This is a genomic window from Vreelandella profundi, assembly GCF_019722725.1.
Lineage (GTDB): Bacteria > Pseudomonadota > Gammaproteobacteria > Pseudomonadales > Halomonadaceae > Vreelandella > Vreelandella profundi.
Window position 1 is genome coordinate 687,983 of sequence record NZ_CP077941.1, and the last position, 114,028, is coordinate 802,010.

The following is a 114,028-nucleotide window of genomic DNA, read 5'->3' on the forward strand; positions in this document are numbered from 1 at the left end:
GATATGGTGTACCGCCACCCGTTCCCTGGCCCCGGCCTGGGCGTGCGTATTCTGGGCGAAGTGAAGAAGGACTACGCCGACATCCTCCGCGATGCCGACGCCATCTTCATCGAAGAGCTACGCGCCTCTGGCTGGTACGAAAAAACCAGCCAAGCGTTCGCCGTGTTCCTGCCGGTCAAGTCAGTTGGAGTAGTAGGCGACGGCCGCCGCTACGAATGGGTCATCGCACTACGCGCGGTAGAAACCATCGACTTCATGACCGCCCGCTGGGCGCACCTTCCCTATGAGCTGCTGGAGAAGGTATCTAACCGCATCATCAATGAGCTGGGTGGGGTTTCTCGGGTGACTTATGATGTTAGTAGTAAGCCGCCGGCTACTATTGAGTGGGAGTAGGGCTCGCTACCAATAGCGTATAAAGCCTTAAGCTAATCAATGCAATGCCAGTCAGTTTTACCGACTGGCATTTTTTATGATTGCTTCTGCTCACTGCCATGCAGGCGTTGTCTTTTGGTAGACGGTAACTGCACAACAATGGACACGGCTCAAAAATGAAAGCCATTGCCTACAAAATGGAGATGTTCAAAACAGGTTAGCCGGGAGTGTTTACAAGGATATGACGAGATCGGTCGATCAAATCGAAAAAATGAAACGCTGGCCGTTTGGCCGACGCAAGCAGTTAGAAAGCACACGGGCTAGTGATGGTGCACCAGCTCTAATTTATATACATCAAACATACTCTGGTGAAGCTGTAACTTGTTTCTGAAAAAGCGCGTCAGTATTTTGTTGGTTCAGTGAAATGAGGATTAGCTGACGTATGGAAAAACTTCAACTAGCAAAAGACAATACAGACCCCAATGTCTTTCCCAGTCAAGTTTTACAAAATCAACTTTACCCTTATCAACCAAATGCTATACAATCTAGCTAATACCGATTGAGGTAAAGTTATGTCAGGCTATCTAACTAAAATTAAAACGAAGATCCCTTACTCTGATAAAGAAGTAGATATCGACGTCAACGGTAAAACGCTGATTTTAACTGGCGGAAACGGTTGTGGTAAAACTCAACTGCTAAGCTATGTTTATAATAAATTAATTGCTCGTGTGATAGAACGAAAAAATACTTCGATACAGCAACTTAAACAGAATATTGAACACTTAGAAAGACTTGTTGAGCGTGAGGGTCCTACAAATAGCTCGTACGATTCTTGGGTTTATGGTGTGGAAGAGAGTAAGAAGCAAAAAGAAGAACTAGAGAACCCTCCAATTAACCTATCTGATCTTGAAGACTTCGTGATAAAGTACAAAAATTTTCACGCCGTTCTTCTTCAATTTGAGGCAGGTAGGGAATCAGACATTCTTAAACCGTCTTCTGTTGCACCAATCGACAGTCTCAAAGAGAAAGACCGAGATACAGTTTCACTTCCACATAAACAGAGAACCACCTCTTCTATCTTTGAAGAGTTCCTAATAACAAGCATTGCGAACCAAGCATTTTCCGAATCCAAAAAAATCAACAATAACCCTGAAGAAGCTGAACGCATTGATAAATGGTTCAACAAGTTAGAGGCTGACTTACAGAACCTTTTTGAAGATAATGAACTTAGATTGGTTTTTAAGTCTGACTCATTCTCTTTCGAAATCCATCAACCAAACAAAGAACCTTATACATTCCAAACACTGTCATCTGGCTTTTCTTCTATCATGGCAGTCTACGCTGACTTAATTGCTAAGGTTTCTCTGCGTTCAATAGATCCAGAAGAGTTAACCGGTGTAGTCTTGATTGATGAGATAGACGCTCATCTTCATGTCTCACTACAAAAGAAAATACTATCGTTTTTAACAGGAGCATTTCCTAAAGTTCAGTTTATTATTACTACTCATTCGCCATTTGTTGTCTCATCTGTTAATGATGCTGTCATTTATGACTTATCTAAGCTAGAGCAAGTTGAAGACCTATCTATGTACTCATACGAAGCAGTACTTGAAGGTTTATTTGGCGTACTTCCAATTTCTAACTTACTTCAACAAAACGTTGAAGCACTAGCTAAGCTGCTAGAAAAAAATCCTATTAATCTTAATGAAGTTCAATCAATTTTAGATAAGCTCCCCCAAGATAAAAATTCATTGGATTCTGAGTCACTCTACTTTGTTAATTCAGCAAAGCTAGCGATCAAAAAAGCAAAGAGGCCGTAGTATGTTCAATGTAGTAAGGCATGAACCAGCTCCTGCTTCGCTAGCTGGAAAACGAAAGTACGACTCAGAGGATGTGTGGCAAGCACTAAACAAGGTATTTCAAAAAAAATGCTATATCTGTGAAACTAGCGAACCTTTAGATATTAACGTTGAACACTTCGTGCCACATGAGGGTGACGAAGATTTAAAGTACGATTGGAATAACTTGTATTTCTCGTGTGGACGTTGTAACAACATAAAGCTTGCTAAATATGATGATCTTCTCGACTGCTGTAACCCAGATACTGATGTTGTCCGCGCTGTTAAACATTTACCACCATCAACTCCATACGCAAAACGGCTTAAAGTTGAAGCTCAACATGATGACGCTAAAACTAAGCTAACAGCAGAACTCTTGGACAAAGTTTTTAATAGTGAACACACACCTAACAAAGCGGTTTCAGCTGCTTTTCTTAGGAAGAAGGTGTTTGAACAATACAATCTTCTGTTAAAGCAATTAAACAATTACTATGACCCTGTTGCTTTGCCGGAGGAAAAAGAAAGTGCTGTTGAACGCATCAAGCTTCTTCTAAAAGCTACTTCTCCATACAGTGCATTTGTAAGTTGGTGCATCATGGAAGACGAAGAGTTAGGACCCATGTTGCACGACTTCGTTGGCATGCCTGAGCAGTGTTTTCATTCATATTACTATTAGGAAAGGCAAGGTGGGTAACTAATTTGCTATTGCTTTGATCACCTTGTTCTAATTTTTTTGGAGCAAAAATCAATCTGTCGTTAAGTAACTGGCTCGGGCATAAAAATGTTCGCATTAGTCTCTAAATGTAAAAGTATTGATGTATTATATTAATTTGGTATTAAAAGTTTCTCGCGCTTTTAACTCAGAAAAGTTATTCATTCCTGTTTAGTGTAACCATAATAAGCATTCAGAACTTTGTACCATGCGTTTACACTGGAAGGTATTGTAATGCTCCCTTAGTTTCTACACATCTTACGCGGCTGATACCGGGTGTGCTCGGGATGCCACATAGCCCAGAGACTGATGGGGCCTCCACTCATTGTAGTACCGGACCTACCTGTTTGGTCCCGGGAAGAAGCGTTTCACGAGTCCATTCTTTTCCGGTATATATCGCGTCGTGCACTCCTGTGTGAAGCCATAGGCCTTCACCGTCCCCGTGTAATGACAGCTGCTAAAGACCAAGCCGTTGTCGGAGCTAAGTGCCAGCGGTGGCAGAACGCGTCCCACATACCCAGCCGATAGATCAGCGCCTCCTCCAGGCAGTCTCTGCTGTCTTGCAGCTGCCACTGTCCGATAACCGATCGCCAGCCAATAGCCGGGATGAAAATGATGGTCCGGCTCGAGACGCGCTGTGGGGAGCCAAAGATAGGGGAGTGATGACGCCGCGCTAGTTAAGCGTCAGATTGCCATCGTATTCAATGCGCCTAGGCTCATTTGTCACGGGATCAGTGAACTCGAAGCCCTTGGAGAGCAACTGCAAAGGGCGCGTATAGTCATCCGGCGAGAGCGGCTGCAGCACCGGGTAGTAGCGGTCATTCAAAATCGGCCAGCCGAGTGACTGCATGTGCAGGCGCAGCTGGTGGCAGCGCCCGCTGACGGGGTGTAATTCGAACAGCGCCTGCGTGTCGGTTTGCTGCAAGCAGCGGATCACCGAATGGCTGTTGGCGTCGCCTTCGGTGACCCGCATGCGAAAGCGCTGCTCGCTTTGCTCGATGCGATTCTTTACGTCCCACTCTCGACCCACCAATGACGTATTGCCGTCTACCTCGGCGATGGCCTGATAGGTCTTGTGAATCTGTCGTAACTTGAACAGCTGGTGATACAGCGCGCGGGTGTCGGGATTGAGGGAGCAAAGCACCAGTCCTTCCGTCACTCGATCCAGGCGATGCACTGCCTGTAGCGCCTCGATCCCCGTGCTTTTGCGCAGGCGCTGTTGTAGGCACTCATTTACGTAGCGCCCACCGGGCGTGACGGGCAGAAAGTGCGGTTTGTAGGCCACCAGAATGTGCGCATCTCGATAGACAGTATGCTCTGCGAAGGGAATGCTCGGCTCGCTTGCTACTTCGCGATAATAGAACACGCGAAGCTGTGGCTTGAAGGGCGTCGCCGGCGTAATCCAGGTGCCGTCATCGCGATGCACCTTGCCGGTGGCCATGCGTTCACGCCATGTCGCATCATTGATGGCCGGAAACGTGAGCAGCAGATACTCAAGCACCGTCGACACACCGGGATTGACCTGAGGCAGGCTCAGCTTCGAAGGGCGTTTGGAAATGGACATGATATGCATCACAGGTTGGGATGGGTGAAAAAGTGGTAAGAAAACCTCACCCTCTAGGCGGTCGCGCTAGTGTAACCGAGAGAGGTATTCGTGTCGGGCGAGATATGTCTCCTCTGTCAGTCTGGTTCACCGGTTGGCGTTAATGCCGTTGTGAACCTGCTGCAAGAGCGATAATGAAGGTGAGAGGCTTACTGCATAAGGATGCCCGCGCCACGCCGGGTCATATTCAAAGCGCAGTGGGTGAGTGTCAAACAGCCACCCGACGAGCGCTTGCGCGTGATACACCGCCGAGGTGGCTTCACGCGCCATGGCGACCGTCCCCTTTACGCTTCACGACCACCTCGAGCCCCATCAGATCCAGCACGTATAGTACCTTCTGTAATTGCAGGGTAGGCTTGCCGCGTTCCAGGTCAACGATAAAACGGTTGCCGGTGCCCGCAAGGCCCGCCAGATCAATCTGCAAGAGCCCTTGTTCGGCGCGAAGCTGACGCACCAAGTGGCCGAGATCCTCGCTTTGACGGATAGCGACCGGTTCTGTAAGAGAAGATGCATTGCTGGGCATGTTGGTTCGCTCTGAATTACCGTTCGGTAACTTTAGGCGAAATATAAGGCTGTCTCAATATATAAATTACCGATCGGTAATTTTAATGGATAGAGCTGGTTACCGGAAAAAAGCGTCCTCTCTGTGCTCAAGTACTCACATCGTTATCACGGCTGACAGCGGAATATGAGCGATATGCGCTTTAGGCTTTTGCCATGGCTGGTCCTGGGTGGGCGGTAGCCATTCGATCTTGTCTTTGAAGCCTGTGATGTCCACTTCAATAACGACGGGTACTTCTTTTAATGTGAAGTATCGATTTTTAGATGGTCGTTGAGCCGAATATAAACCATAATCGGCTCATAAATTGATTCGAATAGGTATGGCAATCAGCTCATGTATATCTGGCAGCAGCACAATTGGCCCTTTTTTGGATGGGATGAACCTACTCTAAAACCTACGCTAGATGCCATCAGGTTACTGCAAGGCCGGGTGATGGGTAGAACGGATGCTGCCCCCGAGCAGACGGATCTAGAGGTGGAAATGGATGCCCTTATCCAGAACGCTATCCGCACCAGCGAGATTGAGGGCGAGCGCCTGGATGTTGGGTCCGTGCGTTCTTCCGTTGCGCGTCACTTAGGATTGGAGCAGGCGGGTGTATCCACCAGAACCACGCCGGAATCCGAAGCGCTGATTGAGCTTTTGCTGCAAGCAACCCACCATCCAGACAACCACATTTCCTACCAGCAACTCTGTTTCTGGCAGTCCTTGTTGTTCGTTCAAGGCCCTGGCCTGTTAGGCAAGGTACGTGTAGGCGAGCTGCGAGGCGATCATCCTATGCAAGTTGTATCGGGGCGAATTGACCGGCCCACGGTGCATTTTGAAGCGCCGCCACGTGAGACCTTAAAAGTTGAGCTTGATACATTTATTGACTGGTTCAACCATCCGCCAGAAGGGCTTGATCCGCTAGTGCGTGCTGGTATCGCCCACCTGTGGCTGATTACCTTGCATCCGTTCGATGATGGAAACGGGCGTGTGACGCGTGCGGTAACGGATAGGGCACTGGCGCAAGCCGAGCGGCAATCGGTCCGCTTTTATTCGCTGAGCGCAGCGATCATGGCGCGCCGCGAGGCGTACTACGATCACCTGGAAAGCGCTCAGAAAGGCAGTCTCGATATTACGCAATGGTTGTTGTGGTTTCTGGACACGCTGAAAGAGGCACTTAAGCAAGCGCTGTTAAGAATCGACCGTGTACTCATGAAAACCACCTTCTGGCAGCGCCATGCGACCACCGTGCTGAACGAACGGCAAATCAAGGTGCTGAATCGTTTGTTGGACACCGCAGGCGAGGAGTTTGCGCAGGGCATTAATGCTCGTAAGTACCAATCGTTGGCTAAGGTGAGTAAAGCTACCGCCACGCGGGATCTGGCCGAGCTGCTGGAAAAAGGCTGCCTTTCCAAGCTTCCCGGCGGCGGGCGCAGCACTCGTTACTCCGTGGTGGTGGGCTAGGGCTGCCTGTTGAAAACTATAGGTTCCAAGGGGTTAGTTAGATACGCCCTCGCAGTTGTCGTGATATAGCGGGGCATCGTTGCCTAACGCTAGGCGCTTGGTGGCGCTGTTGTAGTAGAAGTGACCGGACTCCGCGCCTGAAAGCGCATAGTCGCCGCACACTCCATAGCCCTTGTTGACTCGTTTCAGGTTCGAGATCTCGGTCGGTGCCTGGCTGTCGAGGCTTTCCAATATGATCGCGGCGATGTGAGCATCACGTTTGGCCTCGGAGTAGGCCTGGCTACTGAATACCAGGCCCGCAACGATGAAAATGGCGACGACGGGTATCCATGGGTTATGCATGGCGTGTCCAGTGAGTAGATGTGGTTGTGTATGATGCCAATAGGAAAAGTATTTAGCAGGATAATCACGGGTTGCTGGTTCAGCTTTACTGGTTGTTGCGGGCTGAGTTGCTGTTGAACGCTACTCGCAGATTAAATAAGCTGCCTACCGCCTAAAAGCCTTATTTAACCTCCGCATCATCCCGAATCACGATAGAGATGGCGTTTATATGGCGCCCACGGTTCCGGGGTAACTTTATGGATGAACGCAAATGACGCTTGAGCATTTGGTGGCGAATTATGGCAGCTTCGGCCTGTTCGTGGGGGCGAGCTTGGAGGGCGAAGGCATTGCGATGCTTGGCGGCATCATGTCTCATCAGCACCTGATCGGATTTTGGCCCGCTATCATCTCCCTTGCGTTGGGCTCTTTTCTGGCGGATCAACTATTCTTCCTGCTGGGACATGGGTGGCGCAATAGCGCTATCGTTCGTTCGGTTCAGGGTAGCGCAGCAGGTGGGCGTGTACTGACGACGTTCAACGCCCACCCGAACGTTTTCGCGTTCTCCTTGCGATTCCTTTACGGGCTACGCATGGCCGGTGCGGTGACCATCGGCACGACCAACTTTCCTTGGCCACGATTTATCCTGCTCAATGCTATTTCGGCGTTGATCTGGTCAACGGCCTGGGTCACGCTCGGTTATGTGTGTGGTCAGGCAGTCGCGCCACTTTTTGAGCGTATGAGCAGCCTTTCCCATTTTGTGCTGGCGGGTGTTGCCGCCATCCTTTGTGTCGCGGTAGTGGCTGTCGTGGCTTCCAGGCGGAGACGAGCGACGCGCGATTGAGCTCGCTGCACCCACAAGAGCGCGACATTACTCTATCGTTTGCGCCTCCGCACGAGATAGACAGGTGAGCAACACGAGCGTCACCTTGAGCGCGGCCATTATGGTGCGACGCAACGCTTACTATGATCACCTTGAAAGCGCTCAGAAAAGCAGCCTCGATATTACGTCGTGGTTGTTGTGGTTTCTGGGCACGCTGAAAGAGGCGCTTGAGCAGGCGCTGTTAAGAATCGACCGTGTGTTAATGAAAGCTACCTTCTGGCAGCGTCATGCCACCACCGTGCTGAACGAACGGCAAATCAAGGTGCTGATCCGCCTGTTGGATACCGCAGGGGAGGAGTTTGAGCAGGACATTAACGCCCGCAAGTAGCAATCGTTGGCCAAAGTGAGTAAAGCCACCGCAACGCGGGATTTGGCAGAACTGCTGGAAAAAGGCTGCCTTTCCAAGCTTCCCGGCGGCGGGCGCAGCACTCGTTACTCTGTGGTGGTGGGCTAGGGCTGCCTGTTGAGAACTATAGGAAGGGGTTAGTTAGCGACGCCCTCGCAGTTGTCGTGATACAGCGGGGCATCGGTGCCCAACGCCAGGCGCTTGGTGGCGCTGTTGTAGTAGAAGTGACCGGACTCGGCGCCTGAAAGCTTGTAATCACCGCACACCCCATAGCCCTTGTTGACTCGCTGCAAGTGGGAGATCTCGGCCGGTGCCTGGCTGTCGAGGCTTTCCGATATGATCGCGGCGATGTGAGCATCACGCTTGGCCTCGGAGTAGGCCTGGCTACCGAATACCAGACCCGCAACGGCGAAAATGGCGACGACGGGAATCCATAGGTTATGCATAGCGTGTCCAGTGAGAGAAGATGAAAGTGCATGAAGTCGGTAAGAAAAGTATTTAGCGGGATAATAACTTTTTGCCCATCCATTTTCATTTATTGGCGAGTGCCTGTGGGAAAAGGGCGTTATGTATTGGCATAGAAAATCTGCTTTTGATTACCGCTCAGTAATTTTGTGCTCGGCTTTGGTGAGGAATAACAGAATAATTACCGATCGGTAATTTAAAGCCTTCCAAAGCGTGGATTTAAACCCTATGAGCGGCTACTGACTAGCCGAAAGCCCATGTTGATAAACAACACTCATGCTTGAAAAAGCCGATATATAGCGCCCTTCGTAGCTGTGTGGTTCTCCTTCAACGTTGACCGCCGCCTTGGAGTAATCCGCCGCCACGTAGAAAAGCGCCCCATATTTTAGAGATCCAAAACCGTTAGTGGCTTGCTTGTTTGGGTGTGATCAATTCGCTTCATTATTTTGGCTTGCTGGCCCACCGCTGCTGCATTTTTCGGCAGTTGCCTAACAGCCGCCGCTGTAAGCGCTCGAGTATTGTTTGCTCGGTTCCCTGGTGAGCCACGGGGCTCAGCGCGGCGATTGTCGTGTCTATGGCTTGCGGCATTCGCTCAGCAAGCTCAAATCCTTGCTTCAAGAAGTAGCGTGGCTGAAAGCGCAGTGCGCGTGCTAACGCTTCGAGGTGCGAGCGCTCGATACTGCCGGGGCGGTCTTCTCCGTTTAGGCGTAGTGCAAAGCGGGTCGAAAGGCCGCTATAAAGCGTTGTGCTCATCAAATCGTAGAACGGCGCCAGCCGTGGGCCATCAGAGGTGTAAAGGATGGCGAGGTTCTTGGCGTGGCTGTCGTTGTTGCCGATCAACAGATTTAAGAAGAGCCAGCCGATTAGTCGCTGCATATCTTTAGCCGGTGCGCCTTGCTGCTGCAAGAGTTCACGGCAGCGAATCAGGCCGGGGCCACCGTCGCTTTCGTATTTGATCAATGATGGGGTGCCGGCAAGCTGACAGAAATCGAGTTGGTGCAGGCGCTGCAAGTTGCCATGTGCATCGGGCATGCGATCATATCGGCGCACTAGGCAGGCGCGGGTGTCGGGCTGGTAGCTCGCCTCTGCGACATCTAGCCCGAGCTCAGCGGCCAACTGCATACAGAAGGTTTCGTTAAGCGCGGTCGACCAAACACCCTTAAGGCCTTGAATATCAGGCTTGAGTATATGACTGGAAGGTGCCGAGCCTTCCGGTATGGCGGGGCTTCCATCCGGCATTACCATCAGCAGTAGCTTATTTTGAGCACCGGCGAGTGAGATACGCGGCTCGTCACCGTGTTGTGAAAACAAGGGGCTTGGCGTCTGCTGCTGTAAGTGTTCCGCCACGGTTGACCAGTGAGTAGGCCGGTAGTGCGGCAAAGCCGGTGACTCGCTTTGTAAAAGCAGGGTGAAGCCGCTGGCCGTATCACCGCCAATGGCTTTCAGCAGCCCAAAAACGGTCGTGGTGTGATGACGAAGCTCCAGGTGGTGGCGAACATCACCTTCCGGCAGCAGATTCTCGAAATAAGCTAACACGCTATCGCCTTCGTGAACCTGCTGCGAGAACGGCAGTAAAGGTGAGAGGCTTACCGCATCAGGATGCTTGCGCCACGCCGTGGTGTACTCGAAGCGCAGCGGTTGGGTATCGTACAACTGCCCCACATGCTTTTCAGCGTGATAAACCGCTAGGGTGGCGTCACTCGCCATGGCGATTATTCCCTTTGCGTTTCACGACCACCTCAAGCCCCATTAAGTCCAACACATCCAGCACCTTTTGCAGCTGAAGGGTTGGCTTGCCTCGCTCCAAATCGACGATAAAGCGGTTGCCGGTGCCTGCAAGGCCCGCCAAGTCCATCTGTAACAAGCCTTGTTCAGTGCGGAGTTTGCGAACCAGTTGGCCCAGCTCTTCGCTTTGACGAATGGTCGTAGGGGAAGAGGCGTTATCTATTGACATAGGAAACCTGCTATTGATTACCGTTCGGTAATTCTAGGATCAATTTTGGCACGTAGCAATCATCTAGTTACCGTTCGGTAATTTTTGTACGTACAAAGGGTCAAAACTGCTTTAAATTACCGATCGGTAATTGTAGGGGGCTGTCGTCTCTTACGAGCAGCCACGTCGACATCTCCATCATCTTATATGCAGTGGTCAATCAAAGCCGTCCATGGCCAGAATTTACACGCTATGCGCGGCTCGGCAGAGGCTGGCTAATGTAGGGTCACGGGCCGGGGCGCAATTACTTTACTGATTAACAGATCGTGAACGGGTTCTAATAGGTCAGTAAGAGACGCTCTCACCGTTGTTTTGATACAGCGGGGCATCGGTGGCTGGAACGTCACTTAAGTGAGACACGCACATAGCGCACTTGCCTTGCTAAATAAACCTTGGCTTACCTGAATGCACGACCAAAATCTGTAGTCATTATTTGCTATTTCACCGCTGAAAACCTGCTTGCGCCCAGGCAGGGGCGGCCATTGAAGGCAGTTTCGATGGTGCCAAAACACAACGCATCAAGAGCGGCGGCGGTGGCGCCACCCGTTCATGAGCTGGAAGGGCTGCTAGGGTAAGGTGCGCAGAGCGGAATCTTGAAGCAAATGAGGCGATCCGCCCAAGCCGCTATGTGCTTTACTATCTGCAACTGTTATTCACGGAGGAAGCACCCATGGCCATAGGCGGCTTGATAGGATTACTGGACGACATTGCCGCACTGGCGAAGCTGTCCGCAGCATCACTGGATGATGTGAGTGCCGCCGCTGGGCGTGCGACGGCGAAGGCTGCCGGGGTGGTGATCGATGATACGGCCGTGACGCCGCAATATTTGCAGGGAGTGGCAGCGGAGCGTGAACTGGCGATTGTAAAAAAAATAGCGCTGGGGTCGATCCGCAATAAGCTGATTTTTATCCTGCCGGTGGCGCTTTTACTGAATCACTTTTTGCCCGCGCTATTGCCGATCATCCTGATGGTGGGTGGCACCTATCTGGCCTTTGAGGGCGCGGAGAAAGTCTGGCACAAGCTCTCCGGTGGCCATGATGACGAAAAGCCGTCGGTGGAAAAGGGGCCGGAAGCCGAGAAAAAGATCGTGAGTGGTGCCGTTCGAACCGACCTGATCCTGTCCGCTGAAATCATGGTAATCGCACTCGCCACGGTTGCCCATCAAGGGTTCTGGTCACAGATGGTAAGCCTGGTGGTGGTCGCGTTTGTTATCACTATTCTGGTGTATGGTGTGGTGGCGCTGTTGGTCCGGATGGATGATTTTGGGCTGAAGCTGGCTAAGCGGGATAGTTCGGGCGTGCAGAAACTGGGCCGTGGTCTGGTGACGGCTATGCCCAAGGTGCTAGCGGCTATCGCGGTTGTGGGCACCGTCGCCATGCTTTGGGTGGGTGGGCATATTCTGATGGCAAATCTGGGTGCCGATGGAACGGGTTGGTTTAACGCGCCCTATGATTGGGTACATCATATTGAGCATAGCATTAGCGAGGCAACCGGTGCGTTAGGCGGCATACTGGGCTGGAGCTTCAATACGCTGTGTTCTGCGGTGATTGGCTTTTTGGTGGGATCAATAGTGGTGGGGGTGCTGCACCTCATGTCCAGCAAGAAGGCGCATGCCGAATAGGTGCAGGCCGCGAAGTGCGTATCAGGGATCTAAGCGCCCTACATATTGACCTGACCCGCACAACCTGTTCACTCATATCACTTTAGAAAATGCTCTTGAGCCGAATACAAAGCATATTCGGCTCAAGATATGATTCGAATAAGCCGTGTGCAGAGCCTGGCTCTCTAAGAGCTCTTTCCCCAAAGTGATGCCAGTGGCCCGCCTATCGGTGATTCTTTTGGTAAGGCTACGTAAGCCACCCGCGCTTGTGCAGCTGCTAGCTGTGCGGGGTCGCCGCGTTCTATTTCTGGATATTGTCCTGGTGGATAAGCGCCGACCATGCAGAAGTCGTTGTCCGACTCTACGCAGGCATGCGCAATTCCTGCTGGCAGCACCAGCACATCGCCTGCGTAAAGCATCAGCTCGCTGCCGTTTGGGCCTCCCAATCTTGCCAGGGCCTGTCCACGAAAAATTCCCAACACCTCATGAGCCGTAGAGTGAAAGTGGTCAAAATCATACAGATGGTAGCGCCACGCAGGCGTCCAGCCGTGGCGCTCAAACATGGCTTCGAACGCATCGGCGCGTTCCTCTGCATCACTGATGTCGATAACCTGACGGTAAATCAACACCGGCAGAGGGGAGTTGGGAAAACCGTTTACTTTATCGTTGTCGAAATAGAGCGTTTCGGGCTGCGGGATAATCAATATGGCCTCCTTACCCTGAGTTAAGAGGTTGAGTCTGTGAATACTAAATTCAGCCTAGCAGCTTATGCAGTGCTGCTGCCCTTCACCGCTTGATTATGCTGGTCTATGGCTCTGATGTTGAGCGATGGGCAGTGAGGCGCGTTGAGGCATCTGGCTGATGTGGATTATTTTCAACAGGAGTTAAGGTTCAAGTCGTCCTCTGTTAGTAGCACAGTTATGATTTTTTATCTGTATGAATAAACAGCTTTGTGCTAAGTTTTATTTAATCTCTATTGTTAAGCGCGCTTAAGCATTGGGCCTGGCATTGAGGCCACATGTTGCTGAATTAAGTGATGCTTGCGTTGGAGGTGCAGAAAGCTTGATGTAAATCTGGGAGAAGCACTTATGAACGACCAGCAAATACAGATATTCACTAGCGAAGACGGGCAAGCACACCTTGAGGTGACGCTGGAACAAGAGACCGTTTGGTTAAGCCAGGCACAGATGTGTGCATTATTTGGGCGCGAGCGTTCGGTCATTACGAAACACATTCGCAATGTTTTTAAAGAAGGGGAACTAGAGCGAAATTCAGTATGTGCAAAATTTGCACATACTGCTGAAGACGGCAAATCTTATCAGGTTGATCACTTCAATCTTGATGTCATAATTTCAGTTGGCTACCGCGTGAAATCTCCGCGAGGCGTACAGTTTCGCAAGTGGGCTACAGATGTGCTCAAACAATATTTGGTTCAAGGCTATACCTTAAACCAACGCCGTCTAACCGAGCGTGGCATAGAGTTTGAGCAGGCGGTGAGTTTGCTCAGCCGAACCCTGACCAATCAAGGCTTGGTTTCAGCAGAAGGCGAAGCGGTTGCCCGTGTGATTAGCGATTACGCTCGCTCTTGGAGCCTGCTGCAAGGTTACGACGAGCAGCAATTAGCCGAGCTAAATATCAAGCAGTCCGCTATGCACTCGCTAGGGTTGGAAGAGGCATTGAAAGCCATTGGTGAATTAAAGCAGACGCTAATCGCTAAGGGTGAAGCAACCGAGCTGTTTGGGCAGGTACGAGGCGATGGTTTGATATCTGCTTTGGCCACTATCGAACAAGGCTTTGGCGATGAACTGTTTTACCCTAACGTAGCCACCCGAGGGGCGCACCTGCTTTATTTTATAATCAAGAATCACCCTCTTGCCGATGGAAATAAGCGCTGTGGATCGTTCCTGTTTCTATGGTACTTACGCCGCAACGCAGCCTTACTAGCCCGACCCGTTGAGCAACTGATTAATGACAACACCCTGGTGGCGTTAGCGCTGTTAGTGGCTGAAAGTTTGCCTGATCAGAAAACGCTAATGATTCGCCTAATTGAGCATTTCATACTGCTGGAAGAAGAATGAAGCTATTGATACTGAGGTAGCAGCTATGATCCAACTCCATGCCACTCGTAAGCTAAGTAAACGCTTACCCTTGAATAGTGACGGCCAGTTTGCCGTATCGCCACGAACGGAATGGCTTTACCAGATCCCCTCGCTTAATATCAACCCACTAAGCGGCTGGCACGCGAACGTGGCTACACTACAGCGTCGCAATTGTGTCTTGCTGGTTCACGATGAAACATGCTTCCCGCTGGTATTGCCCGCGATTACCAAGCCTGATTTTTTTGAACTCAATGATCGTTTTGTCGATTGCCTTGATAGCGACACTCGGTATCATATCGCTAAGGTTGTCTATCATTACGTCCTTTGACCGCGAGCTTCTATGACCCAATCTAAAACGCCCTTCATTGTGGTGCTGAGCCTGGCGTTGACCATGATGCTGGGCCCGTTTTCCATGGATACGTATCTGCCGGCCTTTCCGGTCATCGGTGAATCGCTGGGTATTTCTCAGCAGGCGGTATCGCTAAGCGTTTCCGTGTATGTATTCGCGATGGCGTTGGGTCAGTTGATTGGCGGTGCGCTTTCAGACCGTTTCGGCCGACAGCGGGTGCTGATGAGCGGACTGGCGATTTTTACGCTTTCAAGCATTGTCATCGGTATGGCGGATTCCTTGGACACCCTGCTCGGCGGGCGGGCCGTTCAGGCCCTTGGCGCCGGCTTTACTCTGGTATCGGTACCGGCACTGGTGCGCGACCGTGTGGCGGGCCAAGACGCCGCGAAGCTATTCTCGATGATGGGCTTTATCATGGTGTTGGCGCCAGGCATTGCCCCGAGCGTGGGCAGCGCGATTCTATCAATAGGCTCCTGGCACTATATCTTTTTCGCCTTGGCGATATATGCGTTGCTGCTGGTGCCGTTGCTGGTGCGGGTGCTGTTTACCGGCCCGGGCAAGGTGTCTCGAGTAAAAAGTCCGAAGATGAGCCTGCTGGCACGTTACAAACTGGTACTGTCGACAAAGCAGGCTCTGCCGTTCATCGTTTGGCAGGCCGCCTCTTTTTCTACCCTGATGATGTTCATCACCTATGCGTCATTTATCTACCAGGGACACTTCGGCCAGTCGCCCTCAAGCTTTTCGGTGCTGTTTGCGGCAAACATCATTGCAATGCTTATTTTCAATATTCTCAATCGTGTTCTACTTTCCAGGCTGCCGTCGCTACGTATTCTGCAGTTGGCGACGGGCTGTCAGGCAGTCGGCATACTATTGCTGCTGATGGCTGTCTTTATGGACTGGTCAATGTACGCTTTCCTGGCCGCCATGATGCTGACCATCGGCACGGTGGGGGCGATCTCGCCGAATATTCAGGCCTGCTTTTTGGAGTACTTTCCCACCAGTGGCGGAACGGCCGCCGCGCTTCTGGGTGCCGCCCAGTTCGGTGTCGCCGGGCTGCTGAGCGCGTTGTCCGCCATGTTGCCGCATTCGCTTGAAACGGTCATTCTGGCCATGGCCGCCTGTGGCTCGGTGGCATATTTGATGCTTGGCCGCTCTATCATCAAAGGGCGTGCCGCTGTCGAGGCGCCCTAGGCCAGGCGACACGCTCTCATGTGTTTGGTTATTAAGGCCGCAAATGCAAACACCCCGCTTTTAACGGCGGGGTGTTTACTCTTTACGCCTCTTCAATACCCTCAACAATAAACACGCGGTAATCAGCCCCTTGGAAGCGGTGCTTGCGGGCTTCCTGGTAGGCGTCGCTTTGGTACCAGGCGCGGGCGGCGGCCATGTCGGGGAAGCGCAGAATCACAGCACCTTCCATCGCGCTGCCTTCCATTACCTCAAAGTCGCCGTAGAAGGCGAGCGGCTGTGGGTCGTGGCCTTCGCGGGCCGCTTTGGCCTTTGTGGCGTATTGCTCCATTTCCTGAGCGTCGTGAGTGTGTTCTCGGGTGAGTACGACATAAGCGGGCATTACATTATCCTTACGTAGCGGTTAGTGCTGCTCGGTTTCAGGCTCGATCACGATTTCTTGCTCTAGCCTCTTTTTCTCAAGCGTTGCTAAAGCAATTTGGTAGCAATCTTCTATATGACGGTTGCCAATGTACTTCATGGACGTAAAGCTAATACCGCCAGCCACTGCGCTGCCGATGAAGGGTACGAACTTGGTTGTCCCTTTTGCGACCATCTTAACGCCCATCTTTTGAAGCAGCGATAGAACCAGTTTTTTCGTGATGTACTTCCCGGCCATCTTGCTGCCTACATTGGAGATCGCCGTCATTACCATTATCTTGGATTCTGTATCCAAGTTTTCAATCTGTTCAGGCGTTAAACCAAATTTATCATTAATTTTCGGAATCAGTCTTAATAGCAGCGTCACGTCCGACCCCAAATCCAGGCCTGGGATGGGAATGATAGCGGCGCCTGCGGAAAGCGTTGAGCTCTTCGTTACCATTGAGTAACACGACTTTTTAACTTTTTCGAGCTCGTCTAGTGATTCGATCATATAAGGCCCTCTGTAGAGAAACAGCGTTGATGATCGCCCGCTACTGCGATTTTGTCTCAGTGGGAAAAGCGGCAGCCATATTGGCTGCCGTCTTTTTCATCCCGCTAATAGAGTAGCGTTACTCATTACCGTCGTAGGTCACGCGCCAAATGGCATTGGTGAGATCGTCAGCGATGATCAGAGCGCCGTCTGGGTCAATGGTGACGCCCACTGGCCTACCGCGGGTTTGGCCGTCGTCAGTGAGAAACCCGGACACAAAGTCAATCGGGTCGCCACTCGGTTGGCCGTCGCTGAAGGGCACAAAGACCACCTTGTAGCCCACCGGGTCTGCGCTGTTCCAACTGCCGTGTTCGCCGACAAAGGCGCCTTCGGCAAATTCATCGCCCATTTCTGGGATGGAGAAGGTTACGCCAAGCGGCGCTCTATGCGAGCCAAGGCTGTAGTCCGGCGCAATCGCGGATGCAACTTTGTCAGGGTTTTGCGGCTGAACGCGGGTATCGACATTCTGCCCCCAATAGCTGTAAGGCCAGCCATAGAAACCGCCTTCCTGAATGGAGGTGAGGTAGTCAGGCACTAGGTCTGGGCCGAGTTCATCGCGCTCGTTCGCCACTGCCCAAAGTTGATTGGTTTCTGGCTGAATGGCCAGCGCCGTGGGGTTGCGCACGCCGGTGGCGTAAGCGCGATGGGCGCCGGTTCGCGCGTTAATTTCCCAGATTTCAGCGCGGTCGACCTCGGCTTCCATGCCTCGCTCGGTGATATTGCTATTGGAGCCAATGCCAACATAAAGAAAGCGCCCGTTAGCGCTGGCGGTCAGCGATTTGGTCCAATGGTGGTTGATCGCCGACGGAAGCAGCGTCACCACTTCCGGCGGGCCGCTGGCCTCGGTTTGACCTTCCTCGTAGTCGAAACGAACTAACGCATCTTGATTGGCGACGTAAAGGGTGTCACCCACCAGCGCGAGCCCGTAAGGCGCGTTGAGGTTCTCGGCAAACACCGTTTGCTCTTCATAGGTGCCGTCCCCATTAGCATCACGCAGCAGCGTCAGCCGATTACCGCTCTCAACCGCGGTGGTGCCGCGTGCCTGAATCAATCCAGCGATAAAATCCTTCGGCCTTGATTTTGGAGCTTCGCCGCCGCCTTTGCCTTCTGCCACCAGAATGTCGCCATTAGGTAGCACGATGGTCTGGCGCGGTACTTTCAGATCGGTGGCAATCGCCGTGATTGAATAGCCTTCCGGAACGGTGGGCTGCTGATCGCCCCATTCTGCTTGTTCAGGTACGGTCATGCTAGGCAACAGCCCGCGCTGCGGCTCGGGTAGCGTCGGGTTAGCGCCATACGGCTGTTCCGATTGCGCGACGCTGCTGCCACTCGCTCCCAGTAACATCGAGAGCGTGCTGACATAAACGAGATTAGACACTTTCATGGTTTACCCTCGGCGCTGATACGTGAGAAACCAACCCAAGTCGCCGCGCAGGCCAGCACGGTAACAACGATCGAAAGAATTAAGCCGGTGGGCATCATGGCCCAGGCATCTCGTGCATGAACCAGCGCGTTGATGAAGCCAACGAACCACGTGACCAACAGCAGGGCAACGTAAATCAGCGAAAGGCCACGGCGGCCATCAGCGCTGAACAGGCCAATAAGAGCGGCGAGCAGCGCAAAGCCGTTGAAAACGAGCCCTCCTGCAATAAGCCAGGAAGAAAAGGTGCTCCACTGTATATGGAAGTTCGATGAATAGGCGTAATCGCTCAGCGCGGCGCCCAGGAAAAGGGGAATCATCCCGGCAAGCAGTACGGCATGAAGCGGATGTAACCCGCGTCGATAAGTGCGGTCGGCGGTGGCTATCACGGCAATCTCCTTATGCTGATCAAGCTAATGGATTTACCTGAAATGCTGGCTGCTCGTGCCAAAACACGTCAGTGAACGACATCATATTCGTTAGTGCGCAGTATAGTTGACGTGGCGCGTCTTGCCCAAGGTTGAAGCAATGCCGTGCCTTCAAGTTCACTGCTGGCGCAGCACTACCAAACCTGCCGTTAATATCATGCCCATTCCCAGCCAGGTCATGGCGTCAGGTATCTCGTTGAACAGCAGATATCCCCACGCGCTGTCACTGAGATGCTTAACCAGCGCATCGGTCAACGCGAGCAGAAAAACCGCCCCCACAATCAGCATGATTCTTTGTGGAATATTATCTTCTTTGGTTGTAGCAGGCTTCATTGCAGCGCTGTCTTCGATAGCTACCCGTTGATGCTACAAGCCGCGGTCGCTGGGCATGGTATTGCCTTAGGGTGGCGGCGCACGACGCAGCGGCTGATTGATAATGGCGAACTGATACGGCCTGTCGTTGAGAGCCTGCCTCAGCACAATGCTATCGCTCTATATACGCGTCATGGGGCGCCTCGTAACGCGGCTAGCGAAGCGTTATTAGGCTGGCTACGTGACGTGCTAAGGGATAAGTCGAAGGAGTGATGCTGTCAACGTAGTGATAAGTGACTGTCTTTATCGCTTTAAGCGGCTGTCGCTGAGCTAGGCGGCGTTGCCCAAGCCTGGCTTACGGTTGGCCGTAAAGAATACGCGAGCGTGAGGCTTCTATGTGGTGGCCCATAGCGGCTCTTGCTTTTGCGTCGTCTCTGGAGCTAATCGCTTCAACGATGTCCGCGTGTTCCTGCTTCACCTGCTGGGAGTGCATTATTTTAGAAGCGTCAGGCGTTTGCTGCCCCCATTTGGCGGTGAATACCACGCCCGTTTGCAGGGCAAGCACCGAGCTCAGCAGAAACTTATTGCCAGACGTTTTGGCGATCTGTAGATGAAAGTCAAAATCCTCCTGTGTGCCCTGACCTCCGTTGCGAAAGACGTTACTCAATACGCGGCTTTTCTCTTCAATATGCTCAATGTCGCCTTGACTATGTTTCGATGCGGCCAGGGCCGCCGACTCTGTTTCTATTAATAAACGAAAATCAAACAGTGCGGTGAGATCGCTGACGTTATTGACGAAGTTTGGTGCGTCGAGTGCGGTCGTGGGCCGCCCTATTACAAATAGTCCGGCGCCTTGACGCGAGGTAACCAGGCCTTCCATTTTTAATCGGGCAATAACTTGCCTAATTGAACTGCGGCTTAGGTCATAGCGAAGGCTTAGCTCAGCCTCTGTGGGTAATCGCGAGCCGCGCAAATATTGTCCGCGAAGAATCCAATTGCACACGTCGTCATATAACACTTTAGTCTTTTCAACTTTAGTCTTTGTTGTCACGTTATAAAATCCTTAATTTTAGCCATTAAACTTTAAAAACAAAGGCTTGATGGATTTTTTTCCGGTTAAAGATAAACAAATTGATAAAATTGCTGAGTCAACGTGTACTGTTCGCGGTGATTTAAGCCCTAACAAGGAGATAATAATGCGCGCACGCCATCAACTCACTGCACTGCTATTAGCCCTATCAACAAGCTCATTGGCTCAGGCCGATGATTTCGTATTTGGCCATATTTATGAAGCCAGCCATAGCCATCATAAATGGGCTTTATGGGCGGCCGATGAAATCGAAAAACGTAGTGAAGGCCGACATCATATCGAGGTTTTTCCCTCTTCCCAACTCGGCAATGAAGTCGAACTCAATGAAGGGCTCGACTTGGGGACAGTCGATATTATCTACACTGGCAACGCCTTCGCAGGTAATGCTTACCCGCCGATTGCGCTAGGCAGCGCACCTTTCGTCTTCCGTGATTTTGATCATTGGATGGCTTATTCGACAAGCGATCTTTTTCAAGAATTGGCCCAGGGGTATGAAGAAACCACCGGGCATGTGCCGCTGGGTTTAATCTATTTCGGCCAGCGCCACGTCACTGCTAATAAACCGATACTGACGCCAGATGATATGAAGGGCATGAAAATTCGCGTGCCGGACGCCTCTCTGTTGCTGATGTTCCCCAGAGCGGTGGGCGCCAACCCGACCCCGATTGCGTTTTCGGAAGTTTATCTAGCGCTTCAACAAGGAGTTGTTGATGGCCAGGAGAATCCGTTGCCCATCATCCAGGCGATGAAATTTTATGAAGTGCAGTCCGATATTTCACTGACCGGCCACATCTTTGATAGCCAGCCAATCATCATGAACGGTAACGCCTGGGCAGATCTTTCTGCTGACGATCAGACGATGTTCCAGGATGTTTTCCGCGAAGCCGCTGAGCAGGGAAGCCTTGATATCTATCAGCAAGAGCAGGACTTGGTGTCCTGGTTTGAGGAACAAGGAACGCAGGTGCACCAAGTGGACCGCGAACCCTTCGCTGAGCTGGTGATGCCGAAGCTGACAGATGAAAGCGCCGGTTGGACGGTTGAACAATATCAGCGTTTGGAGGCGATTGAGTAATGAGGAAAGACAACGACGATCTCCGTAGTGAGATGACGGCGATGTCAGAGCAACCCGGCCGCGAAAGCGCGGCTGGGAGTGATGAAAGACCGCTCGCAGCCTCAGCGGATACTCCGCCAACGAAGTGGGTACTTGAGGATCATGTCGCGCTTGGGGTTTTGATGCTGTTGGGCGCCGTGGTCTTCGCCCAGTTTTTATCACGCTATGTCTTTAATCACTCCATCGGCTGGACTGAGGAGGGCGCCCGCATGCTGTTGGTGCTGCTGGTGTTCATTGGAGCGGCGGGCGCTGCTTCACGGCGTGGCCATATTTACGTCGAGATTCTTGAGCTAATCATACCGAATAAGGCAAAGCGCTGGCTGCAAGGTTTCAATAACTTGCTTAGCGCGGTTTTCTTCGGATACGTGGCATGGCTGGCGTGGCAGGTGGGCCAGCGAGTCTGGCATTCCACCATGAGCACAATGCCGATCTCTAAGGGTTGGCTGTACACCGTGGTGGCCGTTGCCTGTGCGGCACTGGCACTGCGCATGGCCCGCCAGGGCATCAGCTACTGGCGAGATGAGGAGAACAAATGATCATTCTGCTTTTTGTGGCGTTGGCGTGTCTGCTGTTGATCGGCGCCCCAGTCGCAGTGGCGTTGGCCGGGTCATCACTGATTTATCTGCTGGCGTCGGGGCGAATTCCAGACATCATTCTCATTCAGCAAATGGTGGGAGGCGTTGATAGCTTTCCACTGCTCGCCGTGCCGTTCTTTATTCTAGCGGGCAATTTGATGAACGTCTGTGGCGTAACCGAGCGGATCTTCAGCTTTGCTAATGCAATGGTGGGATGGACGCGCGGTGGTTTAGGCCATGTCAACGTGGGCGCCTCGGTAATATTTGCGGGGATGTCGGGGGCGGCAATCGCCGATGCTGGTGGCCTGGGTGCCGTAGAGATCAAGGCTATGCGCGACCAGGGGTACGACGTTGATTTCGCCGTGGGCATTACCGGTGCCTCTTCTACCGTGGGGCCAATTATTCCCCCCTCGCTTCCTCTGGTGGTTTATGGCGTGGTGGCATCGGCGTCCATTGGCCAGCTGTTCATTGCGGGCATTGTGCCTGGCCTACTGATTGCGGCAATGCTGATGTTGATGGTAGCGGTTATTTCTCACCGACGTGGCTATCCGATCGGCGAGCGCTTCTCTGTGAGCCGCCTGCTCTCAACCTTTATGCATGCAGCGCTTTCACTGCTAATCCCGATAATTATCGTTGGCGGCATCGTTTTAGGGATTTTTACTCCAACCGAAAGCGCCATTGCAGCCGTGGCCTATGTATTGGTATTGGCAACGCTGGTTTATCGCAGCACCGGTTGGCGCCAAATTATAACGGTCTTCCGAGAAACCGTTGAGATGACCTCGGTGGTGCTGCTGATTGTGGCTGCCTCTTCCATCTTTGCTTGGATTCTTACCCGTGAAGGAGTGCCTTCCGCCTTCGCAGAAGCAGTGGTAGCGGTGGCCGATAATCCGATTGTGATTCTTCTGCTGATTAACCTGATTCTGTTAGTTGTCGGCTGTTTCATGGAAACCGTGGCGGCTATTACCATTTTGACACCTGTGCTGCTGCCGCTGGCCGTTCAGGCCGGCGTCGACCCCGTCCAGTTCGGTATCATTATGGTGCTTAACCTGATGATTGGGCTGCTGACACCTCCGGTAGGGTTGGTGCTGTTTATTCTGGCCAGAGTGGCTGACATTTCGTTTCCCCGTGCGGTAAGGGCAACGCTGCCCTTTATTGCGGCGCTTTTAGTATCGCTTTTGCTAATTACGTTTATCCCTGCTTTGACGCTATGGCTGCCTAGCCTGGTTTAGATTGGAGATTTAGTGGCATGAATCATCTGAAAAATACCCGTTCGGTTGCTCAGGATGCTGTTATCGAGGCGATTGATATGGTGCCGATTGGCAGCTATCTACCGGCGGATGGCGGCTACGGAAGCGCACGGGAAATCGGTCATGCGCGCATGGCAACGCTGGTTTTTGTGCGCTTTTCATCGGGCATCATGGGCATCGGCGAATGTTACGGCCCGCCGAAGACGACGCTGGCGTACTTGGATATTCTGCGCGAAGCCTACGTAGGAGAGAGCGCCTTCGACCACCGCGTAATCTGGCGGCGCATGAGCAACGTACTCTATCACGTGCGTGCCCAAAGTCAGCTTGCGGCTGCGGTGAGCGGGCTGGATATTGCGCTTCACGACGGGCTAGGCAAGCTGTTAGGACTGCCTATTTACCGGCTGCTGGGTGGTGAAGAGCAAGCGTCGGTGCAGGTTTATGCGTCCGGCGGCTATTTCCACGAGCCGGCGGCGCTACCGCTTGAGGCGCAGCTTGAACGCGTGGCAGGACAGTTCGACGGCTACAAGATCAAAATTGGCCATGGCATCAAGAGTGATTTTGAGCGAATGCAGTGCGCGCGTCGTATTCTTGGCGATGACGTGGCGATCATGGTAGATATCAACGGCGCTTATACGGCCGATTTGGCGCTGGAATCGATAGCGGCGCTGGCGCCGCTGCGGCCTTACTGGATTGAGGAACCGGTCGCACCGGAGGATCTTCCCGGTTTTCGTCGCCTTGCTTCACGTCGCGAAGGGCGTATTGCAGCGGGTGAGGCGTCGGTTAATGCCGTTGAGTTTCGTGAGCTGGCTGCTACGGGCGGTGTCGATGTACTGATGCCAGACCTTAATCTGTGCGGTGGCTATGTCGAGGCCTTGAGAATCGCCGATATGGCGCATCTCAACGGGCTGAGGATTTCGCCGCACGTGTGGGGAAGTGCGGTCGGTATTGTGGCCGCTGCGCACTTCGCCGCCGCGCTGCCACCGCATCCGCATCCTGATCGTGCGCATACGCCCACCTGGGTTGAGTTTGACGTCTCAGCAAGCAACCCGCTGCGTGAAGCGCTTCTGACCGAGCCGCTTAAGCTTTCGCAAGGCCGCCTTGCTCTGCCGACGCGGCCCGGCCTGGGTATCGATATTGATGAAGAGCGATTAAAAGCACTCAAGATTGATTGCTAACAAGTGATTGATTTAGGCAGCTAGCACCCGTGCGGCTGCCTGCCTAGGTCAGTTTTGCTCCATGGCGCCCAAGCGGAATCATCATGGGTTTGCCACTGACCGGGTCTTCAATGACCCGGCTCTCTAGGCCAAACACCTCCCGCACCATCTGCTCGGTGAGTATCTGCTCCGGCGGGCCCACTGCGTAAATCTTCCCCTTCGCCATCGCTACAAGCCTATCGGCGTAGCGGGCGGCCAGGTTGAGTTCGTGCAGCACCATTACGACGGTGGTGCCTCGCGCCTGATTGAGATCGGTCAACAGGTCGAGCACCTCAATCTGATGGTTGATGTCGAGAAAAGTGGTCGGCTCATCGAGTAGCAGTACGTTCGTTTGCTGCGCAAGCGCCATGGCGATCCAGGCCCGCTGGCGCTGCCCGCCCGAAAGCTCTTCGACGGCGGCATCGGCCAGGGCGGTCATGTGGGTGGCCCTCAGGGCCTCCGCCACGGCGGCATCATCGTTTGCATTCCAGCGTTTAAACGGCCCCTGATGGGGGTGGCGGCCGCGGCTGACCAGATCCAGCACGGTAATACCTTCTGGTGCGATAGGGGATTGCGGCAAAAATCCCAGCTGCTGCGCCAGGCGTCGCGTGGGCAGCTTATGAATAGCGTTGCCATCGAGTAATACGTCACCCTGCGTAGGGGTTAGCAGCCTCGATAGTACGCGTAGCAGGGTCGATTTTCCGCAGGCGTTGGCACCGACAATGGCCGTGGTATGGCCGGCAGAAACGGTGAGGCTGACGTCATCGAGCACGGGGCGCTCCCCGTAGCCGGCCACCAGGCCTTGGGCGAGTAACGAGGAAGCGTTCATAGAGAGCCTCTGCTTTTATTGTCGCGAATAATCAGATAAATGAGGTAAGGGGCGCCCAGCACGCCGGTGACAATGCCGACCGGGTAGCGCGCGGGCAGCAGAAACTGGCCGGCGTAATCGCTGAGTAATACCAGTAGGGCACCCACCAGCGCAGAGGGGATCAGCAGTGAGCCGTTTCTACCGATCAGGCGCGCGGCAATCGGGCCGGAAAGAAAGGCGACGAACGCGATGGGGCCGGAAACTGACGTCGCGAACGCCACCAGGGCCACGGCACAAACGACGATAGTGATGCGCGTAACGGCTAAACGAACCCCTAAGCCTGCCGCTATATCATCACCCATGCGCATAGTTTCAAGGTCACGGCTACGGCTTAGCAGCAGCCCGCCGAAGAGCACAAGCGCGATGGATAGCGGCAGCGCCTGGTCAAGCTGCGCGCCGTTGACACTGCCGGTCAACCAGCGCAGTGCTTCCTGCAGCGTCCAGCTGGGCGCACGCATCAGCAGGTAGGCGGTCACGCTTTGCAGCATGGCGGCAAGGCCAATGCCGATCAGGATCAAACGCCCGCCGGTGACGCCCTGCTGCCAAGAGAGCGCGTAGATCAACAGGGCAACGCCGAGCCCTGCGCCAATCGCCACCATGGAAACGGCCGGGCCGCTCATTGATAGCACCACGATGGCGAAAACGGCGCCGGTACTGGCCCCCGTGCTGATACCAATAATGTCGGGGCTGGCGAGCGGGTTGCGTAGCATGGTTTGAAAGGCGACGCCGCCGAGGCCAAAGCACGCACCGGTCAGTACCGAAATGACCGCTCGCGGAAGGCGTAATTCACGCACGGTAAAGCCTGCCCCAGGAATTTCCGCCCCGCCAAGAACGCGCAGCACGGTCATCAGCGGGGTAAAGGACTGCCCCAGCGTTAGCGTCAACGCCACGCCTGCCAGTAATAAAACGACCAGAACCGCCACCATGCGCAGGCGGCGTTTGGCCTGTGCTTGACGCATTCGGCCGAACTCAGCCGTCGCGTGGAGCGTCTGACCGGTCATAGAGAGCCTACTTTGCGGTTGCGCACAATCCAGATAAACACGGGAGCGCCAATAAACGCCGTCACAATGCCTACGTCGAGCTCCGATGGCTGCACGATCAGACGGCCAACGACATCAGACAGCGTGAGGAGTACGGCACCTGCCAGGGCAGAGAAGGGCAGCAGCCAGCGGTAATCGCCGCCGACGAGCAGTCGGCAGGCGTGCGGCACGACTAAACCGACGAAGCCAATGGGGCCGCAGACCGCCGTAATAGCGCCGCAGAGCAGTACCGCACCAATCGCTGACATCGCCCGAGCGATGGCGACCTTTTCACCCAGCCCCGCGGCCGTATCATCCCCAAGCGCCAGTAGGTTGAGCTTGCGCGCAGCCAGCAGGGTGATCACAAACCCAACGAGCAAAAAGGGCAGCACCGGCACTATCTGGTCAGGCGTGGCGCCGCCCACTCCCCCTACAAGCCAAGACTGTACCAGCCCGGCAATATCGTTACGCGGCAAGATGACCGCCGTGGCCAGCGAACTCAGCGCCGCCGTGGTGGCGGCACCGGCAAGCGCTAGCCGCAGCGGCGTAGCGCCTCCGCGAGATAGGCTCGCAATGGCGTAAACCGCAACGGCCGTTAGCCCGGCGCCCGCAATCGCGGTCCAGATATAGGTGGTCGTTTGATCAATCCCAAACCAGGCGATGCCAATCACAATGGCCAGCGCCGCTCCGGCGTTCACGCCTAATAGGCCTGGGTCGGCAAGCGGGTTGCGCGTCAGGCCCTGCATCACGCCGCCCGAAACGCCCAGCGCGGCCCCGGCAAGAATCGCCAGCAGCGTGCGCGGAATGCGAGTGGCAACGGCGGCATCTCCGATGCTTTCGACCTGTCCGCTCAACGCCGCCGCAATTTCTGGCCAGCCAACATCGCGGGTGCCAAAGGCCACGGAAAGTATCACCGCCACGGCCAGTAACGCTAGCAACGCTATACCCGCCGCTAGCCGCTTACTCAGCTGGCGATGTCGAAGGCGCGTACTGTCGTCAGTCGCCGTGACGCCGTTAGTCTGACTGGCGTGCGGCTTCTGAGAGTAGGTCAGCATAATCGTCTAATAACCAAGGAATCGACATCGGGGTGGGGTTGGCCGCAGCGCCCAGCGGTGTATTGCCCAGCAGCACAATGGCACCGTTTTCAACGGCTGGAAGTCGGGACGTTAATGGGTGGGCAGTGAGCTGATCAACCAGCGCCTGGCCACCGTAGGTGACGAGAATATCCACATCGTTGAGCTCATCAATCAGTTCAGAGCTGATTTCGCCCGAGTATTTACCAGGAGGGGAGTTCTGTTTGACGATATTTGGCGAGACCATCCCTAAATCATGAAAAAACCGCACGCGTGCATCGTTGTCGTTGTAAAAAGAGATACGCCCAAGGTTGGTGGGATCAAGGTGGGTCACGAACATCGCCGTTTTGCCTTCAAGCTCGGGATGCGCAGCGGCGGTATCGGCAATGGTTGTTTCAAGGCGTTCAACCAGCGCTTCGCCTTCTTCAGCCATGCCCATGCCTGCGCTATTGAGCAGAATCATGTCGCGCCAGTCAGTGGTCCAGGGGCCTTCGGTGTAGGCGACGACCGGCGCGATCTGGCTCAAGGTGTCATAGTCGGATTGGCTGAGCCCTGAGTAAGCGGCAAGAATCACATCCGGCTGGCTGGCGGCAACGGCTTCGAAATCAATTCCGTCACCTTCGTCGAACAGTGCCGGGAGCGGAGCATCAATCTCCTCAAAATGCGCTTCCACCCAAGGCAGCAGGCCAGAGTTGTCATCGTCGCCAAAGCCTGCGGCAGCAAAGCCAACCGGCACAACGCCCAGGGCAAGCGGTATCTCATGGTTTGCCCAGGCCACCGTCGCGATCCGTTCAGGCTTTTTGGCCAGTACGGTGGTACCCAAAGCGTGTTCAATTTCAAGCGGATATTCTTGGGCGCTCACCAAGGCCGAGCTCAAGGTGAGCGTTGCCATCGTCGCAAGGCCGAGCGTTTTACTACTCAGTAACCAGGTCATCACTACGCTCCAAATTAATAAGATGGCCGCCTCAGACGGTACTCAAGGCGGCCATGTCGCCATCAGTAGCTGACAGCGCTTGCGTCAATTAGAACGCGTAGCGCAGTGTCGAGGAGATGCTGGCGGGTTGGCCGTAAACGCCGTAGCCAGCCACATTGCTGTAGTACTTCTCATCGAACAGGTTCTTGACGTTAACCTGAAGCGATAGGTCCGGCGTGAACTGGTAGCGGCCAAACAAATTGGCCAGCGTGTAGCTATCCTGCTCGAACTCGGAGGGGATTCCGGGCGGAGTCGTTAGGTTGCCGGCGAAGAGACTACTCTGCCAGTTAACGCCACCGCCGACGGTCAGCTGGCGTAGTTGCGGCACGTTATAGCTGGCGAACAGATTGAACAGCGAACGCGGCTGATTAATGTTGAACGATTCATCATCGGACGTTGCGGTAAAGTGGGAGTAGCCGACGGTCATATTAAGATCGTCGGTCAATGCGCCGCTTAGCTCCATTTCAAACCCTTCGCTCACTACGCCATCAGCGGCGGAATAAAACGTCTCGGTTTGATTAGGGCCCATTGGAAGGGCTGCAGCAACGTTGTCCTGCTCGATACGAAATACGGAGAAAGAGCCGTTGAGCAGGCCATTGAACCACGCAGCTTTGAGGCCGGTTTCGTAGTTTTTGCCCACGACCGGGTCAAGGTAGGTGCCGTCAGCATCGCGATAGTTCTGGGGCTCAAAAATTTCGGTGTAGCTGGCAAAGGCCGAGTAGGTATCATTAAAATCAAACACTAAGCCGCCGTACGGCGTGACTTCGTACTTGCTCTGGCTATCCAGGCTGCGAAATAGCGTCATTCCATCCCACTCTGTATAGCGTGCGCCCACAATCAACGTTAGCGGATCAGCTAGCGAAAAGCGCGAGGCAGTATAAACGGCTTTCTGGCGGGTACTGGAAGCTTCAGATGGAGTGAATTCAGGCCAACCTTCGTTCGGGGCCGAGCCATCCCAATTGTTTAAATCATCAACGTCAAAGCCAGAGATGAAGGTGTTTTCGTAGTCGTTGGTTTGGTCGCTGTAGCTACCGCCGATGACGAGTTCATGCTCACGACCTAAAAGTGTAAACGGGCCGCTGGCCTGGACGTCTACAGAGTCGACTTCACGATGCCCACGGTTCCATCCGGTAAAGAAGTCCACTCCGCTACCATCCATTTGGTCCGGCAGCGTTGCCTCTACGTAGGGATAAGCCAGCTTGCCATCCATATCGGTTTTTTCATGCGTGCCCACGACGCGCACTTGCCAGTCGTTGTCGAAACGGTGGCTGATTTCAGCGAAGACTTTCTCAGACTCGAAATCGTAGTAGGACCAGTCTGGCGCGACGCTAAACGAACGCGAGTAGTTGGTGGGCGTGCCGTTGCTGAACCATAGCGGTAAACCGCCCCAGGTGGGCGAAGAGGTATGGCTATCCTGGTAATCAAAGCCTATCGAAAGCGTGGTGGCATCGGTTACATCGGCGTCGATAATCCCGTAACCGAACGTACGGCGCTTATCCTGGCGGTCAAGATGGGCGCCACCCTCCTCGTAACCGCCGATAAACCGCGCTCGCACATCGCCTGAAGCCGTTAGCGGTGTGGTGAGATCAACGGTAGTACCTTGCTGATCCCAACTGCCCAGCGTGCCAGAAACCGAACCAGTAAACTCGCGGCTGTCGGCATGCTTACGCACAAAGTTAACCGATGCCCCCGGGTTGCCCGAACCGCTAACTAGCCCGTTAGCGCCACGAATCACCTCAACCCGGTCGTAGATCGCCGTATTAAGCCGGCCTTCGCCGAAGTACCAGCGGTTATCGGTGTTCAGCGTTGGGATGCCGTCGTACTGGAAGCTGTTAATGCGAAAGCCACGCGCTGCAAAACTGACGCGGTCACTATCAACGTTGCGCACTGAGATACCGGTGGTGTTTCTCAATATGTCTTCGATAGTGGCCAGGTTTTGATCCTGAATACGCTGTTCGGTGACGATGCTGATGGCCTGCGGCAGCTCTTTTTGGCTAAGCGTTAAGCCTGTGCCTGCGCTAGTGGTGCGCCGCGTGTAGCCTACGTTCTCATATAGATTGGTGCCGGTCACGGTCACGGTGCCTAGCGATTCGGCATCGTTGGCGGAGCCCGACTGAGCTAATGCGCTGCTCGAAGCAAATAGAGAGCCCGCGATCAGTGCGGTGAAAGTGGCGCCTCGTAAAGCGAAAGAAGCTGCCGAATGATTGGGCACAGGATGTTGCACGTTATTCAAAACATGCAGTGATGACGTTTTCATATGATCCCTTGAGTCACGCCTTGGCGGCGCTCGCTCATTAGTTTTATATCGTTCAATAACGGGGTGATCATATAAAAACGGTTCGTAAATGTAAATGTGTATGAGAATTCTTAGTATTTGATTCTGTCGGTAAGCCATCACTATTTTTGCAGAATATTAGCTATCAATTGCGCCTATAAATTACGCGGGCTTAACGGTAGCGAGCCGGAAACAGCTGTATCATAAAATGTTCGTTATTTGACAGGCTTTGCTGCCTATGTGAATTAATGATGACTATTAACAATGTAAACTGCATATTGAACTAATGTCTATCGCTCTTAATATTCCTTTAAAATCAACTGCATATGTGGTTCTTTGAAAGGCATCGGTTTTTTTATATTGTTTTTTTTAATACCCGCTATAGGATGCCAAAAAGAAAAACATTTTCGAAATACAACATTGGCTGCTTTCAATAAAAGCGAGCTGGGGCAAACAGGGCGGCGGGGTGACAATGCTTGGAACAATTTTTCTACATGAAATAGCCGGTACGGCGGTATTAACGCTCTTGGGGTGTGGGGTGGTGGCTAACGTGCTGTTGAACAAAACCAACGGTAATGGCAGCGATGGTATCGTTATCTTCTTTGGTTGGGGGTTGGCGGTTTTTTGCGCGGTTTACGTCGCTTTTGACACCGGTGCCCATATTAACCCTGCCGTTACGCTTGCACTGCTTGTAGGCCCGGCGAATGAGTACGCCCCCGGTATCCCTATCAATATTGCTACCACCGCCGCCTATTTTACGGCTGAGATCATCGGTGCCTGGCTGGGTGCAGTTGTTTGCTACCTGGCCTATAAAAAGCATTACGATGCCACTGAGGATGCTTCACGCATATTGGCAACGTTCTCTACCGGCCCGGCAATTCCCTCCTACGGGTGGAATCTGGTGACCGAGATCATTGGTACCTTTGTGCTAGTGTTTGTCATTATCATGTTTGGCCATACGCCTTCAGGACTTGGCCCACTGGCAGTGGCGCTGCTGGTAGTGTCGATTGGCGCTTCGCTAGGCGGGCCAACAGGCTATGCGATCAATCCCGCTCGGGATTTGGGGCCGCGTATTGCTCACGCGCTGCTTCCCATTAAACATAAAGGGACAAGCAACTGGTCCTACGCATGGGTGCCAATCCTAGGGCCCGCTATCGGCAGTGTCCTTGCTGGGCTTGCCGCCTATGTTTATTAAGTCAGCATTTATTAGGTCAGCCTGCTGATTTTTTAAAACAATCACTTAACGTTAACGATTGAGAGGCATTTCATGAGCCAGAAAAACTACGTTCTCGCTATTGATCAAGGCACCACTAGCTCGCGGGCGATGCTATTTGACCATGACGGCCGGATAGTCAGCGTAGCGCAGCACGAGTTTGAGCAGATTTTTACGCGTCCCGGCTGGGTTGAGCACTGTCCTCGTGAAATCATGACCAGTGTGCTGACCACCTTAACGGAGGTGATTAACAACAGTGGTATTGATGTTGCCGAGATCGCTTCCATCGGTATTACCAACCAGCGTGAAACGACGGTAGTGTGGGATAAACACACAGGGCAGGCCGTACATAACGCCATTGTATGGCAGTCTCGCCACTCCGCCGAGATCTGCGATGAGCTGCGTGCCGCAGGCCACGCCGATATGATTCGCGATAAAACCGGGCTGGTCATTGACGCTTATTTCTCTGCCACCAAGTTGAAGTGGTTATTTGAGAACGTGGCGGGCGTTAAGGAGAAAGCGGAGAAGGGCGATCTGCTTTTCGGCACCATAGATTCATGGCTGGTGTGGAACCTGACGGGCGGTGCCGTGCACGTCACCGATGTCAGCAACGCATCGCGTACGATGCTGTTTAATATTCGTGATCGGCAGTGGGACCCGGAGCTCCTTGAGCTGTTCGGTGTGCCGGAGTCGATGCTGCCTGAGGTTAAATCCAGCAGTGAGATCTACGGCAACGTACTGCCTAAGTTCCTGATGGGTAAAGAGGTGCCAATTGCGGGTATCGCCGGCGACCAAAATGCTGCTCTATTTGGTCAGGCCTGTTTTGAGCCAGGAATGGCAAAAAATACTTATGGCACCGGCTGCTTTACGCTAATGAATACCGGCACCCACGCAACGCCCTCTAAAAACGGCCTGCTGACTACCGTGGCGTGGGAAGTGGATGGCACGCTGGAATACGCCCTGGAAGGCAGCGTGTTTGTGGCGGGCTCCGTGATTCAGTGGCTGCGTGATGGCCTGAGAATGCTGGGCAAAGCGTCAGATTCAGAAGCTTATGCCACGCGCGCTAAAGATAATGACGGCGTTTATATGGTGCCTGCCTTTACCGGTTTAGGGGCACCTTACTGGAACTCTAACGTGCGCGGTGCCATGTTTGGGCTCTCTCGGGGAACCCAGAAAGAGCACTTTGTACGCGCGGCGGTGGAGTCGCTTGCGTATCAAAGTGCCGATGTTCTCAAAGCCATGCAGGCCGATGCCGACATTGCGCTGACCGAGCTTCGCACCGATGGCGGGGCGATCTCCAATGATTTTCTTGCTCAGTTCCAGGCCGACATACTGGGGGTCGATGTACTGCGCTGCGAGGTAAACGAGACCACCGCACTGGGTGCGGCTTATCTTGCCGGGCTCGCCGTAGGATTTTGGAAATCACGCGATGAAATCGTCGAGCAGTGGGCGCTAGAGCGGCGCTTTACCCCGCAGATGAAAGACGAAAAGCGCGATGAGCTCTATGCTGGCTGGAAAAAAGCGGTAAACGCCACCATGGCTTTTCACGTAGACTCTTAAGCTTGGTGGTCAGCGTAAGTAATTTACAAGCCCCCGGTCCTTGCTGGGGGCTTTGCGTTATCCACGCATTCAATGCTGCATTAATAAGGGGCGGCTTGGACGTCGACTGAATATTCATGCGGCGGTGGTAATTCCTCGGTTGGCTTGCGTCAACCAGTGCTCGTTGGAGCAACGGTATGAATAAAGCTACGCTTTATCAACAGTTAGCACCTGAGGCCAGGCATGAGAAAGGGCTGTCGAGGCTCAACCAACTTATCTGCCTTTTGATTCTACTGGCATCCATTACCGCCATACTGGAAACAGAACCGATGCTTCGCGCCATGGCGCCAGGGCTATTTAAAGTGCTGGAAGCCATGTTTGTCTGCGCATTTATGATTGAGTACCTGCTGCGGCTCTATTCGATAGGTGAAGACCCACGCTATCGAGGGTTCCGTGGGCGCCTGCGCTATATGTTTACGTTCTGGGCACTGGTGGATTTGATCGCCATTTTGCCTTTCTTTCTGGGTTTTATGACCCATAACAACGCCTTCCTGCTGCGGCTCTTACGCTTAGCGCGCATGCTGCGTCTCGCCCGGCTGGGGCGGTTTAGCCAGGCCTGGGTGTCATTGGCGGACGCGTTAAAATCCCGTTCCCATGAGCTGTTGCTAAGCGCCGGCGTGGCGGGGTTGCTGCTACTGTTTTCCTCCTGCTGTCTGTACGTGGTGGAAGCCGCCGCGCAGCCTGAGGCGTTTGGCAGCGTACCGCGCGCATTGTGGTGGAGCATCGCCACGCTAACCACGGTGGGCTATGGCGACGTAACGCCTATCACTGCGCTGGGGAAAGTCTTTGCAGGTCTAACCGCCGTGGCAGGCATCGGTATCATCGCCATGCCTACCGGTATTCTAGCCGCCGCGTTTAGCGATGCATTGCAGAAAAAATCATCAGATGCCGAAAAATAGCTATACACAGCTACTTTTGAGCTGCCTGTGTCGTCTTCGTTTGTAAGCTGTTATCACGCTTAAGATGCGGCCGCTCGGCCATGATGCGCGCCAGACGCTCAAGCGAGAGCTCCAACCGTTCAATCAGGCCTTCCAGCAGGATGCGGCGGTCGGCGGGTACATTGCCGTAGGTTGTGATCGCTTCATCCAGCTCTTTTCCTGCCTCGCGAATGCCATGTGGCTGGTGGCCGGTAGCGCTGTGCTCAAAGCCGGTAGCGAGTGCGCGTAGAAGGTTTTGATGCGCTTGGCGGATCTGCGGATGCGGCGCATCGTCTAGCCGGTCGCGCAGCCTTAGCGTGGCGGTGCCAAGATCGAGCCCGGTAAGGCCAAGAATGAACAGGTGGCGCTGCTCTTCGGGCAGCATGTCATCGTGTTGTGCCAGGTGTAGTAAGCGGTCCGCCATGTGGCCGCTGAAGCGGGTTTCGGCATCGCGAATGGAGCGCCGCCTAAGCTCGTGAATATCGTTGGATATTGCCTTGATCAGGCGCCGCCGCCTAAGCCGAGTTCCCAGGCCTGGCAGCAGGCGAAAGGCCATGACGACGCAGCTAAGACCGATAATCACCGAGATGGCTCGGTTGGCAAAACTATCAAACGAGAAGTCCATACCATTGCCCGGCATCGTCAATAGGATGTTGAAAATAGTAAAGGCGAGGCAGTACCCCATGGTCGCCATATTCGTGGCCCCTAACAGGCCTAAAAAGAGCGGGGTTCCGAAAATGAGTGCGAGTAACGGAAAGCTATTGGCCTGAGAAAGCAGCACATGGCCAAATAGAAAAGCGCTGGGAATGGCGGCCAGCATGCCCTTATAGAACATCATGGTAATCGCTATCGGGTTGTCACGACTGGCGAAAAAAGCCGAAAACAGAGTGCCTAGCATCATCGCGACCATCGCGCTCTGCCAGGCAGTGATAATCCAAAAGGTCGCCAGCAGCGAAAACACCAGCCCTGAACGTATGGCATTAATGCTAGCGGCAAGGTGATCGCGGTGCCAAGCTAGCTGGGATGAACGTAATTTATAGCGCCCTGGCGAGGCTATGGCTTCACGGGCGTCGAGCATGACCATAGCGTGGCCAATTGATTCGCGCAGCCCCAGCCGAAGGCGGCGGTCTAGCGGTGCTAAGCTGCTTTCTTCGTCGCTTTCATGGACCTCATGGCGCAGCGCCTGAAGCGCTTTTCTGGCCTCAACGACGCCTTTAACGTGTTCTGCATCACGAAAACCCTGCGCAACGCGACATGCCAACTGAAGGCTTTGTGGATCAAGCCGGTCGGCGTGGTCGTGCATAAGTTGATGGAGTGCCTGTAAATTGGCGAAAAAGCGCAGTGTTCGGCGCGTTAGTACGTGTGTCGCGCGTACTCGTCCTGGGCCGATAGGGCCTTCAAAACGCGCTGCTTGGCTATCGGTTTCTAGTAAAGTTAACGGGCCTAAGCTACCTCGCAAAGCCTTCTGCATGGCGGGAATATCGTCGCTAGCTTCCAGGCGCAGGGCGGCATGCTCGAAGGCTTCGTTGATCACGCTGTCGGCCTGGGTGGCAAGATGCGTTCCCACATGGGATGGCCATAGTAGCGAGCTGACTAACATGGCGCAGAGCGCGCCCAGCCCCAGCTCGGAAAGCCTTGCCGCCGCGATATCGAAAATTCCCGCGGGCGTGCTGCCGCTGGAAATAACCACGATCAGCATCGCGGTCACGGCCGCCATTAGGCAGCCATAGGTATAGTTATTACGCCATAGCGAGCCCACGTAGGTGCATAGCATAATCCAGCCAGTGAGTGTGATCAGCGCAGGTATGCGGGCTTGAGCAAAAAATGCCATGATCACAATGCCCGTGATAGCGCCAATCAGCGTGCCACCCATTTGGCAGATGCCTTTTTCGACTACCATGCCGCTCATCGGACGAATTTGCAGAAAGGCCGCGGAAATTAGCGCCCAGTAGGGGCGTTCTAAATCGAACAATAGCGCAATGTAGAGCGCAAGCATCATCGCAAGCGTGGTCTTGATGGCGAACTTAACCGCCGTGGCGTTGGGCGTCAGGTAGGTTTGCAGAAACGGCGACATGACTTACTCAGGCTGCGCGGCAGGGCGAACGCGCACGGTTGCCGTCATACCCACGCTCAGCAGCATCTCATCAGGCACTTCGTTTAACGTAATACGAACGGGGATACGCTGCGCCAGGCGCACCCAGTTAAACGTCGGCGCTACCTGGGGTAGCAACTGCGGGTTAAGGCTGGTGTTGCTATCGGCAATGCCGCGGCCAATGCCCGCGACCCGACCGTCTAAATGAGTATCACCGTTCATCAGGATGACATCGACCGGATCACCAACGTTGATCGATGTCATTTTGGTTTCTTCGAAGTAACCGACGACGTAGTAAGAGTTGTCGGCTATCAGTGCCATCACCGGCGTGCCGCGATTCACGTAGTTGCCTGTAGTGAGATGTACGTTAAGCACGTGCCCGCTGACCGGGGCTGTTAGCTGTGTGCGTGCTAAATCAAGCTGGGCGCTGGCTAATTGTGCTTGGGCTTGTTCTAAGTCAGCGGCGGCAATGCGCGAATTAATTTGTGCAATCTGCTGATTTTCGGCACTAATCGCCCGGCTATTGCTTAATTGGTTGCGTCGGCCCTCTTCCGCGCGGTTTAACTCAAGCGTTGCTTGGCGATGGTCCACCGTGGCTTGGGCGCTGTCGACGGCAGACTGATAGCGCGTTTCATCGATATCAAACAGCGCATCGCCTTGCGCTACGTAATCGGTGTCCGCAACGTCAAGGGTGCGCACCCAGCCGGAAACATCGGGGGCAATGGTGATCACTTCGGCGTGTACGCGGGCGTCGCGGGTCCAGGGAGTGTACAGATAGTAGCGCCATAGCCAGGCACCGGCGGCAATGGCAATCGCGACAATAATAAGGGTCAGCAGAATACGAAGCGAAGGGCGCATTAAGGGTCTCTCTTAAGGGCTTTCAAGCAAAATGGTAAAAATGAAGGTGGTGGCTGCCGTAAAGATGACAAAAAGTGAGATGTCGAACCAGGCCTCGTACCACAGCGCATACTGCCCGACTGCCCAGTGGAGCAGGGAGCGTGTCACTAGTGTTGCGACAAACCCAATCAATGCGTAAATCAGCAGTGGGCTGAGGTAAATGCCACCGAAAGCGATTTCTTGAAGACCCATAACATCCTTAAATGGCCTGGAAACAACATAAATAGCGATGAGTTTAGCGGGGTGTATCACGCACGTTGAGCGCTTGTTCCACCGGCTAGTATGGGAAGATTACACCAATTTTCCCCTTAGCGTGATAGAGCATAAGCCGAGTTTTCCACTGCACGCCAGGAAGCACAATAACCATCAGCGTAGGGCGTTAGAGAATCGTTCACGTTTCATTAACGTTTTGAGAGTTATGCTTTAGTCTTAACGTCTTATTTTGTCTACTTCAAAATGGTGGAAAAGATTTGTGCTGATTAAAAAGAAGAAAGCTCGATCCCATACCGAAGATCGTTATCTGGCACTGGTGTTAGCGACGGCTGCCGGTATCCTCAACGCCATGGCCTTGGGCGCCTTTGGTTTTCTCCCTTCGCATATGAGTGGCAACGCCTCGCAAATATCGAGTGAGGTGGCTAGCTCAGATACGTATGGCTTTTTGTTTCTAGCTGCTCTTCTTCTGGCATTTGTGATGGGCGGTGGCCTCGCGCGAGTTGCCGTGATTGCCGGGCAAAAATTCAGAACAATCTTTTGCCTGATTCTCCTGGCGGAAGGCGTGGCATTAACCGCAGTGTCGGTGTTTGAAATTTTGTTTTACTCGGTACGCTTCAATGCGGAGATACTGATAACCCTGGGCTTTCTGATGGGAGTACATAACTCCACCTCAACGCAGCTGTCGAATGGGCGAGTGAGATCCACTCACGTGACCGGCACGTTGACGGATGTTGGCATTGCACTAGGCTCGTTCTTGTCGTCATTTGTTTCACGCGATAAGGGGCTCGACCGACGTTTTTTTCAAAAGCAGCTCCACACGCATTTAACGACGATTTTTTCATTCCTTAGCGGGTGTCTGGCCGGATTAGTGTTGTTTGATTTATTCGGCTTCCACGCGATGTTGGCGCTAGGTGTTTTTTTGATCGTCGTTGCCTTGAGCGCCATTGTTATGACGGTGCGTATGGCAAGTAAGCTGATGGTCGCCAGAAGGGCTTAACGTTAAGTGGCATCGCAATCGTTGCGTTCAGCGCTGTAAATACGTCCCCGGCAGCTGCTCTGCTAAGAAGTCCATGAACAGCCGCGTACGCTGTGAAAGCGTGGCTTGACGGTAATAAACGGCATTGACGGTTTGGGTCTGTAGCTCAATGTGGTTGGGAAGCACTTCAACGAGCGTGCCTTTCTGGCGCGGCGTAATGGTCATAAAGTCGGCGAGACACACGATGCCTTCGCCCGCCACGGCTAGCTCCACTAGGGTGCTGCCGCTTGAGGCCGCAAGCGTCGGGGTAATGACTAAAAGTGTTCCATCGGCGTGACGCAGCGGCCAGCGGTTGAGGTGATCGAGCTGGTTAAAACCCAGCAGGCTGTGCTGTTTGAGATCATCGATGCTTTGCGGTGCGCCACGGCGTTCAAGGTAGGCGGGGCTTGCCAGAATGCGCAGCGGGCTGTAGCCGAGTAAGCGTGCATGAAGCGAAGAATCTTCCAACTCGCCGATACGGATGGCCAGGTCAACCCGCTGTTCTAGCAGATCAACAAAACGGTCATGTGTGTCGAGCGCCAGCGTAATACCCGGATAGCGGGCGCGGAACTCGCCAATCACCGGCACAATCACGAATTGCATAAAGCTAGGGGCCGCGTTGATCCTCAGCCTGCCCTGGGGCTGGCTATGGCGATCCAGCATGGCTTCTTCAGCCTCGTCCACGGCTGCCAGAATGTGGCGGCAGTGACCCAGAAACGTCTCGCCTTCCTCTGTGAGCTCCAAACGACGCGTGGTTCGGCGCAGTAGGGTGGCGCCGAGCTTTCGCTCAAGGCGATTAAGCGCACGGCTAACGCCAGAGACCGTAATGCCTAGCTGTTCCGCGGCGTTAGTGATTGAGCCGGTGTCGACCACCGTGACAAATGCCTGCTGTTCTTCAAGGGTGCTTTTCATATGGGGTGCTCATTAATCAGGTACTTTTATCTTTATCGGTTGTTTTGAAATGTGCAGATAACGCTATCAGTATTGTTGATTTTAAATCAAAAGTATTTTGACCAAGCATGGCTTCTTTTTCATCTCTTTTGATCTCACAATACGCGCCATATACAGCTCTAGCTATGCTGCTTAGCTATGATTTATAGCCAAGGTGGTAGGTAATTATTTAGGAATTCAATCAATGAAAATTTTACTGATTAATGGCGGGAAAGCGTTCGCTCACTCTGGCGGTGAACTCAATAATACGCTGCAAAGTGTGGCAGTGAGTACATTGAAGGCGTTGGGAAACGAGGTGCGCGAGACGGTGATCGACCAAGGCTACGATGTGGATGCCGAGGTACAAAACTACCTGTGGGCCGATACGATTGTGTATCAAATGCCTGGCTGGTGGATGGGCGCCCCTTGGATCGTCAAGCGCTATATTGATGAAGTGTTTACCGCAGGGCACGGCTCACTCTACGCAAGCGATGGTCGTTCGCGACACGATCCTAGCAAACAGTACGGCAGCGGTGGCTTGCTGCAGGGGCGTCGCTATATGCTGTCGCTGACCTGGAACGCCCCTTTGGAAGCGTTCGAAGCGCCGGGTAACTTCTTTGAAGGGCGTGGTGTGGATGGGGTGTACTTTCCGTTTCATAAATCGCAGGAGTTTATCGGCTTAGCGGCGTTGCCAACGTTTATCGCCAACGATGTGATGAAAGTGCCTAACGTCGAGCGTGATACCGATGCTTATCGCCGCCATCTGCACGAAGTTCTGGGCTAAACCCAATCCAAAGCCCACCTCGTAAGGCGGGCTTTTCTGGATTGTGTGGCCTTATCTTGACTAGCTTAGCTTAGCTTGGCCTCGCTTAGCGATCTCGGTCCAGGCTCTGAACGGTAAGGTCCAACGCTTTGTACATATCTAACCGGGCGGACAGGCCGATATCCGGATGATCGAGTTCATTGGCGCGTTCCGATGGTATTATCGGCGCGGTGAGGTCATCGGCATCCGTCGGCTCGAAATCATACTCTTCACCGATGGTCATCGCGCTACGACGCAATAGCATGCGTAGCTGTGCCGGTGAAAGCGTGGGGTCTATCGACATCATGGCTGCCAATAAACCGGCCACCAGGGGCGTTGCGTAAGAGGTGCCACAATGCGCGGGGCCTTGCTCTCCCTCTACCAAAGACGAGCCTCTAACACAGGCGGCTGCCGTGATGTCCACGCGCATATCGATATTCGACGCGTCGCGTTTGACCACGTAACCAGGGTCGTCAACCTCCAGGTCGTGATCGCCTTGCTGATGACCGCCCACCACAAATAGCTGGTCGGTCACGAAAGAAGACGGCAGGCGATAATCGTCACTTCCAGAAAATGACGAGGCGTTACCCGCTGAGTTGACGACAACCACATCGGGATGTTCGCGGCGTAGCCATAAGAAGAACTCTTCGAGCAGTTCTTCATAGCCGCTCATGGCGATACCGGAACGTACCAGCGAGTCGACTTCCTTGCCGTCACTGTTGATGGCCCCAACGCGATGAATGCCCCAGCTCCAGTTGAGTACGCGTACACCGTCTTCCACCAGATTGACCGACGCGGCGATATTGGCGGTAATGCCCGCATCCGAATTACGGTCAACAATCACATCGAAGCCCGGGCCTACCGTGTCTAGCCCGCGTAAAAAGCCGCTATTGCCACCTTCATTCCAGGCGGCGGCAAATACCCCGGCAACCGTTGTGCCATGCCCGTCGGGCTCAGCGGCATCGCGCGCATAGACACAGGTTCTAAAAGAGTCCGTGCGGCAGTCGCCCAGGTAGTCGGCAAAATCCGGTGCGTCGAAGTCTACTTCGCGCTCGATAACGCCAATGCGAATGGGCTGAGTCTCGATATCGCCGTCCTGACGTGGCAGGCGTCGCTGGTAATAATTAACCGCGTCTAAAAAGCGATTTGACGCCCAATCCTGGTCGTCGGCTGCGGGCAGCTTATCGGTCTCGCTCTCAACGCTTTCCTCTGCTCCTGATTCTTCTACTACCACCGCATCGACGCTGATTTCACTGCCAAGCCTGAGCACTAGCGCATCGCGCTCATCTAAGTCGCTGACCGGCAGGCGCAGCTGGTAGGTGTTGAGCGGCGGGATCATACCGACCACCTCTGCACCGTACTTTTCTGCTAACTGCTGGGCTTCTTCGGCACCTTCGTAGCTTTCTTCAATAATCACGCTGACCAGATCCACGTAGGTGGTCAGGTCATCCATGTTCTTCGCCACCTCTTGGTCGGTTGCCGCGACCACGTGACTGCCTTTGAGGCTTATCCACACCGGGTTGCTCGCTTTTTCGTGTTGCTCAAACCACAGCGGGCCGCTTTGTGCATCGGCGCTAGTGATTCGCACGCGTATCTTTTCATCCGTGTTATCAAGGCTCTCAGCCTCGAGCGGCGTGCCGTTTAGCTTTACCTGAAAATCGCTGTTATCAAGGCCGCTGACGTTCAGGCAGAACTCTTGAATATCCTGCTGCAGAAGGTCGCCACAGCGTTGCAGTTGTTCAACGCGTAAAGGTTGTTCATCGCGTATAGACTGCTCCGCGCTTGCGCCGGTTGCGAGCAATAGCGATCCTAACGCTATTGCCCGACGGGTAGCGCCCAAATATTTTACGGCCATTATTACTACTCCAATACGGTATTAGACTGTCTGCCCATAGCATAACGGCATTAGGTGAACTGAACATGAACCCGGCCTGCAACAGTTTATCCCGCCAAGGGTATTTAACGGCTAAACCGATGGCGAAGTTTCGGCAGGGTGCGAGCAACAGGCGGTAGGCGGGTGGCCATTATTAATGCAGCCACGGCGGCATAGATGGCCCATTCGCGCAGATCGGCGCGCACTATCCAAAAGAAGTGCAGCAGTACCAATGCTAAAATAGCGTAAGAGAATTTGTGCAGTGGCTTCCAGCGCTTGCCTAGGCGTTTCATCGCCCAGCGGTTGGAGGTTGCGCCCAGCACGGTAAGGCCGATGAGCGCTATCATGCCGACAATAATGTAAGGGCGTTTGACTATCTCGCTACCCAGTAGCGCCCAGTTAAGCCCCAGAATAAATAGCACATAGCTGAGCAAATGCAGCGTGGCGTAGGCCAGTGTCCATAAACCGAGCTGGCGCCGAATGAGTGCAAACCCTTTCCAGCGGGTCAGCTTGCTCAGCGGAGTAAGGCTTAACGTGAGCAGCAGCAGCCAGAGTGCGCCAATGCCGATGTGGAGCAGCAGGTAGCGCCCAGGTTCAGGGCCAGCGGCGTTATTGGCTACTTGCCAGCCCCAAAATAGTAGCGGCGTTAGTGCCGCCAAGAAAACGCCAATACGCCAGCAAAGCCATATACGCGGTGCTGCCATCAGTAGTTAGCCCTTAAATCCAGTCCCGCATACATCTCGGCCACTTCGTCCGCATAGCCGTTAAACATGAGCGTATCAATATGGTTAGGGCTAAACAGGCTGTTGGGCAAGCGCCGTTCGGTGGCTTGGCTCCAGCGTGGGTGGTCAACCTGAGGGTTTACGTTGGCGTAGAAACCGTATTCGTTAGCCGCTATTTCTTGCCAGGAATTGACCGGCTGTTCTTCAACTAACGAAATGCGCACAATCGATTTGATACTCTTAAAGCCATATTTCCATGGCACCACTAATCGTAGGGGGGCGCCGTTTTGATTGGGCAGTTCGCGGCCGTACATGCCCATCGCCAATAGCGTGAGCGGGTTCATGGCTTCGTCTAAACGCAGACCCTCCACGTAGGGCCATTCAATCAGCGAGAACGAAGAGCGCTGCCCTGGCATTTGGTCCGGGTCTACCAGCGTTTCAAAACGGACGTATTTCGCTTTGCTGGTAGGGTCGGCACGTTTGATTATTTCGGCGAGGGGAATGCCCAGCCAGGGGATGACCATCGACCATGCTTCTACGCAGCGCAGTCGATAAATACGCTCTTCGAACTGCGACGGCTTGGCGAAGTCTTCAAGCGTGAAACGACCGCCGTTGTTGACTTCACCATCGATCACCACGCTCCAGGGCTGAGTTTCTAAGCTGCCTGCATGGCGCGCCGGGTCGCTTTTTCCAGAGCCGAATTCGAAAAAATTGTTGTAGCCGCTGGCATCATCGAAAGGGGCGATAATGTCTTTTTCAGGGTCGCTTGGGGTGACTGCGCGCCACTCTGCCTGGCTAATCTTTTCACTTAGCCAGGGCGGTGCGCTGCCATCGGGCACATCAGAATAATCAGCGGCATTGGCGTAAGCTTTTTGTCCCGCCAGAGCAATCCCCGCGCCTAGGCCCGCCATGCCACCCATAAAGCGACGACGTGAAAGGTAAATAGACTCCGGCGTTACGTCGGATTCGTTTAAATCACTGGGTTTGGCAATTTTTATAAGCATATGATGCCTCCGCTAGGAAAAGCTTGCGCACAGCATGGTTAGTGAATGCTGCATTGGATATTACTTAGTGTGGTAAGTTCACCAAAACTTATACTAATCCTCTTCATTAAATAGAGCGAGTTGGGCTGGTGAGCCGCTACCTTGCTCCGATATGCTATCTAGGCCGTCATACCCTTTTGCAGACGGTTAATAAGGAGTTTGTGTTCTCATGATAGAAGCTCGGGGATTAACCCGCATTCCTTTGCGCAATGCTGCCTTCGTTGCCTGCATAATCCTGCTGGCCATTTCGCTGATTGGTTTGGCGTTTTCGCTTGTATGGCTAGTGGGCGTGGCGATTTTTGGCCTGCTTGCTTGGCTAGGTTTTCACGACATGCGCCAAACGCGTCGAACGGTCAGTCGTAATTACCCAATATTGGCGCACATTCGCTATACCCTGGAATCCATTGGCCCTGAAATACGCCAGTACTTTATTCAGTCGGATCTGGACGAGCGGCCGTTCTCCCGCGAGCAGCGTGCCGTAGTGTATCAGCGCTCTAAAAATGAGAGCGACAAGAAGCCCTTCGGCTCACTGTTGGATATGTACAAGCCGGGCCATGAGTGGATCAATCATTCACTGCTGCCCTGTGCGATTGAAGACGCTGACTTTCGGGTTCGAGTCGGCGGTAGCCGCTGTCGCCAGCCTTATTTGGCCAGCGTGCTTAATATTTCGGCGATGAGCTTTGGCTCACTTTCAGGCAATGCCATCGAAGCGCTAAATGCGGGCGCATGCAAAGGCGGCTTCTATCACGACACCGGTGAAGGCTCGATCTCCCGCTATCATCGCATTCACGGTGGCGATTTAGTCTGGGAAATAGGCTCTGGCTATTTCGGCTGCCGTCACGACGATGGCTCGTTTAACGAGGAGCGGTTTGCCGCCAACGCCAGCGATGATCAGGTCAAAATGATCGAAATAAAGCTGTCGCAGGGCGCAAAACCCGGCCATGGCGGCATATTGCCGGCGGCTAAAGTCACCGCCGAAATTGCCGAGGCCAGAGAAGTACCCATGGGCCAGGATGTGGTTTCTCCCGCCGCCCACACGGCCTTTTCTACACCGCTAGAGCTGATGGCTTTTATTGCCCGTCTACGTACGCTTTCCGGCGGCAAGCCGGTTGGATTTAAGCTGGCAATTGGCCACCCCTGGGAGTGGTTTTCGATTGTGAAGGCCATGCTGGAAACGGGCGAACGGCCTGATTTTATTGTGGTGGATGGCGGTGAAGGGGGAACCGGAGCCGCGCCGTTAGAGTTTATTAATCGCATGGGTGTGCCGCTTACCGAAGCCGTAACGCTGGTGCACAACACGCTTGTTGGGGCTGGGCTGCGCGAGGAAATCAGCATCGGGGCGGCTGGCAAAATCACGTCGGGTTTTAATATTGCCCGCACGCTGGCGCTGGGAGCCGACTGGTGCAATGCCGCCAGGGGCTTTATGTTTTCACTGGGCTGCATTCAAGCGCTCAACTGTCACTCAGACAAGTGCCCCAGCGGCGTGGCCACCCAGGATCCTAAGCGTAGCCGTCATTTGGATATTGCTGACAAAACCGAGCGGGTATATCACTTCCACCGCAATACGTTAAAAGCGCTGGCGGAAATGCTGGGGGCGGCAGGGCTTACTCACCCTAGTGAGCTGGGGCCCGAACATATCATTCGCCGCGTATCGGAAAATGAGATCCAGTCCTACGATCACATCTTTACGTTTTTAAAACCCAATGAGCTGCTGCATTCAAAATGTGAACACACGGTGTTTAAGCACTACTGGGAAGATGCCCGGGCGGACTCTTTCTTGCCGCCGCCAGCGATAGCGAGGCGGCGCTTTACTAAGCTTGAGTGAACGTCATCCCCGCTGCGTTTCTGAGTGATCACCTGCGCAGCACTCTGAGTGATCACCTGCGCAGCACTGGGAGTGAGGGGTCAGTCGCCGGTGGCGATAGCCCGTTGAGGATCGTTGATCCATTCGCTCCAGGAGCCTGCGTACAGGCTGGCCAGAGAGTAGCCGGCCAGACACAGGGCAAACAGATTATGACAGGCGGTTACGCCAGAGCCGCAATAGGCCACCAACGCCTCGGGTGGGCGTCCGCCAAGCTTCTCGGCAAAACGCTGCTGGAGCTGCGGCACTGGCAAGAAACGCCCATCGCTGCCCAGGTTGTCGGTAAAGGCCGCGCACTGTGCGCCGGGGATATGTCCGGCCACCGGGTCGATAGGCTCTACATCGCCTCGAAAGCGTGGCAGGCCCCGGGCATCCAGTAAGGTCAGGTTTGGCTCTCCAAGGCGCTGCTGCAGTTGCTTGGCCTCCAGCAACAGGCGGCTATCTGGCTGACCGCTGAAATGCCCGGCAACACTCTGTGGGGAATCCTGGCTCAAGGGCAGGCCAGCGGCGCACCAGGCGTTCAAGCCGCCATCAAGAATGAACACGCCATCGCGCTTACCCAGCCACGCCAGCAGCCACCAAGCCCGGGCGGCATAGGCACCGGGGCCGTCGTCATACAGCACGATGGTACTGTCGTTATCGATGCCCCAGCCTTGCAGGCGCGTTACTAGCTGCGCGGGTTCCGGTAACGGATGACGACCGGTTACTCCGGGGATAACCGGCGCGCTCAGGTCGCGGTTAAGGTCAGCGAAATGCGCCCCGGCGATATGCCCGCCGGCATAGCTGCGCTGGCCATAATCCGGATCTTCCAGCGCAAAGCGACAATCCAGAATCACTAGGCCGGGCTGCTGTTTCTCTTGCTCTAGAGCAAGCGGGCTAATTAGCTGTGCGAGGGACATAGCGGTCTCCTGCAAAATGAGTCGAAAACTGATCCTACTGCATTTCTTGCCAGGCGTGGGCCTGGGGGGCGTAAAACCTTATAGTGGTTTCTTCTTTCATTGTTAATTCTAAGTACGTGCCTATGGTAAGGCTATGCTGATCATTCGGCGTCCATTGAGTGCTAACTCCTCTACCTCTCCAAGGAATGCCATGGCTTCTTCTCGCCGTGAACTGGTGTCGTTAATTGAACAGGGCGTTATACCGCCAGATCAGGTAGCAAAGGCGGTGCGGATTGCTGGGCTGAATCCTTCGCCCCGCGCCTGGGCGGTATTTATCGATCGGCTGCTGCTGTGGCTAGGTGGGCTGATGCTGGCCTTTTCGGTGCTATTTTTTATTGCGTATAACTGGGCCGAAATGGGCCGTTGGCTGCGCTTTGGAATGGTGCAGGCAGCCTTAGTATTGGCGGTGGGTATCGCCCTGTGGGCTAATGCCAACGCCGTGGTGTACAGGGTTGCACTAACGGCGGCATCGCTGCTAGTGGGCGTGTTGTTAACGCTATTGGGACAGATTTATCAAACCGGTGCCGACCCCTGGCAGCTGTTCTTTGTCTGGGCTTTACTGGCGCTGCCGTGGGTGTGGGCAGCCCGTTTTGAACTGCTTTGGATGCTGTGGTTAGGATTACTCAATCTTGCCATCGGGCTTTATTTTCGCACGTGGGGTGGGCCGTTTGGTGCCCTAGCGAACAGTGACGCTGCGCTGTGGGGCGTGTTGGGGCTCAATACCCTCGCCTTGGCCTGCTGGGAGTGGGGCGCTTATTCCAGGCGCTGGGGGGCGGGTCTTTGGGCCGCTCGTTTGCTCGCCGTGGGCAGCGGCGTGCCTATCACGCTGCTATTGATGTCCCTGATAGCCGAGATGCCGCCGGTGTGGTCGCCAGTGTTGGTGGCTTATCCTCTCTGGCTTGCGGCGCTGTATGCCGTTTACCGCCACTGGCGGCCTGATTTGTTCATGATTGCAGGCGGGTGTATCTCAGTGATTGCCGTGGTCACGTGGCTGCTGGCTCGATACTTACTATGGGAAGGGGATTGGCAGGAAGGCAGCTTGATGCTCATGGCTGTCGCGGTGCTAGCAATGGGCGCCGGTGCCGTAATGTGGCTGAAGCGGCTACACCGGGAGGCGTGGCTATGATACGTAGTGCCTACGATGTTAAAACAAATAGTTTAAAAGCCAAATTGACCCTGGCAGGCATTGCGTTAAATGCCCCCACGCTGCCCGAATCGCTGGAAACGCCCTGGTTTGTGCGCGTTTTGCAGGCTTTTTCCGGTTGGCTGGCGGCGCTTTTTTTACTGGGGTTTATCGCCATTGGCGGAGTCTTTATTGTCGAGAGCGCCGCCGCGTCGCTGGGCCTGGGGCTAGCCTTGATCGGTGCTGCCTTTGCGCTGCTGCGAGCAGCCCGCAGCGATGTGCTCGAACATCTGGCGCTCGCCATTAGCTTGGCCGGGCAGTTACTAGTGGGCTGGGCTGCCGTCGAGTACGGGAATAACGCTGCCTATGTGTGGTGGTCGATGCTGGTCTTACAGAGCGCACTGGCGCTGGTGATGCCAAGCGTAACGCATCGTGGATTTTCTGCCTTTGCTGCCAGCGTAGCGCTTTATATGGCGTGGGTAACAGCAGCGATGGGAATGGTCGCCAGTGGCATTGTGCTTTGTGCACTAACAGCACTGTGGTTAAACGAGTTTCGCTGGCCACGCCGCATTAAAGAGATACATGCGTGGGGCTATGGACTAGCGTTGGGCTTGCTGGTCACTCAGGGGTTAGCACATGCGGGTCATCCACTGCCGTTTCTTTATGACGTGCTTGATAGCAGTTTAATACGGCTAGGGATTTGGCTGAGCGTTGGGCTCGTCGCGCTGGCACAGCTGATACTTTTTCAAGCGCTGTTTCAAAAACAGACTTTAGCTAGCGCGCGCTGGGCGGCTTACGCTGCCGGTGCCGTGCTGTTGGTGGTGACGTTTTATATCCCTAGCGTAGGCCAAGGCGTGGTGGTCGTGCTGCTGGGTTTTGCTATTGGCAATCGCGTGTTAACGGGGCTTGGGATGCTTTCGCTGATACTGGCGATAGGCAGCTATTACTATTGGTTGAACGCCACGTTCCTGACGAAATCGATAGCGCTGTTGGTGATGGGACTCTTACTGCTTGGGCTGCGTTTTGGGCTACGCCGGTGTTGGAAAGCTAGAATTACACGCTCAAACAATAGGAGCGTTGACAATGATGCCTAACGCTAAAGCAAACAGGATAATTATTATCGCGGGTATGCTGCTGGTTCTGGCCGTTATTAATGGGGCCATTTGGCAGAAAGAACGTCATTTGGCGCTGGGTGAAATTGTTTACCTTGAACTCGCGCCGGTTGATCCGCGCTCATTGATGCAGGGCGACTACATGGCGTTGAACTTTGCCATTACCGGCCGTATTCAAGCGACGTTGAATCACGAGAGTAACTTCCCGAATGCCCGCAATGGCCACGTCGTGGTGCGCTTAGATGACCAGTATATCGCCCATTTTCTGCGGTTAGATGATGGCAGCCCGATTGGCGATCAGGAGCGTCGCCTACAGTATCGGCTGCGCAATGGCCACGTGCGCTTTGCTACCAATGCATTCTTCTTCCAGGAAGGCCACGCCGAACGCTATCAACCCGCTCGCTACGGGCAGTTTCGCATTAACGACCAGGGCTCACCGCTTCTGGTTGCATTATACGATAGCGAGCTGCAACCGCTCGGCAGCCTGGCTAGGTAGCGCGCTGTGAAACGCATATTCGCATTTCGAACCCCCGCCTTTGCTAAACCGAGTAGATAAAGACGACCGTTATTGATAGTTATTGATAGTTATTGATAATAGCGGCGCTGCTCCTTGCGCCATCAAGTAAGGTAGGCTGTACTTTACGCTTGCTCTGTCTTACCCCCACTGACATGGATGGCCCTGACATCATTGCAGGGCTGGCTACGTAATTGGTCTGTCGATGGTCGGTAAGTTGATTCACCTTACTTAATAAAGGCATGTATGAAAGCAAACGGCTTATGGCCCGCATGGATGGTGCTGATCACAGCACTGCTATTTTCCAGCGTGTGTGTGGCGCAAACTCAGGGAGAAGAGAGCGAAGATAATCGGTGGTTTGCCGTTGATGAGCTAAATACGGGGTTGGAGGAAGCTCCGGAGGAGGTCAATTTAATCACCCCACGCGAGGCAATTCGCAGCTTTCAAGCGCTGACGGACAACGAAGAGTTTGCGGCGGCGGCGCATGTTCTCAATTTGTCCGATTTATCACCCGCCGAGCAGCGCGAGCAAGGGCCGGAGCTAGCCAAGCAGTTGGCTGAAGTGCTCAAACGAGGCGAGTTGCTGAACGTTTCCAACCTTCCTGGTCGTCGCGATGCGATCATTGAGAATACGGCCGGGCAGGAACCTAATCCTCAAGCAGGCCAGCCGCGTCGAGACCTTGAGATAACGTCGCTGAAAGTGGGCAGTGATGCGTACGACATACGATTGGGCCGCTATCGAGCCGGGGACGAGGATCCCGTCTGGCTGATTATGTCAGACAGCGTGTCGTCGATTCCGCTACTTTATAAAGAATATGGTCCTTCCATGCTGGAGGAGCATATTCCGGAACGCTTTAAGGAATCGCTCGGCGTGCTGATGATTTGGGAGTGGATCGCCATTCCCATTTTCCTGATATTGGTTGCGCTCATGGGATGGGGGATTTATAGCTTTGTTGGATTGTTGGCGCGACTGATTCCTTCCGGCGCAAAAAGCATCTTTGTGGGCAGAATAAAAAGCCCTATGGCACTCATCGTGATGTCGCTGGTGACGCAGATGATGCTGGACTACGTGGTCTCATTCTCCGCTATCGCCATGGGTACCTTCCGCGTTGTGTTAACCGCCGTTCTGGCGTGGGGCGCGGCAACTATTGCACTGCGCTTGGTCGATACCATTATGCTGCGTATGACGCGGCGTTTAGTGGGTGAGATTGATGACACAAAATCTCGCGATGAGCGCCGGCTGTTAACATCCCTTTACGCGTTGCGCCGGGTCATCATTCTGATAACGGTCATTGCCGTATCGGTTTACGTACTCAGCCAGGTTCAGATATTTGAAACACTCGGCTTGTCTATTCTCGCCTCCGCAAGCGTTCTCGCCGTGCTGGTCGGTATTGCTGGTCAGGCCATGCTGGGGAACATTCTGTCTTCTTTTCAGCTGTCGCTGGCCAAGCCGATTCGGATCGGTGATCTGGTGATGTTTGAAGGGCAGTGGTGCTATGTGGAAGGGATTTTTTATACGTTTATTCGATTGCGCTCATGGGACGAGCGGCGGCTAATCGTGCCGGTCACCTACTTTGTGTCTAAACCGTTTGAGAATCTCTCGGTAAAAAGTACCAAGATGTATCGGTTTTTGGAATTGACGCTGCACCTAAGCGCTGACGTCGAGCTTTTAAGGCAGACGTTTCTAGCCTTTGCTAAGGACGAAGAGAATGTCATCGAGCACCACAAGCTGCTGTGCTATGTGACAGGGCAAACTGCAACGGCGCAGATCATTACTTTTTACCTGATGACGTCCGACCCGCTAGCAGGCTGGGTGGCAGAAATGAACGTGCGTGAGAAACTGCTGGCCTTTATTCGCGATAACCATCCGGATTGGTGGCCACGCGATGTCATGGTCATTAGCCATAACGATATTGCGCGCGGGGAACCGGGCAAACGCTCTACGCCAGTGGATAGCGCTGACGTAAAACCTTCTGAATAGAGCGAGATTAGGCAGCGCAAGCGCTATTGAAAAGATCGGCTTCTAAAAGACATCGCCCGCTGTCGCTGAATAATCAGTGGCAGCGGGCGAAAGCAAGTTCGTTATGAGCGCTTACTTAGGACATGTCATAAGCCGTGACTTAAGAAAATACGCGGAAGCGTTGCTCATCGTCCATGAACGTTTTCTCGCCAAACGGTGCTTCATTAGAACCGAAGGGCATTTGCGCGCGCAGTGTCCAAGAAGCCGGCAGATCCCAGGCATCAAATACGGCATCGTCAATAATGGGGTTGTAGTGCTGCAGGCTGGCGCCAATATCGGCCTGTGAAAGGGCCGTCCATACGGCAAACTGGGCGATGCCGGTAGCATGCTCTGACCAAACAGGGAAGTTGTCGGCGTAGAGCGGGAATTTCTCTTGCAGCCCTTTGACAACCTCTTGGTCTTCAAAAAACAGCACGGTGCCAGCACCAGCAGCAAAGCTGTTGACCTTCTTCTCAGTAGGCTCAAAAGAGTCAGCAGGTACGATCTTACGCAGCGTTTCCATGACTAGCTGCCAGAGCTTGTCGTGCTGTTCGTTGAACAGAATAACCGCACGCGAGCTTTGTGAGTTGAACGAGGTGGGTGCCTGCTTAACAGCTTCTTTGATCAATGCCGCTGTATCATCTTGGCTGATGGCAATATCTTTGCCGATGACATACTGGCTACGACGCTTCTTAAAGATTTCAATCGCTGGATTAGTCATTAAACGCTCCTTCTTAATTTATCCGAATTTTTGAGGGGGGAAGATAACCTCAAAACATTGAAAATGAATTTAATATATATCCGGATTAGAAACCATGGAGAAAAGTCAGCGGTTTCAGTGAAAAAAATCCTTTTATTCATCTCTTTAACAATGCCCGCAGGCACCGGTGGCCGACTAGAGCGCCTATTTCGCGCTTTCGGCCAATTTTTCCTGCGCCAAGCGCTTGGCGCCCGCGATATCCTGCTTGCCGGACCCCAGGCGCGGAAGAACATCTACGCTAAGCCAGTCACTGGGTACCATCATGGGCTTCGTACCGTTAGCGAGCATCGCGGTTTTTACGGTGCTGGCATCTACGGGCGTTTCCGATAGCAGCACAATACGTTCGCCTTTACGGCTATCCGGGATGTTGACCGCCATCAGCGCGGTGTCGGGCTCCTCAAGTGCGGCTTTAACGGCTTGTTCTACGGCACCTAGCGCGACCATCTCGCCGCCAATTTTGGCAAATCTTGCGTAGCGGTCGATCAGCGTTAAAAAGCCGTCTTCGTCGAGAAATCCTTTGTCCCCCGTGACGTACCAGCGCTGGTCATCAATGTCGCGGAGCGCCTCAGCGGTGCGTTTAGCGTCGTTAAGATAGCCCTGCATGACCTGCGGGCCGCTGATCAAAATCATACCGGCTTCGCCAGTAGGCAGTTCTTCGAAGCTTTCAGGCGCAACGACTTTGAATCCCGTTCCGGGCAGCGGCATGCCTACGCTGCCAATCTTGCTACCGCGCTGCACCTGCTGGTAGTGAACGCCCAGGGTATCCGGTAAGTTGACCGAGGCAACTGGTGATGTCTCCGTCGCGCCATAGCCTTCATAAATCGGTTTGTAGAATTTCAGCGCAAAGCTTGTGCGCACGCTGTCATCGAGCTTTTCTGCGCCGGCCACGATCACCCTCAAGCTATCCAGCATTAGCGGGTGCACCTTTTGACTGCGTACGAACAGGCGCAGAAGGCTGGATGTGCCAAACATAATGGTCGCCTTGTGCTTAGCAACCGCGCCGGCAATGCCGTGGGCATCGGTTGGGTCGGTGTGACACACTAGCGGCAACCCTTCAATGAGCGGTAGCAGCTGCGTGACTGTGAGGCCAAAGGCATGAAACAGCGGCAGCGATCCCATCACAACGTCGTTGCTTTGTGTATTAAGAACGTCAGATGTCTGTTTGATATTGGCCATGAGGTTAAGGTGGCTCAATATCACGCCCTTAGGCTGGCCTTCGCTACCGCTGGAGAACAGAATTGCGGCCGTTGCATCGGCATCATGGCTACGGCTAAAGCAGCGCTGTAATAGCCACGTGGGCAGTAGGCGTACCGCAAGCCAGGTGCTGACACGCTCGGCGCGGCTAATCGTTGCCTGTAGGGTTTCCAAATACACGACCTGCTGCTGGCCAAGTAACTGGTCAACCGCTAACCCACGCTTGGCTAGCGTTGCTACAAAGCGCTTTGAGGTGAACACCGTCGTAATCTCTGCCTGGGCGAGAGCGGACGCCAGCGCCTCTTGGTTCGCCGTGTAATTGAGGTTCACAACGGTTTTTCCCGCTAGCAGGGTGGCCATGTTGGTGATCACCCCAGCGCTGCTGGTAGGCAGTAATAAACCAACGTTTTGCCCAGGGCAGCGTTTACGGATGCGTTTAGATAGCAGGATGCTGGCAGTTAACGCTTGGCTGGCACTGAATGGGCGCCCAAGAGTGTCGGCCAGAGCAAGCTCGCCTGGGCGGCGCTTAACGCTTTGAATCCAGGCGTTAGCAAGCGTGGGTAGCTCGTCCATGGCCCGCTGCCAGGAGTGGCTCGCCTGTTCAAAAATGCGTCGTTTAAGTACATCGGCCGGCGTGTCCTTGGGCAGTGATTTTCCAAAAGCGACCACCACCGAACGGTGCAGCGGGGAATGACGCAGCTCTTTAAGCTTGCTGGAGGAATGTGAGAACTGGCTGCCCCATAGCCCACGCAGATAGAACGGCACGATTTTGACGTCAGGATTAGCCATTTTACAGGCGCGTTCATAGCCACGGCGGAACTCGCCAAGCTGGCCATTGCGACTAATCGCTCCTTCCGGAAACAGGCACACCACTTCGCCGGCATTGAGCAGGTCGGCCACATCGCTTAGCGCCTGTTCGGCAGCGGCGCCGGGCTCGATAGGAATACAGCCCAGCGCTTTAAAGAACCAGCGTAGATACCAGCGCTGGTAGATGCTTTTCAGCATGACAAAACGTACGGGCCGAGGGCTGGCAATTTGCACCATGGCCCAATCTAACCAGCTGATATGGTTGCCCAGCAGTAACACGCCGCCTTGCGCCGGTAGGTTTTCCAGGCCGTGAACATCCACGCGATAGCGGCGCGTGAGCAGGAAGCTCAGCAGAAGGCGCACCAGGCTTTGGGGTAGCTTGAAGATAGTGTAACCACCGCCGACCATGGCCACGGCCGCGATGAGCAGCAGCAGATAGTGACTATCCACACCGGCCAGTGCGAATAGCGCCGTGAGCATCAAAAAGCCCAGCATGGCGATATTTTGAATCCAGTTGTTGGCGGCCAGCACGGTGCCTAATTCATTGTCGGCGGCGTGAAACTGGATCAGCGCATTGAGCGGTACGATAAACAGCCCACCCATGATGCCAATAAATACAAAGTTAACGGCTTGGCTGACAGGTGTGGTTAAAAGCGGCAGGCACCATAACCCTACTGCGATCCCAATTGCCCCGATCGGGATTAAGCCGGTTTCAATGCGGTTGCGGGAAAGCTTGCTAGCGAGCATAGATCCCAGTGCAATGCCGATACCGCTGGCAGCGAGAATGCCCTGCAGCACCAAGGTGTTATCGATACTTAGCGCGTCTTTGGCATAGGCCGGGAAGGCGGCCAGCAGTACTTGGCCGACAGACCAAAAGGTAGCCAGGCCGATAATGGAAAGCCGGATGACGGGCTGACGCGCGATGAGTCGCAGGTTATCTTTTAAGGCGTGGCCCTTAATGTAGCGCTGCCAGGTAAGCGGTGTTTCTGAGCGTGGGGTGTTATCCAATGGCAGGCGATAAAGTGTGACCACTTGGAGAGCGCTATTGAGTACTAGCAGCCAGCCCAGCGGTGCAATGTGGCGTAGCAGCTGCGCTGGCGTCTGGTCATCAGGCGACACCCAGGTTTCAAACAGCGCGGTAAAGGCCACGGTGCCCGCTAAAATAGCGCCGATAGTGACCGCCTGAATCAGTCCGTTGGCTTCCGCCAAGCGTGGCTTGCCGAACAGCCCCCTAACCAAGCCGTATTTGGCCGGGGAGTAAAAAGCCGATTGAATGGCCAGCAGTAGCGTCATCGCGAACGCTAACCAGAACCACCCCTGATAATACGCGGCGGTGATGCCGAGTGAAACGGCCACTGCCGCCCAGGCGGAAACGCGCAAAACGCGCACCTTGGGGTAGCTATCTGCCACGTGGCCTGCAGGGCTAAACAGTAAAATAAACGGCAGCAAAATTAAGCCGTTGACCAGCGCCGTGAGGACGACCTGAGCGGTGCCGTCATAGCTTTTGAAGATCGTGTTTTGAATAACGATCTTGTGGCCCAAATCGACAAACGCATTGAGAAAGATCGCGATCAAGTAGGGCCAGGCGCCCCTCATGTGCAGCACGTTTCGCATGTATAGGTTGCCTTATTCATTCCTAGAAGTAGTAGCAATGTGTACAAGAGACGATATTTTTGCAACTCTAATGCGCTAAGTTGTAGCATGCAGGCTTTAGAGTATCTTTATTTGCTACTTTTGGTGCTAGGAGGCGCTTGTGTCCCAGGCCGGCTCACTCATTACGACCTTGAAACGCCAGCTTCGTGCTCAGGGTAAAACCTACGCTGATGTCGCCCAGTGGCTGGCCTTAAGCGAGGCCTCTGTTAAGCGCCTGTTCGCAGAGCAGCACTTCACGCTGGCACGGCTTGAGTGCATTTGTGATCAGCTCAATATTGAGTTCGCCGAGCTGGTGCAGGCCATGCAGAATGATGAGCAGTGTTTACAGCAGCTGACCCAGGCTCAAGAGCAAAGCATTGCCGATGATCGTGAGCTGTTTCTGGTCGCCGTTTGCGTCATTAATGGCTATAGCTTCAACGAAATCCATCATCAATACCAGTTGAGCGAGGCGGAATGCACGCAGCAGCTGGTTAAACTTGAGCGGCTTAAGCTGATTGATTTGTTGCCAGGTAACCGGATAAGGCGCCGGGTAGCCGCAAATTTTCGCTGGCGCCCGGGTGGTCCGATCCAGTGCTTTTTCCAGCAATATCTAGCCAGCGAATTTTTTCGCTCCCGCTTTGATAGCGACAGCGAAAAGTTAATGGTGCTGAACGGCTTATTGTCCCCCGCGGGCAATGAAGAGTGGCAGCAGACGATGCAGCGCCTCGCGAAAGAGTTTCATGCCCTGTGTGAGCGGGAAAGTAGCCTGCCTATCCATAAGCGCTTTGGCACCACGTCTGTGCTGGCCGTTCGCCAGTGGCAATCGGTGTTGTTTAAAGAGTACGCACGCCGTTAAGCTTGTTCATTAACCAGCCCCTTTTAGATGATGATATTGCTATGAGCCTGACCGCTTTATGACGACTGTCCCTTTTCAAGCCTTGGCATGCCCGCTGGATGGTAAGCCGTTAACAATGGCGAACAACGCCTGGCGCTGCACTGCCGGGCACAGCTTTGATATCGCCAAGCAGGGCTATGTGAACCTGTTTCCGGTGCAGCAAAAGCGCTCAAGCGACCCTGGCGATAGTAAAGCGATGGTGGCTGCTCGGCAGCGCTTTCTTGACGCTGGTTTCTATCGGCCAATTGCAGACGCGGTGAGCGATGCCGTGTTGGGTCAGACGGAGCGGCAGCCGACACGCGATACGTCGTTTAGCTGTTTGGATGCAGGCTGTGGTGAAGGTTACTACCTGCGCCGGTTGGCCGGTGCAGCGCAAGATGCGTTGCCGCTGGCGCTGATGGGGCTGGATATCTCTAAGTGGGCGGTGCTGGCCGCGGCAAAGCAAGATAGCCGACTGGGGAGGCAACAAGAGCATAGCCAGGCGCCGCAAATCCAATGGGTGGTTGGCAGTAATGCGCACTTACCGGTGCAATCACAAACATTAGACAGCGTGCTGTGCATGTTTGGCTTTCCCGTCATGGATGAATTTGCACGCGTGCTGAAACCGGGCGGCATGCTGTTGCAGGTTGAGGCGGGGCCAAGCCATTTACGTGAGCTGCGGGAAGTGATCTATCCCACCTTAAAGCCCGAGCGTTCAGGTGAGGCAGAGGTGCCGGAAGGTTTTATACATCACCATACTGAGCGCCTTTGCTACTCGCTCACACTGGAAGGCGCTGAAGAAATTTCGGATCTGCTGGCGATGACGCCGCATCTTTATCGAGCTAGTGCGGAAGGCCGTACGCGCGCTGCGGCACTTGAAACGCTAGCGATCACGGTAGAGGTGCGTCTAGTGCAGTGGCTGCGAAGTGAGTAGGGCTCAGGCGTAATTGTTAACGAGCAGACGCAACAAGGCCCGCATAAGCGGGCCTTGTTATTCGAACCTCGAAAGGTTCGAGCAAACTCAAAAGTCTATGTTTTAAAATATGTTTTAAAAAACGTAGGCTTAGGAGATTTGCTTGATGTTTGAAGCCTGAAGGCCTTTCTTACCCTGGGTAACGTCAAAAGAAACGTTAGCGCCTTCTTGCAGGGTTTTGAAGCCGTCTGACTGAATTTCAGAGAAATGAGCGAACAGGTCATCGCCGCCGTCAGAAGGAGCAATAAAACCGAAGCCTTTAGTATCGTTGAACCACTTAACTGTGCCAGTAGACATAGTAAAAATCCTTTCGCGCAAAGCGCTTAATAAAGTTCCTGGTATCACCCAGATTAATAGCGGATAAAACAAGGAATACAATTACAGGCTTGCCGAAAGATTTCGTACATATCAATCTCGTACACTTCTGAATCTTTTTCGTACACTTCTGAAACCATGCTGCTTGCTAACCAACTGGCGACACAGTGTCATTAATATTCAGATGTGTCAACGCCTTTCTTGCCTTTTTGCCTCTGTAACTGGGCCAGATTCATTACTGCCAACCCATTTTCCATACGCTTGCATCTTTTAAACGTTGCCAAGGCACAATGACTTCGCGATGCGAGTGGATGGCTTCAATCACGACATCCACGACGTTGTCGTTTTCATCACGCAGCAGTTGGGTCACCAAGAAGTGTTTCTCTTTGTTGCTTGGCTGCACCGCTGTCCATTTGCTGTGGTGTAGCTTGCGGGGATTAATCGTGTGCATGAGTACTCCTCGGTGACGATTTTGCATGCTTGTCATCATGGCTGGCGGGACGTTTACTGCTGCACCCACTGCTCAATGTTCAGCTCTTTATTGAGGCTTCTGAGGGTGTTGGTCAGCTCACGGCCACGGTCAGAGTGACAGCCCGTATCGTGTTCAAGCACCGCTTCTTGGCCTTCGCCGTTAATCCAAGTCACGGTATATTGAGGCAGGTCCGTGGCTCGGAGTTCACAATCAAGCGTTTGTTGCGTGGCTCCCATGTCTGGCTGCCACGGCGCTAGGCGTTTTTGTAGTGCATTAAACATCGCAGAATCGCCCGCCTGCGTACGTTCACCTTCAATGGCCGTATGGCGCTCGCCCGTAAAGCGCGTGGTGCCATCTGCCTCAACCGCTACGCTATAAACGGGGCAGGTGCCGTAACAAGGACCTACCTGATAACGAATTTCAGCCAATGCGTCTGGACTGCTCGCGGCCTGATGCTGTGCACAGCCGCTCATCAAAAACGCCAGTGCCGTTGCCGCTAAGCAGATGGTTGGGAAACGCATGTACAAACTCCTTTTCGTTATTAATATGGATCATGCCGCGTTAATTATACGTGCAGCCGTCAGTATTTTGCATTGTCGCCTACTCACCTTGTTGATATTGCTGTGCCACACTAATAAAGAAAGTGGTGCGCAGGCTTAGTAAAGTAGGCCCACCAACGTATCCAAACTTTAGGGACTCAAATGACACGCATATGGAAAGCCTATTTGAACGCGTCGTTGATTTTACGCGTCACCATCGCGCTGGTGTTGGGTGTGTTAGTCGGGCTTGTTGGCGGTGAGTCAGTGGCCGTTTGGCTGGCGCCGCTGGGGGATTTATTGCTGCGGCTACTTACCTTTCTGATTGTGCCCATCGTGCTGTTTACGCTAATGGTGGGGGTTAACCAGTCGCGTGAGGGCAGCGCAGGACGTATCGGCGGAAAGGTCTTTGGCTATTATCTGGCGTCTTCAGCGCTGGCTATCATGGTGGGCTTAACCGTTGCTACGCTGTTTAGCCCGGGTAGCGGTATGACGCTTAACGACGAAGCCAGCTTTTCGGTGCCTGAAAACCCAGGCGTTGTCGATGCGCTGCTTAACATCGTGCCGGATAATATTATCGGTGCTTTTGCCGAGCTTAATATGCTGGGCATTATTTTTACGGCACTGGTGTTTGGTATTGCGCTGCTAAAAATGCGCCAGTCACCGCGCCAGCACGCGATGGGCGAGCGGCTGTACGAAGTGATTGAAGCGCTAAACGATGTCACGCTAAAAGTGATGTCAGGCGTGCTGCACTATGTGCCCATCGGCGTCTTTGCGATTGTCGCCGAAACGGTGAGCCGTCAAGGCCTGGAAACGCTGCTATCGTTGGGCGATATGGTGGTTGTGCTGTATATCGCGCTGGGCATGCATGTGCTGCTTTATTGCGGCATCATGCGTTTGTTTGGTGTGAAACTACGCACCTTTTTCCGTGAGGCACGCACGCCCATGCTCACGGCGTTTGCCACTCAAAGTAGCTCTGGCACGCTGCCGTTAACGGTCAACGCGGCCCGCCGCTTAGGAATTTCCAAGAGTATTTATGGCTTCAGCCTGCCGCTCGGGGCTACGTTGAATATGGATGGGGCGGCCATTCGTATCGCTATCTCGGCAGTCTTTGCCGCCAACGTGATTGGCGCGCCGTTGGATTTCATCAGCATGGTCCAGATTGTACTGATTGGCACGCTGGTCTCGGTGGGTACTGCCGGGGTGCCGGGCGCCGGTATCATTATGATTGCCACCGTGTTTGCCCAAGTCGGACTGCCGATTGAAACCGTTGCGTTGCTCGCCGCTATTGATGCACTGGTGGGAATGGGCGCCACGGCCTTGAACGTGACCGGCGATTTAGTCGGCACATCGGTGATCGCACGTAGCGAAGGCGAGCAGCTCAGTGAGACGCCTGTAGAAGAAGCGTCAGAGGTTGCAAAAGGGTAGCGTAAAAACGCTTGTACTGTAGTCCCGTGACGAATGCATTCACGCCTGGCATAGGCGCCTCCATGGCCACGTTGATTAGGCATAAAAAAGCCGCCTAAGTGTGATCTTAGGCGGCGTTGCATTCATCAAGCAGTGAGAACTAAATGCTAGTGCTTTAATATCACATAAAACGCATGGATGATGCCGGGTATAAAACCAAATAGCGTTAAAATAATGTTCAGCCAGAAATGTCCTTTAAATCCGACTTCAAGAAATACGCCGAGTGGCGGAAATAGAACCGCAAAAATCATTTTGATTGGATCTGTTGCTGTAAGCGCCATGAAGCCTCCTTTGCTTTCAGGGGTGTAGCCTGTACAAGTTTAAGCATTACCAAACAATTTATCTATGCCTCAATTAACTTCTAGAGACTAGCCAGGTCAGGAAATCGTTCAATCCTGCCATGCATTTTCACGTTGAGGTATCTGGGAGGGGCCCCGTGTTGAGAAGAGTAGCGACCACGTCTTTTTGTTTATTAAGCTGTCTGACGGCTAGCCAAAGCTGGGGCCAAAATATGCAAGCGACTTCCAGCGCGATGGATACGCTAGAGGTCACCGCGCCGCGCCTGGCGCGCGAGCTTTACGCAACGCCTGTCGCTGTTTCAACGCTTGACCGCGACGCCATTGCCCAGGGGCAGCAGCGTACTCGGCTAGATGAGGCGTTAGTGCGCGTGCCGGGCGTGTTTGTGCAGAACCGCGATAACTTTGCCCAAGGCCAGCGAATCTCAATTCGAGGTTTTGGCGCACGCGCGCCGTTTGGCGTGCGCGGCATTACCGTGATGGTCGATGGCATTCCCTACACGCTGCCGGATGGTCAAGCACAGCTTGATGCTATTGATTTAGACAGCGCTGAGCGTATTGAGGTCATCCGCGGGCCCTCTTCGGTGCTTTACGGCAACGCGGCTGGCGGAGTGATCGCGGTGACTACCGCCGACGGTCGCGATAACCCAGGAACGCGCCTGCGCGCGGAGGTGGGAAGCGACGGCTATCGAAAAACATCGCTGCAAACCGGCGGCTCCCAAGGTGACTGGTCGCATCATGTAAGCCTTTCGGCGCTCAATGTTGATGGCTACCGTGATCAGAGCTCGACTGAAAAGTATTTGCTGAATGCCAAGCTGCGCCGCGAGTTAGGCAGCGGAAGGGCGATAACGGCCATTATCAATTTGCTTGAAAACCCGCGCTCCGAAGATCCTGGTGCGCTAAATGCACGAGAAGTCGCGAACGGGCGTGATCAGGCCGCACCAAACTCCTTAGCATTAGATGCTCGGCAAAACGTTGATCAGCAGCTGCTTGGCTTGCAGTACGAAGATTTGTCCGCAGGCCCTGGCGAGCTCTACGTAAAGGGCTTTGTTGCGCAGCGCGATTTTGAGCAGCAGCTGCCGTTCGTGGGCAGTAGCCGGTTGGGCTATCAGCGTGATTATCTGGGGGCGAGCGCTGAGTATCACCATGAGATTAACGTGGGCAGCCTGCCGCTAAGCTATATCACCGGTGTTGATGTGGCGCGTCAAAACGATGAGCGCTTTCGTAATGATGTAAACGCCCAGGGCGTGGTGGGCGAGCAGTTGGCGGAAGAGACCCAAACGGCGACCTCAGCCGGCGTATTTGCTCAGGGGGATTTGTCGCTGTCCGAGCAGGTGACGCTCTCGCTCGGTGCGCGCTTTGACCGAGTAGCATTAGACGTGGACGACCGCTATCAGGACGATGGCGATCAAAGCGGTGAGCAAACTTTCACCGAATGGAGTGGCTCGGCAGGGCTGAGCTACCGCTATCGCCCACAGCATCAGGCGTATGTGAATACCGGCACCGCCTTTGAGACGCCCACCTTCTCTGAGTTTGCTAACCCATCGGGTGGCGGTTTCAACCCCTCAATATCGCCGCAAAAGGCTTGGAATCGTGAGGTAGGCCTGCGCGGTTACGTTGAGCCGCTGGCGATGGATTACGACTTGGCACTGTTTTCGGTGCGCGTGCGAGATGAGTTAGTGCCGTATGACGAAGGCGCTCGCACCTTCTACCAAAACGCGGGCGATACTGACCGTGATGGGATTGAGCTGGCGCTAGGTTGGCAGCTAGCCAGCCAGTGGCGATTGGACAGCGCCTTAACGTTGGCGCGCTACGAGTTTGATGACTTTGCAACGCCGACAGAGCGCTTTGATGGTAATCGTATTCCCGGTTTGCCCGAGCAAACATGGGTCAATCAGCTAAGCTGGCAAGGCCTTGATGAACGCTTTGCAACGCTTGAAACCCAGTATGTGGGCGATATGGTTGCAGACAACGCTAACGCAACCGAGGTCGATAGCTACTGGCTGGTCAATTTGCGCGTGGGGGACGGCTGGGCGCTGGGAAGCGACACTCGACTGAACGCTTACGTTGGCATACGTAATCTGCTTGATGAGGAGCATTACGCTAACGTGCGCTTGAACGGCACCTTTGGACGCTTTTACGAGCCAGCCCCAGGACGCAGTGTATATGGCGGAGTGGAAGTAAGGTTCTAACCCTGCAATTTAGGCATTAAGCGCTGCGCTGAGAATGGCCCGGGCACTTATTCTCATCACTTCCCATGAACATAACGGGCGGCCCTGAGGCCGCCCGTTATGTTTGTCGTTGCCAATGCAAGTCGCTAAAAAATAGCGTAGCTGAGAATAGCAAACGGTTTGCTTCGTTTGCTATTCCGGTAGCGCGTAGCCAATCACGTAATCACCCATTTTTGTACCAAAGGTGCCATGGCCGCCCGCTGTGACGACTACATACTGACGGCCATCTGCGCCGGTATAGGTCATTGGAGTGGCCTGGCCGCCGGCCGGCAGACGCGCTTTATATAGCTCTTCGCCAGTGGTGATATCGTAACCGCGCAGGTACTGATCCAGCGTACCGCTCAAGAACGAGACGCCGCCCGCCGTAGTTAATGGGCCGCCAAGCGCAGGCACTCCCACGTTCAAGCCAATCGGTAGGCCGAACGGCATGCTGTCGCGCGTCGAGCCATTGCGATGCTGCCAAACGACCTCTGCGCTTTGTAGATCAATCCCAGCCACGTTGCCCCAGGAGGGTGCTTGGCAAGGCAGGCCTAGTACGGAAAGCAGTGGGCCGAGTTCAACCGCATAGGGCGCGCCTTCATTAGCCTGTAAGCCCTGTTCGCTGGCAGAACCTTGGCCTTCCTCCACTTCGTCACGAGGAATCAGCGTGGACACAAACGCTAGGTATTTAGCCCCGGTGAACAGTGCTTGGCGCTCGGGGTCAACCGCAACCCCGCCCCAATTCATCACACCCACATTGCCTGGATAGATGATGCTGCCTTCTAGCGAAGGCGGAGTGTATTGGCCTTCATAGCGTAGTGAGTTGAATTGAATGCGGCACATCATTTGATCAAACGGTGACGCGCCCCACATATCCCGCTCAGTCAGTAGCGGCGGTAGTAGGTTTAGCGCCGATTGGGTCTGGGTTTCAGCGGTCCAGTCGCCTTCTACGGCGCCTTGAGGCACAGGCACTTCTTCGATGGGAACAATCGGCTCGCCGGTTTGGCGATTTAATATATACAGACTGCCCTGCTTGGTTGGCTGGATTACCGCAGGCTGTGTGCCGTCGTTGGTGGCTAAATCTATCAGCACCGGCTGGGCGGGTGTGTCCATATCCCATAGGTCATGGTGTACAAACTGGTAAACCCATTCAACTTGGCCGTCGTCCAGATTGAGTGCCACTAAGCTCGCGCTATAGATTTCGTCATTTTCTGTACGGTCAGCGCCATACTGATCCGGGGTAGCGTTGCCCATGGGTAGGTAAACCATGCCAAGCTGTTCGTCAACGCTGATCGGCGCCCATACGTTGGGCGAGTTGCGGGTGTAGGTTTCGCCTTCAGGCAGGGGGTCGGTATTGCCAGGATTGCCGCTATCCCAGTTCCATACCAGCTCGCCAGTGTGCACATCAAAGGCACGAATGACCCCAGATGGCTCATCGGTGGAGCTATTGTCGGTGACATGACCGCCCATAATTATCAGGTTCTCGGTCACCGTGGCAGGAGAGGTTGAGTAGTAGCCGCCCGGTGCGAAATCGCCAATATTGTTAGTTAGATCAATTTCGCCGTTATCGCCAAAGTTAGCACAGCGTTCGCCGGTATCGGCATTCAAGGCGATCAAGCGAGCATCCGCCGTTGGCAGATAAAGCCTGCGTGGGCACATGACGTCCGTGGCGCTCAGCATTGCGGGCGTAGTGCTATCTTCTGTAACGCCAAACAGCAGCGACAGAAAAGAAAGGTCTAGACTGAAAATATCGCTGTTATCGAAGATATCAAAAGACATTGCCGTGTCGCTTGTCGAGGCGCTATCTGCCTCTACGCTAGTGGCGTCTTCGTTAGGCGTGGCGGCAGAAGAGTAGCTGGCTGCATCGTAGTAGGCGAGGCCGCGGCAGGTCATGTGCGCCCAGCTGGAGAAGTCATCTGCCCCCTGCGTGCGGATTTCCGGGTCGAACTCCCAGAGTGTTTCGCCCGTTTCAGGAGAAAGCGCCATGGCACGGCTGTGCGAGGTGCAGATATACAGGCTGTCGTTCACTTTTAGCGGCGTATTCTGATTGGTAATTTCGGGGGGCGCATTAGAGCCCGCCTGGTCGCCAGTTTGAATGCGCCACATCTCTTCAAGCTCGCCAATGTTGTCAGGCGTGATCTGATTAAGCGAGGAATAGTGAGTGCCTGCATTGGTGCCGCCGTAAGCAGACCAGTCGTCACCAGCCATTTGGGCGGGATTAACGCTGTCGGCATTGGACGCGCTATTTGTTGCTAGGGTGCCTTTGAGCGTGCCGGGGTCGCTGAACTGACTGGCGATAGCCACGATCACCGCCGCGCTAATGCTGCCTATAAGTGCCAAGCTGCCGCCACGTGAATGGAGAGGCTTACGCCACCAGGGGAGCAGTAGCAAAATGCCTATTAAGCAGAGGATAGCGACCCGAGGAACCAGCTGCCACCAGTCGAGGCCCACTTCCCAAAGTGCCCAGCCTAAGGTGGCTAAAAGTATTAGCGCGTAGAGCCAGAGGGCGGCGCCTCGGCGCAAGATGAATAAAATGCCGCACGCGATAATGCTCAATCCGGCGATTAAATAGTAGGCGCTGCCGCCCAGGCTGAATAGCTTTCCGCCGCCAACGGCGAGCACCAAGCCCACTATCAACAAAACAAGGCCAGCTATGATAGCCGGCCATTTGCAGTGGTCACGCGTGCTTTCTTTCATGAGATGTCCCCTTATGAAAACGTACTAACGTTGCCTGATTCAGCTAGCCAGACAACATGCCAACAACGCGCTTTAACCCATCGACAGCGCCGATGGGTTAAAACACACCTTTTCAGTGGTTATTTTAATAATCAAGCCGCTATTGGTCTAACGGTTTGAGATTTTTTCTGAGGCGAGCACGCTACCGCAACAAAGCAGCCGTTGCGGTAGCGGTTAGAGAGGAGGTGAGAGCGCTATAGCTTAACCAGCATTTTTCCGGTGTTGCCACCCTCAAACAGCGCAAGGAAGGCATCAGGCGTACTCTCCAAGCCTTCTTTGATGGTTTCTTTGTACACCAGCTTGCCTGCTTCTACCTGGGGAGTCACTTCGTTTAGGAAATAGGGGTAGCTTGACCAGTGATCAGAAACGATGAAGCCCTGCATCTTCGCTTTACGTATCAGCAGTTGAGAAAGGTTGCTGGGGCCGGGCGCTGGCGCTTCAGCGTTATAGCTATCGATCATGCCGCAAACGGCGATGCGCGCACCTTCATTTAGCTGGCTGAGCGCTGCTTCAAGGCAGATGCCGCCAACGTTTTCGTAATACACGTCGATGCCGTTAGGGCAGGCAAGCTTAATAGCATCGCTTAATTCTTGCGCGGTTCGGTTTTGATAGCTGACAGGCTCGACGCCTAATGATTCAAGCCATGCGAGCTTATGAGCCGCGCCCGCAATGCCAACGACATGGCAGCCCTTTGCTTTCGCCAGCTGAACGGCCAGCGAGCCAACCGCACCACTTGCCGCGCTCACTAAAACGTTGTCGCCCGGCTTGCATTCGGCAATTAGGTTGAGGCCGGTCCAGGCGGTCATGCCTGGCATTCCCAGCACGCCCAGATATGCCTGTTCAGGCACGTCATTTTCCGGTAAAGGCGTTAGCCCTTCTGCGGGAAGTTGGGCAATATCACGCCAGCCGCCCATGTGACTGACTTTATCACCGACCTTAAGGTGTGAATCGTTGGACTCGATAACCTCGCCAATCGCACCGCCTTCCATCGGTTTGCCAATTTCAAACGGTTCGACATAGGTGCGCACACCGCTCATGCGACCACGCATGTAGGGATCAACAGACAACCAGTGGTTGCGAATACGCACTTCGCCTTGGGCAAGATCAGGCAGCGTTTGCGTCTCAAGCGCGAACAGAGAGCGGTCGGGCAGGCCGTTGGGATAAGCGGTAAGCGTGTAAAAGCGCGACTGCATAAATGTCTCCTGCGAATGCGTTACATGATGAGCATCACGCGCGTTAAATGACGCGTGCTGTGCTCCTTGTAGCATAGAGACCATTAGCCTGCTGGCAAGTTCGTCAATGTATGTTAATTGGCGCTTAGAAACAGAAAACGCAAAAGAAACAGGGCGATCCATTGCTGGTCGCCCTGTATATATGCTGCTGTTACGATACTGCGTGTGCTGTCGCATTGATTAGGCTAAGGGGTATCACACACCAACCAAGAATGTGTTATCCGTTAATCCAACAGCGTTACCATCACCGGTGCCGTACCGCGTCGGAGCATGCCAAGCTTAACCGCCGCGCGTTTAGATAAATCAATGATTCGCCCTTGCACAAAGGGGCCACGGTCATTGATCAACACTTCTACTTCTTGCCCTGTATCCGGGCGTGTCACCAGTACTTTCGTTCCGAAAGGCAGGCTCGGATGAGCCGCAGTAAGTGCCTGTTGGTCAAAGGGTTCCCCACTGGCGGTGGTGGCTCCCTGAAAGCGATCGCTGTAAAACGAGGCGACACCTTCCTGTATTTCTGTTTCATGTGCAAAGGCACTATTGGCAGCGCTACATGATACAATCGCTGCCAAGCAAATCGTTCGGATTAGTCTTTTTCGGGCTCCCATGGGAGTACCTCAGTTTTGCGTGTCACGAATCCCGCACTCTTGATGAGGTGCCTTATAGGCCCAACGATAGTACCCGTGTCGTTTAAGCTCAGCAAGCTTTAAGAAGATCGGTGCAATTAGGTTCATATTCAAGATTTTTATTCTTTTGTTATGCGACCTTGAATTTCAGCGACTTAGCGAATTGTGCAGGGATTGTGTCAATAATAGCGTGAGTGAAATACAGTGTTTTTTATGAAACGCTCACTTGAATAGCGTAAGCACCTTATACTTACGATTGATGCATTAATTAATCATTGTCATTGCGACTTAATTGGACACCATTTATGGCTAAATCTTCTTCCTTGGGTTTTGTACTTGTAGCGGTTGGCGGCGTTGTCGTTGGCTTTTTGGCCGCTCAAGTTATTCCTTTACAGGGGCAGTCAAGTGACGAGTCGGTTATCGAGACTGTTGATGGGGCGGGCGAGCAGCCTTCTGCGGCTATTGCCGGATTGGAAAAATTTACACTCAACGAGCGTATGAATGGTGAAATAACGTCGGCTAGCGAGCTCAACGGTAAAGATGGCAGCCGTTTTTTACGCTACGCCATGACGTTGGAAGCAGAAGATTTAGTCGAAATTTCGCTGCGTGGCGCATTGCAGGGCGTAGTGGCTCTGTATGATGATCAGTTGCAGCTGCTTGAAAGCGCGCCAACGGTACGCCAGCGTGTTGAAGAGAGCGGTGATTATGTGGTGGTGGTGAGCGGTGCTGATGCGCAAAGTTACGGCCCGTTTAGCGTCAATGGCCGTACTATCGAGCTAAGTGATTCCGATACGCTAACCGTTGATGCGCCTATCGATAGCTGGCTCAATAACGAAGCCCGTGAATTTACCCTGACGATTGCAGAAGCAGGCATGTATCAAATAGAGATGCGTGCCGATGACTTCGATGCCTACCTAGTGTTGGAAGGCCCCAACGGCTATCTGCGCGAGGATGACGATAGCGCTGGTGAATTAAACGCACGCATTTCGGATTTTCTAGCCCCGGGTGATTACACGCTGCGAGCACGTACGGCCTATGGGGACGGCAATGGCTTATTCTCGCTAACGGCAGAGCCACGTGAGCTGCCTGGCGATGGCGAGCTGCGCAATGATGGTCCTATTGCGCCCAATGAATCCTTTAATGGTTGGTACAGCGGACAAGATCTTGGCTATGAGTTAGAGATCGAAGAAGCCGGTATGTACCAAATTGAGATGAGCTCCAGCGAAGTTGATTCCTACCTGGTGTTAGAAGGTCCCAATGGCTACTACCGTGAAGATGACGATAGCGCAGGCAATTTGGATGCGCAGATTGCTGACTTTTTAGCACCCGGCACCTATCAGCTAACGGCACGTACGGCCTATGGTTCCACCAGCGGTCTATTCACGCTTGCCGTTGAGCCGCGTGAACTGCCCGATGACGTTGAGTTGCAAAACGAAGGCGCGCTCACGTCTGGCGATACGTTAAATGGCTGGTACAGCGGTGAGCCGCTTACGTATGAGCTCACGCTTGAGGAAAGCTCGCTAGTGACGATTGCTATGCGTTCTTCAGACTTTGATACCTTCTTGGAAATTAACGGCCCAGGCGTTTCTGTAAGTGACGATGATGGTGCAGGCGGCACCGATTCGCAGTTGCGCGAGCAGCTGCTACCGGGAACCTACACGGTAAGCGCACGCGGATTCAGCACCGCTGGCAGCGGTATGTTTGAGCTGAACGTTGAGACTGAAGCCACGGATATTGCGCCGGATATGTAATTTCCCACGCTTTTGACGCAGTCAATAACGCCCCTGCCGCTCATAGCGACAAGGGCGTTTGCATTTGTTTGGGAACATAGCGCCTAGCGGCCCGCTTTGATACAGCCAGTGACGACCAGCACCGCCGCCGCGGGCAGGCGCCAGTCAAGAACGCTCATCCCCGCCAAGACCAGAAGCAGGGCGGCTAAAATGGGTACGCCGTAAGCAAGGCTGCCCACCAAACTGGTGTGCCCCCAGCGAAGGGCTTTATCCCAAGCCACCATCGCTACCCCGTACGGGCCTAGCCCCAGCGCGATACCTGCCAAAAGTGCTTCTCCACTGGGCAGCGTAAGGTGTCCTTCCAATAGCAGGCTAGCGCCCGCAGCGATAGCGCTAGCAACAAGCAGCAGCCCGGGTAATAGCGGCGTGATTGCTACCGGCGCCGCTTGAGTCAACCACGAGTAAATAGCCCAGCAAAAGGCTGCTAAAAGTGCCAGTGCGTAGCCAGTGGTCGCGCCACCTAGGCCGCCACTGATCGCTTGGGGTACGAGCAGCAGCGCCGCGCCTGAAAACGCAATCAGTGCGCCTAAAACGCCGGCTAAGCGTAAGCGACCAAAGCGACTCCATTGGGTTAGCAGAACAAACAGCACGGGCCAAGTATAGGTAATCAGCGCCGCTTCAGCGGCGGGCGCTAAACGCATGCCAATAAAGTACGTGCTCACGGCGCCGAAAATAAGCAGCGGAACGCCTACCCACACGCTGCACTGCCAGCCCAAGCCGCTGGCGGCGACGTTGACGCGGCGGCTTAAGGGGAGCGTTGCTAGCGCCCCAGCCAGTAGCGTTAGTGCCGTTAGCTGCAGGGGTGGCGTGGTTTTGGCGAATTCAGCCAGTAGCGGTGCCGCACTCCAAAGCATCACGGCCACCAGCGCCGCGCCAATGCTGTACCAGCGTGGAAATATGACGGGGGAGTGAACGGGATGCATGTGCGATCTCCTTGATTTAAGCATGTGCAGAGCAGCATACTCATTGCCAATACATCACAATATCAATCTTTATTGATAGTATTCATCAAGGTTTATGATATATGCGTGCACCGACGTTGGATCTCACTTTACTGCGTACGCTGGTTGCCATTTCTGATACCGGCAGCGTGACCGCGGCGGCTAAGCGTTTGGATTACACTCAGTCGACGGTCAGCATGCAGCTACAGCGATTAGAAGCGCAGCTAGCGCTTACGCTGCATGAGCGAGAAGGGCGACGAATACGCTTTACCTCGGAAGGAGAGCGCCTGCTTAGTCACGCGCGCCGCCTGTTGGCGCTTAACGACGAAGCGTGGAGCGATATGCAGGCGCGCCAAGTCACCGGTGATCTTACCTTGGGGATTCCCGAAGATTACGCGTCGTTATTGCCCTCCGTGTTTGCTTACTTCCATCAGCTTTATCCGGCGGTTGGTTTAAGGGTTATTTGCGGCACTAGCGCACTGCTCGTTGAGCAAGTTAAGGCCAAAGCATTGGATTTGGCGTTAGTGACTCGCCAGCGCAACTCCCCCGGTGGTGATGTCATCCGCCGCGAGCCGTTGATGTGGGCGGTAGGCATCAATCAACAGCCGTTGCTTAGTGACCCGCTGCCGCTGGCGCTCTATTCCCCCGGCGCTGATGTGTTTCGTGAAGTGGCCGAGCAGGCGCTGCAGGCCGCGGGTCGCAGCTGGCGGGTTGCCTATACCAGCCAGTCAATGACCGGGTTAGCGCCTATCGTGACCGCGGGGCTTGCGGTGGTGGTAGTCACACGCAGTATGCTGACGCCATCTTTGCGACCTTTGGATGAAAGTAGCGGGCTGCCCGCGCTACCGATGATTGAGCTGGCGCTTCACCGCGCGCCGCATCGCCCTTCAGAGCCGGCGCGCCGTTTAGCAGAGTTGATTCGTGAGCAGCTAGCCGTGTCTACGGAAGCGCTATAAGGTAAGTAACGTTTAGCGTTGATTGTGGCGCAATGCTTTAATCAGCGTGAGGGAGCGTTACTGGCTAGAATGATAAGCAAATAAATTGGCGGTTAGGAGCATGGCATGCACGAACTGGATCACTATATTTACCCGCATAGGATGCTGCACTGGCTAGTCGCGGGGGCGGTACTACTCTCATTGGCCAGTGGTTTAACGCTGGGCTTTGTAGGCTTTGATCGTATCCTCGCCTTGGTGGGAAGTACGCTTACCAACTTGCTATACACCAGTCATAAGACGCTCGGCGTGTTGATCTTGCTGCTGATGACGCTGCGCATCATTACGCGCCTAGCCTTTGTGGTGCCAGATCATTCACCGCCGCTGAGCGCATTTGAGCGTATCGTCAGCACTAGCGTGCATCACCTGTTGTATTTGGCACTTATTATTATGCCGTTAGTGGGCTGGGCCGCGACGGCAAGCGGCGGGTTTCCAGTGGAGTTTTTCACGTGGCAGCTACCCGGGTTAATCGGCCGTCATGAGCAGCTGTCCGAGCAGCTGTTTATATGGCATGGATGGCTTGCCTGGATCATTTTGGGGCTAGTGGTTCTGCACGTCGCGGGGGCGCTGTTCCATTGGCGTATCAAGCGCGACAACGTGATGACGCGGATGAGCCTGTTTGATTAAGCCGAGCGAGCGCGCTGATTAAGTCGGGCGCGCCTGGCGTTGCCATAGCCGCCCACTGAGCGGCATCGTAACTGCTTTGAAAGCCAGGAGCCGGGTCTATATCTGACCCGGCTCCTGGCTTTTCATTGGTCTCAATGCTCTACCTGAAATACCCGCTTAAGGTATTTGACGAAGCCCTGGTCTCGTGACGACGTCTTGCCGGGCTCATCGGAGATTTTGGCCACCGGCTGGCCATTGCAGGCAACCATTTTAATCACCATGTTCATGGGTTTTAGGCCGGGTACGTCGCAGGTAAGCGTGGTGCCAATGCCAAAGCTTGTTTTGATTCTGCCTTCCAATGTTGTCTTAAGCGCCATCGCCTTATCGAACGTTAGCGAATCGCTAAAAATCAGCGTCTTGCTGCGGGGATCGATGCCCAATGTTTTATAGTGCTGGATGCATTTTTCCGCGAAGTGCAGCGGGTCGCCGCTATCGTGGCGAAGTCCATCGAAAAGCTTGGCAAAGTACAGATCGAAATCGCGCAGGAAGGCGTCCAGCGTGATGGTGTCGGTGAGTGCGATACCAAGATGTCCGCGGTATTCCTGAACCCAGGCTTCCAGCGCCGCGCGCTGGCTATCGACTAGACGACTACCGAGCTGCTGATGTGCCATCACCCATTCGTGGGCCATCGTGCCCATGGGCGCGAGCCCGTGGCGCCTAGCGAGATCGACATTGCTGGTGCCCACGAAGTTGCCCGGGAACTCCTGGTTCAATACCGTGATGATGGCTTCCTGCACCGGCTGAGAAAGCCGACGGCGGGTGCCAAAGTCTGCAAGGTTCAGGCCTGCCAGCTGTTCGGACGTGTAGTTTTCACGCAGCGTATCGAGCTTATAGCGCAGCTGGTTCACCGCCTGCTCAATGGTGATATCAGGGTAAAGTACGCGGTTACGTACTTCGCTGATGATCGCCAATAACACGATTTCGAACAGTATGCTGTGCGACCAGGGGCCGTCGATGACGATGCATAGCTCCTGGTCTTCCATAAACACGTCAACGTACTCGGGACGGAAACGAAACAGTTCTAGGAAACGTATAAAGTCCGGCGTGAGATAGTTAATCGTGCTGAGATAAGCCGATTCCTCGACGCTGAGCTTGAGGGTGGCTAACTGATCGATCTGATCGCGAATCTCGCTCAGATACGGTGCCAAATCTTCCGAATTGCGGCACCGGAATTCCCAGGTAACACTGGCGTTGGGGTATTTGTGGTGTACCCCCTGCATCATGGTGATCTTGTACCAGTCGGTATCCAGCAGCGAGGTGATGATCGGCCCGTCGCGGTAAGTGGCTGTCATGAAACATTCCTAATGTAGCGCTGGTGCTTGGTAAACGGGGCCCTCACTGAGTGCATGGGGTCTCCTTGGTTATTTTAACGACTAGCTGTGGGTGTAGCTGTAACGATGGTGCGTCTTTTATACACCGCTTTTTATGCATTGCCCGTTATGAATGGGAATCATGCCATCAGGCTAGTTTACAGGTAAGCGCGATTTGATGCCTTTATTGACATCGCCGGGCAGTACGTCAAACTTCAGCGCTCTTTATTTACAAGGTGAAAACTCCCATGGAGCTGGTGCGCTTAGTACTTCGTCACTATCGCTGGCCATTTTTGGGCGCGATAGGTTTGAGCCTGTTAAGTGCTGGCTTAGGGGTGGGCGTCATTGCGTTTATTAATCAGCGGCTGATTGAAGTAGGCAGCCTGGCCGCGTTACCGCAATTTTTGGGCTTATTGGCATTATTACTCGCCATCACGCTGGCGACACAGCTGGCGCTGACCGTGCTTGGGCATCACTTTGTCTTTGACCTGCGCTCACGCCTAGTGAAGCGCATCCTGGATAGCGATATCGAGCGACTGGAGCAACTGGGCAACTCAACGCTGCTGGCGAGTTTATCGAGCGATGTGCGAAATATCACCATTGGCTTTGTGCGCCTGCCGGAGTTGATTCAAGGCGTGGCCTTAACGCTTGCTTCAATCGCGTACCTGGCTTGGCTATCGCCGCAAATGGTGGTGATTACCGTGCTGTGGATTGCATTCACCATGGGCGTGGGCTGGGTGTTGGTGTCGCGGGTCTATCGCCATTTTCGCTTAGTGCGTGAAAGTGAAGACCGCTTATATAAAGACTATCAATCGGCCATTGAAGGGCGCAAAGAACTGGCGCTCAATCGCGATCGAGCGCAGCGCTTTTTCGACGAAACCTATACCGCTAATGCCCGTGATTATCTCTACCACATTATCCGTGCCGATACGTATCATCTCAGTGCCGGCAACTGGTCCAATATTATGATGCTTGGGGCCATTGGCGTGGTTTTCTTTATGGCTAACGGGCTGGGCTGGGCAACGCCTGCCGTCGCCGCCACGTTTGCGTTGGCGCTGCTGTTTTTACGCACTCCCTTGATTCAAGCCATCGGCGCTTGGCCTACCTTGATTAGCGCGCAGGTGGCCTTTGATAAGCTGGCAAGTCTGGAGCTTGCCGACTACCAGCCAGGCTTTAGCGTCGACGATTCGCTGCACACCTGGCAACGGCTTGAGCTGGTTGACGTTAGCTATCACTACCCGGCCAGTGCGCAGGGTGAAGGATTTCACGTAGGCCCAGTCAGCCTGACGCTAGAGCGCGGAGAGCAGGTGTTTCTGATTGGTGGCAACGGTAGCGGTAAGTCAACGTTAGCGCGGCTATTAACGGGGCTCTATCGTCCTCAAAGTGGCCAGATAAAGGTGGATGGCCAGGTGCTAACGCCGGCTCAATGGCACGCCTTTCGAGCGCGCTTTGCGAGCGTATTCACCGATTTCCATCAGTTTGATCAAGCGATGGGCCCGGGTGGGCTTGCTGCTGATCCACAAACGGTGGCAACGTGGTTAGAGCGGCTGCAAATGCAGCATAAACTGCAGTGGGAGGGAGATCGAGTCACTAATACGCAGCTGTCACAAGGACAGCGTAAGCGTCTGGCGCTGCTGCTCGCGATTGCTGAAAAGCGGGAAATCTTATTGTTAGATGAGTGGGCAGCCGATCAGGACCCGCAGTTCCGTCGTTTATTCTATCGTGAACTGCTGCCACATTTGCGCGATATGGGCATCACGGTGTTTGCTATCAGCCATGACGATAGCTATTTCGAGCATGCCGACCGGCTGTTGGAAATGTCGAAAGGACAACTAAGTGAGCTTAAAGGCGAGCAGCGAGCGCTGGCTAGCGCCGACGCGGTAGCGCAGATTAATATCTAGATCAACTGGCCATCGCTTGCCTGTTTTTCTGATAAAAGCCGCTTAGTTAACAAGCGGCTTGCTTGGTTCGGGCACGTTTTTTTGCCTCGATATTGCAGCCTTCAAGCGGGCAGGTACCGCAGGTGCCTAATTCCTCCAGCAGGTAGCGCAGGCAACACAGCTTGCGCACCCGCTTTACCCCTTCATTGCCGTTAGGCTGAACGTAACGTACCGGTTGAAAGAGCGGATTGCGTTTACCGTTCGCCAAGGTGCGTGTTTCTAACAGTGCTTTGGCCGCTTCAAGAGCATCTGCGTTGACGAGCGGATGCTCCGCCAACACATTGATGAAATGATCGATGTAGCTCCCTGCATTACTCCAAAATACCCGCGGCGCCGCGCCGGAAATGGCCGCTAGCTGTTCAATTAGCGGTGTCCAGTGCTGCTCGATTAACGTCGCAAAGCGACCATATGGGGCGTGGGTCGTTAATGGCGTGCCTTCGTGAGGTAGCCATAGTCGTGAGGTACAGCCCTTGTCGTTAAGGATGACCTGAAGATCGTTCAGCCCCACCGGCAGTTCGCGATTAAGCAGCAGGTTGGCCGCGAGCGTCGTCAGTGCCAGCGCGCTGAAATGCCACTTCGACCAAATAGAGGCGACTGCTCGCAGGTCCCCGCCAGGGTACTGCTCCGCCATTCGGGCGAGATCCTCTTTCAGCCAATGGGCATCGCGCCAGCGGGCAGTGCTAAAGGCTTCCCGCGGGGGCGTGCCGCCAATAAGGGGCGGCGTAAAGTTGGCTAACGGCCCTGTGTAGCAGGCGGCTAATGAAGGTTCGAAGATTTGCGGCTGACGCAGGGCGAGGGACATAAACGAACTCCAACACGGGGCGCTGGGTGGATAACAAGGTGCTTACTTTAAACGATAATACATCTCAGTTAAATGTCGGGATGTATATTAAATGCGTTTTAATATCAAATGAAAATAATTTTGCTTTGCTGTAGCATTTGCATTCCCGCTATATTTTTAGCACTTGTTGCTCGCTTTTTATCGATACTGAGGAACCCGCTTCATGTCGCTGTCTTCCCCTTCCTGGCGCACGCTCACCTTTGTGTTACTGGGAGCGCTGCCGATGCCCTCGATGGTGTGGGCGCAAGCATCTTCCGGCAATAATGCCCCGCTTGATACGGTCACGGTGATCGGTGAAGCGACCGTTCGCGGTGATACGCTTTCGCCTGCGTTTGCCGGTGGCCAAGTAGCTGCCGGAGCGCGCATTGGCTCCTGGGGGCAGCGTAATGCTGCCGATGTGCCGTTCAACGTCATTGGGTTTACCGCTGAGCTTATTGATAATCAGCAGGCGGACACGCTGGCCGATGTGCTTATTAACGATGCGTCGGTGCAAAGTGGTTTTGGCTACGGTAACTATGCTGAGAAGTTTCAGATTCGTGGCTTTGAACTGGATGGTGAAGATATCTCTTACGGTGGGCTTTATGGCGTATTGCCTCGCCAGGTGATCGCGACCAATATCGCCGAACGCGTTGAGCTGTTTAAAGGCGCCAATGCCTTTGCTAACGGCGTTTCGCCCAGTGGCTCGGGCGTGGGTGGCGCGATCAACATTGAGCCAAAACGAGCGGCGGATGCCCCGCTGACGCGGCTAACCACCGGGGTGACGGGCAGCGGCTATGTGGAAAGTGGTATAGACGTTGGGCGGCGCTTTGGCGATGAGAATCAATTTGGCGTGCGCGCTAACGTCGTACGCGGCCGCGGCGACACCGCGATTAATGATGAAGAGCGGCGGGCAACGTCTGCCGTGGTTGGGCTCGATTACCGCGGTGAACGTGGCCGTGCTTCGTTAGATATTGGCCATCAAGCTCATAACGTCAACGGTGGCCGTTCGGTCGTCTATGCTGGCGCGGGTCTTACGGCGGTTCCCGATGCACCCTCCGCGGATGCTAACTATTCGCCAGAGTGGGCGAATACCGATTTGCGCACCAATTTCGCGATGCTGCGTGGTGAGTACGACATTACCGGCAGCTGGACGGCGTATGCCGCACTGGGTGGCAATAACACGCGCGAAAGCGGGCTTTATGCATCGTCAACGGTTAACAATACGCAGGGTGACGCAACCACTGGCCAGCTGCGCGTTCCTTATCGTGCGGAAAGCGTTGGCGGCCAAGCGGGTCTGCGCGGAGCGTTTGACACCGGTGCGGTGAGTCATCAGCTGGACCTTGGCTATTCAAGCGTTTATCGCACCACGCGGTCGGCCTATGAATTAGCCTCGCCTGGCTTACCTACCAATATCTACCGGCCGGCTGACATTGCCGTACGCGAGCCTGCTTTTGCGGGTGGAGATATGAATGACCCCAATTTACGTAGCCGTATCCGCAACAACGGCGTATCGCTTTCCGATACGTTGGGCTTTCTGGATGATCGCCTGCTCTTCACGCTAGGGGCGCGCTACCAGGAGGTCGAGGTCACCAACTATGATTATGATGGCGACTTTGATGCTCGCTTTAGCGATACGCGCCTTTCGCCCGTGTATGGCATCGTAGTAAAGCCGACAGATAGCTTGTCACTTTACGCCAATCACATTGAAGCGCTCCAGCCAGGCGACACCGCGCCAACAAGAGCGGTAAACGCGGGCCAGAGCATTGGTTTGGTCGAGGCCGAGCAAAACGAGGTGGGTGCTAAGCTAGATTTGGGTACTATCGGCGGCAGTTTGAGTCTGTTTGAAATCGAGCAGCCCAATGCCTTTATTGACGCTGAAACCGGTGTTTTTGGCTATTACGGCGAGCAGCGTAATCGTGGCGTGGAGCTCAGTGTGTACGGTGAGCCGGTGGAGGGGGTGCGTTTGCTGAGCAGCGCCATGTGGATTGATCCTGAGCTGGTTCGCACCGATAACGGCGCTAATCAAGGCAACGACGCGGTGGGAGTGCCCAACTACCGCTTAGTAGTCGGCAGCGAGTGGGATATTCCTCAGGCACCGGGCTGGACATTGAGCGGGCGCGCGGTGCGTAACGGCAGTCAGTATCTAGACCCCGCCAACCAGCTTGAGGTCGACGCCTGGACCCGCTGGGACCTTGGGGTTCGTTACGCCATGCCGTTAAATCAGAACACGCTCACCCTGCGTGCCAATATCGAAAATCTGACCGATGAGAACTACTGGGCTTCTGCGACCGGCGGTTATTTGACTCAAGGCGAGCCTCGTACGGTCAAGCTTTCTGCTGCATTAGACTTTTAAGCTTCCTTTAAAGAATTTCGCTTAACGAGCTAGTAGCGCTTCGCTGAGTAACTCAGCGAAGCGTGCTGCTGATGGAAATCCGCCAAAACTCCACACTGCCGGTAGGCGAATAATGCGATCTGCCTGCACGGCTGGAAGGTGCTGCCACAGCGCATTACCCGAAAAATGGTCACTCATCCCCGCGGGCAGTGGCTCAACGACGACAATGGCCGCATTGGGATAGGACAGCAACTCCTCTAGCGCCACCGTTGAAAACCCCCATTGATTGGTTGGATGCTGCCAAACATTGCTCAGCCCCAAGCGTTCAAGTACCGCTTGAAAAAGGCTGTGTTCGCCAAACACGCGCAGATGCCGTGCATCGATGAACTGCACAACGAGTAGCGGTGGCTGCTCTGCTAACTGCGTTTTTTGCTGGTTCAAGTAGGTTTCTAACCCATTGATCATCGCAACCGCTGCATCCTCGCTGCCGATCAACGCCGCCAAGGTGTGGGTCGTGCGCTCAAGGCGTTGCCACAAGGGCTCGCCGAGCTGGTAGGTGTCTAGCGCGGTGACGGGGGCAACGGTACGAAGCTGTTCGCTTAGGCGCATATACAGTGGCGAAAGCAAAATATGATCGGGCGCTAGTTGAGCGATTAACTCGCGATTGGGCTGTGCGCGAAGGCCAATGTCAATAACGCCTGGCGGTAGCTGCTCGGCGCCGGCCCAGCGCTGATACTGGGGAATCTCTGCTAACCCTACGGGCGGATTGTCCAGAGCTATCAATGTTTCGGCAATCGTCCAGTCCAGCGTCACAATAGCGGTTGATGCGATAGCCTGATTAGAGAGAGAACTCAGGCAGATCAACGCTAATAGCCCGTTGCGAAGGCAACGTGTCATTGGGCAACGGCGATATTGTGTTCTCCGTTAGGATGTTTCATGACCTGCATGGGCAACCCATAAATAGCCTCTAATGTGCTGCTGCACATCATCTTGCTAGGCGTGCCGTGGGCGAGTAAGCGCCCGCTATGCAGGGCCATCAGTTCATCGCAGTAGCGCGACGCCATATTGATGTCGTGCAGCACGATAATAACGCCAAGATTTAGCTCATCACACAGCTTGCGGATCAGCGCCAGTACTTCGATTTGGTGGGCGATATCGAGCGCTGCTAATGGCTCGTCGAGCAGCAGAAATCGGCTGCCCTGGGCGAGTAGCATGGCCAGCCATACGCGCTGGCGTTCACCGCCGGAGAGCGTGTCGACCAGGCGGTCGGCAAAATCTTCAGTGTGGGTTAACGCAATGGCGCGCTCTACGGCGTCAGCATCTTTCTGGCTATGGCGGCCCAGTAGCCCATGCCAAGGGTAACGGCCAAACGCGATGAGCTCACGCCCGGTCAGGTTTTCGGCACTTGGCAAATGCTGAGGTAAATAAGCCACTTGACGAGCAAACTCGCGATTACCCCAGTCGCTCAACGGGCGTTGATCAAAATGGATGTCACCTTGGCTAGTGGCCTGCTGCTGCGCCATTAGCTTTATCAGCGTCGATTTGCCTGAGCCATTATGTCCAATCAGGCCGTAGACCTTACCTTGCTCAAACGTATGCTCAATGGGTTGAAGCAACGGTTTGCCATTTATTTCAAAGGTAGCGCCCTTAACCTCGAACATGAATGACTCCTGGTGATGGGGTAGCAATAAAGGAATCTATTCTAGTGCTAATGGTTCTCATTTTTAACCTTGTGACGACAATAAAAATTTCCATGCACTCGGTTTGATTAACCCGTCATGCGCGCCACTATCTTGTCCTTGAACCAAAAACGATGAACCAGTGCCATCGCCACATGGCCGATGACTAACGCTAACAGTAGCCATGATAGCGGGCTATGGAGCAACCCCGCAGGGGCCATCATCCAGGCGATGTCGCGCTCTGCTTCTGGCAGTATCTGCATGCCGTAGAACTGTAATACGCCGCCACGGCCATACTGGCGAAGTAGGGCAATGGCAGGTAGTACTATCAGCAATGCGTAGAAGGCGTGATGAACACTGCGGGCAAGTACGCCACCTATTCCCGGTGGCGGGGGCGGGCGGTGCTGTCGGTTATGCCATGCCCAGCCTATGCGCACTAAGGTCACGAGAAGTATTAAAATGCCTACGGATCCGTGCGGCCCAATACTCGCTAGCATCAGCGTCAGGGCGTTTTCGCCCAACCCTTTCCAGGCGAGTACAACCGTAAACTGTAGCGTCACCAGCGCGGCGGTTACCCAATGAAGCGTTCGGCTTATGTATCCAAAGCCTGTGACGCTATCTCGCCAGCGCGGGGTGATGCTATTCACGGTGCTGAGGGAATCAATATTCAGCGTCATGGTTCTCAGCGATCCTTTAACCGTTGGCCTTGCCCAGGCGCCAATAGCCCATGCTGGTAACATATTTTTTAGGCAGTCCGCACTCGTTGATTAAGTAGCGGCGCAGTCGCATAGCGACCTTAGTTTCGGCAGCAATCCAAACGTATAAAGGCGCGCTATTGTCGACGACGGCGGGCTCCCAAAGCGGTTCATCTTCGTCCTCGCTGCGCTCATCCACGCGGTTATCAGTGGCCGTCGCTGTGCAGGGCGTGCCGCCCAGGGCAATAATCTCTTGATGCAAATCGATATCGTGCAGGGCTCGCATCAATCGTTCACCGTGTTGGCAGCCAGGTTCAGCATCGCGGGCTAACCAGCGCAGTTCGGTGGCGTGAGGAAGCGACTGAACATCGTCGCTGCGAGGTACTTCAAACAGCGCCTCGACTCTGGGTTTCAACGGCAGGTCGTCAAGGCTTTCAAGAATACCCGCCGCCGCTGGTAAGGCCGTTTCGTCAGCAATGATCAGAATGCGGCGCACGCCCTGGGGTGGTTTCCACTCGTAACCCAGTTTTGGACCTTCCGCAGCGGCAGCCGGGGCCGTCATGGCTAGGCGGTCGCCTGGACATGCGTGGGTTGCCCAGCGCGATGCGGGACCGGTGTCACCGTGAAGCACGAATTCTACATCCACCTCGGCACACTCAGGGCGAAGGGCGCGAATAGTGTACGTGCGCGCAGTAGGGCGCTGATCATCCGGCAGGGCGCGATAGGCGCTGTACCAGTCATGCTCTGCGCGCTTGGCGATCTCAAACAGCGGGTCGAGCGTGGCACCACCTTCGGGAAAGAACAGCTTGATACGCTGATCCGGTGCGTAGGTGGCCATTTGGCTGACGTCCGGGCCGCTAAACGTGAACCTAACCAGCGATGCGCTGACGTGCGTGCGGCGCAAGAGCGTAATATCGAAAATGCGGTAGCTTTGTTTTGCGGCCATAAAGTGTACTCGCCGGATAAAGGGTATTAATTGTAGCGCTAATCGTTATCATTTAGAATTATGTATTCTAATTCAGCTGTTAACGTTTAGAGAATGCTAGGGCTCAGAAAATGCCTCTTCCATTAGCGGTGCGGATATTCCCGCTGCTTTCCGCACGGCTCACCGCCATGTGTTTGGCTGTTACACGGGATAAACCATTATGTTAGGCGTTTCACCCAGCACCCGTATTAAGCGCGGTTTATCACCAGCTAAAACCTGCCTGTTATTGAGTCTGCCGCTGATCGTACTGCTTTACATGGCGTTGCAAGAGCAGGGCGGTTTTATAGTGGGGGTGCGTGCGCTGGCCGCACCTTCCTTTGAGCAGGTTAACGAGCTGCTGCTTTACTACGCGTGGTGGCCACGTCTTTCTGTGGCTCTACTGGCCGGGGGCGGTTTGGGGCTTGCAGGAGTGTTGATGCAGCAAGTGCTGCGCAACCCGCTGGCATCGCCGACCACCTTGGGAGTGGCGTCAGGCGCTAACCTTGCGCTGATGACGGCAACATTGCTGGCACCTGGGCTGCTGGTGATCGGGCGCGAGTGGGTCGCCTTGGTAGGCGGCGGGCTGGCGGTTGGCCTGGTATTTCTGCTTTCTTGGCGCCGTGGGTTAGCGCCTATGGTGGTCGTACTTTCAGGGCTGGTGGTCAATCTGTATCTCGGCGCCCTGGCGACGGCACTGCTGTTGTTTAACCACGAGGCGCTTTCTGGGCTGCTTATTTGGGGTGCGGGTTCGCTGGCGCAAAACGGTTGGGACGGCGCCGCGATACTCTGGCCTCGGCTGGCCGTCAGCTGCGTGGCCGCGTGGTTTTTACTGCGCCCCCTGGCGGTGCTGGAGTTAGATGATGCCAGTGCTAAAAGCCTGGGTGTGTCGCTTGCCTATTTGCGCTTTGCGGCAATGGGGTTGGCCGTTTTTATTACCGGCAGCATTGTGAGCGTGGTGGGCATCATTGGCTTTATCGGTTTGGCCGCGCCTAACATTGTGCGCATGGCGGGGGCGCGGAAATTAGGCCCGCGTTTGCTTTGGTCGACGCTCCTGGGAGCCGTGCTGCTAGCCACGACGGATCTGCTTCTTCAGCAGTTCTCGGGCATAGCCGCGACGTTGATTCCCACTGGCGCCATCACCGGTGCGTTAGGCGCACCGCTGCTTATGTGGCTAATTCCACGCTTAAAACTGCAGGGCGATCGGCCACCGAAAAGCGCGAGTGTGTTTGTGCACCGTCATCCCGCACCCTCCCGGTTGGCAACAGGCTTACTGTTAGCGCTATTGGGGGCCACGGTGTTGGGGCTGCTTGTTGGCCAGGGCGTGGACGGCTGGTATTGGCTGGTGCCCAATAACTGGGATGTGATGCAGTGGCGCCTGCCGCGAGTGATGGCCGCCGCCGCCAGCGGCTTGATGCTGGCGATTGCCGGGACGATTCTCCAGCGTCTTTCCGCCAACCCCATGGCCAGCCCTGAAGTCTTGGGTATTAGCGGCGGCTGCGCTATTGCGCTGATTTTAGGGATTTTTCTGCTGCCAGCGCCCACCAACATGATGTTAGTGGGCGTAGGGACGCTGGGCGCTTTCGCAACGTTATTAGTGCTGGTGGGCATCAATCGCAAGAGCGGCTTTCTGCCTGAACGTTTACTGCTGACAGGGGTTGCGATCAGTGCGCTGTTTGATGCAGTGCGTAGCGTAATGCTGGCAGGCGGCGATCCGCGTGGACAGCAGGTGATCGCTTGGCTGGCGGGTTCTACTTACTACGTAGATATCACCAATGCGGTGGTGGTGGGGGGCATTGCGGCCGTATTGGCGCTAGTCACGCTGCCGTTTAACCGCTGGCTGGATATCATGCCCTTGGGTGCACCAACAGCGCGCGCGTTAGGAGTAACGCTTAATCGTGCTCGCTTGGCGCTGTTGTTACTGGTGGCACTGCTCACCGCTTGTGCGACACTGGTGGTTGGACCGCTTTCGTTTATTGGCCTGCTGGCGCCACATATGGCGCGTTTAGTCGGCTTCTCACGCGCGGGGCAGCACCTGTTGGGCGCTGCGTTGATCGGTATGCTGTTGATGGTGCTGGCCGACTGGGTAGGCCGTCAGCTGGTTTTCCCCTATGAGATACCGGCGGGCCTGGTCGCCTCCTTGATTGGCGGCGCATACTTTATGTGGGGGCTGCGGCGGCTGTAATGATTTGTCAACACGCTAGCCCCACGAGGTGTCATTTAATGCTGGCTAAAGTAGGCGTTCATCACTGCAATAACCTTATCAATATCCGTATCATTGATATCGCGATGGACAACGAAACGCGTGGCGTAAAGCAGCTCAATGAGCACGCCATGCTCTTTAAGCCAGGCGGAAAGTGGCTGGATATGAGCGTCAGGGAAACGTGCGAATACCATGTTGGTGGCCTGGGAAGTGATTTCGACGCCGGGCAGCTGCGCCAAACCTTCTGCTAGGCGTGCGGCGCGGCGGTGGTCATTGCTTAGATCAGCTACGTGATGGTCCAACGCGTGCTGGCAGGCGGCGGCGATAATCCCTGCCTGGCGCATGCCGCCACCGACCATTTTGCGTAAACGGCGTGCCTTATTGATTAACGCCTGTGAGCCTACCAAGGCTGAGCCTATCGGTGCTCCAAGGCCTTTTGAAAAGCATAGAGACACGCTGTCAAAGGGCTCGCAGAGCTGCTTAAGTGTAGTGTTCGTGGCGACGGCGGCATTAAACAGCCGCGCGCCGTCTAAGTGTGTTGCCAGCCCGCGTTCACGCGCCAAATTCGTTGCTGCGCTGACGTAATCGGCCGATAGCACTTTGCCGGCTATCGTGTTTTCCAAGGCGAGCAGCTTACTGCGCGCAAAGTGAAAATCGTCAGCTTTGATGGCAGCGCTTATTTTCTCAAGTGGCAGCGTGCCGTCAGCGGCGTTTTCAATTGGCTGTGGTTGAATGCTGCCTAAGACCGCCGCACCCCCGCCTTCATAGCGATAGGTATGGGCTGACTGCCCTACGATATACTCATCGCCGCGTTCACAGTGCGCCATTAACGCGACGAGGTTACTTTGCGTGCCGCTAGGGAATAGCAGCGCGGCTTCAGCACCCGCCAGCTCGGCGAGATTTGCTTGAAAGGCGTTGACCGTTGGGTCATCGCCCCACACGTCGTCGCCTACCGGCGCTGCCATCATGGCCTCTTTCATGGCGGGCGTGGGGCGGGTCACCGTATCACTGCGTAAATCAATCATGCGTCTCTCCTTTTTTTTGTGCTGGCAGTCACTTAGATATGTTTTCTCAAGCAAGTTGTGAAGGAAGCACCTATGGTTAACAGCATACTGCAAGTCTCTCCAGCATAGGCAACCCGATGGATCTAAAAAGTGGCTATCCCTATTGGGCGATCAAGAATGGTCTGCTGACAGCATTTCCCCAGCTTACCCATGATCATGCGTGCGACGTTGTGGTGATTGGCGGCGGTATTACCGGTGCCTTAATCGCTGATGAACTTAGTCGGCACGGCCATCACGTGGTGGTCATTGAGCAGCGTGATGTGGGGTGGGGAAGCTCCGCGGCGAGCACGGCGTTGCTGCAATACGAAATAGATACGCATATGACCGATCTGGCCAAGCGCTACGGAGAAGCCGATGCGGTACTCGCTTACCGCGCCTGCGCCGAAGCCATTGGCGAGATTGAAACCTTGGCGGTGGCGCTAGGCGACGTAGATTTTGAGCGCCAGGAAAGCCTTTACTATGCCAGTCATGAAGAGGATGTGGCAGCCCTCAAAGAGGAGCTGGCGCTGCGCCAAAAGCACGGATTCGATGCCATATGGCTGGACAGTGACGCCGTATTCGCGGAATACGGCTTTGATGCACCTGGCGCGATTCTTACTCAGCTGGCCGCCAGCATTGATCCTTATCGCATGGCCTATCGGCTATTTAATGCCGTTGTCGAGCGGGGTGGGGAGGTGTATGACCGCACGCAAATGGAATCCATAGCGCCTGATGAGCAGGGCGTAACGTTAACGCTTACTAACGGAGCTACGCTGCGATGTGAGTATTTAGTTATGGCAGCGGGATATGAGTCGCAGGCCTGGCTGCCTGATAAAGTGGCGATCAATCGCAGCAGCTACGCCTTTATCACCGACCCGCTTTCGCCTGAGGCACTAGGGAAATTACGCCACACGATGGTGTGGGAGTCTGCGCGCCCGTACCTTTATATGCGTTGCACCGGCGACGGCCGCTTGTTAGTTGGCGGTGACGACGACGATGAAGATATACCCAAGCGTCGCGATGCTCGGGTTGAAGAGAAAGCCGCGGGCCTGGCGCGTAAGATAGAAGCGCTATGGCCGAGGCTTGATATGAATCCCACCTTCTCATGGGGCGGCACCTTTGCTGAAACAGAGGATGGCCTGCCTTTTTTTGGCCCTCACGAGGCGTTTGGCCCACGCGTACACTTTGCCATGGCATATGGCGGTAATGGCATCAGCTATAGCATGATTGGCGCAACGTTGCTGCGTGCGCTTATTGAGGGTAGGGAGCATCCGTTGAAAGCGCTATTTTCGTTTCAGCGTCTGGCTAAATTAGCTGCGCGGGAAGACGGCTGTTAACACCCGCTGCAAAATACGTATGATTGAGAGCTATCGATAAGGATGGGAAATGATGGGCCACACGCTTTCTTTACGCGCACTGGAGCGCAACGACCTGCGTTTTGTTCATGAGTTAAATAATAACCAGAGTATTATGTCGTACTGGTTTGAAGAGCCTTACGAGTCATTTGACGAGCTAGAGGAGCTTTATAACAAGCATATTCATGACAACGCTGAACGGCGATTTGTGGCAGAGGATAGCAATAGTGACGCGATTGGTTTGGTAGAGCTGATCGAGATTGACTACATCCACCGCAGCGGTGAGTTTCAAATTATCATTGCACCAGATCATCAGGGTAAAGGCTTTGCCCGGTCATTAATTCAACAGGCGCTGCACTACTCTTTCACCATTTTAAACCTGCATAAGGTGTACCTCATCGTTGCGGTGGAAAACGTCAAAGCGATCCATCTTTACGAAGAAAGCGGTTTTATTGAGGAAGGCCAGCTGGTTCAGGAGTTCTTTATTAACGGCAAATATCGCGATGTAAAGCGCATGTATATTCTGCAAGATACCTACCTTGCTCAGCTTGGCAGTGCCGACGCCCCAGAAACAAACTGGCTATAAAAAAGCGCCTCGTTAATAAGAGGCGCTGTGTGTCTGAAGCAGGCCGAAAACGGCTGCGTTAGCGCAGGAAATCCTTAATAGCATTAAGGGCGGCAAGTTGCTGCCTAGCTCGCTGTGCCCATACTTCCATAACATCGTCGTTTAATGTTTGAGCTTGGGCGTTTGAATGTTGCATGGCGTTCACTCTTTTTTTAAGGGGGGGGGCATAAGTCATAGATGCATGACAGAAATGCGTGAAATATTTGGCTATATAGCCTGTATTGTGCGTAGCAGCATTTTTGCTATTGGGCACGATAGTAGGGGCTTTTAGAGGCCTGGGATAGTCTAAAAGGCGTAGGTGATCGGCTATTTTGTGTAAGCATTGGCTTACAACGAGTGCTTCAGCGCTATTATGCTATTGAATGGAAAAGGTTTTCATAAAACCAAAAAAAGCCGGAAATTATTCCGGCTTTGTGGCTTATCTTTTGGTCTTAGGGGGGTAAAGCCGCTGAATTAGCCTAAATAGGCTGTCAGCGCTTCGGCGGCGGCACGATGCCACTGGGCGTTTAAGTTCCAGAATGCTAGAACTTCACTATCGCGCGCAGGGTGTGGCGTTAGCAATGTCATTATGTGGCCCTCCTGATGGGACAGCCTCTCTAGTATAGTCGTTTTTTGCTGCATCGCAGCATTAGTCTCAAGAAGCATTCCTGGCAATCCAACCGGCACCCACTGGCAAGCATTGGAGCCACCGCGCTGGCGTGCTATGTTCATCGTCAACTAATAACAATCACGTAGCTGCTAATGACGAACTCAGCCTTATCCTCTTTTGAGCAGCATGATCAGTGGATCGATGCGCCCGATGGCCGCCTGTTTGCGCGCATCTGGCAGCCAAGCAATACGCAAATGCCTGAAAGTCCCATCGTCCTGCTGCATGACTCCTTAGGCTGCGTTGCGCTATGGCGCAGTTTTCCTGCGGCGCTATGCATCGCCACCCAGCGCCGCGTGATCGCTTATGATCGTGTTGGTTTTGGCCTATCTGCCGCGCGTAACGATATTCTGCCGTTAAGTTTTATCGATGATGAGCCCAATCAAGGGTTTGCAGCGCTTCGCAATGCTTTAGACGTAGAGCGCTTTATCGCCATGGGGCACAGTGTGGGTGGCTGTATGGCCGTTCAGTGTGCGGGTGCTTACGCCGATGATTGCGATGGTTTAGTCACTATTTCTGCGCAGGCCTTTAATGAACAGCGCACGCGAAGCGGTATCGTAGAAGCCCAGGTCGCATTTCAGGCACCAGAGCAGCTTGCTAAGCTGGCAAAATATCACGGCGATAAAGCCCGCTGGGTGCTCAATGCCTGGGTAGATACATGGCTGAATCCAGCGTTTGAAGCCTGGTCACTAGTGCCCGCGCTTGAGCGCGTCATGTGCCCTAGTCTGGTCATTCATGGCGCAAACGATGAGTATGGTTCTCGTCGGCAACCGGAAAGCATTGTGCGACACCTTAAAGGCCCCGCGCACTGCGAAATACTGGCGAATACCCATCATGTGCCTCACCGTGAATGTGAAGCCGATGTGGTGAGATTGGTAAGCCAATTTGTTGAGCAAATTTCGCGCTAAATTAAGCCCTGAGCGACGAGCCAAAGGAGAGTCAATGCGCCTGCGTGTTTTGTCTGATTTACATCTGGAGTACTTTGATGGATACCGAGCATTGCCTGAGATTGAGGCTGATGTGGTTATCCTGGCGGGCGATATACACCGCCAGTGTGAAGGGCTTGCCTGGGCTCGACGTCGTTTTCCAAACATGCCCATTATCTACGTGCCCGGTAATCACGAGTTCTATAATACCTGCCTGCCATTGCTGCGTGAGGAATTGGCATTGGAAGCCGAGCGGCTTGAGATTGAACTGCTGGATAATCGTAGCGTTACGTTGAACGGCGTGCGCTTTTACGGCACCACGCTATGGACCGATTTTGCGCTTTACGCCGATGACCCGACAAAAAATAAGGTTGATAGCGTGTCTAAAGCGCTACGCTACATGCCTGATTTTCGCATCGTCCAAGCTGCGCCAGACCGCATTTATACGCCTGAAGAAAGCTGCCAGCTGCATAGTGAAGCGCGCCATTGGCTTGAAGGGGAGCTTGCCCAGCCGTTTGACGGCCCCCGGGTGGTGATCAGCCATCATGCGCCGCTTCACGACTGCATTCCCGGTCAATATATAGGCGATGATCTTTCCCCCGCCTTTGCCTCTCACCTTCCTCATTTAATGGGCAGGATGGATGTTTGGATTCATGGGCATGTTCATGAGCCGGTCGATATGTTGCGTAACGGTACTCGTGTTCTTGCCAATCCCGGTGGTTATCCCGATGAGTTCATCCCAGCGCTGTTTAGGGCGGATTGGGTCGTTCATATCTAACCACAATGGTCATTGTCGGTTTTGGTCTACTACTTTGGTTTAGATTTAGACAGTTCTGCTTGCACCATGCTCTCGTGATACTTATCTTCATGGTTGTATGATGTATTACATTAAAATTCACGTCGTTCTCGCCTGTCTTGCGTTTATCAAAGATGCTGGAAAAGCAGTTTTCATAATCCCTTTTGCGTTTGTTTGTTTGCTTGCTAATTGAGGGCTTTCATTCTCAAGAGGGGGTTACTTAAAAACGCATACCGAGCCATTTTTTACGAGTATGTGCACAAGGAGTAGACACTATGTATAAAAACAAGAGGTCCCTGTTGACGTTGGCTGGTGCTGTCGCTTTATCCTCGATGTCTGGAACTGTGCTCGCTGATTATCCTGAACGTGATATTCGCGTGATTGTGCCTTGGGGGGCCGGCGGCGGTACCGATGGTATCGTCCGTAAGCTGACCAGCATTGCCGAGGATAGCTTCGATGTTTCTATGTACGTGGAGAATATTGAAGGCGGCGTTAGCGCTACTGGAACCGGGCAGTTAATGAACGCTCGTGCAGATGGTTACACCATTGGTGCCTTGACCTACGATAGCCTCGTGACGGTGCCCTGGCAGGCCATGCTGCCGAGTTATGATGTTGATAAATTGAAATTGATTGCTCGAGTAACGAGTGAACCCGATGCCATCGTGGTTGATGCGGATTCCGACTATGAGTCGATCCACGACCTGATCGAGGCAGCCAAAGAAAATCCAGGCGAGATACGCGTCGCCATCCAAAACCTGGGCGGACGCATCCACTTAGCTATCTTGCAGCTGCAGGATTTAACCGGCGCTGAGTTCAGAATTGTTTCTTACCCAGGCGGGGCAGCCCCGCAGAAAGAAGCCATTTTGTCCGACGAGGTTGATGTTGCGCTGACCAGCCTGGGCGATTTTTCAAATCTTATTGAAGACGGCACCGTGCGTGGGTTGGTCGAATTCACTGATGTGGAGAATCCTACCTATCCTGATGTTCCAACGTCGGCTGAAGAAGGCATAGACCTGCAAATTGGTAGCTTCATTGTTTTTGCCGCGCCAGCAGACACCTCCGAAGAAGCCCTTGTGGCCCTGGAAAATGCTTACAAAACGGCATTCGACAGCGATGAATTTCAGGAGTGGGTGGCTAATGTGGGCGTGACACCCAACTGGTTGGGTATCGATGAAGTAACGCCGTGGGCTGAAGAAACAGCCGAATCATTATTTGGCGAAATGGATGCGCTGGTTGAAGCGGGCGTCATGTCCAAGTAATTAGTATTGAGCATCGTGTGGCATCGATTTCGATGCCACTATCCATTCACTCAAAGGGTTCTGCGTCAATGAACAACGTCGAGCGATTCAAAAAATCGGCAGTGCTGTTCCCCGTCTTTTTGCTGATATTGACCACGGTCTATTTAGCAGAGGCATTGAGCATTCGCTCGCAGTTTGGTGGTGACACCATCGTAGGGCCACGCTTTATGCCGATCCTTATGGCCATCGTCATGTACATCGCACTGGTGGCTGTGTTGGTGGGCGAGTGGCGCAAAGATGTGGAAGTGTCTGCGAATAACTCTTTTCTCAGGCCGTTAATGATTGTGGTGGCGACGGCAGTTTATATCGCCGTTTTTCGTCCTTTAGGTTATATACCCGCTACGCTGGGATTTGTGGTGGCACTGTTTGTGATTTTTGACTTTGAGCGGAAGCGTCCCGCTGTATTCGCGCTTTATGTCATTGCCGTGACGACTGTCTTTTACGGCCTGTTTGCCGGTATTTTTGGCGTACGTCTGCCGCCAATGCTAGGGGGATTCTGATGGATACTTTTGTCAGTTTTCTGGGCGGTTTTGGCGCGCTTATGAGTTGGGAAGTTCTTGGCTTCATGATTGCCGGTTTTTTGATTGGCACATTTTTTGGTGCGATGCCTGGTCTTACCTCAGTATTGGCCATCGCGCTGCTATTACCTATTACGTATACGATTGATGTTGTCCCAGCACTGGTTATGTGTGCCTCAATATTTATGGCGGGGATGTATTCAGGGAGCATAACGGCCACAACCATTAATATCCCCGGCGCGCCGTCCTCAATGATGACGGCCGTAGAAGGCAATGCTCTAATGTTGAAGGGGCAGGGTGCCAATGCGCTAGGCCATGCGGCATTGGGCTCAATGATCGGCGGGGCGGTTGGTGCGCTATTGCTGATGGCGTTTATGCCGATTGCAGGCGAGTTAGCGTTACTGATTCGCACGCCCGGGAAGTTTTCGCTTGTTCTCTTTGCGCTGGTGGTCATTATCATTGTCGATAAAGGCGCTATCGCTAAAGGGATTGTGGCGACTACGCTGGGCATTATGTTAGCTACCGTGGGTATTGACGTGCTTCAGCCAATCCCGCGCTTCAACTTTGGCACTGAGCTGTTGGTCGAAGGCATCGGTTTGATGCCCGTGGTTATTGGTGCGTTTGCGGTGAGCGAACTGCTCGTTCAGGCTCAAAACTGGAACCTTTCTCTTGACGATACGCTTCATCGTGCCAAAGCGCTTAAAATTCGCCGTCGCGATTTTATTCCGCCCTGGTCTGAGGTCCGTGAAATTGGCTTTTTTACCTATTTGAAGAGTGCTTTCATAGGTTATGCCATTGGTATTCTGCCCGGCGCCGGTGGATCAATGGCGGCGTTTGTTGCCTATGCTGATGCCAAGCGTGGCTCTAAGAAGCCTGAAGAGTATGGGCATGGTAGCCGCGAAGGGATCGCATCGGCTGAATCAGCGAACAACTCCATGTGTGGAGGAGCCTTCGTGCCCATGCTGATGTTTGGTATTCCGGGGGATCCGACAACGGCTATCGTGCTTGGTGTTCTGGTGATCAATGGCTTACAGCCTGGTCCTCGCCTTATCGAACAGCAGGCTGACCTGATTGCACCTATGTTTGCTTCTTTGTTTGTGAGTGCGTTGATTCTTATCCCGCTGACGCTATTCCTATTTGGGCCGTATTTTATTCGTATTGTCTCGATTTCTCGTGGTCTGCTCTACAGCTCTATTGCAGTAGTGGCGCTTGTCGGCAGTTACGTAGCCACATTCTCCATTTTCCAGATGTTCCTGGCACTAATCTTCGGCGTTTTAGCTTTCTTTTTGCGCAAGCACAACTACTCCGTGGTGGCCATGCTGCTGGGCTTCATATTAGGTCCGGATTTAGAGCAGTATTTGCGGCGATCTTTGTCATTTAATGACGGTAACCCGATCATCTTCCTGACGAGTCCCGATAGCCTAGCGTTTCTGGTATTGACCGTCTTGTTCGCTTATCTGATTCTTCGCAAGAAGCCGAGGCTTAATGCTTGAATTTGGCCATTAAGTAATAAGAACAACTTCCTTTACTCGTCCCGCATCTTAGCGCTAACGCTAAGATGCGGGCGTTTACATTGGGCATTAGAAATGACAAGGGTGTCGTCACTAATTAAGCGTTTGGCCTGATCTGTTGCTGGTGATGGGTATCCATGCCAATGATTTTGGTAGACGAATGATAAAAAACGTGATGACTGCTTGCGACTACTACTTTGGTTTAAATTTCGATAGTTCTGCTTGCGTCCGGCTCTCGTGATACTTATCTTCATGGTTGTATGATGTATTACATTAGGCGTTAGGCAGCTCGATGGTGCTTGCTCACCCAGGGGTCAACGCATTTATAAAAAAGAGGGTACAACGTGAAATTTTCAAAAGAAGCAGTGACGAATGCCATCGGTGACGGCCTACTATCATTCCCCATTACCGATTTTGATAGCCAGGGTCGCTTTGATGAAGCGAGCTACCGTAAGCGGCTTGAATGGTTTATCAGCCATGAAATCTCGGCCGTTTTCGTAGCCGGCGGCACGGGCGAGTTTTTTAGCCTTTCGCTTGATGAGTATCGTGAGATTGTTCGCGTTGCGGTTGAGGTCATTGACGGCCGCCTGCCGGTTATTGCTAGCGCTGGGTTGAGCGTTGAAGCAGGCGTTGCGTTTGCAAAGGCGGCAGAAGAAGCGGGCGCTGATGGCATTCTCTTAATGCCTCCGTACCTTACCGAGTGCCCGCAGGACGGCTTGGTCGAATATGCACGCCAGGTGTGTGATTCTACTGAGTTAAACGTGATTTATTACAATCGCGGCAACGGTATTATGACGGCTCCTTCTGTTCAGCGGCTCGCCGATCTTTGCCCCAATCTGATTGGCTTGAAAGATGGCAAAGGCGACATTCAGTCGTTAAACAAAATTATCAAAACGGTTGGCGATCGCCTGTCCTACATCGGCGGTGTTCCTACGGCTGAAATCTTTGCTGAAGCCTATCTCTCTATTGGCGTGAATACTTACTCCTCTGCGGTGTTCAACTTCGTGCCTGATATGGCCGTTACCTTCTATAAGGAATTGCGTAAAGGAAATAAAGACGTTGTTAAACAAATCACCAACGACTTCTTCATTCCGTTTGTAGACTTACGTGATCAAAAAGCAGGCTATGCCGTCAGCTTGGTTAAAGCCGGCGCTGCCCTAATAGGTCGCCCAGCAGGCGATGTACGAGCACCGTTGGTTATGCCTTCTTCTGCTGAATGTAAAGAGCTAGAGAAACTCATTGATCGTGTTAAGAAGTGATAACCACTAAGTGACAATAAATCAATAATGCACGCAAGAGGTTAACTGATGATGATATCTAAGAAGGTGGTTGCAACCGTTGGCTCAGCTACAGTGCTAGCAGCACTGGCCATCCATTCTGGGGTTGTCATGGCTCAAGAGGGCCAGCTCCGCGGTAACATTAGGGTGGTGATTGGCTCTACGTCTACCGGGGGCGATACCTATCAAAATGCCAGCATTGTCGTTGACCGATTAGCTGAGCGCCTTGATCTCAACATGAAGGTAGATGCGGTTGGGGCAAGCTCCGCTTTTCGTACCCTGGATAGGGACTCTCGCGGCAATACGTTGATGATCTTTCATGACCAGTCATACCTTGGGCATCTCTATGGTGTCCAGGGATATGACGATGTTTTCGAGAAGTACATCATTGGCCCCACGATCTCGATTAATCCGGGTAATGCCTATCTAGTGCCTAAGGACTCTCCTTATGAAACGCTTGATGACATTATCGCGGCGGTAGGCAGTGGCGAGACGGTTCGCGTTGCGATTCAGCCTGGTGGTGTTTCTGAGATCGGCTTTAGTGCCTTGAAAAACGCGATTGCTATCGAGCATCCGGGGCAAGAAGATAACTTGGTTGCCGTCAATACCGGCTCTCAGTCCGATAAAAATCAGCAGCTTTTCGATGGCCAAGCCGATGTGATCAATGGCAGCGTTCAGGCCAATGAGCAGTACACACGCTTGCCTGAAGATGATCAGAAAGCCATGCGGTTTATCTGGCTAACGGCTCGTCAGAGCACGATTGAGCAAGCCAATGAAGAGGGATTAGGTCAAACCACTCGAGAGCAGTTGCTTGAGTATGTTGAGCCTAACGTCCATGTGACGATGGGGGGCGACGCGGCTGAAGACGAGAGCTTTACCTTCGATAAAGAGTTCTTCTTTCTTTACAACAAAGATATGGACGCAGGCATCGTAAGCCAGATTGACGAAGCGCTTGCTGAAATCTATGCGGAAGGAGAAATTCAAGAAGTCCTACAGAACTCTTTCTTTATCCCCGACTTTAAGCCTTCAGAAGAAGCGACTGAGTACTTGCACGATAAAATGTCTCGTTACGAAGAAATCATTAATAACATTAATTAAACGCGGTGAAGCTAGCGGCTTAAAGCCGCTAGCTTTTTGTATGCCGAGAATGATAAGCATGCGGCCCATCAATGTCTGGAGCTAGTATGGAGTCAGGTCTAACCAGTTTATTAAACGTTTCGATAGATTTCGAGACCTCCCACTTATTCTTTCCGAGAATTATCCACTGGATGATGGGTGGCCTGTTTGCCCTGATTTTGTTAACCAAGGTAGCGCCTTTTTTAGTGGCTGTGAAACGAGGCGAGCGGACTCTACCGATCGTCGGTGAGCCGATGGATCGCTTGCGTTTTTTTGGCACTCTTATCCTTATAGCGGCGTATTTTTACCTGATGGCCGTCGTAGGCGATCTTTTCCCGTATACGGGCTATGGCTTTCTATTTGTCTCAATGGCTTTCGTGCTTCTTATGTCACTTCTGTATGTGCATGAGTGGACGAAAAGGTCAGTGACCATCATCGTCATTAATGCTGTTGTCGCCCCTAGTTTAGCCTGGTTCGTTCTCGCCAAGCTGTTCACCATCACGTTACCGTGACCTAAGCGAGTACCGCCATGGAATTTCTGTCACTGCTCGACCTTAATTTTTTTCTTCTCGTCGGATTTGGAACGCTAGTTGGTATCATCTTCGGCGCTATTCCCGGCATGACGGCGACGATGGCCGTCGCCGTTTGTTTACCGCTGACCTATGCGTTAGGGCTTAACTACGGTTTAGCGCTACTTCTGGGTCTCTATGTAGGCGGTATTTCTGGCGGCATGGTGCCTGCCGTGCTGCTCAATATCCCGGGCACGCCATCGTCTATTACCACCACGTTTGACGGCTACCCGATGGCCCGCAAAGGCGAGGGTGAAAAGGCGCTACGAATCTGTGTTGTTGCTTCTGTCGTTGGTGGCCTTATTAGTGCCGCCGTGCTGTTTCTTTTTGCTCCTGTGCTAGCAGATTTTTCGATTAAGTTCTCTTATGTAGAGAAGTTTCTCATTATTCTATTGGCTTTGAGCGTTATAGCCTCTCTTTCAAACAGCATGCTGGTGGGTATCTTCAGCGGTGTGATTGGCATCTGGCTTAGTTTGATTGGCGACTACAGTATTTCAGACGGCGGTAATGGCCATACCCGGTTGATGTTCGACTTTATGGAGCCTTACTTATTTGAAGGATTTTCACTGCTTCCGGTATTGATCGGTATTTTTGGTATATCCGCGATTTTGCTAGACGCTGAAAAAGGCGTTCGTAGCGATGTGAGTAACAACGAGCGTATGAAGGTTGGCAAACAGAGCCCCTTTTCTCTGTCGATCTTCAAAGGTAGCTTTGTGAATTTAACGCGCTCCTCTTTTATCGGCACGTTTATTGGCATATTGCCGGGTGTTGGCGGCAGTGCTGCATCGGTATTGGCCTATACCCAGGAGAAAAATCTGGCGCGCGACTCTTCTCAAATGGGTAAAGGCGCACCTCAAGGATTGATCGCCTCTGAGTCAGCTAACAATGCGTTAACCGGCGGTGCGCTTATTCCGCTGCTGTCGCTAGGTATTCCTGGTGACGCCACGACGGCGGTGCTTATTGGTGCTTTTACTCTCCAGGGTATTCAAGTAGGGCCGCTGTTTATCCCAGAAAATACCGAGACGTGGTACGTCATGATGACGGCACTAATATTTGCCAATATCGTCATGTTCTTCTTAATGTTCTATGCCATTAAATACATTGCCAAGGTGGTAATGGTACCCAAACATATTCTCTATCCCATCATTGTCATGATGTGCGTGGTCGGCGCTTATGCGATTAATTACGGCATTATGTTCGATGTATGGACGCTGCTTATCTTTGGCGTATTGGGCTATGTGATTCAGAAAATCGGTTTAGAAGTTGCTCCGCTTATCATCGGCTTTATCTTGGGAAGCCAGATAGAAGTCTACTTTGTTAAAAGCCTCGAATCTTTTGGCACTTACTCCATCTTCTTTACCAAAAGTCCGATTGCAATGGTGCTTTGGGGGTTAATCGCGGCCTCCGTCGTTTTCTCGATCATCATGGGATTTAAGTCTCGCGCCAGGCAAAAGATGGAATTGAGCCAAGCCGCCGACAACAAATAATCTACTTTGGAAAACACCATGACACAGACAATGACTAGCGCTCGCGTAATTAAAGTACATCCAAGTGACAATGTTGCCATTGTTATTGAGCACGGCGGTCTTGCCGAAGGTGCTCTGGTCGAAGAGGGGTGCATCACGACCATGCCGATTCCTCAGGGCCACAAGGTGGCTCTGGTGGACTTAGCTGAAGGCGATCAAGTCGTTCGCTATGGTGAAGTTATCGGTAATGCGGAAACCGCTATTTCTCGCGGTAGTCATGTTAATGAGACAAATATGCGCATGCCCGTAGCACCCGCTCTCGACGAGCTACCGCTGGCGACGCGTCAGGCGCCGGTCGCTGAGCCGCTCTGCGGCTATACCTTTGAAGGTTTTCGCAACCCGGATGGCAGCGTTGGTACCAAAAACGTACTCGGCATTAGCACCAGCGTTCAGTGTGTTGCTGGCACCGTCGACTACGTGGTGCAGCGTATCAGGCGCGAGCTGCTGCCACGCTTTCCCAACGTAGACGACGTCGTGGGGCTGAATCATAGCTATGGCTGTGGTGTGGCTATCAATGCACCGGCGGCCATCGTGCCAATTCGTACACTTAAAAACATCGCCTTGAACCCAAACTTTGGCAACGAGGTCATGATCATTGGCCTAGGCTGCGAGAAACTGCAGCCTTCCACGCTGCTCGATGATCGGCCCGTCAAAATTTATGAGAACACCGAGGCTGCTGACCCTGAAGCCAATGTGCTGAGCCTTCAAGATGAAAGCTTTCAGGGGTTTGGAGAGATGGTCGCGGGCATTTTAGACATGGCTGAGCGGCATCTAGAGCGGCTCAATCGTCGCCAGCGGGAAACGTGCCCGGCATCAGACTTAGTCGTTGGCATGCAGTGTGGTGGCAGCGATGCCTTCTCAGGTGTTACCGCAAATCCTGCGGTCGGCTTTGCGACTGATCTGATCGTGCGAGCCGGCGGTAGCGTTATGTTTTCGGAAGTGACCGAAGTGCGCGATGCCATCCATCTGCTGACTCCCCGTGCTATCAACGAAGACGTGGGCAGGGCGCTGATTGAGCAAATGGCCTGGTACGATGATTATCTGTCTCAAGGACAGGCGGATCGCAGCGCTAACCCATCGCCCGGCAACAAAAAGGGCGGCCTCAGTAATGTGGTTGAAAAAGCATTAGGCTCTGTCATCAAATCGGGTAATTCGCCCATTGTTGACGTGATCGGCCCGGGTGAACGCCTGCGCCGAAAAGGGCTGACCTTTGCGGCCACGCCCGCGAGCGACTTCATTTGTGGAACCCTGCAGCTAGCCGCTGGAATGAACTTACAGGTATTCACCACGGGGCGCGGTACGCCTTATGGATTAGCCATGGTGCCAGTGCTTAAAGTGGCTACAAATTCTCATTTGGGGCGTCGCTGGCATGACATTATCGACCTGGATGCAGGCTCCATTGCCACGGGTGATGCCAGTATCGAAGAGGTTGGCTGGGAGCTGTTTCATCTAATTCTTGATGTTGCCAGTGGTCGTAAGCAGGCCGCCGCCGATCGGCTAGGTATTCATAATGATCTGGTGTTGTTTAATCCCGCACCGGTGACTTAAGACATTTATGCAATCTCTGGTCGGTAACGTTAACTAATTAGGTATGTATTTATGTTTGCAAAAATTAAAACAATGCGGGTTGTCCCTGTTGCAGGCTACGACGGTTTTTTACTTAATTTGAGCGGCGGACATGCGCCCTATTTTATCCGCTGTGTGGTTATCCTCGAAGATACGGCGGGTAATAAAGGGGTTGGTGAAATTCCTTCCAGCGCCGGCATAATGAGCGGGCTAGCGCAGTGCCGTGCGTTAGTGGAAGGCTCACCTATCAATAATATTAAGCAAACACTTAATCAAGTACGTCTGTTGCTCGCTCAAAATGGACGTGAAGAGCGGGGCCGCCAGACCTTCGACTTACGCGTTGCGGTGCATGTTATTACCGGCATCGAATCTGCCCTGCTGGATCTCTATGGCCAGGCGCTGCAGCTACCCGTGGCAGATTTGCTTGGCCAGTATGGGCGCCAACGCGACCAAGTCGATGTGCTGGGCTATCTATTCTTGTTAGGCGACCCCGGCAAGACAGACTTACCCTATCTTCAGGCGCAGAACCCCCAAGACCGTTGGGACGAAATACGCTACCAAGAAGCGCTGACGCCAGACGCCGTTGTCAATTTAGCCAAAGCAGCCTATGAGCGCTATGGCTTTAAAGATTTCAAACTAAAGGGCGGGGTGTTAAGCGGTGAAGACGAAGCCGACTGCATCCGCGCGCTGCACGACGCCTTCCCTGATGCGCGTCTGACGCTTGACCCTAACGGCGCTTGGAAGCTTGATGACGCTGTGCGAATTCTAGAGCCGATCAAGCACTTGCTGAGCTATGCAGAAGACCCCTGTGGCCAGGAAGAAAGCTATTCAGGGCGCGAGACCATGGCAGAGTTTAAGAAGCGTACTGGCTTAGCAACAGCCACTAACATGATCGCGACTGATTTCAAGCAGCTCCAGTACGCCGTTCAATTGAATGCGGTGGACATCCCCTTGGCCGATTGTCACTTCTGGACGATGCAAGGCGCTGTGAAAGTTGGCGAGCTGTGCCACGAGTGGGGAATGACGTGGGGATCGCATAGTAACAATCACTTTGATATTTCATTAGCGATGATGACGCACGTTGCCGCGGCTTGCCCTGGCGATATTACGGCGATTGATACTCACTGGATTTGGCAAGATGGCCAGCGTATCACTAAACATCCTTTCCTCATCCGTGATGGAAAGCTAGACGTTCCGACCACGCCGGGTCTTGGTGTTGAGCTTGACGAAGATAAGCTAATGGAAGCGCATCGCCTATATAAAACGCTGGATGTAACTCAGCGAAACGACGCAATGGCCATGCAGTATCTTGTGCCAGGATGGGAGTTTGATCCTAAGCGACCGGCTCTGGTTCGCTAAAAATAGTTCTAAAGATAAACTTAGGGGCCTGAGATATGGCCCCGCGGTAGATACTTGCCCAGCGAATCACCACCCAGTGTGCAATCATGCCATGGCCGTATACCCAATAGCGGGTAATCCCCTCATATTTTAGAGCTGTTGGTTGCGCTCTGTTGGTTTTAGGTTTTTAACGTCACAGCATATTTGTCAGACTGATACTTTGGTTTAAATTTCGTTAGTTCTGCTTGCGCCATGGTCGGATGGTACTTATCTTCTATGTTGTATGATGTATTACGTAGGGTCGGCTGGTCGGGCAACGGTTGTTGTCTGCTCTTTCAGTGGCCAATTCGTCCCTAACAACAAAGCCACTCAGGCGGGTGTTTGAAAAGTCGAAGCGCCGATAGGTGTGACCGCAAAGCACCAACCACTGCTGCATAAGACCGCTAATAACATTATTAATAATAAGAGGATGTTCGAAATGCGCACCAATATCAGCATGAAAACTAGCACCTTGAAGACCCTAGCGCCCATCGCTGGCGTGGCTGCATTAGTAGCCTTTGCGGTGCCTGCGCAAGCGGAAGATTGGCGAGGATGGAATATTCATCCAGATGGTTATCCTAACTCGGTAGCGCTCGAGGAGTTTGCTGAGGCCGTGGCTGAGCAAACGGAAGGGCGCGTCAATCCACGCGTTTACAATAATGCTGTGTTAGGTGACCAGTCAGACGCTATTGAACAGACTCGCAACGGGGCGTTGGATTTTGCCAATTTTAATATGGGACCGATGGGGCCTATTGTTAAAGAAACCAATGTCTTCTCATTACCTTTCCTGTTCAACAGTATTGAACATATGCACACGGTAATGGACGGTGAAATTGGCGATCGCTTTGCGGATGCCTTAGAGGAAAAAGGCTTAGTTGCGCTTTCCTGGTTTGATTCAGGCGCGCGTAGTATTTACAACACTAAGCGACCCATTAACACTCCTGAAGATGTTGAAGGCTTAAAGATTCGCGTTATGAACAATGATCTTTATGTTGAGATGATGGAGGCGCTTGGCGGTAATGCTACGCCGATGTCCTATGGAGAGGTGTATCAGAGCTTAACCACCGGCGTGCTTGATGGTGCTGAAAATAATTTCCCCTCTTTTGAAACAAGTAATCACTACGAAACAACGGATTACTTCTCGCTAACCGAACACTTGATCATTCCTGAGTGTTTGTGTGTCGCTAAAGCCAGCTGGGACGATCTTTCGGAAGAAGATCAAACCATTATCAGTGGCCTCGCCGAGGAAGCTTCTCAACGCCAGCGTGAGCTTTGGGTAGAAAGCTCTGAAGAAAGCCGTCAAATCGTGCTAGATCATGGCGTTCAAATCAATGAAGTAGAAGATAAGGCTGCTTTCCAGGCGCTTATGGAGCCTATGTATGAAAACTTCATTGCTAACAACCCAGGCACAGGCGAGCTGATCGAGGAAATTCGCGCAGCTGAGTGATTTTCTACTGATGTGCTTCCGGCGGCTAATCACTGCCGGAAGCTTAAAAGGAATGTGTCGTGAGTAACGAAATCGAACCACCTCTTGATGATCAGCATTTAGCAGAAAGCGGCACGCTTGATCGAGCCTTAGATAGCATTGCTGCACTATGCATTCTTATCGCGGGCACGTTGTTAGTCATCCTGATTGCTATATTCGGGTGGTTAGTCTTTGGCCGATATGCGCTTAACAATACGCCTACATGGGTCGAACAGGCTGCACTGGTACTGGTTGTATACATCACCTGCTTGGGCGCAGCGGCGGGCGTAAGACATCATACCCATCTCAATATTGATTTTATTCGTGAAAGGTTTTCTGGGCCTTTACGCGATGTAATGCATCACCTGTCAGATCTTTTTATCTTCTTCTTTGGTGGGTTTATGGCCTTCCAGGGTTGGACGTTGGTGATGACCAACTTAGAAAGAGCTATTCCCATGCTCGGCGTGTCAGAAAGTTGGCGTGCGGCTCCTCTGGTGATATGTGGCGTGTTAATCATGCTTTTTTCAGCCACTGATATGGCGCAGCGCTTACTAACTCGAAAAGTGAAGAGGGTATAAACGATGGGTCTTATTATTCTTTTCGGGATATTTTTTCTAGGTCTTTTAGTCGGTGCGCCGGTCGCATTTGCCGTTGGCTTAGCAGCGGTTGTGACGTTTTTATATGAAGGCCTGCCTCTGTTTGTCGCTTTCCAGCGCATTCTTTCCGGTATTTCGGTTTTTTCATTACTGGCTATTCCCTTCTTTATCTTTGCCGGCGAGCTAATGATGCACGGTGGTATTTCCACGCGTCTTGTGCGCTTAGCCTCTGCCATGGTGGGTAGAGTGCGCGGTGGTTTGGGAATGGTTAATATTAGTTCTTCTATGTTATTTGGTGGCATCTCAGGCTCGGCGGTCGCGGATACGTCTGCGCTAGGTTCTATCCTAATCCCCGTAATGAAAGAGAAAGGCTACGACGCCGACTATGCCGTGAACGTCACGGTAACCTCGTCGGTAGCCGGTGTGGTGATTCCTCCAAGCCATAATATGATTCTTTATGCGGTAGCAGCGGGTGGCGGCATCTCTGTTACGCAGCTGTTTATTGCCGGTATTGTCCCAGGTGTTTTGATGTGCCTGAGTCTTGCTGTGGCCGCCTACGTTGTCGCAGTTAAGCGTGGCTATAAAGGCGAAGCATTTCCTGGCTGGAATGCGTTAATTATTAGCTTCTTTGCCTCTCTGCCGGGTTTGATGACCGCCGTGATTATTGTTGGTGGCGTGCTGTCGGGTATTCTAACCGTCACCGAGTCAGGTGCCTTCGGCGCTATCTATGCCATTGTGGTGACCGGCTTGGTTTACCGTGAATTGACCTGGGCCTCGTTCAAAGCAGCCGTTGTTCAGTCGGTAAAAACCACCTCGTTAGTGATGATCTTAGTGGGGTGCGCATCGGCCTTCTCCTACCTGCTCGCGCTCTATAACGTCCCGGAAATGCTGACGACAGGCCTGATGGCTATTTCCGATAAGCCGGTCGTGATTTTTCTTATGCTCAATATCATCTTGTTGATTTTGGGGATGATTATGGACATGGCGGCTTTGATTTTGATCTGTACGCCTATTTTTCTACCGGTGGCTATGCAGTTCGGAATGGACCCGATTCAGTTTGGCATCATTATGATGATGAACCTGGGACTAGGCTTATGTACGCCCCCAGTAGGCGCGTGCTTGTTTGTCGGCTGTGTGATCGGCAAGATCAAAATTGAAGAGGCGGTGCGTACTATTTGGCCGTTCTTCTTGGCGCTGTTTGTTGCCTTAATGCTGGTGACCTATGTGCCCGCTATCTCATTGACGCTACCAGGCTTTTTCCGCTGAGGCTTCGTTAAGTTGCGCTGCTAAGGAATAGATCGATTATGAAAGTAGTTGCTGTGAACACCCATATACTTGATTACCAGCTTGAGACGGCATTTGAGAGTTCCTCGATGCACTTTTCGCGCCGCCAACACTGTTTGGTGGAGGTTATCTGTGACGATGGCACCATTGGATGGGGCGAGTGCTTGGGGCCGGCGAAGCCTAATGCCGCGATTGTCGACGTTTACGCGCAGTCGTTAATAGGTGAAGACCCGCTACAAACGGAGAAGGTTTGGCTTTCTCTTTACAACCGGCTGCGTGACCAAGGGCAGCGTGGTTTAACCATGACGGCGCTGAGCGGTATTGATATAGCGCTGTGGGATATTAAGGGTAAGCACTTCGGTGTGCCTATTTCGACGCTGCTGGGCGGTCGTTTTCGAGACAGCGTACGGGCCTACGCTACCGGTTCGTTCCGGCGTGCGGGCGTGGATCGTGTCACTGATGTTGCCGCTGAGGTGGCGGGTTATCGCCGCGAAGGCTTCCACGCGGTCAAAATTAAAATTGGCTTTGACGTTGAGGAAGATCTGGCCGTCATTGCCGCCGTACGTGATGCTATCGGGCCTGATATGCGTCTGATGATTGATGCCAATCATGGCTATGACTACCTAGAAGCCATTGAGGTTGGTCGCCGCGCCGCGCCGTTTGGTATCGACTGGTTTGAAGAGCCCGTATTGCCAGAGCAAATCGCAACCTATGAAGCCGTTCGGGCCGACCAGCCGATCCCCGTGGCCAGTGGTGAAAACTGGCACGGGCGCTACGCGATGCAGGAGCCGCTTGCCCGGCGCGCGGTAGATATTTTGCAGCCGGATATTTGCGGTGTGGGTGGCTTCAGCGAAATGCGGCGAGTGGCAGATATGGCGGCTATGCACGGCGTGCGTTTGGTGCCGCATGTATGGGGAACGGCGGTATGCCTAGCAGCAAGCCTGCAGTTTATGGCGGCTTTAGCGCCTAATCCGCCACGACGCAACCCGATTGAGCCCATTATGGAATTTGATCGCACCGAGAACCCTTTTCGTCAGGCTATTGTTCACACCGCTCTTGAACATCGTCAGGGCGTTATGACAATTCCTGATGGGCCGGGGTTGGGAATTGAAATTAATCGAGATGCGCTGGCTACCTACGCGCTTAGGGAGAAGTAACCTTGTCTATCCCCACTAATACTCGTCTGCTCAGCGGTAAGCCCCCGATCTTAAAGGCTCCTGCAGGGGCAACCGATTGCCATATGCATCTATATTTACCTGGCTATGAGTCCCAGCCGGGTGGCCCCAATATCGCAGAATTGGCGACGGTCTCTGATTATCAACAAGTTCAGAAATGGCTTTCTCTTGAACGCGTTGTGGTCACACAGTCCAATGCCTATCAATTTGATAACCGGGCTATTCTGCAAGGGGTTAAGGAAATTGGGCAGGAGCGCGCCCGGGCCATTGTGGCAGTAGCCCCTGATGCTTCTGAAGCACAGATTGAATCGTTACATGCTCAGGGTGCACGCGGTGCCAGAATCATGCAGCTACCCGGTGGCGCAGTGGGAATTGCAGAGCTAGCCGCTGTTGAGAAATGTGTACGTCCCTTTGGCTGGCATTTAATGGTGCAGTTTAATGGCCGAGAAATCGACAGCTACATGACGACGCTGAAAGCAATTGAAACTGATTATATTATTGATCATATCGGCAAGTTTATGCCCCCAGTGGCCGCTGACGATGCGCGGGTTGATCAGATGCTAAGTTTGTTAGATCGCGGCAATGCGTGGATTAAGATTTGCGGTGGCTATGAAACTAGCCTGACCGGCGGCCCTGATTACGCCGACGTAGATCCGATTGCCAAGCGGCTTATCCAGCATGCGCCTGAGCGCGTTATCTGGGGTTCGAACTGGCCTCATGTTGGCGTTCCTCGTGAGCACTACCCTGATGATGCTGATCAGCTTGACGTATTGCTGCACTGGGCCGATGAGAATGTGCGCCAAAAAATTCTTGTGGATAACCCTGCTGAACTATACGGCTTTTAAGGCGCTTATTTTTAAGACTCTGGCTGTAAAGATTCAGTTTTAAATCCCAGTATTTGCACTTTTACAACGTTACGTTTTCAAACGTGGCTTTTATAAAAGAACAAGGAGTTCATATGTTAAATCGCATTCTCGTTACCGGTGCGGCGGGCGGGCTGGGCAAAAGCCTACGACCTCATTTGTCGAAGCTTGCCAAGCATGTGCGGCTTTCCGACATTGCAGACTTAGGCGCGCCGGGGGAGGGTGAAGAGCTAGTTCAAGCCGACCTTAATGACATGCAGGCGGTCGCTGATCTAGTACGCGATTGTGATGGAATTGTTCATCTAGGGGGTATGTCGCTAGAGAGCCCGTGGGAAGCCATCTTACAGGCCAATATCATGGGTACTTACCACCTGTATGAAGCAGCGCGTAAACAAGGCAAGCCGCGGATTGTGTTTGCTAGTTCAAATCACGCTATCGGCTTTTACGAGCGCAATCAGCGTATTGATACCCAGGTAGTGCAAAAGCCGGATTCGTTGTATGGCGTTTCGAAATGTTTCGGTGAAAACCTCGCCAGCCTATATCACGACAAATTTGGAGTGGAAACGCTGAGCGTCAGAATTGGCTCGTGCTTCGACAAGCCGGTCGATACTCGTATGATGGCCACCTGGCTGAGTTTGGGAGATTTTGTTAGTCTCTTAGAGCGCGCTTTTGTGACCCCGCGTTTAGGCTATACCGTCATCTATGGCGCCTCGGATAATGCCGAAAAGTGGTGGGATAACTCTCATGTAGCCTTCTTGGGTTGGTCTCCTAAAGATAGTTCTGAACCTTGGCGAGCTGAGACGGAAGAGATTGACCGCGATATTGATAGTAACGATTTCGCAGTGCGCTATCATGGGGGTAAATTTACCAAACTAGGCCACCCAGACGACGCCTAGTGGTTCTCTTGAGATCTAGGTTGTATAATATAATACAACCTAGCCTTTGATTAAGGATAGCTTTCATGGCCAAGCAAAACGCAACGGCATCTGCCCTAAAACCGCTTCAAGTAAATAAAGTGATGCAGCAGGGAAGCTTGTCCGTTCACGTGGCCGATCAGTTGGAAGCCTTGATCACCCAAGGCAAGGTCACCGTGGGGGAAAAGCTGCCTACAGAGAACAGCCTTTGTGATTCATTTGGCGTGAGTCGTACCGTCATACGTGAGGCAATTACCCATCTTAAATCCCTGGGACTGGTAGCAACACGACGTGGCGTAGGTACCACAGTGCTGCGTTCTTCTAGCTTAGAGGCACGGCCTGCTGAGCGTATCAACCCGACCACAGTGGAAGATATTTTACATCTTCTGGAGCTGCGTTTGACGCTAGAGCCTGCAGCAGCTGAGCTAGCGGCCTTACGCCATGATGACGAAGACCGTCAGCGATTAGAGACCCAGCATCTAGCCTTTAGCAACGCATTTGCTCAGAAAAGCCAGGCGAGGGAAGAGGATTATCTTTTTCACTTTGCCATCGCGACGGCGACGAAAAATCCTTTTTTCCAATCATTTTATAAGCAGTGGAGCCAGAGCGTGATTCCGCGCGCTAAGCTGCTGAGTACCGATATTAACCCGATTTCTTCCGAACTTTATTTGGAAAGAGTTCAGGAAGAACACTCGTCCATTATTGAAGCCATTCTTTCCCGCGATGCCCAAGCCGCCCGTGAAACGATGTTTCAGCACCTTAACCGGGCGCGCAACATGTACGCAAAATATCGCGACCAGTGATATCACTGACCCATATGAGGAGCAACGTATGACGATTCAAGGCAAAATGCTGATTGGCCAACAGGCCGTTTCCGGAACGCAAGCCAATATTCAAGCGGTTAATCCCGCGACCGGCGAATCTTTAGACCCCGTCTATCCTGGCGGCAGTCGAGCACACGTTGAGCAGGCCTGCGAGCTTGCCGAAGCGGCCTATAACACCTACCGGGAAACATCGCTTGAAGAGCGTGCTACGTTTCTTGAAACCATCGCCAGTGAAATTGAAGCGATCGGCAGCGAGCTGATTGAGCGTGCCGTCGCAGAATCTGGGCTTCCGCAAGGGCGTATTGAAGGTGAACGCGGCAGAACCTGTGGGCAGCTGCGTTTATTCGCCTCTGTTGTACGTGCAGGAGAGTGGTTGGATGTGCGTATTGATCCTGCTATGCCGGAGCGCCAGCCGCTGCCGCGTGCCGATCTACGTCAGCGCCATATCGCACTCGGGCCTGTCGCAGTTTTCGGGGCGAGCAACTTCCCGCTGGCTTTTTCGGTCGCGGGTGGCGATACAGCCTCTGCACTAGCCGCGGGCTGCCCAGTGGTCGTAAAAGGTCACTCTGCGCATCCAGGCACTTCTGAACTGGTAGGTCGTGCGATTCAAAAAGCGGTTAAAGCCTGCAAGTTACCAGAAGGTGTGTTTTCACTGCTGTTCGGTTCCGGTCGAGAAATCGGTCAGGCGCTGGTCGACGATCCGCGTATTCAAGCAGTGGGTTTCACCGGTTCACGCAGTGGCGGTACGGCGCTGATGAAAACTGCTCAGGCGCGGCCGCAGCCGATCCCGGTTTATGCCGAGATGAGCAGCATTAACCCTGTGTTCTTATTGCCTGCGGCGCTGAAAGCGCGTGGCAAGGCGCTAGGCGAAGCCTTTATTGGTTCGCTCAACATGGGCGCTGGCCAGTTCTGTACTAGCCCCGGCCTCGTCATCGCGGTGAAAGGCCCTGAGCTGGACGCCTTCATTGAAGCTGCGAAAGGCGCAGTAGAAGCCAGCGGTCCACAGACCATGCTCACCCCAGGCATCCATAGCGCTTATCAAGAGGGTGTTGCTAACTGGAGCAGTGCGGATAAAGTGCGTGAAGTTGCTCGCGGTAAAACAGGTGGTGATTACCAATGCCAGACAGCCCTGTTTGCCGCTTCAGCGAACGACTTCCTTGCTTCAGAAGCGCTGCAGGCTGAAGTGTTTGGCGCCAGCTCTTTAGTGATCGAATGCGCTGATGACGCCGAAGTAAAACGTGTGGCTGAACAGCTTGAAGGTCAGCTAACCGTAACGCTACATATGGATGACGCAGACCTGGATGCTGCCAAAGCACTGCTACCTACGCTTGAGCGCAAGGCTGGCCGTATTCTGGCCAATGCCTGGCCCACTGGCGTTGAAGTTTGCCATGCCATGGTACACGGCGGTCCGTTCCCGGCAACGTCTGATTCTCGCACTACGTCAGTAGGCACGGCGGCTATCCACCGTTTCCTACGCCCCGTTTGCTATCAGTCATTGCCAGCAGGCCTGCTACCCGAGGCGCTAAAAGATGGTAATCCTCTGAGCACCACGCGTTTAGTCGACGGTAAGCGCGAACTGTAAAAACGCTCGAACGTTAGGCGAATAGAAAGCAGGTACTCGGTACCTGCTTTTTTTATTGCGTAATAGAAATGCCAATAAAGATAATAAGTTAGGTGATGCTATGAGTGATGATATTACGATTTCTCTGCAGGAAGCCGAAACGCTGAGTAAAAAGGTGCTCATCAAAAACGGTTTTAGTCAGGCCCATGCCGATGCGATTACCAAAAGCGTTTTGGCAGCACAGCGTGATGAGTGCCACTCGCATGGCTTGTATAGGCTGATTGGGTGTGTCCAAACCGCCTTAAATGGTGGTGTTGATACCGATGCTGAACCAAGCATTACGGATCAGGCTGCGAGCGTTGTTAAGGTCAATGCGAATAAGGGCTGCTCACTGCTATCGTTTGAGCTTGGTAAGCCTATGCTGATAGAAAAAGCTAAAGCGAATGGGATTGCGGCTCTCGCGATTAACAATAGCTTTCATTTCTCAGCCCTGTGGTCCGAGGTTGAAGCGCTGTCTGCAGAAGGGCTGGTGGCGCTAGCAATGACGCCAAGTCACGCTTTTGTGGCGCCGACAGGCGGCACTTTGCCTCTTTTGGGTACCAACCCCATTGCCTTTTCCTGGCCGCGCCCTGATGGCACGCCCTATACGTTTGATTTTGCGACCAGCGTGGTCGCGAGGGGCGAAATAGAGCTGCATAGGCGCGCTGGTAAGTCGATTCCCCACGGGTGGGCAATCGATGATGAAGGCAACTCTACTACTGATCCGGTGGCTGCACTAGCGGGTGCCATGCTGCCGTTTGGAAGCTATAAAGGCTCAGCGCTTTCTACCATGGTGGAGTTGTTAGCCGGCCCGCTAATCGGTGATCTGCTCGGCCACGAAACCCAGGCCGCGAACGCCGAAAAAACCGGCAAGCCCTTCCATGGCGAGCTGATTATTGCGATATCACCTGAGGCTTTTCTCGGCAGCCAAGCCGAAAGCCATCTCAAACATGCCGAAGTTCTTTTCGACAGTATTCTTGGCCAAGGCGCACGCCTGCCTTCGCAGCGGCGTTTTGAAGCTCGGGAAAGAAGCCATGCTAATGGCGTCACGTTCCCCAAAGCGCTGTATGACGAACTCAATGCGTTAGCGGATTAATTGCTTCACTAGCCGGTGAGGTGACGGCGCTAATAGTCTGTTGTGCAAGAATCGCTTAGCAGAACGCTGTTAGCTCACCGCCTCGATAAACGCTTTTGCCCTGGGGTCCTGCATATAAGCAACGTTAAGGCGTAGCCACGCTGTGGGCTGGTGATCAGCAAAGAATAAATGCCCCGGCGATAGCGTGACTTCCCACTGCTTAGCCAATTCAGACACCCTCTCGAGCGAGATGTCAGAGGGTGGCCTCGCCCAAATAAACATTCCTCCCGCGGGCTCGGTATAAATTTCCCAACCCGCTTTTTTGAGCATCGTGAGTGCCATCGCCATTTGATTGGATAGCTTCGTTCTTAGCCGTTCGGTGAGCTTCCGATAGCTACCGTTTTGCAGCATGGTAATGACGATCTGTTCGGCAAAGCGTGATGCAGAGATGCTGGTCAACATCTTGATATCGACCAAGCGCTGTACCAGCGTTGGCGGGGTGGCGATAAAGCCTACGCGTAACGAAGAAGAAAGACTTTTTGAAAAGCTGCCAAGGTAGAAAACCCGGTTTAAACCGTCTAACGCTGCTAAGCGCGAGGTGGGTGTATGCTGGAAATCCGCGTAGATATCGTCTTCAATAATTTGAAAATCGTGCTGTTCCGCCAGCTGTAATACCCGATGCGCAATGGCGGGCGTTAGAGTGCTGCTGGTGGGGTTATGAAAAACGCTGTTGATGTAGAAAAGCTTGGGACGATGCTCGGCTAACAATTGCTCTAAGCGCTCAATATCGGGCCCGTCGGCAAGGCGAGGCACGCCTATGACGCGAATGCGCTGCAAGTGCAGCAGCCCGAACAGATTATAATAGCCGGGCGATTCCACAAACACTACATCACCGGGCTCAAGCAGCATCCGTACCAGTAGATCCAGTGAATGGCTGCCACCGCCCGTCATTACGATCTGCTTGGCGTCGGCGTTCATCGCGAGTGGGCGCAGGCGTTCCTGAATCAAATCACGCAAATCCTGCGGCCCTTGAGGGGTACTGTACTCGAAGATGCCTGAACGGCTCTTACGTGCCACTTGGCGAATGGCGTGAGTTAGGTCATCGCCCTCACGCCAATCGCTTGGCAGCCAGCCGCAACCCAGCTTGAGCGTGTGATCACTAGCACTGAAAAGTCCCCATAGCCCGTTGGTAACCTCTTCCAAGCTGCTCGTAGCTGCGGGTTGTGATGCCAGTGTTGCCGCGCTATCCGCCACATAAAAACCTGAGCCGGGCCGTGAGCGCACTAATCCAGAAGCGACAAGCCGTTCGTAAGCTTCAATCACCGCGTTACGGCTAATGTGGTGGGTCGCTGCTAAGCGACGAATAGAGGGTAAGCGTCGGCCACCACCTGCGCCATGATCGGCAATCCAAGCACGAATACCGGCTTCGAGCTGCTGGGCGATGGGTGTCGTGGCGTGCCGATTAACCTCTAGTTTCATAACGTGCCCTATGGCTTTTAACTGTTCGCTAAAAGGGCGGAACAGTGTCTGGAAAGTGGGGGATAAGTGTACCTTACCCCAGCGTGCTAGGCGTGGGAGGGTAGCGGTTCAGCGCCATCGATGCTGGTATCTGCCTGCGTTTCCACGAGGGCGCTGTAAACACATCCGTGGGCACTACTTTTGATATCTGATCGCCATGGATGGCGGAAATGCTGGAATTGTCGGGAATGTTTTCCGGCCCTGTCAAAAGGCCCTCGCTTCAACCTGCCCTCGCACTTGTGATTATTGAGACACAACTATGAGTTTAGCTATCAATAAAAAGAGTGCCGCCTGCCTGGCGTTTGCGCTATGTATGATTACGACGGCGGTTAATTTACAGGCCCCGCTTTACGATGCGCTGGCGGCCCGAGACGGGCTGGGTGTTGGAGCCACAACCATTGCCTTTGCCTGCTATGTGGTTGGCGTTTTGCCGGTATTGCTGGGTTTAAATGGTCTTGCTGAGCGGGTCGGACGTAAGCCATTAATCGTGACGGCACTGCTGTTAAGCCTTTTTGCGACGGCTATTACCTTGGTGATGCCTAACTTAATAGCACTGGGGTTTGCCCGTTTTCTGCTCGGCATCAGCATGGGGCTGACATCGGCAGTAGCCCCGGCTTATATGCAAATGCTGTTGGGTGGCCAGGATAACCGTGTGGCGACTAACTATGTAACGGCCAGTACCGCCCTTGGGTTTGGGCTAGGGGCGGCAGTGACTAGTTTGTTTGTTTTCCACACCCCAAGCGTATCGCCGCCCAGCCTGTGGCTTTATCTCGTTATCGCTTCGCTGGCGCTGGTGGTGGTTTCCACGCTTAAGGATAGCGCACCGAATCCCATCAAAAACCCAATGCTGCGTCTGCCTAGCTTCCCTAAAGGCGCTCTTGCCTATGGCCTGGCGATTTTGTTGGCCTGGGCGATGGTGGGACTGGTGATTGCAATTTTACCTTCGGCATTAAGCCAACACGGTTTATCCGCCTGGAGTGGCTTCGCCACCTTTGGCATTTGCAGCTGCGGGGTGCTGTTTCAGCCCTGGGCGAGAAAGCTTGAGCCCCGTACCGCTACCGTATTGGGACTGGTTATTCTACCGCTGGCCTATAGCTTGATCGCCTGGGGCGCGATTCACGGTTATCTCTTCGTAGTGCTGCTCGGCACGGTTGCTGCTAGCAGCGCATGCTATGGATTTATTTATCTCGGGGGATTAAGTGGCGTGTTGGCAATTGCCGGTGAGTTGTCTACCCAGGCTAGCGCGGGCTATTTTCTGATGGCTTATATCGGTTTCAGCATTCCCGTGATAAGTACGGGAATGCTGATTGATGCGGTGGGGCATACGCTCGCGTTAACGCTGTTTGGGCTCGCATTGGTGAGCGGAGTCGCCGTCACCATTGGCTTATTGCGAAAAGCGCAGTAGCTGGTGCGTCATTGGTACTTAAACGTGCGTTTTGACCAATAGCCCACAAGAGGGTGCTGCCCAGCGGGTATCGGCGGTAAATACAACGTCGCACACCACCGGCGCGTAGTAACGGCGTACTTCGTTATCAATACGGCCGCGCAGTTCGTCTTGGCTTATGATTGAAACATCGGCTGTTTCGGGCAGCACTACGTGCACCATGACATACAGCATGCGGCCGGGGCGCACCATGCGCAAGCGCACCTCTACGGTATCAATGTCAACGAGACCACGCGCTACGGCTTGGCGGACAGGCTCTGCGATAGCTTCTTCAGGCGTTTTGTTGAGTAATTCTCTTAATGCTTGGGAAGCCATGCGTACCGGCACACCTAAGCACAGAATAACGACGGCAATCACCAGTACTGAATCCACATAGGGCAGTACGGTGTACCATCCCATCTGCTCAAAAAGCATCACGAGGCAAAAGGCCATTAAGATCGCAGCAGAGATTAAGCTATTCACCATCCAGTTGAGTTTATCGGCGCTAACCAGCGGGCTGTGAACATGACGCTGACTGCGGTGCATCACCCAGGCGGTGAGAGAGCAGGCGGCGGTGGCAAATAGCGCATACAGAACGGCGATGCCTGCCGATATTTCACGCCCACCGGCGAGCAGCGCAGCGACAGCATCCACTAAGGCGAAAATAGATACGCCTAAAATCAGCAGCCCTTTGCAGAGGTTTACCAGCGACTCAAAATAGTTATACCCGAACGGATAGGATTCACTGTCGGGACGACTCGCCAGTTTGCTTACCTTAATCGTCACCAGTGCTATGCTGAAATAGATAAGGTTGAACAGCCCGTCCAGCAGGATTGCTTGGGAGTTGGAGGCCAGCGTGGCGGTAATGCCAGCACAGCCGATCAGCAGTGCCATAAAGGCAGAGAACGCTAACGTACTTGATTCTGTCTTCACGAACTTTTTTGCTCCAATGCACACAGAGATAATAGAGTCGGTAAGCATAGCAACTTTGCTAGTCTCATACCGAATGCTTATTTAGCGCCGAGGCGGTGCATGCTCAATCTTCAATATGCGGCCTCACATTAACGGTCGAGCCGGATCGTAAGTCCTAACATAAGTTTTAACATCTGATGATGTGTTTGTTTGATTCACTTGACGCCCAATAGGAGAGTTAAACGATGCCAATGCTGAGCGTAGGAACGGAAAAAGGCACGCCGGTAGAGCTGTATTACGAAGTTCGCGGAGCGGGTAAGCCCGTTGTGCTTATTCATGGATGGCCGTTAAGCGGGCGTTCCTGGGAAAAGCAGGTACCTGCGCTGGTGGAGGCGGGCTATAAGGTGATCACCTATGATCGTCGAGGCTTTGGCAAGTCTACTCAGCCCGACGGTGGCTACAATTACAACACGCTAGCGTCAGATCTAAAGAAGCTTATTGAAATGCTTGATCTGAATGACGCTACCTTAGTGGGCTTTTCAATGGGTGGCGGCGAAGTGGCACGCTATCTTTCCTGCTACGGCACAGGGCGTGTCAGTAAA

The 114,028-nt window shown here is 53.5% G+C and carries 106 protein-coding genes and 1 pseudogene (2 of these 107 cut by a window edge); 60 read left to right on the forward strand and 47 right to left on the reverse strand.

The features are described from left to right. The 3 genes from guaA to KUO20_RS03215 all read left to right on the forward strand — a co-directional run. Nucleotides 1-393: the 3' portion of a glutamine-hydrolyzing GMP synthase gene (gene guaA, locus KUO20_RS03205; protein ID WP_235041468.1), read on the forward strand. It extends 1,185 nt beyond the left edge of the window; the window shows 393 of its 1,578 coding nt (coding positions 1,186-1,578); its start codon lies beyond the left edge, outside the window; its stop codon occupies nucleotides 391-393. A 551-nt stretch (nucleotides 394-944) separates the two neighbouring features. Beyond that, nucleotides 945-2,192, forward strand: a complete 1,248-nt coding sequence (locus KUO20_RS03210; RefSeq protein WP_235041469.1) for an AAA family ATPase — start codon at nucleotides 945-947, stop codon at nucleotides 2,190-2,192. Nucleotide 2,193: 1 nt separating this feature from the next. After that, a complete protein-coding gene (locus KUO20_RS03215) occupies nucleotides 2,194-2,886 on the forward strand; it encodes an HNH endonuclease (protein ID WP_235041470.1) in 693 nt (230 codons plus the stop codon). Nucleotides 2,887-3,595: 709 nt separating this feature from the next. Here KUO20_RS03215 and KUO20_RS03220 read toward each other — a convergent pair. The 3 genes from KUO20_RS03220 to KUO20_RS03230 form a co-directional block, all read right to left on the reverse strand. Then, entirely contained in the window at nucleotides 3,596-4,486 is an 891-nt protein-coding gene (locus KUO20_RS03220; RefSeq protein WP_235041471.1) for a pseudouridine synthase, read from the reverse strand. A gap of 126 nt (nucleotides 4,487-4,612) precedes the next feature. Then, nucleotides 4,613-4,795 carry a hypothetical protein gene (locus tag KUO20_RS03225; protein ID WP_235041472.1) on the reverse strand — a complete coding sequence of 61 codons (183 nt, stop codon included), beginning with the start codon at nucleotides 4,793-4,795 and terminating at the stop codon, nucleotides 4,613-4,615. After that, the gene (locus KUO20_RS03230; RefSeq protein ID WP_235041473.1) at nucleotides 4,785-5,048 is read right to left on the reverse strand and encodes a helix-turn-helix transcriptional regulator; all 264 of its coding nucleotides are present in this window, start codon (nucleotides 5,046-5,048) and stop codon (nucleotides 4,785-4,787) included. Before KUO20_RS03230 ends, KUO20_RS03225 begins: the two co-directional genes overlap by 11 nt. 372 nt (nucleotides 5,049-5,420) lie before the next feature. Here KUO20_RS03230 and KUO20_RS03235 point away from each other — a divergent pair, with 372 nt between their 5' ends. Further along, entirely contained in the window at nucleotides 5,421-6,533 is a 1,113-nt protein-coding gene (locus tag KUO20_RS03235; protein WP_235041474.1) for a Fic family protein, read from the forward strand. Nucleotides 6,534-6,566: 33 nt separating this feature from the next. On the opposite strand, the gene KUO20_RS03240 is transcribed toward KUO20_RS03235, so the two are convergent. Then, nucleotides 6,567-6,875 (reverse strand): hypothetical protein, encoded by a 309-nt coding sequence (locus KUO20_RS03240; RefSeq protein WP_235041475.1) that lies wholly within the window; start codon nucleotides 6,873-6,875, stop codon nucleotides 6,567-6,569. Nucleotides 6,876-7,125: 250 nt separating this feature from the next. On the opposite strand from KUO20_RS03240, the gene KUO20_RS03245 reads away from it, so the two are divergent. The 3 genes from KUO20_RS03245 (at nucleotide 7,126) to KUO20_RS03255 (ending at nucleotide 8,188) form a co-directional block, all read left to right on the forward strand. Next, nucleotides 7,126-7,695 (forward strand): DedA family protein, encoded by a 570-nt coding sequence (locus KUO20_RS03245; RefSeq protein ID WP_235041476.1) that lies wholly within the window; start codon nucleotides 7,126-7,128, stop codon nucleotides 7,693-7,695. 64 nt (nucleotides 7,696-7,759) lie between these two features. Continuing rightward, nucleotides 7,760-8,062, forward strand: a complete 303-nt coding sequence (locus tag KUO20_RS03250; protein ID WP_235041477.1) for a Fic family protein — start codon at nucleotides 7,760-7,762, stop codon at nucleotides 8,060-8,062. Nucleotides 8,063-8,077: 15 nt separating this feature from the next. After that, the gene (locus KUO20_RS03255) at nucleotides 8,078-8,188 is read left to right on the forward strand and encodes a hypothetical protein (RefSeq protein ID WP_235042409.1); all 111 of its coding nucleotides are present in this window, start codon (nucleotides 8,078-8,080) and stop codon (nucleotides 8,186-8,188) included. A gap of 29 nt (nucleotides 8,189-8,217) precedes the next feature. Here KUO20_RS03255 and KUO20_RS03260 read toward each other — a convergent pair whose 3' ends face one another. From KUO20_RS03260 to KUO20_RS03270, 3 genes are all read right to left on the reverse strand, one after another. Further along, on the reverse strand, nucleotides 8,218-8,526 hold the full coding sequence (locus tag KUO20_RS03260) for a hypothetical protein (protein ID WP_235041478.1): 309 nt from the start codon (nucleotides 8,524-8,526) through the stop codon (nucleotides 8,218-8,220). Nucleotides 8,527-8,986: 460 nt separating this feature from the next. Then, a complete protein-coding gene (locus KUO20_RS03265; RefSeq protein WP_235041479.1) occupies nucleotides 8,987-10,252 on the reverse strand; it encodes a type II toxin-antitoxin system HipA family toxin in 1,266 nt (421 codons plus the stop codon). Continuing rightward, complete coding sequence (locus KUO20_RS03270) at nucleotides 10,242-10,499, reverse strand: helix-turn-helix transcriptional regulator (RefSeq protein WP_235041480.1); 258 nt, start codon at nucleotides 10,497-10,499, stop codon at nucleotides 10,242-10,244. The genes KUO20_RS03265 and KUO20_RS03270 overlap by 11 nt, the downstream gene beginning before the upstream one ends. A gap of 709 nt (nucleotides 10,500-11,208) precedes the next feature. Here KUO20_RS03270 and KUO20_RS03275 point away from each other — a divergent pair. After that, nucleotides 11,209-12,159, forward strand: a complete 951-nt coding sequence (locus tag KUO20_RS03275) for a DUF808 domain-containing protein (RefSeq protein WP_235041481.1) — start codon at nucleotides 11,209-11,211, stop codon at nucleotides 12,157-12,159. Between the two features lie 164 nt (nucleotides 12,160-12,323). Here the strand turns inward: KUO20_RS03275 and KUO20_RS03280 are convergent, their stop codons facing one another. Continuing rightward, a complete protein-coding gene (locus KUO20_RS03280) occupies nucleotides 12,324-12,842 on the reverse strand; it encodes a cupin domain-containing protein (RefSeq protein WP_235041482.1) in 519 nt (172 codons plus the stop codon). Nucleotides 12,843-13,226: 384 nt separating this feature from the next. Between KUO20_RS03280 and KUO20_RS03285 the strand changes: the two genes are divergently transcribed. The 3 genes from KUO20_RS03285 to KUO20_RS03295 are packed head-to-tail and all read left to right on the forward strand — an operon-like array spanning nucleotide 13,227 to nucleotide 15,777. Further along, nucleotides 13,227-14,216: a virulence RhuM family protein/type II toxin-antitoxin system death-on-curing family toxin gene (locus tag KUO20_RS03285; protein ID WP_235041483.1), complete on the forward strand. Its 990-nt coding sequence runs from the start codon at nucleotides 13,227-13,229 to the stop codon at nucleotides 14,214-14,216. A 25-nt stretch (nucleotides 14,217-14,241) separates the two neighbouring features. Next, nucleotides 14,242-14,565 carry a DUF6933 domain-containing protein gene (locus tag KUO20_RS03290; protein WP_235041484.1) on the forward strand — a complete coding sequence of 108 codons (324 nt, stop codon included), beginning with the start codon at nucleotides 14,242-14,244 and terminating at the stop codon, nucleotides 14,563-14,565. A 12-nt stretch (nucleotides 14,566-14,577) separates the two neighbouring features. Continuing rightward, nucleotides 14,578-15,777: a multidrug effflux MFS transporter gene (locus tag KUO20_RS03295; protein ID WP_235041485.1), complete on the forward strand. Its 1,200-nt coding sequence runs from the start codon at nucleotides 14,578-14,580 to the stop codon at nucleotides 15,775-15,777. Between the two features lie 82 nt (nucleotides 15,778-15,859). Here KUO20_RS03295 and KUO20_RS03300 read toward each other — a convergent pair whose 3' ends face one another. From KUO20_RS03300 to KUO20_RS03320, 5 genes are all read right to left on the reverse strand, one after another. Further along, nucleotides 15,860-16,156, reverse strand: coding sequence for a DUF1330 domain-containing protein (locus tag KUO20_RS03300; RefSeq protein ID WP_235041486.1), 297 nt, complete (start codon nucleotides 16,154-16,156; stop codon nucleotides 15,860-15,862). Between the two features lie 21 nt (nucleotides 16,157-16,177). Beyond that, a complete protein-coding gene (locus KUO20_RS03305; RefSeq protein WP_235041487.1) occupies nucleotides 16,178-16,687 on the reverse strand; it encodes a hypothetical protein in 510 nt (169 codons plus the stop codon). 118 nt (nucleotides 16,688-16,805) lie between these two features. Continuing rightward, the gene (locus tag KUO20_RS03310; protein WP_235041488.1) at nucleotides 16,806-18,110 is read right to left on the reverse strand and encodes a PQQ-dependent sugar dehydrogenase; all 1,305 of its coding nucleotides are present in this window, start codon (nucleotides 18,108-18,110) and stop codon (nucleotides 16,806-16,808) included. Continuing rightward, nucleotides 18,107-18,535 carry a DUF2231 domain-containing protein gene (locus tag KUO20_RS03315; RefSeq protein WP_235041489.1) on the reverse strand — a complete coding sequence of 143 codons (429 nt, stop codon included), beginning with the start codon at nucleotides 18,533-18,535 and terminating at the stop codon, nucleotides 18,107-18,109. Before KUO20_RS03315 ends, KUO20_RS03310 begins: the two co-directional genes overlap by 4 nt. Before the next feature lie 156 nt (nucleotides 18,536-18,691). Further along, nucleotides 18,692-18,907 carry a hypothetical protein gene (locus KUO20_RS03320; RefSeq protein ID WP_235041490.1) on the reverse strand — a complete coding sequence of 72 codons (216 nt, stop codon included), beginning with the start codon at nucleotides 18,905-18,907 and terminating at the stop codon, nucleotides 18,692-18,694. Nucleotides 18,908-18,937: 30 nt separating this feature from the next. Between KUO20_RS03320 and KUO20_RS16820 the strand changes: the two genes are divergently transcribed. Next, the gene (locus KUO20_RS16820; RefSeq protein ID WP_235041491.1) at nucleotides 18,938-19,159 is read left to right on the forward strand and encodes a LysR substrate-binding domain-containing protein; all 222 of its coding nucleotides are present in this window, start codon (nucleotides 18,938-18,940) and stop codon (nucleotides 19,157-19,159) included. A gap of 82 nt (nucleotides 19,160-19,241) precedes the next feature. Here KUO20_RS16820 and KUO20_RS03330 read toward each other — a convergent pair whose 3' ends face one another. Next, entirely contained in the window at nucleotides 19,242-19,766 is a 525-nt protein-coding gene (locus KUO20_RS03330) for a FadR/GntR family transcriptional regulator (RefSeq protein ID WP_235041492.1), read from the reverse strand. A 15-nt stretch (nucleotides 19,767-19,781) separates the two neighbouring features. Continuing rightward, nucleotides 19,782-19,937 (reverse strand): annotated as a pseudogene (locus tag KUO20_RS16825) (GntR family transcriptional regulator); the annotation flags it as partial. Between the two features lie 145 nt (nucleotides 19,938-20,082). On the opposite strand from KUO20_RS16825, the gene KUO20_RS03335 reads away from it, so the two are divergent. The 4 genes from KUO20_RS03335 to KUO20_RS03350 are packed head-to-tail and all read left to right on the forward strand — an operon-like array spanning nucleotide 20,083 to nucleotide 24,084. After that, nucleotides 20,083-21,048: a sialic acid TRAP transporter substrate-binding protein SiaP gene (locus KUO20_RS03335; protein ID WP_235041493.1), complete on the forward strand. Its 966-nt coding sequence runs from the start codon at nucleotides 20,083-20,085 to the stop codon at nucleotides 21,046-21,048. Then, on the forward strand, nucleotides 21,048-21,623 hold the full coding sequence (locus KUO20_RS03340; protein WP_235041494.1) for a TRAP transporter small permease: 576 nt from the start codon (nucleotides 21,048-21,050) through the stop codon (nucleotides 21,621-21,623). Before KUO20_RS03335 ends, KUO20_RS03340 begins: the two co-directional genes overlap by 1 nt. Continuing rightward, nucleotides 21,620-22,891 carry a TRAP transporter large permease gene (locus KUO20_RS03345; protein ID WP_235041495.1) on the forward strand — a complete coding sequence of 424 codons (1,272 nt, stop codon included), beginning with the start codon at nucleotides 21,620-21,622 and terminating at the stop codon, nucleotides 22,889-22,891. The genes KUO20_RS03340 and KUO20_RS03345 overlap by 4 nt, the downstream gene beginning before the upstream one ends. Before the next feature lie 17 nt (nucleotides 22,892-22,908). Continuing rightward, nucleotides 22,909-24,084: a mandelate racemase/muconate lactonizing enzyme family protein gene (locus KUO20_RS03350; RefSeq protein WP_235041496.1), complete on the forward strand. Its 1,176-nt coding sequence runs from the start codon at nucleotides 22,909-22,911 to the stop codon at nucleotides 24,082-24,084. Nucleotides 24,085-24,127: 43 nt separating this feature from the next. On the opposite strand, the gene KUO20_RS03355 is transcribed toward KUO20_RS03350, so the two are convergent. The 5 genes from KUO20_RS03355 to fhuE form a co-directional block, all read right to left on the reverse strand. After that, complete coding sequence (locus tag KUO20_RS03355; RefSeq protein ID WP_235041497.1) at nucleotides 24,128-24,931, reverse strand: ABC transporter ATP-binding protein; 804 nt, start codon at nucleotides 24,929-24,931, stop codon at nucleotides 24,128-24,130. Next, complete coding sequence (locus KUO20_RS03360; protein ID WP_235041498.1) at nucleotides 24,928-25,971, reverse strand: FecCD family ABC transporter permease; 1,044 nt, start codon at nucleotides 25,969-25,971, stop codon at nucleotides 24,928-24,930. Before KUO20_RS03360 ends, KUO20_RS03355 begins: the two co-directional genes overlap by 4 nt. Continuing rightward, nucleotides 25,968-27,044: a FecCD family ABC transporter permease gene (locus KUO20_RS03365; protein WP_235041499.1), complete on the reverse strand. Its 1,077-nt coding sequence runs from the start codon at nucleotides 27,042-27,044 to the stop codon at nucleotides 25,968-25,970. The genes KUO20_RS03360 and KUO20_RS03365 overlap by 4 nt, the downstream gene beginning before the upstream one ends. After that, entirely contained in the window at nucleotides 27,004-27,996 is a 993-nt protein-coding gene (locus KUO20_RS03370) for an iron-siderophore ABC transporter substrate-binding protein (protein ID WP_235041500.1), read from the reverse strand. Before KUO20_RS03370 ends, KUO20_RS03365 begins: the two co-directional genes overlap by 41 nt. 88 nt (nucleotides 27,997-28,084) lie before the next feature. Next, entirely contained in the window at nucleotides 28,085-30,292 is a 2,208-nt protein-coding gene (gene fhuE, locus KUO20_RS03375) for a ferric-rhodotorulic acid/ferric-coprogen receptor FhuE (protein WP_235041501.1), read from the reverse strand. Nucleotides 30,293-30,782: 490 nt separating this feature from the next. Between fhuE and KUO20_RS03380 the strand changes: the two genes are divergently transcribed. The 3 genes from KUO20_RS03380 to KUO20_RS03390 all read left to right on the forward strand — a co-directional run bounded on the left by KUO20_RS03380 (nucleotide 30,783) and on the right by KUO20_RS03390 (nucleotide 34,021). Then, a complete protein-coding gene (locus KUO20_RS03380) occupies nucleotides 30,783-31,505 on the forward strand; it encodes an MIP/aquaporin family protein (RefSeq protein ID WP_235041502.1) in 723 nt (240 codons plus the stop codon). A 72-nt stretch (nucleotides 31,506-31,577) separates the two neighbouring features. Further along, nucleotides 31,578-33,083, forward strand: coding sequence for a glycerol kinase GlpK (gene glpK, locus KUO20_RS03385; protein WP_235041503.1), 1,506 nt, complete (start codon nucleotides 31,578-31,580; stop codon nucleotides 33,081-33,083). 176 nt (nucleotides 33,084-33,259) lie between these two features. After that, entirely contained in the window at nucleotides 33,260-34,021 is a 762-nt protein-coding gene (locus KUO20_RS03390) for a potassium channel family protein (protein WP_235041504.1), read from the forward strand. 10 nt (nucleotides 34,022-34,031) lie between these two features. Here KUO20_RS03390 and KUO20_RS03395 read toward each other — a convergent pair whose 3' ends face one another. The 3 genes from KUO20_RS03395 to KUO20_RS03405 are packed head-to-tail and all read right to left on the reverse strand — an operon-like array spanning nucleotide 34,032 to nucleotide 37,220. Further along, a complete protein-coding gene (locus tag KUO20_RS03395; protein WP_235041505.1) occupies nucleotides 34,032-36,113 on the reverse strand; it encodes an FUSC family protein in 2,082 nt (693 codons plus the stop codon). Between the two features lie 3 nt (nucleotides 36,114-36,116). Next, on the reverse strand, nucleotides 36,117-36,989 hold the full coding sequence (locus tag KUO20_RS03400) for an efflux RND transporter periplasmic adaptor subunit (RefSeq protein WP_235041506.1): 873 nt from the start codon (nucleotides 36,987-36,989) through the stop codon (nucleotides 36,117-36,119). Nucleotides 36,990-37,001: 12 nt separating this feature from the next. Then, nucleotides 37,002-37,220, reverse strand: a complete 219-nt coding sequence (locus tag KUO20_RS03405; RefSeq protein WP_096281889.1) for a DUF1656 domain-containing protein — start codon at nucleotides 37,218-37,220, stop codon at nucleotides 37,002-37,004. A gap of 280 nt (nucleotides 37,221-37,500) precedes the next feature. Between KUO20_RS03405 and KUO20_RS03410 the strand changes: the two genes are divergently transcribed. After that, nucleotides 37,501-38,238: a YoaK family protein gene (locus KUO20_RS03410; RefSeq protein WP_235041507.1), complete on the forward strand. Its 738-nt coding sequence runs from the start codon at nucleotides 37,501-37,503 to the stop codon at nucleotides 38,236-38,238. Nucleotides 38,239-38,265: 27 nt separating this feature from the next. On the opposite strand, the gene KUO20_RS03415 is transcribed toward KUO20_RS03410, so the two are convergent. Beyond that, entirely contained in the window at nucleotides 38,266-39,168 is a 903-nt protein-coding gene (locus KUO20_RS03415) for a LysR substrate-binding domain-containing protein (RefSeq protein ID WP_235041508.1), read from the reverse strand. A gap of 223 nt (nucleotides 39,169-39,391) precedes the next feature. Here KUO20_RS03415 and KUO20_RS03420 point away from each other — a divergent pair, with 223 nt between their 5' ends. After that, nucleotides 39,392-39,970 carry an NAD(P)H-dependent oxidoreductase gene (locus KUO20_RS03420; protein WP_235041509.1) on the forward strand — a complete coding sequence of 193 codons (579 nt, stop codon included), beginning with the start codon at nucleotides 39,392-39,394 and terminating at the stop codon, nucleotides 39,968-39,970. Nucleotides 39,971-40,055: 85 nt separating this feature from the next. Here KUO20_RS03420 and KUO20_RS03425 read toward each other — a convergent pair whose 3' ends face one another. From KUO20_RS03425 to msrP, 3 genes are all read right to left on the reverse strand, one after another. Beyond that, nucleotides 40,056-41,843 (reverse strand): S8/S53 family peptidase, encoded by a 1,788-nt coding sequence (locus KUO20_RS03425; protein ID WP_235041510.1) that lies wholly within the window; start codon nucleotides 41,841-41,843, stop codon nucleotides 40,056-40,058. A gap of 104 nt (nucleotides 41,844-41,947) precedes the next feature. Then, on the reverse strand, nucleotides 41,948-42,565 hold the full coding sequence (gene msrQ, locus KUO20_RS03430) for a protein-methionine-sulfoxide reductase heme-binding subunit MsrQ (RefSeq protein ID WP_235041511.1): 618 nt from the start codon (nucleotides 42,563-42,565) through the stop codon (nucleotides 41,948-41,950). Continuing rightward, nucleotides 42,565-43,587 carry a protein-methionine-sulfoxide reductase catalytic subunit MsrP gene (gene msrP, locus KUO20_RS03435; protein WP_235041512.1) on the reverse strand — a complete coding sequence of 341 codons (1,023 nt, stop codon included), beginning with the start codon at nucleotides 43,585-43,587 and terminating at the stop codon, nucleotides 42,565-42,567. Before msrP ends, msrQ begins: the two co-directional genes overlap by 1 nt. Nucleotides 43,588-43,795: 208 nt before the next feature. Between msrP and KUO20_RS03440 the strand changes: the two genes are divergently transcribed. Then, the gene (locus tag KUO20_RS03440; RefSeq protein WP_235041513.1) at nucleotides 43,796-45,451 is read left to right on the forward strand and encodes an FMN-binding glutamate synthase family protein; all 1,656 of its coding nucleotides are present in this window, start codon (nucleotides 43,796-43,798) and stop codon (nucleotides 45,449-45,451) included. 80 nt (nucleotides 45,452-45,531) lie between these two features. Here the strand turns inward: KUO20_RS03440 and KUO20_RS03445 are convergent, their stop codons facing one another. Next, nucleotides 45,532-46,386 carry a sulfurtransferase gene (locus KUO20_RS03445; RefSeq protein WP_235041514.1) on the reverse strand — a complete coding sequence of 285 codons (855 nt, stop codon included), beginning with the start codon at nucleotides 46,384-46,386 and terminating at the stop codon, nucleotides 45,532-45,534. A gap of 190 nt (nucleotides 46,387-46,576) precedes the next feature. Between KUO20_RS03445 and KUO20_RS03450 the strand changes: the two genes are divergently transcribed. The 4 genes from KUO20_RS03450 (at nucleotide 46,577) to KUO20_RS03465 (ending at nucleotide 51,154) form a co-directional block, all read left to right on the forward strand. Then, entirely contained in the window at nucleotides 46,577-47,551 is a 975-nt protein-coding gene (locus tag KUO20_RS03450) for a DUF2157 domain-containing protein (protein WP_235041515.1), read from the forward strand. Next, on the forward strand, nucleotides 47,548-48,642 hold the full coding sequence (locus tag KUO20_RS03455; RefSeq protein WP_235041516.1) for a DUF4401 domain-containing protein: 1,095 nt from the start codon (nucleotides 47,548-47,550) through the stop codon (nucleotides 48,640-48,642). Before KUO20_RS03450 ends, KUO20_RS03455 begins: the two co-directional genes overlap by 4 nt. Further along, the gene (locus KUO20_RS03460; RefSeq protein ID WP_235041517.1) at nucleotides 48,632-49,156 is read left to right on the forward strand and encodes a GDYXXLXY domain-containing protein; all 525 of its coding nucleotides are present in this window, start codon (nucleotides 48,632-48,634) and stop codon (nucleotides 49,154-49,156) included. Before KUO20_RS03455 ends, KUO20_RS03460 begins: the two co-directional genes overlap by 11 nt. Nucleotides 49,157-49,420: 264 nt before the next feature. Further along, on the forward strand, nucleotides 49,421-51,154 hold the full coding sequence (locus KUO20_RS03465) for a mechanosensitive ion channel family protein (RefSeq protein ID WP_235041518.1): 1,734 nt from the start codon (nucleotides 49,421-49,423) through the stop codon (nucleotides 51,152-51,154). A gap of 139 nt (nucleotides 51,155-51,293) precedes the next feature. On the opposite strand, the gene KUO20_RS03470 is transcribed toward KUO20_RS03465, so the two are convergent. Both KUO20_RS03470 and KUO20_RS03475 read right to left on the reverse strand, forming a co-directional pair. After that, nucleotides 51,294-51,893, reverse strand: coding sequence for a nitroreductase family protein (locus KUO20_RS03470; RefSeq protein WP_235041519.1), 600 nt, complete (start codon nucleotides 51,891-51,893; stop codon nucleotides 51,294-51,296). A gap of 183 nt (nucleotides 51,894-52,076) precedes the next feature. Beyond that, on the reverse strand, nucleotides 52,077-55,529 hold the full coding sequence (locus KUO20_RS03475; RefSeq protein ID WP_422823102.1) for an acyl-[ACP]--phospholipid O-acyltransferase: 3,453 nt from the start codon (nucleotides 55,527-55,529) through the stop codon (nucleotides 52,077-52,079). Between the two features lie 157 nt (nucleotides 55,530-55,686). Here KUO20_RS03475 and KUO20_RS03480 point away from each other — a divergent pair, with 157 nt between their 5' ends. Together KUO20_RS03480 and KUO20_RS03485 are read left to right on the forward strand one after the other, a co-directional pair. Next, nucleotides 55,687-56,421: a helix-turn-helix domain-containing protein gene (locus KUO20_RS03480; RefSeq protein ID WP_235041521.1), complete on the forward strand. Its 735-nt coding sequence runs from the start codon at nucleotides 55,687-55,689 to the stop codon at nucleotides 56,419-56,421. Nucleotides 56,422-56,479: 58 nt separating this feature from the next. Further along, nucleotides 56,480-57,373 carry a putative RNA methyltransferase gene (locus KUO20_RS03485; protein WP_235041522.1) on the forward strand — a complete coding sequence of 298 codons (894 nt, stop codon included), beginning with the start codon at nucleotides 56,480-56,482 and terminating at the stop codon, nucleotides 57,371-57,373. 129 nt (nucleotides 57,374-57,502) lie between these two features. Here the strand turns inward: KUO20_RS03485 and KUO20_RS03490 are convergent, their stop codons facing one another. The 3 genes from KUO20_RS03490 to KUO20_RS03500 all read right to left on the reverse strand — a co-directional run bounded on the left by KUO20_RS03490 (nucleotide 57,503) and on the right by KUO20_RS03500 (nucleotide 58,720). Next, nucleotides 57,503-57,709, reverse strand: a complete 207-nt coding sequence (locus KUO20_RS03490) for a cold-shock protein (protein WP_096281871.1) — start codon at nucleotides 57,707-57,709, stop codon at nucleotides 57,503-57,505. 253 nt (nucleotides 57,710-57,962) lie between these two features. Beyond that, complete coding sequence (locus KUO20_RS03495; RefSeq protein ID WP_235041523.1) at nucleotides 57,963-58,178, reverse strand: TIGR02450 family Trp-rich protein; 216 nt, start codon at nucleotides 58,176-58,178, stop codon at nucleotides 57,963-57,965. 53 nt (nucleotides 58,179-58,231) lie between these two features. Continuing rightward, a complete protein-coding gene (locus KUO20_RS03500) occupies nucleotides 58,232-58,720 on the reverse strand; it encodes a DUF6438 domain-containing protein (RefSeq protein ID WP_235041524.1) in 489 nt (162 codons plus the stop codon). Between the two features lie 180 nt (nucleotides 58,721-58,900). Between KUO20_RS03500 and KUO20_RS03505 the strand changes: the two genes are divergently transcribed. After that, nucleotides 58,901-60,163 (forward strand): dicarboxylate/amino acid:cation symporter, encoded by a 1,263-nt coding sequence (locus KUO20_RS03505; protein ID WP_235041525.1) that lies wholly within the window; start codon nucleotides 58,901-58,903, stop codon nucleotides 60,161-60,163. 146 nt (nucleotides 60,164-60,309) lie between these two features. On the opposite strand, the gene KUO20_RS03510 is transcribed toward KUO20_RS03505, so the two are convergent. Continuing rightward, the gene (locus tag KUO20_RS03510; protein WP_235041526.1) at nucleotides 60,310-60,483 is read right to left on the reverse strand and encodes a YqaE/Pmp3 family membrane protein; all 174 of its coding nucleotides are present in this window, start codon (nucleotides 60,481-60,483) and stop codon (nucleotides 60,310-60,312) included. Between the two features lie 230 nt (nucleotides 60,484-60,713). On the opposite strand from KUO20_RS03510, the gene KUO20_RS03515 reads away from it, so the two are divergent. Next, complete coding sequence (locus KUO20_RS03515; protein ID WP_235041527.1) at nucleotides 60,714-62,690, forward strand: TonB-dependent receptor family protein; 1,977 nt, start codon at nucleotides 60,714-60,716, stop codon at nucleotides 62,688-62,690. A gap of 171 nt (nucleotides 62,691-62,861) precedes the next feature. Here KUO20_RS03515 and KUO20_RS03520 read toward each other — a convergent pair whose 3' ends face one another. From KUO20_RS03520 to KUO20_RS03530, 3 genes are all read right to left on the reverse strand, one after another. Next, nucleotides 62,862-65,405: a glucose/quinate/shikimate family membrane-bound PQQ-dependent dehydrogenase gene (locus tag KUO20_RS03520; protein ID WP_235041528.1), complete on the reverse strand. Its 2,544-nt coding sequence runs from the start codon at nucleotides 65,403-65,405 to the stop codon at nucleotides 62,862-62,864. 233 nt (nucleotides 65,406-65,638) lie between these two features. Then, nucleotides 65,639-66,637, reverse strand: a complete 999-nt coding sequence (locus tag KUO20_RS03525) for an NADP-dependent oxidoreductase (protein WP_235041529.1) — start codon at nucleotides 66,635-66,637, stop codon at nucleotides 65,639-65,641. A 263-nt stretch (nucleotides 66,638-66,900) separates the two neighbouring features. Beyond that, nucleotides 66,901-67,281 (reverse strand): septal ring lytic transglycosylase RlpA family protein, encoded by a 381-nt coding sequence (locus KUO20_RS03530; protein WP_235041530.1) that lies wholly within the window; start codon nucleotides 67,279-67,281, stop codon nucleotides 66,901-66,903. Nucleotides 67,282-67,604: 323 nt separating this feature from the next. Between KUO20_RS03530 and KUO20_RS03535 the strand changes: the two genes are divergently transcribed. Continuing rightward, entirely contained in the window at nucleotides 67,605-69,050 is a 1,446-nt protein-coding gene (locus KUO20_RS03535) for a hypothetical protein (RefSeq protein WP_235041531.1), read from the forward strand. An 83-nt stretch (nucleotides 69,051-69,133) separates the two neighbouring features. Here the strand turns inward: KUO20_RS03535 and KUO20_RS03540 are convergent, their stop codons facing one another. Continuing rightward, a complete protein-coding gene (locus KUO20_RS03540; protein WP_235041532.1) occupies nucleotides 69,134-70,012 on the reverse strand; it encodes a DMT family transporter in 879 nt (292 codons plus the stop codon). 101 nt (nucleotides 70,013-70,113) lie between these two features. Here KUO20_RS03540 and KUO20_RS03545 point away from each other — a divergent pair, with 101 nt between their 5' ends. After that, a complete protein-coding gene (locus tag KUO20_RS03545; RefSeq protein ID WP_235041533.1) occupies nucleotides 70,114-70,986 on the forward strand; it encodes a LysR substrate-binding domain-containing protein in 873 nt (290 codons plus the stop codon). A gap of 105 nt (nucleotides 70,987-71,091) precedes the next feature. Further along, nucleotides 71,092-71,649, forward strand: coding sequence for a cytochrome b (locus KUO20_RS03550; RefSeq protein ID WP_235041534.1), 558 nt, complete (start codon nucleotides 71,092-71,094; stop codon nucleotides 71,647-71,649). Between the two features lie 131 nt (nucleotides 71,650-71,780). Here the strand turns inward: KUO20_RS03550 and pncB are convergent, their stop codons facing one another. Then, on the reverse strand, nucleotides 71,781-72,980 hold the full coding sequence (gene pncB, locus KUO20_RS03555; RefSeq protein WP_235041535.1) for a nicotinate phosphoribosyltransferase: 1,200 nt from the start codon (nucleotides 72,978-72,980) through the stop codon (nucleotides 71,781-71,783). Between the two features lie 266 nt (nucleotides 72,981-73,246). Between pncB and KUO20_RS03560 the strand changes: the two genes are divergently transcribed. Further along, on the forward strand, nucleotides 73,247-74,899 hold the full coding sequence (locus KUO20_RS03560; RefSeq protein ID WP_235041536.1) for a multidrug ABC transporter permease/ATP-binding protein: 1,653 nt from the start codon (nucleotides 73,247-73,249) through the stop codon (nucleotides 74,897-74,899). A gap of 46 nt (nucleotides 74,900-74,945) precedes the next feature. On the opposite strand, the gene fhuF is transcribed toward KUO20_RS03560, so the two are convergent. Continuing rightward, nucleotides 74,946-75,740 (reverse strand): siderophore-iron reductase FhuF, encoded by a 795-nt coding sequence (fhuF, locus tag KUO20_RS03565; RefSeq protein ID WP_235041537.1) that lies wholly within the window; start codon nucleotides 75,738-75,740, stop codon nucleotides 74,946-74,948. Nucleotides 75,741-75,942: 202 nt separating this feature from the next. On the opposite strand from fhuF, the gene KUO20_RS03570 reads away from it, so the two are divergent. Beyond that, nucleotides 75,943-78,111, forward strand: a complete 2,169-nt coding sequence (locus KUO20_RS03570; protein WP_235041538.1) for a TonB-dependent receptor — start codon at nucleotides 75,943-75,945, stop codon at nucleotides 78,109-78,111. 21 nt (nucleotides 78,112-78,132) lie between these two features. Here the strand turns inward: KUO20_RS03570 and KUO20_RS03575 are convergent, their stop codons facing one another. From KUO20_RS03575 to KUO20_RS03590, 4 genes are all read right to left on the reverse strand, one after another. After that, the gene (locus tag KUO20_RS03575; RefSeq protein ID WP_235041539.1) at nucleotides 78,133-78,987 is read right to left on the reverse strand and encodes an ABC transporter substrate-binding protein; all 855 of its coding nucleotides are present in this window, start codon (nucleotides 78,985-78,987) and stop codon (nucleotides 78,133-78,135) included. Then, a complete protein-coding gene (locus KUO20_RS03580; protein WP_235041540.1) occupies nucleotides 78,984-79,751 on the reverse strand; it encodes an ATP-binding cassette domain-containing protein in 768 nt (255 codons plus the stop codon). Before KUO20_RS03580 ends, KUO20_RS03575 begins: the two co-directional genes overlap by 4 nt. 107 nt (nucleotides 79,752-79,858) lie before the next feature. Then, on the reverse strand, nucleotides 79,859-80,446 hold the full coding sequence (locus KUO20_RS03585; protein WP_235041541.1) for a cytochrome b: 588 nt from the start codon (nucleotides 80,444-80,446) through the stop codon (nucleotides 79,859-79,861). Between the two features lie 16 nt (nucleotides 80,447-80,462). Then, entirely contained in the window at nucleotides 80,463-81,410 is a 948-nt protein-coding gene (locus KUO20_RS03590; protein WP_235041542.1) for a siderophore-interacting protein, read from the reverse strand. A gap of 199 nt (nucleotides 81,411-81,609) precedes the next feature. Between KUO20_RS03590 and fhuB the strand changes: the two genes are divergently transcribed. After that, on the forward strand, nucleotides 81,610-83,610 hold the full coding sequence (fhuB, locus tag KUO20_RS03595) for a Fe(3+)-hydroxamate ABC transporter permease FhuB (RefSeq protein ID WP_235041543.1): 2,001 nt from the start codon (nucleotides 81,610-81,612) through the stop codon (nucleotides 83,608-83,610). Between the two features lie 35 nt (nucleotides 83,611-83,645). On the opposite strand, the gene ltaE is transcribed toward fhuB, so the two are convergent. Beyond that, nucleotides 83,646-84,653, reverse strand: coding sequence for a low-specificity L-threonine aldolase (ltaE, locus tag KUO20_RS03600; RefSeq protein ID WP_235041544.1), 1,008 nt, complete (start codon nucleotides 84,651-84,653; stop codon nucleotides 83,646-83,648). 116 nt (nucleotides 84,654-84,769) lie between these two features. On the opposite strand from ltaE, the gene KUO20_RS03605 reads away from it, so the two are divergent. The 22 genes from KUO20_RS03605 to KUO20_RS03710 all read left to right on the forward strand — a co-directional run bounded on the left by KUO20_RS03605 (nucleotide 84,770) and on the right by KUO20_RS03710 (nucleotide 109,594). Then, entirely contained in the window at nucleotides 84,770-86,008 is a 1,239-nt protein-coding gene (locus tag KUO20_RS03605) for an NAD(P)/FAD-dependent oxidoreductase (RefSeq protein ID WP_235041545.1), read from the forward strand. A 52-nt stretch (nucleotides 86,009-86,060) separates the two neighbouring features. Continuing rightward, nucleotides 86,061-86,612: a spermidine N1-acetyltransferase gene (gene speG / locus KUO20_RS03610; protein WP_235042410.1), complete on the forward strand. Its 552-nt coding sequence runs from the start codon at nucleotides 86,061-86,063 to the stop codon at nucleotides 86,610-86,612. A 780-nt stretch (nucleotides 86,613-87,392) separates the two neighbouring features. After that, on the forward strand, nucleotides 87,393-88,205 hold the full coding sequence (locus tag KUO20_RS03615) for an alpha/beta fold hydrolase (RefSeq protein ID WP_235041546.1): 813 nt from the start codon (nucleotides 87,393-87,395) through the stop codon (nucleotides 88,203-88,205). A 34-nt stretch (nucleotides 88,206-88,239) separates the two neighbouring features. Further along, nucleotides 88,240-89,001, forward strand: coding sequence for a metallophosphoesterase (locus KUO20_RS03620; RefSeq protein ID WP_235041547.1), 762 nt, complete (start codon nucleotides 88,240-88,242; stop codon nucleotides 88,999-89,001). Between the two features lie 293 nt (nucleotides 89,002-89,294). After that, on the forward strand, nucleotides 89,295-90,278 hold the full coding sequence (locus tag KUO20_RS03625) for a Bug family tripartite tricarboxylate transporter substrate binding protein (RefSeq protein WP_235041548.1): 984 nt from the start codon (nucleotides 89,295-89,297) through the stop codon (nucleotides 90,276-90,278). A 68-nt stretch (nucleotides 90,279-90,346) separates the two neighbouring features. Next, nucleotides 90,347-90,817 (forward strand): tripartite tricarboxylate transporter TctB family protein, encoded by a 471-nt coding sequence (locus KUO20_RS03630; RefSeq protein ID WP_235041549.1) that lies wholly within the window; start codon nucleotides 90,347-90,349, stop codon nucleotides 90,815-90,817. Continuing rightward, the gene (locus tag KUO20_RS03635) at nucleotides 90,817-92,328 is read left to right on the forward strand and encodes a tripartite tricarboxylate transporter permease (RefSeq protein ID WP_235041550.1); all 1,512 of its coding nucleotides are present in this window, start codon (nucleotides 90,817-90,819) and stop codon (nucleotides 92,326-92,328) included. The genes KUO20_RS03630 and KUO20_RS03635 overlap by 1 nt, the downstream gene beginning before the upstream one ends. Before the next feature lie 362 nt (nucleotides 92,329-92,690). Beyond that, nucleotides 92,691-93,605, forward strand: a complete 915-nt coding sequence (gene kdgD, locus KUO20_RS03640; RefSeq protein WP_235041551.1) for a 5-dehydro-4-deoxyglucarate dehydratase — start codon at nucleotides 92,691-92,693, stop codon at nucleotides 93,603-93,605. A gap of 48 nt (nucleotides 93,606-93,653) precedes the next feature. Further along, on the forward strand, nucleotides 93,654-94,721 hold the full coding sequence (locus KUO20_RS03645; protein WP_235041552.1) for a type 2 periplasmic-binding domain-containing protein: 1,068 nt from the start codon (nucleotides 93,654-93,656) through the stop codon (nucleotides 94,719-94,721). Nucleotides 94,722-94,807: 86 nt separating this feature from the next. Further along, nucleotides 94,808-95,251 carry a tripartite tricarboxylate transporter gene (locus KUO20_RS03650; RefSeq protein WP_235041553.1) on the forward strand — a complete coding sequence of 148 codons (444 nt, stop codon included), beginning with the start codon at nucleotides 94,808-94,810 and terminating at the stop codon, nucleotides 95,249-95,251. 17 nt (nucleotides 95,252-95,268) lie between these two features. Next, nucleotides 95,269-96,795, forward strand: a complete 1,527-nt coding sequence (locus tag KUO20_RS03655) for a tripartite tricarboxylate transporter permease (RefSeq protein ID WP_235041554.1) — start codon at nucleotides 95,269-95,271, stop codon at nucleotides 96,793-96,795. An 18-nt stretch (nucleotides 96,796-96,813) separates the two neighbouring features. Then, complete coding sequence (gene garD, locus KUO20_RS03660) at nucleotides 96,814-98,382, forward strand: galactarate dehydratase (protein ID WP_235041555.1); 1,569 nt, start codon at nucleotides 96,814-96,816, stop codon at nucleotides 98,380-98,382. Between the two features lie 51 nt (nucleotides 98,383-98,433). Beyond that, nucleotides 98,434-99,759: a glucarate dehydratase family protein gene (locus tag KUO20_RS03665; protein WP_235041556.1), complete on the forward strand. Its 1,326-nt coding sequence runs from the start codon at nucleotides 98,434-98,436 to the stop codon at nucleotides 99,757-99,759. 457 nt (nucleotides 99,760-100,216) lie between these two features. Beyond that, nucleotides 100,217-101,224, forward strand: coding sequence for a TRAP transporter substrate-binding protein (locus KUO20_RS03670; RefSeq protein WP_235041557.1), 1,008 nt, complete (start codon nucleotides 100,217-100,219; stop codon nucleotides 101,222-101,224). Between the two features lie 59 nt (nucleotides 101,225-101,283). Beyond that, nucleotides 101,284-101,820: a TRAP transporter small permease gene (locus KUO20_RS03675; RefSeq protein WP_235041558.1), complete on the forward strand. Its 537-nt coding sequence runs from the start codon at nucleotides 101,284-101,286 to the stop codon at nucleotides 101,818-101,820. Nucleotides 101,821-101,823: 3 nt separating this feature from the next. Beyond that, on the forward strand, nucleotides 101,824-103,104 hold the full coding sequence (locus tag KUO20_RS03680; RefSeq protein WP_235041559.1) for a TRAP transporter large permease: 1,281 nt from the start codon (nucleotides 101,824-101,826) through the stop codon (nucleotides 103,102-103,104). A gap of 38 nt (nucleotides 103,105-103,142) precedes the next feature. Continuing rightward, entirely contained in the window at nucleotides 103,143-104,279 is a 1,137-nt protein-coding gene (locus KUO20_RS03685; RefSeq protein ID WP_235041560.1) for a mandelate racemase/muconate lactonizing enzyme family protein, read from the forward strand. Between the two features lie 2 nt (nucleotides 104,280-104,281). Next, nucleotides 104,282-105,142 (forward strand): amidohydrolase family protein, encoded by an 861-nt coding sequence (locus KUO20_RS03690; RefSeq protein WP_235041561.1) that lies wholly within the window; start codon nucleotides 104,282-104,284, stop codon nucleotides 105,140-105,142. Nucleotides 105,143-105,255: 113 nt separating this feature from the next. Continuing rightward, the gene (locus tag KUO20_RS03695; RefSeq protein ID WP_235041562.1) at nucleotides 105,256-106,056 is read left to right on the forward strand and encodes an NAD-dependent epimerase/dehydratase family protein; all 801 of its coding nucleotides are present in this window, start codon (nucleotides 105,256-105,258) and stop codon (nucleotides 106,054-106,056) included. A 65-nt stretch (nucleotides 106,057-106,121) separates the two neighbouring features. Then, a complete protein-coding gene (locus tag KUO20_RS03700; protein WP_235041563.1) occupies nucleotides 106,122-106,877 on the forward strand; it encodes a FadR/GntR family transcriptional regulator in 756 nt (251 codons plus the stop codon). A 28-nt stretch (nucleotides 106,878-106,905) separates the two neighbouring features. Further along, on the forward strand, nucleotides 106,906-108,480 hold the full coding sequence (locus tag KUO20_RS03705) for an aldehyde dehydrogenase (NADP(+)) (protein WP_235041564.1): 1,575 nt from the start codon (nucleotides 106,906-106,908) through the stop codon (nucleotides 108,478-108,480). 100 nt (nucleotides 108,481-108,580) lie between these two features. Continuing rightward, on the forward strand, nucleotides 108,581-109,594 hold the full coding sequence (locus KUO20_RS03710; protein WP_235041565.1) for an Ldh family oxidoreductase: 1,014 nt from the start codon (nucleotides 108,581-108,583) through the stop codon (nucleotides 109,592-109,594). A gap of 69 nt (nucleotides 109,595-109,663) precedes the next feature. Here KUO20_RS03710 and KUO20_RS03715 read toward each other — a convergent pair whose 3' ends face one another. Further along, a complete protein-coding gene (locus KUO20_RS03715; protein ID WP_235041566.1) occupies nucleotides 109,664-111,052 on the reverse strand; it encodes an aminotransferase-like domain-containing protein in 1,389 nt (462 codons plus the stop codon). Nucleotides 111,053-111,350: 298 nt separating this feature from the next. Here KUO20_RS03715 and KUO20_RS03720 point away from each other — a divergent pair, with 298 nt between their 5' ends. After that, nucleotides 111,351-112,496 (forward strand): MFS transporter, encoded by a 1,146-nt coding sequence (locus KUO20_RS03720; protein WP_235041567.1) that lies wholly within the window; start codon nucleotides 111,351-111,353, stop codon nucleotides 112,494-112,496. An 18-nt stretch (nucleotides 112,497-112,514) separates the two neighbouring features. Here the strand turns inward: KUO20_RS03720 and KUO20_RS03725 are convergent, their stop codons facing one another. Continuing rightward, nucleotides 112,515-113,447: a cation diffusion facilitator family transporter gene (locus KUO20_RS03725; RefSeq protein ID WP_235041568.1), complete on the reverse strand. Its 933-nt coding sequence runs from the start codon at nucleotides 113,445-113,447 to the stop codon at nucleotides 112,515-112,517. Nucleotides 113,448-113,671: 224 nt separating this feature from the next. Here KUO20_RS03725 and KUO20_RS03730 point away from each other — a divergent pair, with 224 nt between their 5' ends. Further along, nucleotides 113,672-114,028, forward strand: partial view of an alpha/beta fold hydrolase gene (locus KUO20_RS03730; RefSeq protein ID WP_235041569.1) — the start only. Its footprint extends 480 nt past the window's final position; only the first 357 of its 837 coding nucleotides appear in the window; the start codon lies at nucleotides 113,672-113,674; its stop codon lies off the right edge, out of view.

Coding starts and splice junctions, on each gene's coding strand:
- KUO20_RS03210 (WP_235041469.1), top strand. CDS start 945: ATGTCAGGCTATCTAACTAAAATTAAAACGAAGATCCCTTACTCTGAT.
- KUO20_RS03215 (WP_235041470.1), top strand. CDS start 2,194: ATGTTCAATGTAGTAAGGCATGAACCAGCTCCTGCTTCGCTAGCTGGA.
- KUO20_RS03220 (WP_235041471.1), bottom strand. CDS start 4,486: ATGTCCATTTCCAAACGCCCTTCGAAGCTGAGCCTGCCTCAGGTCAAT.
- KUO20_RS03225 (WP_235041472.1), bottom strand. CDS start 4,795: ATGGCGCGTGAAGCCACCTCGGCGGTGTATCACGCGCAAGCGCTCGTC.
- KUO20_RS03230 (WP_235041473.1), bottom strand. CDS start 5,048: ATGCCCAGCAATGCATCTTCTCTTACAGAACCGGTCGCTATCCGTCAA.
- KUO20_RS03235 (WP_235041474.1), top strand. CDS start 5,421: ATGTATATCTGGCAGCAGCACAATTGGCCCTTTTTTGGATGGGATGAA.
- KUO20_RS03240 (WP_235041475.1), bottom strand. CDS start 6,875: ATGCATAACCCATGGATACCCGTCGTCGCCATTTTCATCGTTGCGGGC.
- KUO20_RS03245 (WP_235041476.1), top strand. CDS start 7,126: ATGACGCTTGAGCATTTGGTGGCGAATTATGGCAGCTTCGGCCTGTTC.
- KUO20_RS03260 (WP_235041478.1), bottom strand. CDS start 8,526: ATGCATAACCTATGGATTCCCGTCGTCGCCATTTTCGCCGTTGCGGGT.
- KUO20_RS03265 (WP_235041479.1), bottom strand. CDS start 10,252: ATGGCGAGTGACGCCACCCTAGCGGTTTATCACGCTGAAAAGCATGTG.
- KUO20_RS03270 (WP_235041480.1), bottom strand. CDS start 10,499: ATGTCAATAGATAACGCCTCTTCCCCTACGACCATTCGTCAAAGCGAA.
- KUO20_RS03275 (WP_235041481.1), top strand. CDS start 11,209: ATGGCCATAGGCGGCTTGATAGGATTACTGGACGACATTGCCGCACTG.
- KUO20_RS03285 (WP_235041483.1), top strand. CDS start 13,227: ATGAACGACCAGCAAATACAGATATTCACTAGCGAAGACGGGCAAGCA.
- KUO20_RS03290 (WP_235041484.1), top strand. CDS start 14,242: ATGATCCAACTCCATGCCACTCGTAAGCTAAGTAAACGCTTACCCTTG.
- KUO20_RS03295 (WP_235041485.1), top strand. CDS start 14,578: ATGACCCAATCTAAAACGCCCTTCATTGTGGTGCTGAGCCTGGCGTTG.
- KUO20_RS03300 (WP_235041486.1), bottom strand. CDS start 16,156: ATGCCCGCTTATGTCGTACTCACCCGAGAACACACTCACGACGCTCAG.
- KUO20_RS03305 (WP_235041487.1), bottom strand. CDS start 16,687: ATGATCGAATCACTAGACGAGCTCGAAAAAGTTAAAAAGTCGTGTTAC.
- KUO20_RS03310 (WP_235041488.1), bottom strand. CDS start 18,110: ATGAAAGTGTCTAATCTCGTTTATGTCAGCACGCTCTCGATGTTACTG.
- KUO20_RS03320 (WP_235041490.1), bottom strand. CDS start 18,907: ATGAAGCCTGCTACAACCAAAGAAGATAATATTCCACAAAGAATCATG.
- KUO20_RS16820 (WP_235041491.1), top strand. CDS start 18,938: ATGCTACAAGCCGCGGTCGCTGGGCATGGTATTGCCTTAGGGTGGCGG.
- KUO20_RS03330 (WP_235041492.1), bottom strand. CDS start 19,766: ATGGAAGGCCTGGTTACCTCGCGTCAAGGCGCCGGACTATTTGTAATA.
- KUO20_RS03335 (WP_235041493.1), top strand. CDS start 20,083: ATGCGCGCACGCCATCAACTCACTGCACTGCTATTAGCCCTATCAACA.
- KUO20_RS03340 (WP_235041494.1), top strand. CDS start 21,048: ATGAGGAAAGACAACGACGATCTCCGTAGTGAGATGACGGCGATGTCA.
- KUO20_RS03345 (WP_235041495.1), top strand. CDS start 21,620: ATGATCATTCTGCTTTTTGTGGCGTTGGCGTGTCTGCTGTTGATCGGC.
- KUO20_RS03350 (WP_235041496.1), top strand. CDS start 22,909: ATGAATCATCTGAAAAATACCCGTTCGGTTGCTCAGGATGCTGTTATC.
- KUO20_RS03355 (WP_235041497.1), bottom strand. CDS start 24,931: ATGAACGCTTCCTCGTTACTCGCCCAAGGCCTGGTGGCCGGCTACGGG.
- KUO20_RS03360 (WP_235041498.1), bottom strand. CDS start 25,971: ATGACCGGTCAGACGCTCCACGCGACGGCTGAGTTCGGCCGAATGCGT.
- KUO20_RS03365 (WP_235041499.1), bottom strand. CDS start 27,044: ATGCTGACCTACTCTCAGAAGCCGCACGCCAGTCAGACTAACGGCGTC.
- KUO20_RS03370 (WP_235041500.1), bottom strand. CDS start 27,996: ATGACCTGGTTACTGAGTAGTAAAACGCTCGGCCTTGCGACGATGGCA.
- fhuE (WP_235041501.1), bottom strand. CDS start 30,292: ATGAAAACGTCATCACTGCATGTTTTGAATAACGTGCAACATCCTGTG.
- KUO20_RS03380 (WP_235041502.1), top strand. CDS start 30,783: ATGCTTGGAACAATTTTTCTACATGAAATAGCCGGTACGGCGGTATTA.
- glpK (WP_235041503.1), top strand. CDS start 31,578: ATGAGCCAGAAAAACTACGTTCTCGCTATTGATCAAGGCACCACTAGC.
- KUO20_RS03390 (WP_235041504.1), top strand. CDS start 33,260: ATGAATAAAGCTACGCTTTATCAACAGTTAGCACCTGAGGCCAGGCAT.
- KUO20_RS03395 (WP_235041505.1), bottom strand. CDS start 36,113: ATGTCGCCGTTTCTGCAAACCTACCTGACGCCCAACGCCACGGCGGTT.
- KUO20_RS03400 (WP_235041506.1), bottom strand. CDS start 36,989: ATGCGCCCTTCGCTTCGTATTCTGCTGACCCTTATTATTGTCGCGATT.
- KUO20_RS03405 (WP_096281889.1), bottom strand. CDS start 37,220: ATGGGTCTTCAAGAAATCGCTTTCGGTGGCATTTACCTCAGCCCACTG.
- KUO20_RS03415 (WP_235041508.1), bottom strand. CDS start 39,168: ATGAAAAGCACCCTTGAAGAACAGCAGGCATTTGTCACGGTGGTCGAC.
- KUO20_RS03420 (WP_235041509.1), top strand. CDS start 39,392: ATGAAAATTTTACTGATTAATGGCGGGAAAGCGTTCGCTCACTCTGGC.
- KUO20_RS03425 (WP_235041510.1), bottom strand. CDS start 41,843: ATGGCCGTAAAATATTTGGGCGCTACCCGTCGGGCAATAGCGTTAGGA.
- msrQ (WP_235041511.1), bottom strand. CDS start 42,565: ATGGCAGCACCGCGTATATGGCTTTGCTGGCGTATTGGCGTTTTCTTG.
- msrP (WP_235041512.1), bottom strand. CDS start 43,587: ATGCTTATAAAAATTGCCAAACCCAGTGATTTAAACGAATCCGACGTA.
- KUO20_RS03440 (WP_235041513.1), top strand. CDS start 43,796: ATGATAGAAGCTCGGGGATTAACCCGCATTCCTTTGCGCAATGCTGCC.
- KUO20_RS03445 (WP_235041514.1), bottom strand. CDS start 46,386: ATGTCCCTCGCACAGCTAATTAGCCCGCTTGCTCTAGAGCAAGAGAAA.
- KUO20_RS03450 (WP_235041515.1), top strand. CDS start 46,577: ATGGCTTCTTCTCGCCGTGAACTGGTGTCGTTAATTGAACAGGGCGTT.
- KUO20_RS03455 (WP_235041516.1), top strand. CDS start 47,548: ATGATACGTAGTGCCTACGATGTTAAAACAAATAGTTTAAAAGCCAAA.
- KUO20_RS03460 (WP_235041517.1), top strand. CDS start 48,632: ATGATGCCTAACGCTAAAGCAAACAGGATAATTATTATCGCGGGTATG.
- KUO20_RS03465 (WP_235041518.1), top strand. CDS start 49,421: ATGAAAGCAAACGGCTTATGGCCCGCATGGATGGTGCTGATCACAGCA.
- KUO20_RS03470 (WP_235041519.1), bottom strand. CDS start 51,893: ATGACTAATCCAGCGATTGAAATCTTTAAGAAGCGTCGTAGCCAGTAT.
- KUO20_RS03475 (WP_422823102.1), bottom strand. CDS start 55,529: ATGAGGGGCGCCTGGCCCTACTTGATCGCGATCTTTCTCAATGCGTTT.
- KUO20_RS03485 (WP_235041522.1), top strand. CDS start 56,480: ATGACGACTGTCCCTTTTCAAGCCTTGGCATGCCCGCTGGATGGTAAG.
- KUO20_RS03490 (WP_096281871.1), bottom strand. CDS start 57,709: ATGTCTACTGGCACAGTTAAGTGGTTCAACGATACTAAAGGCTTCGGT.
- KUO20_RS03495 (WP_235041523.1), bottom strand. CDS start 58,178: ATGCACACGATTAATCCCCGCAAGCTACACCACAGCAAATGGACAGCG.
- KUO20_RS03500 (WP_235041524.1), bottom strand. CDS start 58,720: ATGCGTTTCCCAACCATCTGCTTAGCGGCAACGGCACTGGCGTTTTTG.
- KUO20_RS03505 (WP_235041525.1), top strand. CDS start 58,901: ATGACACGCATATGGAAAGCCTATTTGAACGCGTCGTTGATTTTACGC.
- KUO20_RS03510 (WP_235041526.1), bottom strand. CDS start 60,483: ATGGCGCTTACAGCAACAGATCCAATCAAAATGATTTTTGCGGTTCTA.
- KUO20_RS03515 (WP_235041527.1), top strand. CDS start 60,714: ATGCAAGCGACTTCCAGCGCGATGGATACGCTAGAGGTCACCGCGCCG.
- KUO20_RS03520 (WP_235041528.1), bottom strand. CDS start 65,405: ATGAAAGAAAGCACGCGTGACCACTGCAAATGGCCGGCTATCATAGCT.
- KUO20_RS03525 (WP_235041529.1), bottom strand. CDS start 66,637: ATGCAGTCGCGCTTTTACACGCTTACCGCTTATCCCAACGGCCTGCCC.
- KUO20_RS03530 (WP_235041530.1), bottom strand. CDS start 67,281: ATGGGAGCCCGAAAAAGACTAATCCGAACGATTTGCTTGGCAGCGATT.
- KUO20_RS03535 (WP_235041531.1), top strand. CDS start 67,605: ATGGCTAAATCTTCTTCCTTGGGTTTTGTACTTGTAGCGGTTGGCGGC.
- KUO20_RS03540 (WP_235041532.1), bottom strand. CDS start 70,012: ATGCATCCCGTTCACTCCCCCGTCATATTTCCACGCTGGTACAGCATT.
- KUO20_RS03545 (WP_235041533.1), top strand. CDS start 70,114: ATGCGTGCACCGACGTTGGATCTCACTTTACTGCGTACGCTGGTTGCC.
- KUO20_RS03550 (WP_235041534.1), top strand. CDS start 71,092: ATGCACGAACTGGATCACTATATTTACCCGCATAGGATGCTGCACTGG.
- pncB (WP_235041535.1), bottom strand. CDS start 72,980: ATGACAGCCACTTACCGCGACGGGCCGATCATCACCTCGCTGCTGGAT.
- KUO20_RS03560 (WP_235041536.1), top strand. CDS start 73,247: ATGGAGCTGGTGCGCTTAGTACTTCGTCACTATCGCTGGCCATTTTTG.
- fhuF (WP_235041537.1), bottom strand. CDS start 75,740: ATGTCCCTCGCCCTGCGTCAGCCGCAAATCTTCGAACCTTCATTAGCC.
- KUO20_RS03570 (WP_235041538.1), top strand. CDS start 75,943: ATGTCGCTGTCTTCCCCTTCCTGGCGCACGCTCACCTTTGTGTTACTG.
- KUO20_RS03575 (WP_235041539.1), bottom strand. CDS start 78,987: ATGACACGTTGCCTTCGCAACGGGCTATTAGCGTTGATCTGCCTGAGT.
- KUO20_RS03580 (WP_235041540.1), bottom strand. CDS start 79,751: ATGTTCGAGGTTAAGGGCGCTACCTTTGAAATAAATGGCAAACCGTTG.
- KUO20_RS03585 (WP_235041541.1), bottom strand. CDS start 80,446: ATGACGCTGAATATTGATTCCCTCAGCACCGTGAATAGCATCACCCCG.
- KUO20_RS03590 (WP_235041542.1), bottom strand. CDS start 81,410: ATGGCCGCAAAACAAAGCTACCGCATTTTCGATATTACGCTCTTGCGC.
- fhuB (WP_235041543.1), top strand. CDS start 81,610: ATGTTAGGCGTTTCACCCAGCACCCGTATTAAGCGCGGTTTATCACCA.
- ltaE (WP_235041544.1), bottom strand. CDS start 84,653: ATGATTGATTTACGCAGTGATACGGTGACCCGCCCCACGCCCGCCATG.
- KUO20_RS03605 (WP_235041545.1), top strand. CDS start 84,770: ATGGATCTAAAAAGTGGCTATCCCTATTGGGCGATCAAGAATGGTCTG.
- speG (WP_235042410.1), top strand. CDS start 86,061: ATGGGCCACACGCTTTCTTTACGCGCACTGGAGCGCAACGACCTGCGT.
- KUO20_RS03615 (WP_235041546.1), top strand. CDS start 87,393: ATGACGAACTCAGCCTTATCCTCTTTTGAGCAGCATGATCAGTGGATC.
- KUO20_RS03620 (WP_235041547.1), top strand. CDS start 88,240: ATGCGCCTGCGTGTTTTGTCTGATTTACATCTGGAGTACTTTGATGGA.
- KUO20_RS03625 (WP_235041548.1), top strand. CDS start 89,295: ATGTATAAAAACAAGAGGTCCCTGTTGACGTTGGCTGGTGCTGTCGCT.
- KUO20_RS03630 (WP_235041549.1), top strand. CDS start 90,347: ATGAACAACGTCGAGCGATTCAAAAAATCGGCAGTGCTGTTCCCCGTC.
- KUO20_RS03635 (WP_235041550.1), top strand. CDS start 90,817: ATGGATACTTTTGTCAGTTTTCTGGGCGGTTTTGGCGCGCTTATGAGT.
- KUO20_RS03645 (WP_235041552.1), top strand. CDS start 93,654: ATGATGATATCTAAGAAGGTGGTTGCAACCGTTGGCTCAGCTACAGTG.
- KUO20_RS03650 (WP_235041553.1), top strand. CDS start 94,808: ATGGAGTCAGGTCTAACCAGTTTATTAAACGTTTCGATAGATTTCGAG.
- KUO20_RS03655 (WP_235041554.1), top strand. CDS start 95,269: ATGGAATTTCTGTCACTGCTCGACCTTAATTTTTTTCTTCTCGTCGGA.
- garD (WP_235041555.1), top strand. CDS start 96,814: ATGACACAGACAATGACTAGCGCTCGCGTAATTAAAGTACATCCAAGT.
- KUO20_RS03665 (WP_235041556.1), top strand. CDS start 98,434: ATGTTTGCAAAAATTAAAACAATGCGGGTTGTCCCTGTTGCAGGCTAC.
- KUO20_RS03670 (WP_235041557.1), top strand. CDS start 100,217: ATGCGCACCAATATCAGCATGAAAACTAGCACCTTGAAGACCCTAGCG.
- KUO20_RS03680 (WP_235041559.1), top strand. CDS start 101,824: ATGGGTCTTATTATTCTTTTCGGGATATTTTTTCTAGGTCTTTTAGTC.
- KUO20_RS03685 (WP_235041560.1), top strand. CDS start 103,143: ATGAAAGTAGTTGCTGTGAACACCCATATACTTGATTACCAGCTTGAG.
- KUO20_RS03695 (WP_235041562.1), top strand. CDS start 105,256: ATGTTAAATCGCATTCTCGTTACCGGTGCGGCGGGCGGGCTGGGCAAA.
- KUO20_RS03700 (WP_235041563.1), top strand. CDS start 106,122: ATGGCCAAGCAAAACGCAACGGCATCTGCCCTAAAACCGCTTCAAGTA.
- KUO20_RS03705 (WP_235041564.1), top strand. CDS start 106,906: ATGACGATTCAAGGCAAAATGCTGATTGGCCAACAGGCCGTTTCCGGA.
- KUO20_RS03710 (WP_235041565.1), top strand. CDS start 108,581: ATGAGTGATGATATTACGATTTCTCTGCAGGAAGCCGAAACGCTGAGT.
- KUO20_RS03715 (WP_235041566.1), bottom strand. CDS start 111,052: ATGAAACTAGAGGTTAATCGGCACGCCACGACACCCATCGCCCAGCAG.
- KUO20_RS03720 (WP_235041567.1), top strand. CDS start 111,351: ATGAGTTTAGCTATCAATAAAAAGAGTGCCGCCTGCCTGGCGTTTGCG.